The following is a 114,056-nucleotide window of genomic DNA, read 5'->3' as shown; positions in this document are numbered from 1 at the left end:
GAGCTCTGGAGGTTCGCCCTGGAGCACGACCTCGTCGACGGGGTCGAAGCCGAGCTGCGTCCGGTCGACGACCCCCTGCCGTGGCTCGTGCACGATCAGCGCGGCGTCACGCAGACGCTGCACGACCACGGGTGGCTGCGCATCCTCGACGTCGCTGCCTGCCTGACCGCGCGCCGCTACGCGGCACCTCTCGACCTCGTGCTCGGTGTGCGCGACGTGCTCGGTTTCGCCGACGGCGAGTGGCGACTTCGGATCGGTGCCGACGGGGCGGCCCAGGTCGAGCCGGCGAGCACGGGCGCCCCGGATGTCGAGCTCGATGTCTCGGCGCTCTCCTCGCTCTACGCCGGTGGGGTGCGTGCCTCCGCGCTGCACGGTGCAGGTCGCATCGAGGCGGATGCGGATGCCGTGGCCGCGATCGACCGCTCGTTCATGAGCACTCCGGCCCCGGGCCTGGACATCTGGTACTGACACCGTCCCGCACGACGAAGGGCGCCGCGACCTCGGTCGCGGCGCCCTTCGTGCTTCTGCTGAGCGGGTGTCCGCTCAGGCGAGCGTCAGTGCCTCACGGAGCAGCTTCGTCTGCTCGGCGGCGTGCACCTTCGACGACCCGGTCGCCGGCGATGCGGACGCCGCACGTGCGATCGGGCGGAACGAGCGGTCGCCTGGCACGTCGGCGAAGGCCAGGGCCAGGAACGGCCAGGCGCCCTGGTTCTCCGGCTCCTCCTGCACCCACACCAGCTCGGCGTTCGGGTACGAGTCGGTGACGGCCTTGAGGGCTTCGATGGGTGTCGGGTACAGCTGCTCGAGCCGCACGAGCGCGATCTCGGGGTTCGGGTTCTTCTCCAGCTCGGAACGCAGATCCCAGTGCACCTTGCCCGAGTGCACGAGCACGCGCTTGACGGCGTTGCGATCGAGGTCGCGACCGTCGTCGATCACGGGCTCGAAACGGCCCTGTGTGAACGCCTCGACCGGGCTCGTCGCGCCGCGCAGACGCAGCATGGCCTTCGGGGTGAAGACGATGAGCGGCTTGCGGGGGCGCGCGTAGGCCTGGCGGCGCAGCAGGTGAAAGTACGACGCGGGCGTGGACGGACGAGCGACGATCATGTTGTCCTGTGCGCAGAGCTGCAGGAAGCGCTCCATCCGCGCGGACGAGTGATCGGGGCCCTGTCCCTCGTAGCCGTGGGGGAGGAGCAGCGTGACGCTGGACTGCTGACCCCACTTCTGCTCCGCCGCCGAGATGTACTCGTCGATGACCGACTGGGCGCCGTTGACGAAGTCGCCGAACTGCGCCTCCCACAGCACCAGCGCCTCCGGCGCCTCGACCGAGTACCCGTACTCGAACCCGAGCGCTGCGTACTCGCTGAGCAGCGAGTCGTAGACGAAGAAGCGCCCCTGTGAGTCGGAGAGGTTCGACAGCGGCAGCCACTCCTGGCCGTTCGCGCGGTCGTGCAGGGTCGCGTGCCGCTGCACGAAGGTGCCGCGTCGCGAGTCCTGGCCGGCGAGGCGCACGGGCGTGCCCTCGACGAGGAGCGAGCCGAAGGCCAGCAGCTCGCCGAAGCCCCAGTCGATGTTGCCGTTGCGGCTCATGTCCAGGCGCTTCTCGAGCTGCTGCTGCAGCTTCGGGTGCACCGTGAAGCCCTCCGGCTTGTTGACGAACGCGTCGCCGATGAGCTGGATGACCTCGTTGGACACGCCCGTCACCTCGGGCGCTCCGACCTGCTCCTCGACCGGTGCCTGCTCCGACACGACCGGGGTCGCGCCGGTCTCGGCGGCGTGGGTCTCGGCGAACGCGATCTCGAGCCGGTTCTGGAAGTCCGCCTTCGCCTGGTCGTACTCCTCCTCGGTGATGTCGCCGCGGCCGACGAGCGATTCGGTGTAGAGCTTGCGCACCGAGCGCTTGGCCTGGATGAGGTCGGTCATGAGCGGCTGCGTCATCGAGGGGTCGTCGCCCTCGTTGTGACCGCGGCGGCGGTAGCAGACGAGATCGATCACGACATCGCGGTGGAAGCGCTCGCGGTACTCGAAGGCGAGCTGCGCGACGTGGATGACGGCCTCCGGGTCGTCGCCGTTCACGTGCAGCACGGGGGCCTGGATCGTCTTCGCGACGTCGGTGGCGTACACCGAGGTGCGCGAGTCGTTCGGGAGCGTCGTGAAGCCGACCTGGTTGTTCACGACGACATGGACGGTGCCGCCCGTGCGGTATCCGCGGAGCTGCGACATCTGCAGCGTCTCGACCACCACGCCCTGACCCGCGAACGCCGCATCGCCGTGCACGAGGATCGGCAGCCAGGTGAAGGTGCCGATCGGCTTGCGGTCCTGCTTGGCGCGCACGATGCCCTCGAGCACGCCGTCGACCGTCTCGAGGTGCGAGGGGTTGGCGGCGAGATACACCGGGAGCTCGGACCCGTCGTCCGCGACGAAGGTGCCCTCGGTGCCCAGGTGATACTTGACGTCGCCCGACCCGCGCTGGTTGCCGGGGGTCTGGGTTCCCTCGAACTCCTGGAAGACCTGGCCGTAGGTCTTTCCGGCGATGTTCGTCAGCACGTTGAGGCGTCCGCGGTGGGCCATGCCGATCGCCGCGCCCTCGAGGCCGGCGGTCGCCGCGCCCTGGAGGATCTCGTCGAGCAGCGGGACGAGCGACTCGCCGCCCTCGAGCGAGAAGCGCTTCTGACCGACGAACTTCGTCTGCAGGAACGTCTCGAAGGCCTCGGCCTCGTTCAGCTTGCGCAGCACGCGCAGCTGCTCATCGTGGCCGGGCTTCTGGTACTTGACCTCGACCTTCTCCTGGAACCACCGGCGCTGCTCCGGGTCCTGGATGTGCATGTACTCGATGCCGAGCGTGCGGCAGTACGAATCGCGGAGCACGCCGAGGATGTCGCGGAGCTTGGCGACACGACGGCCGCCGAAGCCTCCGGTGACGAACTCGCGGTCGAGGTCCCAGAACGTGAGTCCGTGGCTCTCGATCTCGAGGTCGGGGTGCGAGCGCTGCACGTACTCGAGCGGGTCGATGTCGGCCATCAGGTGACCGCGCACGCGGTAGGAGTTGATGAGCTCCTGCACCCGCGACTGCTTGTCGACGCGCTCGGCGAGGTCGACCGCGATGTCGGGGTTCCAGCGGATGGGGGAGTACGGGATGCGGAGTGCGGCGAAGATGTCGTCGTAGAAGCCGCGCTGGCCGATGAGGAGCTCGTGCACCTTCTTCAGGAACTCGCCGGAGCCGGCGCCCTGGATGACGCGGTGGTCGTACGTGCTGGTGAGCGTGATCGTCTTGCCGATCGCGAGCTCGTTGAGCGTCTTCGGGCTCGCGCCCTGGAACTCGGCCGGGTACTCGAGGGCGCCGGCGCCGATGATGCAGCCCTGGCCCTTCATGAGACGCGGCACGGAGTGCACGGTGCCGATCCCGCCGGGGTTGGTGAGCGAGACCGTGGTGCCCTGGAAGTCGGTCGCGGTCAGCTTGTTGTTGCGGGCGCGGGTGACGAGGTCCTCGTAGGCCGTGAGGTACTCCGAGAAGGTCATGGTGTCGGCGCGCTTGATGCTCGGGACCATGAGAGCGCGGGTGCCGTCGGGCTTGGGCAGGTCGATGGCGATGCCGAGGTTCACGTGCGCGGGTGCGACGACCGAGGGCTTGCCGTCGATCTCGGCGTAGAAGACGTTCTGGCTGCGGAACTCGTCGAGCGTGCGGATGAGCGCCCAGCCGATGAGGTGGGTGAAGCTGATCTTGCCGCCGCGGGTGCGAGCCATGTGGTTGTTGATGACGATGCGGTTGTCGATCATCAGCTTGGCGGGAATGGTGCGGACGCTGGTCGCGGTCGGGACGGTCAGGGACTCGTCCATGTTCGCGGCCAGGGTCTTCGGCAGTCCGCGGAGCGGAGTGACCTTGTCCTCCTCCGCCGCGTCCTCGGCCTCCTTGGCCGCCGGCTTCGGCGCCTGAGCGGGGATCGGCGCCGCCGCGGCGGGCTTCGCGGTCGTGCGCGCCACGGGCTGGGCGCCGATGACGGGGATCGGCGCCGTCACGGGGTGCGTCGTCGGCGCAGCCTCGGGAGCCGCCGGTGCCGTGCCGGATCCGGCATCCGAGTGGTACTTCTCCAGGATCGGCCACCACTCCTTGTCGACGGAGTCGCGGTTGACCTTGAACTGCTCGTAGAGCTCTTCCACGAGCCAGGAATTGGCTCCGAACCCCCCGTCGCCGCTGACGCCGGTCACCTGGTTCGACACGCTCGATCGCCCTCTTTCATCGCTGAATTCCACGTGTGCGCATCAGGACGTCAGGATGCGTCCGGGCCCGCACACTCTCGACCATCAAGCCTAACGTGTTTCCGCTGAGGATCGTCCAGGCGAGGACCCCGCGTCCGGCCGATCCGGATACCGTGGACTCATGGAATTCTCCGGTGCATCGCCCTCGGTCGATCTGACCTACTCCGACGTCTTCCTCGTGCCGCGTCGTTCGGCCGTCACGAGCCGCCTCCAGGTCGATCTGGCGCCGCTGGACGGCACACCGGCGACGCTGCCGCTGGTGGCCTCGAACATGAACTCGGTCACCGGTCCCCGACTCGCCGCCGTGCTGGCGCGGCGCGGCGGTCTGGGAGTGCTCCCGCAGGACCTGCCCCTGCAGGAGCTCGACGCGGCCATCCGCGACGTGAAGGCGCAGCCGGTGCTGTGGGACACCCCCGTCGTGCTGCCCCCGGAGGCCTCGGTCGCCGACGCGCTGCGCCTGTTCCCCGCCGCCCCAGGACACGGGGTCGTGGTCGCCAGAGGCGAGGCGCCGTACGATGCGGACCGCATCCTCGGCATCCTCCCGGCGGCCAGGCTCGCGACCGCACTGCCCGATGCGCAGCTGGGAGACCTCGTGCACGCCGGCACGCCGTCGCTCGACGCCGACGACATCGGCTCCGGTCGGCACGCCTTCGACGTGATCACAGAGGCGGGCGTCGAGATGGTCACGGTGACCAGGCACGGACACCTCGTCGGCACGCTGAGTGCCCGCAGCGCGCTGCGCTCGACCCTGTACGGCCCTGCCGTGGACACCGACGGCCGCCTTGCGGTCGCCGCGGCCGTGGGGATCAACGGCGACGTCGCGGCCAAGGCGCGCGCGCTCGCCGGAGCGGGTGTCGACGTGCTCGTCGTCGACACCGCGCACGGGCATCAGGAGGGGATGCTGCACGCACTGCGCGCCGTGGCCGACCTCGACCTCGGCATCCCGATCGTGGCGGGCAACATCGTCACCGCCGACGGCGTCCGCGATCTCGTCGACGCGGGCGCGTCGATCCTCAAGGTCGGCGTCGGGCCGGGGGCGATGTGCACGACGCGCATGATGACGGCCGTCGGGCGCCCGCAGTTCTCGGCGGTGCTGGAGACGGCAGAGGCCGCTCGCGAGCTCGGTGCGCACGTGTGGGCGGACGGGGGAGTGCGCTACCCCCGCGACGTCGCGCTCGCGCTCGCCGCCGGCGCGGCATCCGTCATGATCGGCTCGTGGTTCGCCGGCACGATCGAGGCGCCGGGCGAGCTGCAGTCGGACGCCGAGGGTCGCGTGTTCAAGGAATCGTGGGGCATGGCGTCGACCAAGGCCGTGCAGGCGCGCTTCGGGCGCCTCGACGCCTACGAGCGCGCGCGCAAAGAGCTGTTCGCCGAGGGCATCTCGTCGTCGAAGATCTATCTCGACCCGCTGCGTCCGGGCGTCGAGGACCTGCTCGACATGATCACCTCGGGGGTCCGCTCCTCGTTCACGTACGCGGGCGCGTCGTCGGTGCCCGAGTTCCATGAGAGGGCCCTCGTCGGCCTGCAGTCGGCGGCGGGATACGAGGAGGGCAAGGCGCTCCCCGTCAGCTGGTGACAGCCCGTCCGTGGGCCGGATCCCGTATTATTCTGCTCACTATGGACGACCCTCCCAGTTGCAGTACCTCGCCCCACCGCCCGCCTCTCGCTCGTGAGGGGAACCTGTGATGGATTACATCCTGCTGGGCGTGGGGCTCCTGCTCACGATCGGCACCGGACTGTTCGTCGCGAGCGAGTTCGCACTGGTCAATCTCGATCGCGCCGAGCTCGAGGCGCGTCAGGCGCGGGGTGAGACCCGTCTGGCCATGACGATCGGCGCGCTGCGGCACACGTCCACGCACCTCTCGGCCGCGCAGCTCGGCATCACCCTGACGACGCTGCTGACCGGTTACACCATGGAACCGGCGATCTCGAACATGCTGCGGCCGACGCTCCTCGCCTGGAGCTTCCCCGAGGCGACCGTATCGCCGATCGCGACGGTCGTCGCGATGCTGATCGCCACCGCGCTGTCGATGATCCTCGGCGAGCTGGTGCCCAAGAACTTCGCCCTCGCGCTGCCGAGGCAGACGGCCAAGCTCGTCGTGCCCTTCCAGGTCGCCTTCACCACGGTCTTCAAGCCGGCGGTCGTCGTGCTCAACGGCTCGGCGAACGGCGTGCTGCGCGGTATGGGCATCGAGCCGAAGGAGGAGCTCTCGGGTGCGCGTACCGCTGAGGAGCTCTCGTCGCTCGTGCGCCGCTCGGCCAGCGCCGGCGTGCTCGAAGCCGACACGGCGACTCTGCTCGACCGCACACTGACCTTCTCCCGCCTCACCGCGGCCGACGTGATGACCGCGCGGCCGAGCATGCACGCGATCGACGCCGCCGACCCCGCCGACGAGGTGCTGAGGATGGCGCGCCGGACCGGTCACAGTCGTTTCCCCGTCTACGGCGAGGACCTCGACGACATCACCGGCGTCGTGCACCTGAAGGCGGCGATCTCGGTGCCGCGCGATCGGCGGGCCGAGGTGCCGGCCGGCGCCCTGGCGACCGAACCGCTGCGGGTGCCGGAGACGGCGCACGTCGACGGACTCGTCGCCGAGCTCCGGGCCCGCGGCTACCAGCTGGCGGTCGTCGTCGACGAATACGGCGGGACCGCGGGTCTCGTCACTCTGGAGGACCTCGTCGAGGAGATCGTCGGCGAGGTCTCGGACGAGCACGACCGCACGCGCGCCGGCGTCATCACCGGCCGCGACGGCATCACGTTCCCCGGCGAGCTGCGACCGGACGAGCTCCGGCGCCGCGCCGGCGTCGACGTCCCGGAGGGCGACGTGTACGACACCGTCGGAGGCTACGTGATGAGCGTGCTCGAGCGGGTGCCGGCCGTCGGAGACGAGGTTCCGCTTGACACCGGCACGCTGCACGTCGTGCGGATGGACGGACGCCGCGTCGATCGCATCCGCTACGTCCCCGGAGCGACCGACGTCGAGGGTGAGGTGACCCGATGAGCGATTGGGCCGGACTCGCCTGGCTCGTGGTGCTCCTCGTCGCCAACGCCTTCTTCGTCGGCGCGGAGTTCGCAGTGATCTCCGCCCGGCGCTCGCAGATCGAGCCGCGTGCCGAGCAGGGATCGCGGTCCGCGAAGACCGCGCTGTACGCGATGGAGCACGCCACGCTCATGCTGGCGACCTCGCAACTGGGCATCACGATCTGCTCGCTGCTGATCCTGAACGTGTCGGAGCCGGCGATCCACCACCTGCTCGCGGCTCCGCTGCACGCGATCGGCTGGTCGGATGCCGTCGTCGACACGGTGTCGTTCGCGATCGCGCTGCTGATCGTCTCGTTCCTGCACGTCGTGTTCGGCGAGATGGTGCCGAAGAACCTCGCGTTCTCGGTTCCGGACCGCGCGGTGCTGCTGCTGGCTCCGCCGCTGGTGTGGGTGTCGAAGGCGTTCATGCCGGTGATCTGGGTGCTGAACGCCGCCGCGAACGGCGTGCTGCGCCTGTTCCGCGTCGAGCCGAAGAACGAGGCCGCGTCGACCTTCACGCTCGACGAGGTCGCGACGATCGTCGACCAGTCCCGCCGCGAAGGGGTGCTCATGGACACCGCCGGTGCGGTCGCCGCGGCGGTGGAGTTCACCGACAAGAAGGCCAGGGACGTCGCGGTGCCGCTCAGCGATCTCGTGACGCTGCCGCAGACGACCACGCCGGACGACATCGAGAAGGCCGTCGCCCGCTACGGATTCTCCCGGTACGTGATCGTCGACGAGGAGGACGCTCCCGTCGGGTACGTCCATCTCAAGGACATCCTGCGGGCGTCGGACGGGCCGGATGCCGAGGCGAAGCTCTTCGAGCCGCTCCCCGCCAAGCGGATCCACCACATGGTGCCCGTGCAGGAGGACACCGACCTCGAGGACGCGCTCGCCGTGATGCGCCGAGCCGGCCGTCATCTCGCCAAGGTGCGCGACGCGCAGGGCCGCACGACGGCCGTGCTGTTCCTCGAGGACATCCTGGAGGAGCTCGTCGGAGAGGTGCAGGACGCCACGCGGCGCGTGCGCGGGCACTGACATGCGCAGACAGCGGCCCTCCGGATCATCCGATCCGGAGGGCCGCTGTGATATCGGGCGGTGCCTCAGCGCCAGCGCGCCCGCTCGTACTGCGGAGGCCAGGCGATGTCTGCGCCGAGCTCATGCGCCGCCCGCAGACCGAAGTGCGGGTCGCGCAGCCACTCGCGCCCGGCGAAGATCGCATCGGCTGAGCCCTCGGCGAGCACCCGCTCGGCCTGCTCCGCCGCGGTGATGAGACCGACCGCCGAGACGGGGATGCGGCCACCCTGCCGAACGGTCTCGGCGAGCGGCACCTGGTACCCGGGGTGCACGGCGATCTGCTGGTGGGCGACGAGCCCGCCGCTGGACACGTCGATGAGGTCGGCGCCGTGCTCGGTCGCCCACGCCGCGACCGTCGCGGCTTCGTCCGGCGTGAAGCCGCTGTCGGCGTGGTCCGTGGCGGAGATCCGCACGAAGAGCGGCACGCCGTCTCCCACCTCGAGGCGCACCGCGTCGAGGATGCGAAGCAGCAGGCGCGCCCGGTTCTCGAGCGACCCGCCGTAGCCGTCGGTTCGCTGATTCGAGAGGGGGGAGAGGAACTGGTGCAGGAGGTAGCCGTGCGCGCCGTGCAGTTCGAGCACGTCGAAGCCCGCGTCGACCGCGCGACGAGCGGCAGCGACGAAGCCGTCGACGACCGCGTCGATGCCCGTCTCGTCGAGCTCGGTCGGCACGGCGTAGCCCTCGAAGGCGATCGGCGATGGCGCGGTCGTGACCCAGCCGCCCTCGTCGACCGGCACGGAGCCGCGCTCCGCGGCCCACGGCCACCAGGTCGAGGCCTTGCGGCCCGCGTGGGCGAGCTGCACGCCCGCCGCGGCGCCGCGCGCGTGGATCGCGTCGACGATCGGCGCCCACGCATCGCGCTGCTCGTCGCTCCAGAGCCCGGCGTCCCGCGGGGAGATGCGACCCTCGGGGACGACGGCCGTCGCCTCGGCGATGACGAGTCCCGCGCCGCCGGAGGCGAACTGGGCGAGGTGGGTGTGGTGCCATTCCTGCACGACGCCGTCGACGGCGCTGTACATGCACATCGGCGAGACCCAGAGGCGGTTGCGGACGGTGACGGATCGGAAGGTCGCGGGGGAGAAGAGGATGCTCACGCGACAACGCTACGGCGCTCGGGGGCATGCCGGGGTCGCCGCACTAACGTGGAGACATGTCCGAAGCGCGTGAATGGTCCCGCGGCGACACCGCCCGATTCCTGCGGGTGCCCGGCGCCGACGACGACAAGTACTCGCGGGGCGTCGTCGGCCTGCGCACCGGATCGTCCGCGTATCCAGGCGCCGCGGTGCTGGGCGTCGAGGCGGCGTGGCGCGCGGGGGCCGGTTTCGTCCGCTACATCGGCGAGGGGCGAGCGGCCGATGCCGTGCTTGCGCGGAGGCCCGAGACCGTGGTCAGTCCGCACGCGGTCGGAGCGCGGGTGGGAGCCTGGGTGATCGGGTCGGGCACGGATGCCGCGTCCCGCACCGCGGAGGAGGAGCACGAGCTGCGACAGATCCTCGCGGGGGAGGACGCTGTCGTCGTCGACGCGGGTGCCCTGGATCTCGCGGCCGACGTCGCTACGGCATCCGAGACGCATGCGCCGATGCTGCTCACGCCGCACGGTCGAGAGTTCTCCCGCCTGCAGGAGCGTCTGGGCGTGGACGAGAATGCCGACCGCGAGGGCGTCGCGACGGCCGTGGCAGAGGCCGTCGGCGCTGTCGTGCTGCTGAAGGGGGCGCGCACGATCATCGCCCGTCCCGACGGCCCTCCCCTCACCGTCGAAGCGGGAACGGGGTGGCTGTCGACCGCGGGCACCGGTGATGTGCTGGGCGGGGTCCTCGGAGCGCTCCTGGCCGCGAACCCGGACGCCGAGATCGCCGACATCGCGGCAGCCGGGGCATGGCTCCACGGTCGTGCTGCGCGGCGGGCTGCAGGAGTCGACGACGGCAGGCCAGGGCATCCCATCGTCGCACTCGACGTCGCGCACGCCCTCCCCGGCGTCATCGCGGAACTCCTGGCATGAGCCGAGGGGTGTCGGCGCACGCCGTGCTGCTCTGGGCGGCGTTCCTCGCCGTGCACGTCGTCACCGCCGTGACCGGCTGGCTGTACCCGAGCCAGCCGATGGGCGATGTCGTGCTCGTGTACGAGCCGTGGGCTTCGGCGGCGCTCTCGGGCGGACCGATCGTCGGGATCACCGAGACGTGGGTCTACCCGCAGCTCGCGCTGCTCCCGATGGTCGCTGCGAAGATGCTCGCGGCTCCGCTCGTCGGCGCGATGGGAGTGTCGAACGCGTACCTGGTGGCCTGGGCGGTGCTCGTCGCCGTGCTCGATGCGATCGCGTTCGCGGTGCTGGTCGGACGGTCGCCCTCGCGGCCTCGGCGTCTCGGAGCATGGTTCTGGGTCGCGGCGCTCGTGCTGCTCGGCCCGATCGCCCTGTACCGGATCGACGCGATCACGGTGCCGATCGCCGTGATCGGCGGACTCTGGGTGTCGCGCCGCCCCGCTGTCGCCGCCGCACTGCTCACGATCGGCGCCTGGATCAAGATCTGGCCGGGGGCGCTGCTCGCAGCGGCGATCGTGGCCGCGACCACCCGCATGCGTATGCTGCTCACCGCGGCCGCCGTCTCCGCAGCGATCGTCGGCGTGCTCCTCGTGCTCGGGGCCGATTCGGAGATCTTCGGCTTCCTCACGGAGCAGACGGGGCGCGGGCTGCAGATCGAGGCGGTGGCCGCGACGCCGTTCGTGTGGCTCGCGGTCGGCGGTGCGGCGCGCATCGAGTACAGCTTCGACATCCTGACCTTCCAGATCGACGCAGCGGGCGCGGAGGCCGTCGGTGCGGTGCTGACGCCGCTCATGATCGTGCTGGTCCTGGTGATCGCGGGGATCGGCGCCCGCACCGCGATGCGCGGTGCATCCGTCTTCCGCCTCCTGCCGCCCCTGGCGCTGTCGCTCGTGACGACGCTGATCGTCCTCAACAAGGTCGGGTCGCCGCAGTTCCAGACCTGGCTCATCGCCCCCGTGGTGCTCTGGCTGGTCCTGGACCGTGCCAGAGCCACGGCGCCCGCCGTGGTCGTGCTCGCGCTGTGCGCTCTCACCTGCCTCGTGTATCCGCTGAACTACGACGCCCTGCTGCGCGCCGAGCTGCTGCCCGTGGTCGTGCTCACCCTGCGCAACCTGCTTCTCGTCATCCTGCTCGCCATCGGCATCCGCGCCCTCGTGCGTGTGCCCGCCCACAGACCGTCCACCATCAGGGAGTGAACCCATGCTGATCGCCTTCTCCGTCGCCCCGAGCGGCGACCCCGCCGACGGATCGACGCGCTCTGACGCGTCCGTGCACGACGCGGTCGCCGCCGCCGTGCGAGTCGTTCGCGAATCGGGCCTGGCTCACCGCACCACGAGCATGTTCACCGAGATCGAGGGTCCGGACTGGGACACGGTCATGGATGTGGTCAAGCGTGCGACCGAGGCCGTCATGCCGTTCGGATCTCGGGTCTCGCTCGTGCTCAAGGCCGACATCCGGCCCGGCTACTCCGGCGAGCTCGACGCGAAGATCGAGCGGCTCGAGGCGGCGATCGACGACGCCGACGACTGATCGGCGATCCGTCGTCAGTCGTGGAGCCGCGCACCCTTCGTCAGGCGGTCCACGGCGTTGCGCGGACCTCGCAGCGCGACGCCGACCAGCTCGAGCTCGTCGGATCCGACCGCGGCGACCGCGGCACGGTTCGCGGCGTCGTGGCCGGTGTCGAACAGCTGACGGGTGTACACCGCGACCGCCATGTCGTCGCGCGAGGAGGCCTTGGCCCTGGCGGCGCGCAGGAGAGCGGGCGGCGCCGTCATGACCATCACGGGCTGCCGCAGCATCGGCAGGTACTCGACGCCGTCGGCGTCCCGGTACGGCTCACCCGTGAGGTCAGGAGCGCTCACGGTGATGCCCGAGGTCAGGAAGGCGGTCACGTTCAGCTCCTGCCACGCGGCGAGGCGGTCGTCGAGCAGCACCACGACCTTGGTGTCGAAACGGACGGCGGCATCGGGATCGAGGGAGGTCGCGGGGGAAACGGTCATGCCTCCAGCATCCCGAGCCCGCCGCCGCGTCGTCTTGTACGTTTGTTGCGTGGCAGACGACGTCCGAGCGTGGCATCCGGCGGTCCCGGGCGTTCGAGAGGTCTATCACGCGACGTTCCAGCATGCGTATCCGATGCACGCGCACGACGGCTGGGCGGTGATGCTCGTCGACGAGGGAGCGGTCTCGTACGGCCTGCACCGCTCCTCGCACATCGCCGCGCCGCGCGCCCTGACTCTGCTGCCGCCCGGCATCCCGCACGACGGACGCTCGGCGGTCCCCGGTCGTCCCTATCGGAAAAGGGTCGTCTACCTCGACGGCGACTGGCTGCCGACCAGGGCGCAGTCGCTCTCCGTGGCGCAGCCGACCCTCACCGATCCGGCGGTGATGGCGGCGATACGTCGCGTCCACGGAGCCCTCGCCGCTCCGGGTGATCTTCTCGCAGCCGAGCACTGGATGCTGTCGGTGCGGCGACTCGTGCTCGCGCAACTGGGGGCGCCGAGCGCAGAGAGCGACGACTCCCCGCTCGCTCGCAGGCTCCGCGCAGAGCTCGACGACCGCTTCGCCGAGACGTTCACGCTCGCAGAGGTCGCTGCCGCGTTCGGAGTGCATCCCAGTCATCTCATCCGCGTGTTCTCGCAGACGTACGGTCTCGCTCCGCACCAGTACGTCGTGAGCCGACGCATCGACCTCGCCCGTCGCCTCCTCGTCGACGGGGTGCCGCCTGCGGCAGCGGCTGCCCGTTCGGGATTCCATGATCAATCGCACCTGACCCGACACTTCCGCCGGGTGCTCGGTGCCACCCCCGGGGCGTTCGCCCCCTCCCGCAGCCGCTAAGCTGAACCGGTGAATCCCTCGACTGAATCGAGGGGTGCGGCGAAGTGGGCGCTCCTCTCCCTCGCCATCGGCAGCTTCGGCATCGGCATGACCGAGTTCGTCGTCATGGGCCTGCTCCCGAACATCGCCGCCGAACTGCTGCCGACGCTCTGGGCTTCGAGCCCTGAAGACGCGCTGAGCCAGGCCGGCTGGCTGATCTCGCTGTACGCGCTGGGCGTGGTGGTGGGGGCGCCGACCATCGCCGGGTTCGTGGCGCGCTTCCCGCGGCACCGCGTCATCATCGGCTTGGCGATCGCGCTCACCGTCTTCAACGCGCTCACGGTCATCCTGCCGACCTTCGAACTCGTGGGCGTGTCGCGGTTCCTCGCCGGGCTCCCGCACGGCGCGTACTTCGGCATCGGCGCTCTCATCGCCGCCGATGTCATGGGCCCTGGCAACCGGGCCAAGGGCGTGGCGTTCATCCTCACGGGTCTCACCGTCGCGAACGTGGTGGGCGTGCCGCTCGGCACGTTCCTCGGTCAGCAGTGGGGATGGCGCGCGGCGTTCGGCGTCGTCGCCCTCGTGTTCGCGATCGCGACGGTCTGCATCCTCCTCTTCGTTCCGGAGCATCCCGGGACGCCGGGCCGCACGATGCGCCAGGAACTCGGCGTCTTCCGCATCCCCCAGGTGTGGTTCACGCTCGGCATCGGCGCGATCGGCTTCGGCGGGTTCTTCGCCGTGTACAGCTACATCGCGCCGCTCGTGACGGAGGTCGCCGGGTCGCCGGAGTGGGTGGTGCCGATCGTGCTCGTGCTCATGGGTATCGGCATGACCGTCGGCAACCTCGTCGGCGGGCACCTCGCCGACATCGATCTGCGACGGACCCTGCTGTGGGGTCTCGCGGTCATGGCGGTTGTGTTCGCGCTGCTCGCGCTGCTGTCGTTCTGGATCGTCTCGCTCGCTGCGCTCGTCCTCGTCGTCGGCCTGGTGTCGGCCGCGCTCAGTCCGACGATCCAGACGCGTCTCATGGACGTCGCCGGCGACAACCAGTCGATCGCCGCGGCGATCAACCATTCCGCGCTCAACATCGGCAACAGCCTCGGCGCCTTCCTCGGCGGCGTCGTGATCGCCGCGGGATGGGGGTTCACCGCCCCGTCGTGGACGGGTGCCGTCCTGGCCGTCGCAGGGCTCCTCATCGCGCTTGTCGCGTACCGCGCCGAGGCGCGGCGCCCGGCGCTCGTGGCCTGAGCGGGTGCTCGTCTTCTGAGCCGGCGGCGTCGCGCGACGAGTCGCTCGTCTGCGGTCTGAGACCCGGCCGTAGAGTGACGGGATGACCGATCTCGATGATCTTCCCGTCGCCGGCACCGTCGCGCTGCTGCGACCCGGATCGCCAACCGACGAGCGGGCTGCCGGCCTCGAGGTGCTCCTCATGCGCCGCCCCGGCCGAGGATCCTTCGCCGACGCCTGGGTCTTCCCGGGCGGCAAGGTCGAGGAGGGCGACCGCCGACCGGGCGATGACGAGGTCGACCAGGCGCGTCGTGCGGGCATCCGCGAGACCTGGGAGGAGGTCGGTCTCGTCGTCGACGACGCCGTCGTCCTCTCACGGTGGCAGCCGCCGTCCGAGGCGCCCGTGCGGATCAGGACCTGGTTCTTCCTCGCAGAAGCGCCGGACGGTGAGATGCGGCTCTCCGCCGACGAGGTCGTCGACGCGCACTGGGTGAGTCCCGCTCAGGCGCTCGCGCGTCACGCGACGGGGGAGTGGACACTGTTCCCGCCGACGTGGATGACCCTGCATCAGCTGAGCGCAGCCGAGTCCGTCGAGCAGGCACTCGCCACGGCGGGCGCGGTGCGGCAGTTCTCGACGCGCGTTCTCGCGGCGGAGGGCGGTGCGGTCTTCGCGTGGGACGACCTGCGCCTCGACACGACAGCGCTGCCCTGGACGCTCAGCGGAGGGTGATCGCGACCGCGATCGTCATGCCGCGAGCAGACGGCGCAGATGGCTTCCCACGGCCTGCGTCTCGATGAGGAAGCCGTCGTGACCGAAGTCGCTCACGAGGACGACGGCCTCGTCTCCGTCGAGCGTGTTCGGGATGCCGCGGGCGATCCGGTGCTGTCCGTCGACCGGGAACAGGCGGTCGCTGTCGATGCCGAGCACCAGCGTGCGCGCCGTCACGGCCGCGAGCGCCGCTTCGACGCCGCCGCGATCACGGCCGACGTCGTGCGAGTTCATGGCCTCGACGAGCGTGATGTAGCTGTTCGCGTCGAACCGCCGGGTGAACTTGTTGCCGTGGAAGTCGAGGTACGACTCGACGGCGAACCGCCCGCCGTGCCCCAGCGGTGAGACGTCGGACTGCCAGGAGCGCTGGAACCGCTGATTCAGCTCGATCGGGCTCCGATAGTTCAGCAGCGCCATGCGTCGGGCGAGCGCGAGCCCCCGGTGGGGCCCATCGCCGTCGGAGAGGTCGTAGTACTCACCCCCCAGGTAACGAGGGTCCATCCGGATCGTCTCCAGCTGGACGGTGTTCAGCGCGATCTGGTCGGCCGTGGTCACCGGGGGCGACGACAGTACCGCGAGCCGCTCCACCCGCTCCGGGTGGGTGGCGGCCCACTCGAGGGCGTGCATACCGCCCATCGATCCGCCGATCACCGCGGCCCATGCGTCGATGCCCAGCGCATCTGCGAGGCGCACCTGGGCCGCGACCTGATCGCGGATCGTCAGATAAGGGAAGCGCGACGCCCACTCGATGCCGCGCGGGCCGATGCTCGCCGGTCCCGTCGAACCTTGGCATCCGCCCAGCATGTTGGGGGCGATCACGAACCAGCGGTCGGTGTCGAGCGGCGCGCCGGGGCCGACGACGTCCTCCCACCAGCCAGCGGTCGGGTGGCCGGCGCCGGCCTCACCGCGCACGTGGCTGTCGCCCGTCAGCGCGTGCAGGACGAGGATCGCGTTGTCGCGGGCGGCGTTGAGCTCACCCCACGACTCGAAGGCGAGACGGATGCCGGGCAGCTCTGCCCCGCTCTCCGTGCGGAACGCGCCGAAGGAGGCGAAGCGGCGACCGCCGAGGGGATCGCCGTCGCGCCAGGCTCCGGTCGCGGGCGGGCGCGCGCGGAGCAGCCGGACGTCGGCCTCCGTCACGGGTGCCGAGGGCACCGTGTCTTCAGAGGTCGTCTGCCAGTCCATGTCTCCATTCTCCCGTGGCGGCTGCGGCGGCGACGGAACGTTACGTCGCCCGGGAGCGTCGTCGCGCGGAACGCGGTCGAAGCCGACCGTCGTCGAAGCCCGACCGTCGTCAGAGGACGAACGTCGTGACCGTGGCGAGATGGTCGCTCTCGCCCGCACGCATCGTGCTCGAAGACACGACGTCGAGGCCGCGTGCGAACACCTGGTCGATACGGGTGAGGGGCAGCGCCGCCGGCCAGGTGAAGCCGAGGGCGCCGTCGGTCGGCCTGACCCAGTCGAGCTGTCCGCGCAGGGCGGCGAGGGCGGGGTCTGCGGACGCCGCGTTGAAGTCGCCGACCGCGATGACGGAGCGTGCGCCGTCGCCGGCGACCGCGTCGGCCAGATTCGCGAGCATGGTGTCGCGGCCCTCCTGCTGACCGGGCCGGACGGAGTCGGCGTGCAGCACGTACACGGCGACCTCGGCATCCGGCGTCTGCACCGTGACGCGCAGAGCGCGCTTCCAGTCGAGGCCCAGGGTGAGCGCGTCGGCGCTCGTCAGCGGGTAGCGGCTCCACACGCCGACGGTCCCGACGGCGTAGGAGTGCGGATACTGCTGGTCGAGCGTCGAGCGTGCCGCCTCGAGACTGTCTCCGTCCAGCTCGGTGAGCGCAACGATGTCGGGGGAGGAGGCGGCGATCTGCTCGGCCGACGACGCGGCGCCGCCGGAGTGCGCGCGCACGTTCTGGCTCACGACGGAGAGCGTGGGGCCGTCGACCGTCGCGGCGAATCCAGGAGCCGAGGGCGCGAGCGCGAGCAGCCAGACGAGGACGGGGACGACCAGGAGCAGCAGCGTCCGGCGGGCGCGCACGAGCGCGACCACGACGAGTGACGCCAGCACGAGTCCCAGCCAGGGGAGGAGGACGGATGCCGCGGTGCCGACGCTGCCCGGAACCCACACCGCGACGGTCGCGAGCAGCGCCGCCGCGGCGGTGACGGCGATCACCCGGGCGGCTGTCCGCTGCCGAGCGCGGGCGGCGGTCGGCGATGCGGCGTCGGTCATGGTGCTCCTCCGTGCGGGGATCTCCATTCTCGACGTTCACGGCTGTGCACCGGCCGAACGCAGAAGCGCCCCGGGCGAGCCCGGGGCGCTTCTCGAGGACGCGAGGTCAGGCGCGAGCCGCCTCCGACACGCGGCGGGCCGCCGCCAGAGCCTGGTCGAGGTCGGCCTTGAGGTCATCGATGTTCTCGATGCCGACCGACAGGCGCACCAGGCCGGGCGTGACGCCGGCGGTGAGCTGCTGTTCGGGCGTCAGCTGCGCGTGCGTGGTCGACGCCGGGTGGATGACGAGCGAGCGCACGTCGCCGATGTTGGCGAGGTGGCTGAACAGCGACAGGCTGTTCACGAACTCGCGACCCGCCTCGACGCCGCCCTTGAGCTCGAACGACAGCACTGCCCCGACGCCCTTCGGCGCGTAGCGGTTCGCCGCTGCGTACCAGGGCGAGGAGGGCAGGCCGGAGTAGTTGACGCTCGCGACGTCGTCGCGTCCGTCGAGCCACTCGGCGATCTCCTGAGCGTTCTGCACGTGGCGCTCGATGCGCAGCGACAGCGTCTCGATGCCCTGGATGAGATTCCATGCGCTCTGCGGGGCGATGGACGAGCCGAGGTCGCGCAGCAGCTGCACGCGGGCCTTGATGATGTATGCCAGCGGGTCGCCGACGGCGGTCGTGTAGCTCGCGCCGTGGTACGAGGGGTCTGGCTCGGTGAGCCCGGGGAACTTCTCGACGTTCTTCGACCACTCGAAGGTGCCGCCGTCGACGATCACGCCGCCGATGGTGGTGCCGTGTCCGCCGAGGAACTTCGTGACCGAGTGCACGACGATGTCGGCACCGTGCTCGAACGGGCGGATGAGGTAGGGAGTGGCGATCGTGTTGTCGACGATCAGCGGCACGCCCGCCTCGTGCGCCGCGTCGGCGACCGTGCGGATGTCGAGGATGTTGATCTGGGGGTTGCCGATCGTCTCGGCGAAGAAGAGCTTCGTGTTCGGGCGGACCGCACGACGCCACTCCTCGGGGTCGTCCTGGTTCTCGACGAACGTGACCTCGATGCCGAGCTTCGCGAGCGTGTACTTGAAGAGGTTGTACGTGCCGCCGTAGATCGAGCTGGAGGAGACGATGTGGTCGCCCGCCTGGGCGATGTTCAGCACCGCGAACGTCGATGCCGCCTGGCCGCTGGAGAGGACGAGGGCGCCGGTGCCCCCTTCGAGAGCCGCGAGGCGCTGCTCCAGGACGTCCTGCGTCGGGTTCTGGATGCGGGTGTAGATGTTGCCGAACTCGGCGAGGGCGAAGAGGTTCGCCGCGTGGTCAGCGCTGTCGAACACGTACGACGTGGTCTGGTAGATCGGCGTCGCACGAGCCTTGGTGACCGGGTCGGGCGCTGCGCCGGAATGAATCTGCTTGGTCTCGAAACGCCAGGTCTCGGGTGCGGACATGTGTTCCCCCTGGAACGGTCGGAAGGTCGAAGCGGCTGATGCCTTGCAGCGACAGTACGGAATATCGCTCGATGTCAACAAGGACCGGGACATGTGACGTAACAGTCTGAACCCGCGTTTTCCCGTGGAACATCCCGCCGAACATCGTACGGTGGAGGGCATGGCGAACAGGCGTGCAGTGGTGACAGGGGCGAGCTCGGGGATCGGGGAGGCCACGGTGCGCGCGCTGCGGTCACGTGGGTGGGACGTCGTCGGCGTCGCCCGCCGCGAAAATCGGCTCGCGACCCTCGTGGCCGAGACGGGTGCATCGGCTATCGCCTGCGACCTGACGGACGGGGATGCCGTCGCCGCCCTCGTGGAGGAGCTCGACGCCACGGGACCGGTGCACGCACTGGTGCAGGTGGCGGGCGGTGCGCGCGGCACCGACCGCGTCGAGGACGGATCCGTCGCCGACTGGCAGTGGATGTTCGATGCGAACGTGCTGTCGAGCCAGCGTCTGGTCGCAGGGCTCCTGCCGCTCCTGCGCCGAGCTGCGGCCGCCGACGGACACGCGGACACGCTCTTCGTGACCTCGACCGCAGCGCAGGTGGCGTATCCCGGCGGCGCGGGCTACAACGCGGCCAAGGCCGCGGAGTCGATGCTCGTCCACGCGTTGCGCCTCGAGCTCAACGGCGAGCCGATCCGCGTCTCCGAGGTTGCACCCGGACTCGTGCACACCGAGGAGTTCACGCTCAATCGCCTCGGCGGCGACAAGGCGGCCGCGGAGGCCGTGTACTCGGGGGTCGAGCAGCCGCTCCTCGCCGAGGACGTCGCCGAGGTGATCGCCTACGCCCTCGACGCGCCCGGCCACGTGAACCTCGACCTCGTCACGATGCGGCCGGTCGCGCAGTCGGCCAATCACCTGCTGGCCCGCGGGCCGCTCCGCGTGCGCGCGGTCGACGAGTCGTGACCGCCCGCAGCCTCGCCGAGCTCGCCGCCGACGGCGCGATCGATCCAGGTTGGGCGGAGGCCCTGGCACCCGAGCAGGACACGATCACCGCCCTGGGGCAGCGGCTGCGCGCCGAGCAGGCGGAGGGACGCGGCTACCTGCCCGCGGGTGGCGACGTGCTGCGGGCGTTCCAGCGTCCGCTCGGCGAGGTGAAGGTGCTCATCACCGGGCAGGACCCGTACCCGACGCCCGGGCACCCGATCGGCCTGTCGTTCGCGGTCGAGCGGCACGTGCGCCCGCTGCCGCGGAGCCTCGCCAACATCTACCGGGAGCGCGAGAGCGACCTCGGGATCCCGCCGGCGCCGCACGGCGACCTCACGGCCTGGAGCGACCAGGGCGTGCTGCTCCTGAACAGGGTGCTCACGGTGCGACCGGGCGAGGCCGCCTCGCACCGCGGCTGGGGCTGGGAGAAGGTCACGGAGCTCGCGATCCGCACCCTCGTCGCCCGCGACCAGCCGCTCGTCGCGATCCTGTGGGGCAGGGATGCCGCGAATCTGCAGCCTCTTCTCGGCGACACCCCTGTCATCGCCTCCGCGCACCCGTCGCCGCTGTCTGCGAGCCGCGGCTTCTTCGGGTCCCGGCCGTTCTCGCGTGCGAATGCGCTGCTCGAGGAGCTCGGCGCCGATCCGATCGACTGGCGCGTCGACGGGGAGCGGCCCCTAAGCTGATCGCATGCAGTTCGAGCCGGGGGACCGTCGTCGCGTCCTGCCGCGCCATCTGCGCCCGCAGCAGGCGCCGGACGTCTTCTCGTACAGCATCCGTCCGGCTCGCCCGGCCGATCTGGGCCACGTGCGCGAGATCTACAACCACTTCGTGAGCAACTCCGTCGTGACGCTCGACGAGCGGCGCAGCAGCATCCCGTACTGGCGGGAGAAGTTCGCATTCCTCGGCAAGCTCGGTCTGCCGTTCCTCGTCGCGGTGTCGCCCTCGGGCGTCGTGCTCGGGTACGCGCTCGCGCAGCCGTGGGCAGGGAAGAACGCCTACCGGTACACGGTCGAGGACTCGATCTACCTCGGTCCGGGCGCCGGCGGCAAAGGGCTGGGGAAGGCGCTGCTCCAGGCGCTCATCGACGCGTGCGAGCAGCTGGGCATCCGCGAGATGGTGGCAGTCATCAGCGACAGCAAGGCCGAGGCGTCGATCAGGCTGCACGAGCGCCTCGGGTTCGTCGAGGCAGGCCGCATGGGTCGGGTCGGCCACAAGTTCGGCCGTGAGCTGGGCACGGTCTACATGCGGCGGGCGCTCAAGCCGGCGAAGCGTCGACGGCTCTTCGGGGGAGCGGTCTCGCGCTGACCCGGCGGCATGCCGACGTCAGGACTCGGCGTGCGGGATGACCGGGATCGCGGCCAGCAGAGCACGGGTGTAGTCCTGGGTGGGCCGCAGCAGCACATCGGCCGTCGAACCCCTCTCGACGACGTGTCCGTCCTTCATGACCACGACGGTGTCGCAGAGATTCTGCACCACGCCGATGTCGTGGGAGACGAGCAGCAGCGTCAGGTCGGTCGTGCGCCGCAGCTCGACCAGCAGGTCCAGGATCTGCGCCCGCACCGTGACGTCCAGGGCCGAGAGGGGCTCATCGCCGACGAGGATCCGCGGGTGGTGCACGATCGCGCGGGCGAGGGCGATGCGCTGGCGCTGACCGCCGGAGAACTCGTGCGGGTACCGCTCTGCCATCTCGGGGTCCAGGCCGACCTGCAGGAGGACCTCCCGCACCCGTGCCGCGTGGTCGCCGTCGATGGCCAGGGCCCACAGCGGTTCCCGGATGATCTGCCCCGCCGTCATACGGGGGTCGAGCGAGGCGTACGGATCCTGGAACACGAGACCCGTCTCACGGCGGAGCCAGTGCAGGGAGCGAGCGGATGCCGTCGCGTCGACGCGCCTGCCTCCGACGTCGACCGTGCCGGTCGTCGGCGTGTCCAGACCGAGCAGCAGCCGCACGAGCGTCGATTTGCCCGAGCCGGATTCACCGATGATGCCGACCGACGACCCCTCTGCGACATCGAGGTCGGTGGGGGCCAGCGCCGTCTGCCGGCGCGTGCGCTCGAACGTCGAGCGTTTCGGGACCACGAAGTCGCGGCTCAGACCGCGCGCCTCGATCAGACTCATCCGATGCCTCCCTCCGGGCGCCACAGGGTCGCGGTCGCATCTCGCAGCAGCCCCTGCGTGATCGGCGAGGTCGGTGCGCTGAGCAGCGTGGCGACGGGCGCCTGCTCGACGACGCGTCCGTGCTCCAGCACGACGCCGTGCGTGGCCACCTGGGCGAGGACGGCGAGGTCGTGGGTGATGAACACGAGCGACATGCCCTGGTCGGCCACGAGCGACAGCAGCAGCGACAGGATCTCGGCCTGGATCGTCACGTCGAGCGCGGTGGTCGGCTCGTCCGCGATCAGCAGGCGCGGCCGGCAGGCGAGCGCCATCGCGATGGCGACCCGCTGTCGCTGCCCGCCGGAGAGCTGGTGCGGGTAGCGGCCCGTGATGGACGCGGGGTCGGGCAGGTGCACCCGAGCCGCCTCCTGCACCGCGCGCTCGCGCGCCTCCCTGCGACCGACGCCCTCGTGGATGCGGATCGACTCGGCGATCTGCCTGCCGACGGTCCGGATCGGATTCAGCGCGGTGCGGGGCTCCTGGAAGACGATGCCGATCTCGTCGCCGCGCAATCGTGCGAGCTCGCGATCCGGCATCCCGATCAGCTCGGTGCCGTTCCAGCGGATACTGCCGCTCGCGGTGGCGCCCTCGGGAAGCAGGCCGAGGACGGCCAGGGCGGTGAGCGACTTGCCCGAACCGGACTCGCCGATCAGGCCGACCCGCGCGCCGTCCGGAACCGCGAACGACACGCCGTCGACGACCCGGCGTCCATCGATCTCGATGACGAGATCCTCGACCTCGAGGCTCATGCGACCACCGCCGGAGTGTGCGTCTCAGCCGCTCGATGCCGCAGGGTCGGGTCGGTGGCCTCGCGCAGACCGTCGCCGAGGAGGTTGAGCGCGAGCACGGTGATCGTGATCGCGAGTCCCGGCCAGATCACCGAGAGCGGATGCACGCCGATGTAGCGCTGCAGATCGGAGAGCAGGAGGCCCCAGCTGGGCTCGACGACCGAGGCCCCGAAGCCCAGGTACGACAGGCCCGCCTCCGCCAGCACCGCGACGGCCATCGACCACGACAGCTGGACGATGAAGACGGGAGCGACGTTCGGCAGCAGGTGGCGCACGAGGCTCTGACCGGTTGTGAGACCGGATGCCCGCGCCGCGAGGATGAAGTCGCTCTGCTGCACGCGGCGGAGCTCGGGGCGCGTGACGCGGGCGATGTTGACGCCGAAGCCGATACCGACCGACCAGATGACGACCCACAGGGAGCCGCCCCAGACCGAGGAGATCATCATGGCGATGAGCAGCACCGGGAACGCGATGAGGATGTCGACGAGGACGGCCACGGTCTCTCTCAGCCACCGGGACGTGAGGGCGCCCAGCGCTGCGAGGGCGATGCCGACCACGGTCGCAACGAACCCGGCGCCGACGCTCACGAAGACCGTGGTGCGCGCCCCCGCCATCAGCAGGCTCAGGATGTCCCGGCCGGTGTCGTCGGTACCGAGCAGGTGCGGCCAGCTCGGCGTCGCCCAGCGCGACCGCAGATCGGAGTCCTGGGGATCGAACGGCGTCCAGAAGAGGGAGACGACGGCTGTGACGACGATCAGCGCGACCACGATCACGCCGAAGCGTCCCGTGCCGCTGCGCCAGAGCCTGGCGAACCAATCCGACATCAGGCCTCCCTCTGCCGCGGGTCGATGGCCCGGTGGACGAGGTCGACCACGAACCCGACGACGAGCACGAAACCGGTGAGGACCAGCAGCTCGCTCTGCACCTTGATGAGGTCGCGCGTGCCGACGTCGGTGACGAGCATGCGGCCGATCCCCGGCAGTGTGAACAGCTGCTCGATGACGACCGAGCCCACGATGATCCCGGCCACCTGAAGGCCGAGCACCGTCACGATCGAGAGCCCCACGGCCGGGATGCCGTGCGAGATGAGCGCCCGCGTGCGGGTCAGACCCTTCGCGGCGGCCGTTCGCACGAAGTCCTGGCCGGCGGCCTGAAGGGTCGCGCTGCGGACGAAGCGCATGAGCATGGCGCCCTCCACGATGCCGATCGTCAGCGCGGGCAGCAGCAGCGACTCGAGCGCCTTGCCGGGAGTGCTCCACCCGGTGCGGGGGAAGCCCTGCGGCGGGAGCCATCCGAGCCACACCGAGAAGACGACGATGAGCATCATGCCCGCCCAGACGACCGGCACGGCGGCGAGGGCCTGAGCGCCCACGCTGAGCGCGGTCCCGGTGCGGCGACCGCGCTGCAGGGCCGCGAGGATGCCGAAGGGGACGGCGATCAGCACGGCGATGAGCAGCGACAGGATGCCGAGGGGGACCGTCACCTGCGCTTTCTGCGCGAGCTCTTCGCCGACCGACGCGCCGGAGATCAGGGACGTTCCCAGGTCGCCGCGGAAGAGACCGCCGATCCACTCCGCGTACTGCGCCGGAAGCGGACGGTTGAGCCCCAGCGACTCGCGAAGTGCCTCCACCTCGGCGGGCGAGGCCTGGGTTCCGGCGATCAGCTGCGCGACGTCACCGGGGAACACGCGGAGCGTGAGGAAGATGATGACGCTCGACACGAGGAGCCCTGCGACGAGCAGGGCTCCTCGGACGAGCGTGTAGCGGATCACGGAGTGCGCGTCGTCGTCACTTCTCGGCGGCGACGGTGACGCCGGCGAGATCGATGCGCGAGTTGATGGAGTCCTGCGGGAACCCCTTCACGAGCGGGCTGACCGCCGTGATCGTGGCGCCGTTGTAGAGCCAGTCCGCCGCGTGATCCTCCGACACGATGCGCGCCGCCTCTGCGAGCAGCTTCGCCGACTCGTCGGGGTCGACCTCCGCGAGGGCCTTCGAGTAGAGGTCCTGCACCTCGGCGTTGTCGTACCCGAAGTAGTACTCGGGGTCGGCGAAGTTGCCGAAGTCGCGCGGCTCGACGTGCAGCACGAAACTCAGGTCGTAGTCATGGTTCGTGTACACGTCCTCCAACCAGGTCGGGAACTCGACGGAGTCGACCTTCAGGGTGACGCCGACCTTCTGGAAGTCGGAGATCAGCACTTTGGGCACGGTCGTGCCGTAGAAACTGGGAATCGTGAGGGTGAGCTCCAAGTCTTCCTGGCTGGCCTCCTTCAGCAGCTCCTTCGCCTTCTCTGGGTCGTAGGAGATCACGTCGGAGAGGTCCTCGTAGCCGGGGTCGAGCTCGGGGATGGGACCGTACAGGGTGGAGCCGGCGCCCACCGCCTCGACGAGACCCTCGTGGTCGATCGCCAACCGGAGTGCTTCGCGCACCCGGACGTCGTCGAGCGGCGCTTTGGCGTTGTTGAAAGCCAGCGTCGCCTTGTCGGTCGTTCGGCCGGTCGTCAGGGTGAACTCGCCCGAGTCCTCGAGCTGAGGTGCGAGGTTCGGGTCGACGGCGGTGAGCACCTGCACGCCGCCGTCGAGGGCGGTGTTCACACCGGCCGTGAAGTCGGGGATGTACTGGAACTCGACCTCGGCCACGCCGGCCGGCTCGCCCCAGTACGCGTCGTTGCGCGCGAACGTAATCGTGCTGCCCTTGTTCCACCGCGAGAGCGTGAACGGACCCGTGCCGTTCTCGGCGGTCTTGAGGTCGGTCGTGTCTCCGGTCTGGAACACGAGGCCGGCGGGGCCGGTCAGCGAGAACAGGAAGTTCTGGTTCGGCTCGGCGAGGACGATCTGCACGGTGGCCGGATCCGGAGCCGTGATCGACGCCACGGAGGCGAACTCGGCGTTGCCCTGCAGCGTCGTGTCGGTGCGCACGGCCTCGTACGAGGACACGACGTCGGCCGACGTGAGCGCCGCGCCGCTGTGGAAGGTGATGCCCTCGTTCAACGTGAAGGTGTAGGTCAGGCCGTCGTCGGACACCTCGTAGTCGGAGGCGAGGCGCGGGACGATCTGGTTCTCCTCGTCGCGGCTCACCAGACCCTCGTAGATGTTGTCGATGAGGATCTGCTCGATCGCCGCCCCGCTCGTGCGGCGGATGTCGAGGTTGGTGGGCTCGAGGACGAGCCCGACCTGCAGCGTCGCGTCGGGATCGGGGTCGCCGACCGGCGTGGTGCTCTCGGGTTCGGCGGTGCCGGTGCAGGCGCTCAGGATGACGGCGCTCGCCGCGATCGCGGAGATCAGCGCGAGTCGCCTGGTACGTCGGAACATGGGTGGGATTCCTCTCGGTGCGGCAGTTGCTGTGTGCCGATGGATCGAGCCTAGGGACGAGTCGGAGGGGTCGGGGTCGGATCGGGAACGGAACGTCACAATTCGGACGGGAGACGATCGGCGACGAGGGCCGCCAGTTCTCGCGGTGCGGTCTCCTGGACGTTGTGCGTGGCGTCGAGCGCGATCACGGTCGCGCGGGGGAGACGGCGGGCGAAGTCGTCCGCGTCCTCCGCCGTGACGAATCCGCGCTCCGCTCTCACGAGGGTGACCGGGGCGTCGATGTGCGCAAGGTCGTCCCAGCCCGCGGCGCTGAGCACCGACGGCGCCGCCGCCTGGCCCGGGTCGTGGGCGTCGAGGGCCTGCGCGGCGAGATGGGCGAAGTGGTGCTTCCACTCGACGCGGCCGTCGTCACGGACGCGGGTGTTGAGGAACACGCCCCGCTCCGTGTCGGGACGGGTGCCGCCGAAGCCGAACGCGATGGCCCTGTCGACGAGTTCGTCGCGGGTCGCGAAATCCGTGGGGCCGGCGTAGAACTCCCGCAGAGCCGCGGGCCCCGCCGAGGTGTCGATGCCCGGGGTGATGTCGACGACGACCAGGGCGGCGACGAGGTCGGGGCGTGCGGCCGCGAGAGCGGCTCCGGTGAGACCGCCGAGCGACTGTCCGACGACGAGCTGCGGCCGATCGGTCCAGGCGTCGAGGGCGGACGCGATGTCTACGGCGAGGGTTCGCGGCGTGTAATCGAGGTCATCCCGCCACGCGGAGTCGCCGTGGCCGGCGAGGTCGATCACGAGCGCCGGCTGTCGGAGGGCGAGAACCGTGGTGTCCCACGTGTGGGCGTTGAGCCCTGCACCGTGTAGGAGAGTGACGAGAGGCGGCTCAGCGCCGTAACGGAGTCCGCTCACCCGGCGTCCGTCGGGGAGAGGGAGTACGAGCCGCTCGACCTCGGGCACCGGAACGCCCAGAGCATCGGCCTGCGCGGGAAGATAGCTGAACTCGCTGATGTCGGTCGCCACGACGTTATTCTGCTCTGTCCGACACTCGCTGAGGAAATGCGGAATCAAAGCGCCAACTCTTAATTGGAGTTCACCTGGCGTAATGGCAACAAGGGCCGCATCTGGGTGAGCGTTTTGCATTTCTCGTGTCGTCACGTATCCAGCCGTCACCTCACCGCCGCGGAATATCATGATCGTATGACCGAGACGCGGGTGCACCTCTCCAAGACCGAGCCGACGGCCTATCAGGCTCTGGACGCCTTCGCGAAGACCGTCGGTCAGATCTGTGCGGCGAACGGCATCGACGACCGCCTCAGGGAGATCGTCATGATCCACTGCTCGCAGCTCAACGGCTGCGCGTACTGCACCCGAGTGCACGTCGACCGCGCCACGGCCGCCGGTGTCGACGCAGACACCATGATGCAGATCGCGACCTGGCGCGAGAGCGACGTCTTCACCGACAGGGAGCAGGCGGCTCTGGAGCTCGCCGAGGCGTTCACCTTCATCTCCGAGGACGGCATCTCCGACGACGTCTACAACCGCGTCGGGGCCATCTTCACCGAGAAGGAGTATGCAGCCCTCAGCTGGGCGTGCATCTCGATCAACGCCTTCAACCGCGTCGTGATCGCCGGACGCTATCCGGTGCCGCCGCGCGCGCCTCAGGCGCAGGCATGACGATCCTCGACATCGACGGCGTCACGAACGTCCGTGATGTCGGCGGCATGCCGGCCGAGGGCGGCCGCATCCGCTCCGGCATCCTGCTGCGCTCCGGTCAGCTGTCCGGTGCGACGACCTCGGGAGCCGACGCCCTGCGACACCGAGTCAGCCGCATCGTGGATCTGCGCGACGGCGAGGAGGTCGCCGCCGAGCCCAGCGGGATCGAGGGACCGGAGACGACACATCTGCCTCTGTTCCTCGGATCGGTCCGGTCGTTCTTCGAGAGCGACACGAGCCTGGACGATCTGTACCTGCACCTGCTCGAGGAGAGCGGTGATCGTCTGGTCGCTGCGATCCGCGTCATCGCCGAGGGGGAGCCGACGCTCGTGCACTGCACGGTCGGGAAGGACCGGACCGGGGTCACGGTCGCCCTCGCGCTCTCCGCGGTGGGTGCCGATCGTGAAGCGGTCATCGACGACTACGCCCTGACGGAGTCTCAGCTGCCGGCCGAGCGTTCCCGACGGATCGCGGCGTACCTGCGCAGTCAGCACCCGGAGGCCGTGCACGCCGTGGCGCTGGCGACGCAGTCGCCCGCCGAGGTCATGCGCACCCTTCTCGCAGTGGTCGACGAGCGTTGGGGGTCGGCGGCCGGGTATCTGCGGGCGAACGGGATGACGGATGCCGAGCTCGCGGCGCTCCGCGAGACGCTCGTCGAACCGGTGGGCGAAGAAGGTTAGGCAAGCCTTCACTTGGTGTACGATCGAAGCATCATGAGAGCTTCCCTCGACACCCGCAGCACGCGCGCCGAACGCCGCGCTGCTCGTCGTCGTGCGCACCACCTCGTGACGGCCGACGAGAACTCCCTCGCCGAGCTGGAGGCCTTCCTCGCGACTCTGCCGCTGTGCGCCTCGGGCCGCATCTTCATCGAGGTCGCGCAGACGTCGCACATCGGCGTGATCGACGCCCCCGGGCGCATGACCGTCACCTGGCTCGCTCGCGACCGCCGCTCCGGCGCTCCCGGCACCGGTCGCTCCTGCGCACCCGGCCAGGCTCTCGCCCGCGCGACCTGCGCGTGGGCCGACGAGATGCTGTGCGACATCGAGGACGAGACGCACATCACGCTGCTGGGCGGCTACCTCGGAACCGCCGACATCGTCGAGCACCTCACGGGCACGCTCGAGGTCGATGCGCATCGCATCCACGCTCCGGAGCGGTTCGGGCTGCTTCCCTCCGATCGCTGACCGGCCGCCGCGGCCGGAGCGCGTGGCCTGTCAGCGGGTGCGCCTGACGTAGTTGCCGTCTTCCAGGCCGGCCTCGATCTCGAAGCGATTGCGCAGCGGGTCGCGGCCGGCGAACAGGTACAGCACCGGCATGAGGAATCCGTAACGGAGCCACTGCGCCTTGTGCACGGCCTCGTGACGCAGCATCGCCTCGCTCGGCCGCGTGTCGCCGGTCAGGAAGCACCCGCCCACGCACACGCCTCCGCGGTTGTACGTCCATCGCGGCATCCCGCGGAACACCCACAGGCCTGCGCGGCGCTCGACCGGTCCAGTGCTCCACAGCGACCCCCACACCCATCCGACGGCGGTGCCCCACCAGTAGCCCAGTCGGCTGATCGGAGAGCGCAGCAGGAAGGAGGGAATGCGACGATCGAGGCGTCGCCCGCGCTCCAGAGCCCGCTCGGCGGCGGGTCGCCAGTCGGCGCTCATGCCACCGCTCCGACGAGTCGCAGCAGGGCGCCCAGGTCGTCGACGGCGTCGGCGGGAGAGCGCGGAGCGAAACCCGCGATCGTGGCGCCCGCCAGCGGGACGCGCTCGCGCAGTGCGCGGATCGACGCGCTCAGAGTGCCCGTCGCGACACCGAAGGGCGCGGCGTCGGTGACGCCCGACATCTCCGAGGGGTCGAGCACGTCGACGTCGATGTGCACCCACACACGCGAGGCGCCGGTCGCGGCGACGGCGTCCGCGAGCGCGTCCGGCTGATCGAGGTCGGATACCGAGAGCCTGCGGAGACCGTCGAGCACGGGGATCTCATCGTCGTCGAGGTTGCGCATCCCGACCGCGACGACACGGTCGCGGGGGATGCCGGGCGAGAGTGCGAGCTGCGGCTCGCCCTCACCGAGGACGGCGCGCAGCGCCATGCCCGAGAGGGCCCCTGAGGGCGAGGTGTCGGGGGAGTGCAGGTCGCCGTGCGCATCGCACCACACCACGGCCAGATCAGCGGTTCCGCCGGGCAGAGCGTCGAGCGCGGCCACCGTGACGCTGCAGTCGCCGCCGATCACGACCGTGTCGGCGGTCATGCTCTCCGAGACGAGCTCGCGGGTGCGTCGCAGCGCACTGAGACGCCGGACACCGGTGCCGAGCGCCTCGCCTGCCTCGACCGGCACGTCGAGCACCGTCGTCGCCGCGCGCGGCAGGTCTCCGGCGATGGCGGACGCGCCGTCCACGAGCAGCATCGCGCGAGCCGCCGGTGACCCCTGCCACTGCGGTACGACGAGGAAACGCACCATGATTCCCTCCCGGGGAAGTGCGGATGCCCCGGACGTGGTCGTCCGGGGCATCCGCGGTGTGGGTCAGGAGCCTTCGATGGCCTGGCGGGACGCGGTGGAGCCGCCGGCCTTCAGCTCGGCGAGGCGGGCCTCGACCTCGGTGAGCTCACCGAGGTCTTCCAGGCTCTCGAACTGGGCGTCCAGGCTTGAGGCGGCGAGCTCGGCCTTGCCCTGAGCGAGCGCCTCCTGGCGGCGCACCTTGTCTTCGAAGCGACCCAGCTCGCTGGTCGGGTCGAGGACGTTGATCGACGACACGGCGTCCTGCACCTTGGTCTGCGCCTCGGCGACCTTGGCGCGGGCGAGCAGCTCGCTGCGCTTGTTCTTCAGGTCGACGAGCTTCTCCTTCATGCCGTTGAGACCCGACTTGAGCTTGTCGACGATCTCGGTCTGCGCGGCGATCTGCGGCTCGGCGCCGGTCGCCTCGCGCTCGGCGCTGATCTGGCGCTGCAGCGCGATCTTCGCGAGGCTGTCGAACTTGTCGGCGTCGGCGGCGTTGCCGCTCGCGCGCATCTCGTCGGCCTTGCGGCTGGCGGCGAGGGCCTTGTTGCCCCACTCGGTCGCGGCCTGGACGTCTTCCTCGTGGTCGCGTTCGAGGAGACGCAGGTTGCCGATGGTCTCGGCGATGGCCGACTCGGCGTCCGCGATGCTGTTGGTGTAGTCGCGGACGAGCTGATCGATCATCTTCTGCGGGTCCTCGGCGGAGTCGAGGAGCGAGTTGATGTTCGCCCGGACGAGGGTCGAGATACGTCCGAAGATGGACTGCTTGGTCATGCGTGTTCCTTTCAGAGGGTCGTAGTCGAGGTCTGGGTGTCTGGGTGTCTGCGGTTCAGAAGCGTCGACCTCCCGAACGGCCGCTGCGGCCACTCGAGCGGCCGCCTCCGCCGAAGCCGGAGCTGCGGAAGCCGCCGCTGCCGCTGGATCGCCAGCTGCTGCGCCGCGAAGAGCCTCCGCCACCGCCGCCGCCTCCCGAGAGCAGGCCGCCGATGATGCCGCCGAGGATGTCCCCACCGAGACCGGAACCGCCGCCCCTGCTGACTCCGCCGCCGCCGAAGATGCTCCCACCCCAATCGTCGCTCTCGTAGCTACTCGGGTTCATCGCCGCCACGTCCGCCTGGGCGGACGCCGTCGCCTGCCGTGCGAGATCGAGCGCACGGCCGGCCTCGGTGAGCGCGGCGTCGGGGTCGGACGAGCGGAGGTCGAGCGCCTGGGTCAGCGTCGACTCGGCCTGCGAGAGCCGCGTGCGCGCCGTCGACCCGACTGTGCCTCGGCGGGTCTCGATGTACTCACGCGCGGCGCGGATCTCGGACTCAGCCTGCGCCAGGGTCTGCTCCATCATCTGCTGCGCGCGTCGGGCGCGCTCGACTGCCTGCGTGCCCTGCGCGATGGCGGCGTCGATCTGCGTGTTGGCCGCGGTGAGCGCTTCGAGCATCCGCTGCGGGTTGCGCCCAGCGCCGGTGCTGCTGGCCTGCGCCTGCTGCAGCTGCTGCGCCGTCGCGGCGGCGACGCCCGCGATCGTCCCGGTGGCGTCGGGCAGCTGCCGGGCGGCGGCGATGTCGGCCTGCAGTTCGGCCATCAGGGCCTGCGCCTGTGACTCGATGCGTCCGAGGTCGGCGCCCAGGTCGGTGATGGCCTTGACGAGCTGCGCGGCCTGCGCGACCGACTGCTCAGCGGTGCGGATCGCGAACGCGGCCTCTCCGGTGCGGCCGTCGGCGATCGCCTGCGCGGCACCGGCGATCGAGCGGTCCGCGAGCGCCGCGCGCTCGGCGGCCTGCGCCGGGTTGTCGGTCACGGTGCCGAGCGCCTGCTGATCGTAGGTCGCGGCGAGGTTCGCCAGCGCGGCTCCGGCCCCGGCCAGGACCGGGTCGATGGCCGCCCGCTCGCCCCGCACGCGCTCGAGCTCCCGCGGCGCGTTCTGCTCCAGCTCTCGGAGTTCGTCGAAAGCCTCGGCGTTGTCTTCGAGCACGTCGTCGATCTCGTCGCACAGCTGGATGATGCGGATGTGCCAGGCGCGACGGTCGTGGATCGTGTCCTCGATCTCGTCGTCGAGCTTCTGCTTCAGATCGAACGCCTCGGACATCTTCGCCTTCGCCGTCTCGACCGCGCCGCTGAACTCGGCGGTGGCGGCCTCGCCGAACTGCGCCACGGCGAAGCCGAGCTCCTCGCGGCTCGACGTGATCGCATCGTCGGCCCGTACGAGGGCGGCGCCGGCCTGCGTCTGCACCTGCTCGTCCGTCAGGGTCGAGAAGGGGTCGTTCGGGTCGGGTTTCTCGGGCATCGCGCCCCGGGCCCGGATCGCCGCGTTGCGGCGCGCTCGGCGTACGAGAGCGATCACGAGCCACACGAGAAGGCCGAGAACGACGATCCCGATCACGATGAGCGTGGCACGCAGGGCGCCCGCCCCGCCGTCGCCCTGGATCTCGTCGGCGGCGGTCATGATGGCGCCGCTCCAGTCCGCATCGCGCATCTGCGGGAGGATCTCGTCTTCGATCGCGTCGAGCTTGCCGCCGCTCAACGGTCCGTCCGACGCGGCGGAGATGTAGTAGTTCCGACCTTCGACCGCGACCGCGAGCAGGTACTGGTCGGATCCGAGCCCGTTGTCGTCGGCGACCGTGTCGGCCCACTGGATGCTGTCGGAGGGAGCGGTGAAGTCGTCGACGAACACGACGAAGAGCTCGACCGACGAGGCCTCGCTGAGCTGCTCGAGGCGGTCCTCGACGGCCTGCTTCTCGCTCTGGTCGAGCACGCCGGCGTCGTCGGTGACGAAACCGGGGTCGAGGGTGACGGGATCGGTCGCAAGAGCGGCGGGGGCGGAGAGCACGACGAGGGCGGACGTCACTGCGGCGGCAGCCAGCGCGAGAAACCGTGTCTTCATCGTCTTCCCTCCGACCGGCAGCCGAGCCCCATGGCACGAGTCTATGCACTGAGTCCGACACGCGACACCATCCGGGAGCGGATGGGCGTTCGCCGTCAGCGGAGACACATACGCTGGAAGGCATGGACGACAGGTACGGATCCGACGTGCTCGCGGCGGGGTGGAGAGAGCGGGGCAAGAAGCCCGTTCCGGACGTCGCCGCAGAGATCGACCTCGTCGTCGAGGTCGCCTCAGACGGCTATGTCGGCGCGGTCACGCGCGTGCAGGCGGGCAACGTCGAGCTCGAGGACCGTGTCGGGCGCAGACGCCTCTTCCCGCTCGGCGGCGGATTCCTCATCGACGGCGCGGCCGTGCGGCTGACGCCGCCTGCGGCGAAGCTGCAGGGCGCCAAGCGCACGGCATCCGGGTCCTTCGCGGTCGCCGACCAGCGGGCGCGGATCGCCCTTCCGAGCCGCATCCTCGTCGAGGGTCGACACGACGCGGAGCTCGTCGAGAAGGTGTGGGGCGCCGACCTGCGGGTCGAGGGTGTCGTGGTCGAGTACCTGCAGGGCGTCGACCTCCTCGGCGAGCTGCTCGCGGAGGAGCCGCCGAGCGCCACCCGACGCTACGGCGTGCTCGTCGATCATCTCGTTCCCGGATCCAAGGAGTCGCGCATCGCGGATGCCGTCGCTCGCGGTCCACACGGACGGCATGTGAAGATCGTCGGCCACCCGTTCGTCGACGTGTGGCAGTGCGTCACGCCGCGGGCGCTGGGAATCAGGGCCTGGCCGGAGATCCCGCGCGGCACCGACTGGAAGACGGGCGTCTGCCGAGCCTTCGGGTGGCCGCACGAGACCCAGGCCGACACCGCGCGGGCGTGGCAGCACATCCTGTCGAAGGTGCACACCTACCGCGACCTCGAGCCCGCGCTGCTCGGACGCGTGGAGGAGCTCATCGACTTCGTCACGGCACCGGCGGGCTGACCACGGTCGGGCGCGCCGGAAGCCGCCGACTACCCTGGAGACATGCCCGAACCCCGCACCTTCCGTGACGAACCGGTGTCCTTCGTGCGCCGCAGCGGCCGGATGTCCGATGCGCAGGAGCGCGCGTTCGAGGAGCTCGGTCCGCACTACCTGCTCGACGTCCGCCGCGACGTAGCCTGGACCTCCGTGCACCCCGAAGCGCGACTCGACCCCGCCGAGGAGTACGGGCGCGACGCCGACCTGTACGTCGAGATCGGCTCCGGACAGGGGCACGCGATCGTCGCGGCCGCCGCCTCCCGTCCGGAAGACGACTTCCTCGCGGTCGAGGTGTTCCGCGCCGGTCTCGCGCGCACGATGCTCGACGCCGATCGCGAGGGCGCCAGGAACCTGCGTGTGATCGAGGCCAACGCTCCCGAGGTCCTCGCGTCGTACCTCCCGGAAGGGGCCGCCGCCGAGGTCTGGGTATTCTTCTCCGACCCCTGGCACAAGAAGAAGCACACCAAGCGCCGCCTCATCCGACCCGGTTTCGGGGCGACGGCCGCGCGCGCTCTGCGCGACGGCGGTCTGCTGCGACTCGCCACCGATTGGGAAGACTACGCCCTGCAGATGCGAGAGGTCCTCGACGCCGAGGCCGACTTCGAGCGCGCGTTCGAGGGGGAGTGGGCCGAGCGCTTCGAGGGTCGCGTCATGACCGCCTTCGAGCGCAAGGGGATCGCGAAGGGCCGCGACATCCGCGACCTCGTGTACCGCCGGAAGCCCCGCGCGTGAGCGTGACGCGCGGCGCGACGACCGTGTGGCCGGGCATCGCCCCCGCGGTGCTCGTCTGCCTCGCCGCGCCCGCGTTCTTCGTGCTCGAGACGCCGTGGCTCGGCTGGATCCTCCTTGCCCTCGGCATCCTCTCGGCGTGGCTGGTCGAACGGAACCGGCCCCGCGTGCCGGCTCAAGCCGTCAGTGTGGGGTCGCGTCGAGAGTCCGCCCGCGTCATCGGAGTGCGCCGCGAGCCGTCACTCACCCGCGACCTCTCGCTCATCGCTCTCGGGATGCTGATCGTCAGCGTCATCCCGCTCGCCGCCGAGCTCGACAACCTCGCGATGCTGCGATTCACACTTGCCCTGGGTGGAGCAGTGGCCGTGCCGTACCTCGTGTCGCGCTTCGTGTTCCGCGATCGCGCGATCAGCTTCCCCTGGCGCTCGGGCAGGCGCTGGGGCCGGCTGCAGTGGGGCTGGCTCGTGGCCGTGCTCCTGCTCGGCTGGCTGATCCTGCCCTTCTACTTCATCACGAGCGGGGTCTACCAGAACTGGCCCGTCGTCGACACTCCCGACCTCATCGCCCGGCTCTTCGTCGGCGTCGGCGCGGTCGGCATCTGGGACGAACTGTTCTTCATCTGCACCGTGTTCGCGCTGCTGCGTCGACACTTCCCCGATGCGCTCGCGAACGTGCTGCAGACGATCGTTTTCGTGTCATTCCTGTGGGAGCTCGGGTATCGGGCCTGGGGGCCGGTGCTCACGATCCCGTTCGCGCTGCTGCAGGGGTTCATCTTCTTGCGCACGCATTCGCTCGCCTACGTGGTCACGGTGCACCTGCTGTTCGACGCGGTCGTCTTCGGGGTGCTCGTGCACGCGCACAACCCCGGACTGCTGCCGATCTTCCTCGTCTGACCTGCTGCCGCTCGATACGATCGAGACATGCTCATCGTCGGTCTCGTCCTGGCAGCCGCTGCCGCCGCCTTCCACGTCTTCATCTTCGCGCTCGAGTCGCTGAAGTGGACCGAACCCGAGACCCGCAAGATCTTCGGCGTGCCCAGTGAGGCCGACGCCGTCACGATGAAGCAGCTCGCCTTCAACCAGGGCTTCTACAACCTCTTCCTCGCCCTGACGACACTGCTCGGCATCGGTCTCGTGATCGTGGGTGCGCCGACCGCCGGCCTCACGCTCGTCTTCGCAGGCACCGGGATGATGGTCGCCGCAGCCCTCGTGCTCGTGCTCTCGGACCGCAGCAAGGCCCGCGCGGCGGCCATGCAGGGCACCCTTCCGCTGCTCGCGGTGATAGGGACGGTCATCGCCGTCGCGATCGGCTGACGCCGGTCCGGCCCGCAAGGGGGCTGACATCCCCGCGGTGTCCGGTCAGACTCGTCTCATGGCCGACTGGGTGCTGCACGTGGACATGGATCAGTTCATCGCCGCCGTCGAGGTGCTGCGGCGTCCTGAGCTCGCGGGCGTGCCCGTGATCGTCGGCGGACGCGGCGACCCGACCGAGAGAGCCGTCGTATCGACCGCGTCGTACGAGGCGCGCGCCTTCGGAATCGGATCGGGGATGCCCTTGAAGATCGCCGCTCGCAAGGCGCCGGACGATGCGGTGTTCTTACCGGTCGATCACGAGGCGTACGAATCGGCCTCGGCGCAGGTGATGGAGACGCTTCGCGGGCTGCCGGGTGTCGTCCTGGAGGTCATCGGCTGGGACGAGTGCTTCCTCGGCGTGGCGACGGACGACCCCGAACAGGTCGCGGGGGCCGCACAGGCGGCTGTCCTCGAGGCCACGGGGCTGCACTGCTCGGTCGGCATCGGCGACAACAAGGTGCGGGCCAAGATCGCCACGGAGTTCGGCAAGCCGCGCGGTGTCTTCCGCCTCACAGAGGCGAACTGGTTCGCCGTGATGGGGGAGCGCGGGACCCGCGAGCTGTGGGGTGTCGGACCCAAGGTGCAGAAGCGTCTCGCCGCCCGCGGTATCGACACGGTGCGCGAGCTCGCGGACGCCGACGAGTCCGAGCTCGTGGCCGAGTTCGGACCGCGGATGGGCGTCTGGTACCACGGACTCGGCTCCGGGATCGGACCGGCCGTGGTCGACGACACGCCGTGGGTGGCGCGCAGCCACAGCCGGGAGACCACGTTCCAGCAGAACCTCACGACGGCGGCCGAGGTCGAGGCCGCGCTCGCCGAACTCGCAGGCCAGGCCTTCGACGACTGCGCAGCCGAGGGCCGCCCCGTGATCAGGGTGCACCTGAAAGTCCGTTACGCGCCGTTCGAGACGAAGACTCTCGGCCGCAAACTGGCGGAGCCCACCACGCGGCGGCAGGACGTCATCGACGCTGCCCTGGAGCTGGGCGCCTCACTGGATGCCGACCGCGAGGTGCGTCTGCTCGGCGTCCGCGCGGAGATGGCGATGCCGGCAGGCGGAGACGGCGTCGAGCGCACGCCCGTCCGCGGTCGCATCTGAGGATCCCGCCACGTCGACGACGGACTCGCGTCACGCGCGCATCACGGCGGCGATCGCGCTCACCTCGATGACCGCGCCGGGGACGGCGAGCCCCGCTACGAGAGCCGCGCTGACGAGTGGCGGCGCCCCGTCGCGCGCGAGCGTCGCGGCCACGGCTCCGTAGGCGGCACGCAGATCGGCATCCTGACGGATGTAGATCGTCCAGCTGATCACGTCGTCGAGCGAGGCGCCCTGCGAGACGAGTGCCGTTCGGGCATTCTCGACGGCGCGGAGGGCCTGTTCTCCCGCGTCGTCGGATACGACGGCGCCGGTCTCGTCGACACCGTTCTGACCGCCGACGTAGATCGTGGTCGCGCCGGCCGGCACGACCGCGACATGACTGAAAGCGGGGCTGACGACGAGCCCCGCCGGTTGCGTGAGTGTGATCTCCATGACCAGAGTGTGCCCCGGGGGTCGGACATTTTGGGGGTCGGACATTCCGGGGGTCGGACATCCAGGGGACCGGAGACAGGGGCGGATCCACCGATGGCGATCCGCCCCCGTCCGATCAGCCGACCTTCTTCACCGTGTAGGCGAAGACGTCGGTCCGCAGCACCTCACCAGAGGTCTTCACGATCTCGATGACGTGCTCCTTGTCCTTCAGCCCCGACGCGGAGAACAGCTCCTGCGTCGTGAGACGCGTGGCGCTGTGCGTGTCGACCGTCTCGACCTTGGAGCCGTCGAGGTACACATCGACCCTGCCCTGATCCGGACCCTTCGGCGCGATCCACGACACCGCCGTCCCGCGGAAGGTGAAGGACACCCGGTCGCCGTCGGTCGTCGTGGAGTGCACGTCGTCGAGGTGGTCGCCTGCGAAGGCGAAGTCGAGCACGGCGTCCCCGACCGGGAGCGTGGCGAGGTACGCCGATGCGAGCGTCACCGTGCTCCCGCTGACCGTGTAGTCGACGTCGCGCTCGAGCGCCGCGCCGCCGACGCTGATCGAGCTCAGAGCGCTCGGGTCGCGCAGCAGATCGACCGAGACGTCGGCCGGTGCCGCCTTGTTGAAGGCGCCCGACGTCGTGCTGAGCTGGCTGTCGAGCGTGACGACGAGCTTGTCGAGGAGCATGAACGAACCGGACTTCTTCACGACGCGCAGCGTGTGGCTGCCGCTCGGCAGGTCGGAAACGCTGTATACGACCTGCTGCGACAGCCGGCCGTCGGCCGGATCCAGATACGTGCTCACGGTGTCGACGAGCTGCCCGTCGAGGTACACCTCGACGTCGCCCTGCGACTCGTGCTTCTCGGTGACGTACTGGATGCCGGTGCCCTGGAACGTGTACTGGAACGCGGCGCCGTTCGCCTCGGCGTAGTGCACGTCGTCGCCGTGGTCGCCCAGACCGCGGTTGTTGCTGTCGCCCCACGATCCGCTGTAGGCGATGCGCGAATCGTCGTCGTTGAGCGTCACCGTGACCCCGGTCGCGGGCGGGTTCGGGGTTCCGGCGCCCGGAGTGTCGGTCACGGCGACCGTGAACGGCTGGGAGGTCGCCGGCACCTCGGCCCCGCCGTTGCGCGTCCAGTCGCCCGCGTACGCCACCCGCAGCGCGTCGTCGTTGACCGTCAGCACCGACTGCTTGGCCGGGGTGACCTTGAGCAGTCGGGTACCGTGGATCGGCACGCTCTCGGCAGTGAAGCTGCCGTCGGCGGTGCCGAGGTTCTTCTTCGACCACAGGTCGCGGACCTTCGCCGAACCGTCGAGGCCGATGTCGGCGAAGTCGACGGTGATGTCGGCATCCGCTCGTCCGAGGTTGTAGAGCGCCACGGTGTACGTGCCGTCCGGGTTCAGCGCGTACCAGACCTGGTGCTTCGTCGCGGTGGAGACGGGACGCGCTGGCACGCCGGCCTGGTTGACGGCGATGACCTCGGGGTTCGTCACCAGTTCGAGGCCGTATTCGTCGAGGTTCGTCAGATCGTTCCCGAGGTAGAACGGCGCGGCCGCGGTGGCCCACAGCGTGGCCGCCGTACGTCGCTCGTCCTTGGTCAGCCCGTCCATCTTCCCGTTGCCCACGTTGAGCGAGTCGAGGTCGTTCCAGCCGGCGGGCCCGCCGTGCCGCCACCAGTCGGACAGCCGCGGGAAGAGCCGCGCCACGTTCTCCCACGTGGTCAGCGCCTCGTCGCCGCAGTAGCATTCGACGTCCCAGTCGACGCGCCAACCGTCGGCGTACTGCTTCCAGTAGTCGGCGTAGTCGATGTCGACGGCCCACGAGAGCTCGAACCAGATGTCGTTGCGCGCGAGCGCCTGCGACCACGCCGCGACCTCTTCGCGGGCGTCCATCGACAGGTCGCTCACTCCGGAGCCCGGTGTCACGCTGTCGAACTTGATGAAGTCGACGCCCCATTCGCCGAGCAGGTCGGCGATCGAGTCGATGTACTTCGTGGTGCACGGGTTGTCGAAATCGAGGCGGTAGCCGAAGCCCCAGTAGTCGCCCTGCTGGAGGGGCTGCTTAAGCAGGTTCTCGGTCGTGCAGCCGGGGGCGTTGTAGATCGGGAGGGCCTTCTGCGCCGTCTCGAGGCTCATGCCGGGGATCAGGTACAGGCCCACCTTCTGCCCGTTGTCGTGGACGTGGTCGATCACCGCGTCCAGGCCGTCGGGGTAGAGCGTCGCGCTGGGGATCGGACGGCCGTACTCGTCCTGCCCGCCGTTCCATCCGGCGTCGATGTTGATGTACTCGTAGCCGAACTTTTGCAGCTTGTCATGCATGGCGTCGGACTGCGCCATGATCTGGTCGGCCGTGATCCACTGGCCGCCCTCGTAGACCTGCATGCTGTAGCTGCTCCAGCCCATGTAGGGCCCGGATGCCGAGAGCGCGGTGACCCCGGTGTCCGACCGGGGTGCGGACTGACCGGCCGACCTACCGGCCGAGGGGTCGGCGGGCGCCGTCTCCGTGGGCGTGACCGACGGCGAGGGATCGGCGGTCGTCGCCGGTGCGCTCGGGGCGTCCGTCGGGTCAGGGGTCTCGGTGGGCGCCGAGGTCTCCGTGGGCTCGGGCGACGGTGTCGTCGTCTCTGCCCAGGAGGCGCCGGGCGCGAGGCCGACGGTCAGCGCGGTCACGGCGAGCGCCGCCGTGAGCGCGGCCGTTCGCCGGCGCGGTCGATGGGTCTTCATGGTGTTCCTCTCGGTCGACTGCTCTGTCGGGGATGGGGAAGGGAAGCGGAGGTCAGCCGTCGATGCGACGGATGTCGATCAGCATCGACTGCTGCGGGTTCAGAGTCGGCAGGGGGATGCCGGCGCCGGCGAGCACACTGCCGGGAAGGCGCACGGCATGCGTCACGGCCTCGGCGACCCAGGCCGGGTCGTCGCCCTGATGGCGGCTGGCGGCGCCGAGGTCTTCGCGGATCCGGACGGCGTAGTGCGCGTCGACGTCGAGGCCGGGCAGACGCACCCGTCCCGACTGGCCGGCGGGCGACGTGGCGAACCTGCTCCAGGTGTAGAGCGCCGAGGCGCCGTCCTGAGCGATGAACCCGGTGAGGGCCGTGGCGTCGTCGGTCAGATCGGCGTTCACCACGCGGCCGGTGTGCAGCAGCGAGCGGAACTCCCGATACATCTCGGCCCAGCGGGTGATCACGGCGAGCTCCGTCGCGTCGACGGCGGTGAGGTCCTGCTCGATGCCCGCGTGGGCGGTGAGCGCCGTGGTGAGTCGGAACGCGAGGTCGGTGGTCCGCGCGGTCGTGTGGGACCGCGCGGCACCGAGGTGCGAGCCGAGCAGCTCCGGCGGCACGAGCAGGCGCGTCCAGCGCTCGATGCGCCCGCGCTCGACGGGGTCGTTGCAGTCGGAGGCCCAGACGCGGTCAGTCCGGTCGAGGATGCCGAGGTCGATGCGCCCGCCCCCTCCGGAGCAGGTCTCGATCTCGAGGGCCGGATGCCGTCGGCGCAGCTCGTCCAGCAGGCGGTAGAGGGCGACGGTCTGACGACGGACGCTCGGACGGTCGCCGTCGTCGGCACGACTCACCGCTTCGAGCAGATCGCGGTTGTGGTCCCACTTCAGGTAGTCGATCGCGTGCTCGCGGACCAGGGTGTCGATGCGCTCGAGCAGGTACTCGAAGGCCTCGGGGCGGGCGATGTCGAGCACGTACTGCGAGCGGGATGCCGGGCCGAGTCCCTCGGCCGGACCCAGCACCCAGTCGGGGTGGGAACGGGCCAGGTCGGAGTCGAGATTGATCATCTCGGGTTCGAACCACAGCCCGAACTGCATGCCGTGCGCGCGCACGAGGTCGATAAGCGGGCCGAGTCCCTGCGGCCAGACACCCTCGTCGACGTACCAGTCGCCGAGCCCCGCGTCCGCCTCTCGGCGCCCCCGGAACCAGCCGTCGTCGAGCACGATCCGCTCGACGCCGACCTCGGCCGCTCGTTCGACGAGGGCGGTGAGGCGATCGAGATCGTGATCGAAGTAGACGGCCTCCCACGTGTTGAGCACGAGGGGCCGAGGAGAGCGCGGGTGCGAGGCGCGCGAGCGGAGGCGGCGATGCAAACGGTCGGCGAGCCCGTCGAGGCCGGCGTCCGACCAGAGGAAGAGGGCGGTCGGCGCATCGTAGCGGTCGCCGTCTTCGAGGATCACCTCCCCGGAGTGCAACTCCTCGCCCGCGCCGATGACGGAGGAGAACGCACCGGCGCCCTCCGTCAGTCGCTCGGCGAGGTAGCGCTGCTCGCCGGACCACGCGAGATGCACGGCCCACGTCTCGCCCTGCCCGAATCCGAACCCCGGCGTGCCCGCGGCGAGGAGGAACGGCGAGTCGTGGCCCGGCTTGCCGCGGTGAGCGGAGCGCAGGTGGGTGCCGAAGGCGAACGGCATCCGCTGCGGGGACCGCTCGCGGCACCACTTGCCCGTGAAGTCCAGGATCGCTGCCGCCCGCTCGGGGAGCGGAAGCAGCGTGAGGACGCCGTCGAGCGTGTACGGGGCGTCCGAGATGCGCGGGCTCAGCGCGGCATCTCGCACGATCGCGGTGTCGACCGCGAGGACGCCGTGCTCGTCGAGGTGGTAGCGGAGAGTCGTGCGCAGTCCGGTCACCGCGTCCTCGAACTCGAGGACGATGCGACCCCCGCGCATCGGGTCGCTCGTCTCGATCTCGTGGGCGACCAGACGGGGACGCGGGGTGGTCGCCCGTCCCTGAGCGTTTCCGGTGATGGCGGGCGTGCCCGACCAGCCCTCGAACTCGGTCGGCAGCGCGGAGAAGGTGCGCGGGATGTCGGGGGAGTTGTTGAGCTGAGCCGGTCCCGCCGTCAGTTCGAGCGCGGATGCCGTCGCCGGATCCACTTCGCCGAGGTCGGCGCCCCAGTGGAGGATCCGCGGGATCGGCGCGGCGAGCTGGATGACGAGGGAGGCGCCTGCGGCGCGGAGTGCGACGACGGCGTCGACACGGGAAGTCATGGGATGAGACCCTCCGGTAGTTACTTGACATCGTCAATAAACCACGTCCGCGAACCGGGCGCAAGCACGGCGACGAAATTGGTCGATGTGAAAATCGTCGTTGCGATTTGCCGGAGGTCGTGATTTTATTACGACGTAAAGTAATCCTGCCCCGGGAGGGCGAACATGAAGCTCAGTGCCGAGCACGCACCACCGACGGCGGTCGCGCCGACCGTCCGTCGAACCTCGAGACGCGCACGATTCCGCCGCAGCCTGCGCCGCTACTGGCAGCTCTACCTGCTGCTCCTCGTGCCCATCGTCTGGTTCATCGTCTTCCGCTACGTGCCGATGGCCAACGCGGTCATCGCCTTCAAGAACTACAACCCGATCGACGGCGTGTGGGGGAGCCCCTGGGTGGGCTTCGACAACTTCGCGAACCTGTTCCGCAACCCGGTCTTCCCGCGGCTCGTCGGCAACACGTTCCTCCTCGCCGGCTACACGCTGATCGCGAGCTTCCCGCTGCCGATCATCCTCGCCCTCGCCTTGAACGAGGTCCGGCTGAAGTTCTTCAGCCGGACAGTGCAGCTGGTCACCTACGCGCCGTACTTCATCTCCACGGTGGTCGTGGTGTCGATGACGATCCTGCTGCTCTCGCCCCGGGTCGGGCTGCTGGGGCGGACCTTCAGCTTCTTCGGCGCCGGTCAGGTCGATCTCCTCGCCGACGCGGACTTCTTCCGCCATATCTACGTCGCGACCGACATCTGGACGACGACCGGATACTCCGCCGTCATCTATCTCGCCGCCCTCGCCTCGGTCGACACCTCTCTGTACGAAGCGGCGAAGATCGATGGCGCCTCGCGGCTGCAGAAGATCTGGAACGTCGACATCCCGGCGCTGCTGCCCACGGCATCCATCATCCTGATCCTCGGAGTGGGCAACATCATGGCGATCGGGTTCGAGAAGGCGTTCCTCCTGCAGAACGCGCTCAACCTGTCGACCTCCGAGATCATCCCGACGTACGTGTACAAGACGGGCATCCTCAATGCGAACTTCAGTCTCGGGGCGACGATCGGACTCTTCAACGCCGTCATCAGCCTCGTGCTGCTGCTCGTCGTGAACACGGTGTCCAAGCGAGTGACGGGGAACGGACTGTGGTGACCACGATCAACACCGAGGCGCTCCTCACCGAGGAGATCGTCGTCGCCGAGAACAGGAAGCGGCGTCCGAAGCGCGACCCGCTCGCACGAGGCGTCAAGGTCAAGGAGACGAGAGCGGACCGGGTCTTCGTGGTCGCCGCGTACATCCTGCTGTCCGTGTTCCTGCTGGTGGTCCTGCTCCCGCTGCTGAACATCGTCGCCAGCTCGCTGTCGAGCCCTCAGGCCGTGTCGTCGGGTCGGGTGCTGTTCTGGCCCGTCGAGTTCACCTTTCGGGGCTATGCCGAGGCGCTCGGCAATCCGGCCATCCTGCGCGGCTTCGGCAACTCCGTCTTCTACACGGTCGTCGGCACGCTCATCAGCGTGGTGGGCACGGTCGCCATCGCTTATCCGCTCTCACGCGCCCAGCTGTTCGGCCGGAAGGTGATCACCGGGGGAGTCGTCTTCACGATGCTCTTCACCGGCGGGGTCATCCCGATGTACCTCGTCGTGCAGTCCCTCGGCCTCCTCGACACCCGCTGGTCGATGCTGCTCCCCAACGCCATCGGCGTCTGGCAGGTCATCATCGCGATCGTCTACTTCCGCTCCTCCGTCCCCGACGAGGTGTACGAGGCCGCACAGCTCGACGGGGCGTCGGAACTCCGCATCCTCTGGACGATCGTCGTGCCGCTCGCCAAACCCCTGCTCGCCGTGATCGCCCTCATGTACGCGATCATGCAGTGGAACTCGTACTTCGACGCCCTGCTCTACCTGCGCGACGCCGACCTGCAGCCGCTCCAGCTCGTGCTGCGGGGCCTGCTCATCCTCAACGACGCCGGCGGCGGCGGTGACGTCGCCGAGCAGCTGCGGCGGCGCGAGCTCGCCGACCTGCTGCGGTACTCGACCGTCGTCATCGCGACCATCCCGATGCTCGTCGCCTATCCCTTCGTCGCCAAGTACTTCAGCAAGGGCATCATGATCGGCGCCGTCAAGGGCTGACGCCGCCCCCCGAACCCACCACACACACCCGCACCTGGAACCGGTCAAAGGAGATTCCGGAAATGACACACCGCATCACACGGGGCGCGATCGCCGCCGTCACCGTCGTCGCGACGGGGCTGGCGCTCGCCGCCTGCACGTCGCCCAGCGACGACGACGGCGCCCTCGTCGCGTTCGGCCCGCAGGGCGACAACGGCTCGCTCGAGGACAATGAGTTCACCCAACTGCTCGAGAAGAAGTTCGACATCGACTTCGACTGGCAGACCACGACCTACGACGGCAGCGTCGCGGGCGAGAAGCGCCAGGTCTCGCTCGCGAGCGGCGACTACCCCGACGCGTACTTCCTCGTGCCGTGGGTCGATGCGTTCTCGCGCAGCGAGGTGCTCAAGTACGGGCAGCAGGGCGTGCTCGTGCCGCTCGAGGACCTCATCGACGAGTACGCGCCGAACCTCAAGAAGCGCTTCGAGGAGAAGCCCGACTGGGAGCAGTCGGTCACCGCGCCCGACGGTCACATCTACGCGATCACCCAGTTCACCGAGTGCTTCCACTGCAGCTACCCCTCGAAGCTGTGGATGAACACCACCTGGCTCGACAAGCTCGGACTCGCGCAGCCGACGACCACGGAAGAGCTCCGCGAGGTGCTGCGGGCCTTCAAGAACGACGACCCGAACGGCAACGGCAAGGCCGACGAGATCGCGCTCAGCGCCTCGTCGGGTGAGCCCGTCATCAACTACTTCATGAACGCGTTCGCGTACGCGCCGTACGGCAGCCCGTCGAGCCCGCCGCCGATGGTGATGGACGGTGGCAAGGTCGAGCTCTCGGCGACCTCCGACGGCTGGCGTGCCGGACTGCAGTACATCGCCTCGCTCGCCGAGGAGGGCCTGGTCGACACGGCATCCTTCACGCAGAACGGCGAGGCGCTACGCGCCCTCGGCGACAACGCGGATGCCGAGATCCTCGGCGCCGCCGCGGTTCTGCACCCGTACGAGATCGTCACGGCGAACTCGCCAGACGGCCGCGACACGCACTACGACGCCGTCGCGCCGGTGAAGGGCCCGGACGGCACGCAGTTCGCCACCTATCGGTCGCAGGTCAGCCCGCTCGGCATGTTCGCCCTCACGAACAAGTCGACCGAGGAGGAGCGCATCAAGGCGATCAAGGTCATCGACTACCTGGTGACCGACGAGGGCGACCGCCTCGGCGCGATGGGACCCGAGGGCGAGGCCTGGGTTCCGGCGGAGGAGGGCGACGTCGCTCTGGACCCGGAGCTCGAGCCCACGTTCAAGCCGCTGACCTACGACGAGACGTCGAACGCGGCGTGGCGCTCGATGGGGCAGTACTGGGACTCGCTCGAGTACCGCAACTCGCAGGTCGTGCCGGAGGACATCTACTCTCCCGACGGCTACGAGCGTCGTCTTCTCGAGGCGTCGCAGCTGTATGAGCCGTACGCGCCGGACGAGGACCTGCTGTTCCCCGACAACAAGCTGTGGCCCGACCCCGACACCTCAGCGGAGATCGCCGAGCTGCAGACGAACATCGCGACCTACATCACGCAGGCCCAGGCGGAGTTCGTGACCGGCCAGCGCGACATCGACGACGACGGGGCATGGCAGTCGTACCTCGACGACCTTTCGGGGCTCGGTGTCGACCGCTATCTGGAGCTGCAGCAGAAGCTGTACGACGCGCTCTGAGCGCTCAGGGGATGCGCGGGACGGATCATCCGTCCCGCGCATCCTGCTGTGGACGGCGGACAGTCGCTGTCGGGCGTGCGAAGCCGGGCGCGCGAAGCCGGGCGCACCGCCGGCGCGAATCGGCGGGAGCGTCAGCGCACGAGCGACTGGATGGCGGCGGCAGCGGCGCCGCGGGCCCAGTCCTCGAAGGTGTGCGGCCGCGTGACGATGCGGCAGTGCACGGCGGCGCCGAACGCGTGCGTCTCGAAGGCGTCGCGCAGCGTCTTCTCGAAAAGGTCGAAGTTCGACACGCCCTCGCCGCCGATGATGACCACTTCGGGACCGGTGAGGTTCACGAGCGTGGCGATTGCGGTGCCGATCAGGCGGGCGGCCTCGCGGAAGGCGGCATCCGCCTCCGGCTCTCCGGCATGGGCGAGCTCGACGGCCTCGGCGATCGAGACGGGGCGACCGAGCGCGGCCGAGACGGCCGACTCGATCGCGGGCGTCGACGCAGCCGCCTCGACGCAGCCGCGTCGACCGCACGGGCACACGAGCGCCGGATCGGCGAGCGGCAGGTGTCCGATCTCGCCCGCGACGCCGAACGCGCCGCTGACGACTTCGCCGTTCAGGTGCAGTCCGCTGCCGATGCCGCGACCGATCGTGACGATGGCGAAGGATGCCGTGCCGAGGCCGACTCCGAACCAGTGCTCGCCGATCGTGAGGGCGTGCACGTCGTTCTCGAGGGTGACGGGCCACGGCAGTCTCTGAGCGAGGAGGTCGGCGAACGGCACGTCGGCCCACCCCATGATGTTCGACTCCCGCACCACGCCGGCCGCGGTGTCGACGTCGCCCGAGACGGAGACGCCGATGCCCGCGACCGCGGCCACGCTGTCGCCGAGCCGGCTCTCGAGAGCGGCGACGACGCCGACGATGGCGTCGAGCACGGTATGCGGGTCGTCATCCGGGAGCGCGCGACGCTCGCTCGCGAGGATCGTGGTGGCCAGGTCGGTGGCCACGGCGATGACCTCGTCGACGTTGACCTTCACGCCGATCATGACCATGGACTCGACCACGATCGACACGGGGCTCACCGGGCGCCCAGGTGTGCCGTCGCGATGCGAGGCCGGGGGAGAGTCGACGAGCCCGGCGGCGACCAGCGGTGCGACGGCCTTGGTCACGGCGGCCTGGGAGAGACCCGTCTGGCGGGCGATGTCGATGCGGCTGATGGGGCTGCGCGTCAGGATCGTCTCGAAGACCCGCGAACCGGCATCGGACGCCGAGCGGATGAGAGTGGTGCGCGCGGCGGTGTCGTGATCCATCAGATCCTTCGGTCGGTGTCGGCTATCGTAGCGAATCCGCAGCGGCAGGCAGGGGAGCATCGACGGCGAGGTGCTGAGCCGCGAAATCGAGGGCGTTCTCCTCGTCGAGGTCACCGCCGGCCTCATGGCCGTTGTAGGGCCAGAGCACCACGGTCTTCGCGCCCCCGTACGCGCTGAACGCGGGGAGGACCGTCTCGGGCGGGGCGATGCCGTCGAGCATGCCCGTGCTCAGGAGGGCCGGAGCGTTGGCGCGCTTGGCGTGATTGACGCCGTCGAAGTACCGCAGGGTGTCGAGCGCGGTCGCCGCATCACCGCGCCGATCGGCGAGGTACTGCGTCAGCAGCGAGTACGGGTGCTCCCGACTCAGCGTCGCAGCGCGGTCGAGCTCGCAGAGGAAGGGCGCCTGGATGACGGCGACGGCGAGATCGGGAACCAGGCCCGCCATCGCCAACGCGATGCCTCCGCCCTGACTCGCGCCGACGACACCGACGCGCACGGGGTCGACGAGGTGGAGGGAGCGCAGTGCCTCCACCGCGCGCACCGCATCCGTGTACACGCGCCGGTAGTAGTACTCGTGAGGAGAGCGGAGGCCGCGGGTGAGGAAGCCGCCGGCGGACGGGCCGCCGTCCGCATGGTCGTCGTCGGTGTCGCCGTGGCCCTGCCCGCGCGCGTCGACGACGAGGTGCGCGTAGCCTGCGGCCGCCCAGCGCAGGTCGCGCAGGGCGTGCCCCCGCCCGTTGCCGTAGCCGAAGAACTGCACCATGCCCGGCAGGGGCGCGGCCGCGCCGTGCGGCACCCGTAGCCACGCGCGGATGGGTGTGCCGGCGAACCCCCGGAATCGCACCTCGTACACGTCGATCTGCGTGAGCCGGGTCGGGTGCGGGGTCACGATCACGTCGAGGGGCAGGCTTCGGGTCTCCGCGATCGTGTCGGCCCAGAAGGCATCGAAGTCGTCGGGCTCGGTCTGCGTGGTCGGCGCGTCGAGCGTCGCGATCTCACCACCGTGCATGCGCGTCCTCCGTGCGTTCCATATCAGTCGCGGGGGCGAGCGGGACGGCGATCGTCTCTCCCACCGGAACGGTGAGCGGCATCGATCGATCGCCGATGCGCACGCGGGCCGTCCGGTCTTCGGCGCCGGCGTTGCGGAGGGCGGCCGCTGTCACGCGTCCGCCGGACCAGGTGAGGTCGAGCAGGAGTCCGGAGCGGACGGCGATGCCCTGGACGTCGCCGTCCGGCCAGGCCGCCGGCAACGCGGAGAGCAGGTGCACCTCGCCGGTGTGGCTCTGCACGAGCATCTCGACGATGCCGGCGGGGAAGCCCAGGTTGCCGTCGATCTGGAAGGGCGGATGCGTGCTGAAGAGGTTCGGCAGCAGCCCGCCCCACTCGGAGCCGTCGACCGGTCCGTGCCGCGAGGAGTCCCCGTCGAACGGGGTCAGTGCCTCTTCGAGAAGGGATGCCGCGACGTCACCCTGACCGGCGCGTGCCCGCAGCGCGACCTTCCACGCCCACGACCACCCCATCGCGCCGGGGCCGCGGGCGTCGAGGAACCGCACGGCCGCATCGAACAGCTCCGGGGTCGCCTCGGGGGTGATGTCGTCGAGCGGATACAGCCCGACGACGGGGGAGAGGTGGCGGTGCAGCGGCTCGTGCTCCCGAACCTCGGCACCCCATTCGAGCACTCGCCCGTCGGTGCCGACCGAGAGCGGTGCGAGGCGGTCGAGAGCGTCGCGGATCTCGGCTTCGAGCGCGTCATCCAGATCGAGGTCGTCGATCGCGCGGAGGACCCGGCTGAAGAGCGCGCCGATCAGCGCCAGGTCGGAGGCGGCGGTGAGCCCCAGGGGCGTGGGCGCGCCGTCGTGGCCGACATAGGAGTTCTCCGGCGACGTGGACGGCGCGGTGCGCAGCAGCCCGTCGTCGCCCTCGACGAGCCAGTCGAGGCAGAACTCGGTCGCACCGCGCAGCAACGGCCAGATCCGAGCCCGCAGCAGCTCGCGATCACCGGTGAACTCGTACGCGTCCCAGAGATTGTGAGTGAGCCACACACCGCCCATCATCCAGATCGCCCAGCTCGCCGCCCCGCGGCCGTTGCCGACGGGGAGCGTCCACCCCCAGACGTCGCTGTTGTGGTGTGCGACCCATCCGCGGGCGCCGTACAGGCGTCGGGCGACGTCGCCTCCCGTGGCCGCCAGATGCTCGACGAGCGCGAGCAGCGGCTCGAAGACGTCGGGGGCGTGCAGCACGGGTGCCGCCCAGTAGTTCATCTCGGTGTTGATGTTGATCGTGTAGTTCGACGACCACGCGGGGCGCAGCTCGGCGTTCCAGATGCCCTGGAGGTTCGCGGCCGGACTGCCGGCGCGCGAGCTCGAGGCGAGCAGATACATGCCGTACTCCGCGGCGACGGTCGCGCGCAGGGCGGGATCGTCTCCGCGCAGGACGTCGCGATCCACGCTCCAGGTCCCCTCACGTCGACTGCCGATCGCGAATCGCGCCCTGGTCGCTCGCCGCCGATCGGCGACGTGCTCGGCGAGCAGGTCTGCCGCGGCTCGGCGAACCGCGGCATCCGCTCGCTTCTGGGCGCGATCCCGGATCGCCTCGCGTGAGGCGGTCCGCCAGTCCCCGCCGGCGTCGGCCCACCACGACTCGGCGCGCGACGATGTGGACAGGGCGATCAGCAGTCGACGGGCTCCGCGCACGGCGAGACGCCCGGGGGCGTCGTCGATCTCGCCGTCGGAATCGATGGCCGTGACGACCGCGGCGTAGGCGTCATAGGCCCCGTGGTCCGTGTCGTCGTCCGCGTAGCGGTGTCCTGGCTCGACCGAGACCTCATGCAGTGGTGCGCCGTCGACAGGTATCCGCACATCCAGCGCGAGAGCGCCGGGCAGCCCGACGGCGTGGCCGCGCAGCGGCGTCGACAGCTCCAGGTCGACGTCGAACGGGTCGTCTGACGTCAGCTCGACGAGCAGTGCCTGAGCGGGCGTGGACGCCCACGACCGTCGGCGCACTCTCCCGTACGGGGTGGACAGCGTCTCGAGCAGGCACGCCTCGTCGATGTCGAGGACGCGCGCGGGGGCGACGGGCTCCGCTCCGACCACGTCCACGCGGAGGTCGGCGAGCGGGAGGAACTCCTGCGAGTACGGTCCCTCGAAGGCCATGAGGAGTTCTTCCGCCCGCCGTACGTCGCCCTCATCGAGAGCGGCGCGCACCTCGGCGAGGCGCTCGGGTCCGGCTCCTCGGGCGATGACGTCGTCGAGCGCGCGAGCGGGCCCGTCCGGGGTGCCCGACCAGACTGTCGAATCGTTGAGCCGGTAGAGGCCCGATCCTCCGTAGGCCATGGCGCCGATGCGCCCGTTGCCGAGGGGAGTCGCCTCGTCCCAGCGGGAAGCGGGGGCATCCCAGGTGAGGCGCAGGGTGTCGCTCATCGCACTCCGGTGTGGTCGATCGAATCGGGCAGCACCGTCAGCGTAGAGCGAATTAATTACCGTTGTCAAGTAATTGATTGCGCCCCACCCGGGTCGTGATCAGAAGCGCAGCAGCACCTTGCCCACGCGTCCCGCCGAGGTGCTCGCCCGCACCGCGTCGGCGATGTCGGCGGCGTCGAAGACGCCCGCGACGGGGAGGGTCAGGGTGCCGTCGGTGACCCGCTGGATGAGCTCGCCGAACAGGGCGGTACGGGTCTCGGCATCCATGGTCTGGATGACCTTGCTGCCCCAGAAGCCCTTCACCGTCGCCTGCTTGAAGATGACGTCGGAGGAGGCGATCTCCATGACCGGCGACTGCATGGCGCCGAATGCGACCAGAGTGCCGCCTTCACCGACGAGCGAGAGCACGTCACCCGCGGCCGAGCCGCCGACCGAGTCGATGCCGAACGCGATGTGCGCACCGCCGGTGATCCGTTCGACCTCGTCGCGCCAGTCCTCGGCGTCGGTCGCCACGATCCGCTCGATGCCCTGCTCGCGCAGCTCGTCGACGCCGGCGGTGCGGCGGACGAGGCCGAGAACGTTCACGCCCCGGGCGGTGCCGAGCTGCGCCAGCATTCGTCCGACGGCGCCGTTGGCGGCGTTCTGCACGATCCAGTCGCCTTCCTTCGCGCCGAGGAACTGTAGCAGGCTGATCGTGCTGAAGGGCATCGACACCAGCTGCGACGCGCTCTCGTCGCTCAGCGCCTCTGGTACGGGGATGAGTCCTGCAGCGTTCGCGACCACGTACTCGGCCCAGGCGCCGAAGGTGCCGCCGGTCGCGACGCGCTGCCCGATCGAGAGGTGCTCGACGCCCTCGCCGAGAGCGTCGACCACGCCGAGCGCCTCGGTGCCGGAGGCCGCAGGCAGGTCGGGCACGAAGCCGTAGGTGCCGCGGATCGTCCACAGGTCGTGATTGTGGATCGGCGAGAGCGCGATGCGCAGCCGCACCTGCCCCGGACCGGGGTCGGGGATCGGTCGCTCCTCGACGGAGAGGACGTCTTCGGGTTCGCCGAACGTCTGGTGGATGAGTGCGCGCATGGGTTTCCTCCTCGTGGGATGGGTGGGTGTGAGCCGGCGACGGGTTCAGTCGTCCGACACGGTGATCGCGACGTCTATGTTGCCGCGCGTGGCGTTCGAGTACGGGCAGACCTGGTGGGCGGCGTCGGCGAGGGCCTGCGCCTGATCGTGGGGGAGCCCGGGGATCACGACCTCCAGCTCGACCGCGAGGCCGAAGCCACCCTGCCCGTTCGATCCGATGTGCACGCGAGAGCCCACCGACGAGTCCGCGATGGCGATCTTCTGCGCGCGGGCGACGGACTGCAGTGCGGAGTGGAAGCACGCGGCGTAGCCCGCGGCGAAGAGCTGCTCGGGGTTGGCACCCGCGCCGCTTCCTCCCATCGCCTTCGGGACGGCGAGGTCGAGGGCGAGCGCGCCCTCCTGCGTCACGACGCGACCGTCGCGTCCTGCTCCGGTGGCGAGTGCCTCGGCGGTGTAGAGAGCGTCCACCGTGTGGACTCCTTCCTGTTGTGCGGTTCTGTGAAGGTTGACGGCGGCGATCGTCAGCCGCGGGCTGCGGCGCTCGCGTCCTCGCGATCGTTCATGCCCTGAAGGAGGGTCGTGAGCTCGCGGAGCTCCGCGATGAGGCGCTGGCGGTGCTCGGCGTCCGCCATGCCGGCGAGTTCGGCGATGGTGGCGCGTGCCGGAGCGACCTCGGCGCGCAGGGCGAGGCCGGCGTCGGTGAGGCGCACCAGAACGACGCGCTCGTCGAGGGGACTGCGGGCACGAGTGACGTAGCCCGCCTGCTCGAGTCGACGCACGAGGGGCGACAGCGTGCCGGAGTCCAATTGCATCGCCTCTCCCAGCGCGCCGACGCTCTGCTCGCCCTCGTGCCAGAGGATCGCGAGTACGAGGTACTGCGGGTAGGTGAGGCCCCAGGGGGCGAGCAACGATCGGTATGCCTGCGTGGTCGCGCGGGCGGCGGAGTAGAGCGAGAAGCACACCATCTCATCGGTCACGGCCATGGAACCACCGTACACAACTCAATTGTGCACAATCTATTTCGGGCGTCGACTCCCATCCGATTCGGAGGCTCGTCAGCGGCGCACTCTCGCACGCGTCTTCGTGACGCTGCTCAGCGTGGCCCGCACGGGCGTACCGAGATACAGGCCGAGGGATGCGCCGGACGCGAGACCGATGCCGATCACGGCCGCGTCGATGAGCGAGCTGCCGGCCCCCATCACCCCGGATGTCGTGCCGCCCGCATGCACCATCTCCAGCAGTCCCTGGAACACCGCGACACCGGGCACGAGGGGGACGATCGCCGCTGTCGTCACCGCGACCGACGGCACGTGCAGGTTGTGGGCGATGAGCACGCCGACGAAGCTCGCCAGCAGCGCCCCGACGGCGCTCGCCGCGGCGGGGTGCACGTTGCCGGCGGTCGCGAGCGTATAGCCCGCGATCGTGATCGCGCTGAGGAGCGCGCTCACGAGAATGATGCGGATGCCGGCGCCGTTGAACACGGCGACGGCGACGGCGATGATGATCGCCCCCGCGAACACCGCCGGCAGCGGGCCGAAGGGGGCAGGGTCGTCCGGCAGATCCATCGTGAAGCCGAGCAGGCCGCCCAGCTCGAGGCCGACGAGGATGCCGATCACCACGCCCAGCGTCTGCATGGTCAGGTCGAGGATGCGGCCGCCCGCAGTGAGCGCGAACCCGTCAATCGCATCCTGCGCGGCGCCGACGACCGTGAGGCCGGCGAGCATGAGCACGATGCCCGAGGCGACGATGATCGAGGGACGGATGTCGACGAACGGCTCGATCCCCGCCGCGCCGAGGGCAGACACGATCACGGCGACGACGGTCGTGACGAAGCCTCCGGCGATCTGGCTGAAGAACAGCGGCACGCGGATGCGGGCGAGCGCCGCCTGTGTGATCGCGGCGCACAGCGCGGCGATGAAGGTCAGACCGACGATGAGCGGTGAGGCGCCGAGAAGGATGCTCACGCCCACCGCGAGCATCGCCCGCGCGACGATCACGACGGCCTGCTGATAGCGGAACGGCAGCCGGCGGATCGCCCGGAACGTCGATCGCGCCGACTCGAGGTCGAGACCGTTGTCGATGTCGGCGACGAGCGCCTGCACGCGCTGCAGTTTCGCGTGGTCGGGAGCGGCGACCCGCACGACCCGGACCAGGGTCTCCGGCCAGACCTCGCCGCTCAGGTGGAAGGACACGGTGATCGAGTTGTACGTCACGTCGACCTGGACGCCCCGCAAGCCGTACGCCTCGCACACCCGGACGATCGCTAGCGTGACCTCGTGCGCCGAGGCGCCGACCGCGAACATCGACTCGCCGATCCGAGTCGCGAGGTCCAGGACGCGCGGCACAGTGCGCTCGTCGATGACCGGCATCGCCTCGGTGTAGGCGACGGCCGACGGGTCGGTGTGCAGGATCCGGCGCATCGAGGCGAGCAGTCGTCGGCGCGGGTTCGAGGACATGGTCTCCATTGTCGCCGCTGCGGCCGGAGAGTCCTCGCCGGCGCGGGCGCGTCGCATCAGGCGGGCGTGTCGCGCCCCCGCGTCGTGGCCGTCGCGGTCTGCGCATCGGCGGCCGCCGTCGTGTCGCGCGGGGCGAAGCCGGCCGAGCTCGGCCAGCCGTCCGGTCCGTCCGTCCCCGCCGCATACTCCTGCAGCGGGACCTCGCCCGCGGCCCACGCGTCGCGGATCGGCTGCAGGATGCGCCAGCACTCCTCGGCCTCGTCGTCGCGGACCGACAGGGTCACATCGCCGTCGAGCAGTTCGTCGAGGACCTCCTCGTACGATCGCTGCTGACCCTGCCCGAGCTCGGCGACGAGATCCTCTTCGCGCAGGTCGAACGGCTCGTCGCCGCTTGTCACGTGCACTCCGAGGGTCATGCGGTCGGGGCCGAGGGCGAACGTCAGACGGCCGCCGTCCTTCGGCGCGTTGCGCAGTCCGTCGGGCAGATGCCGCACCGGTCGGAACGTCACGACCACTTCCGAGCGCTTCGCGGGCAGCGCCTTGCCGGAGCGCAGCACGAACGGCACGCCCGCCCACCGCTCGTTCGCGACCTCGAAGACGACCTCGGCGAGGGTCTCGGTGCCGAGCGACGGGTCCACGCCCTCCTCGTCCGCATAGGAGGGGATGTCGCGGTCGCCCACCCGCCCCGCGGTGTACCGCGCTCGGAACGAGGCGCTCGCCGGATCGTTGCGCCACACGTGCGTCGCCCTCAGAGCCGCGGCCTTCGCGTCGCGCAGATCGCGCTCGCCGAGGGTCGCCGGCGGCTCCATCGCCATGAGTCCGAGCACCTGCAGCAGATGGCTCTGGATCATGTCGATCATGGCGCCGGCGTGGTCGTAGTAGCGCGCCCGGTTCTCCAGGGCCAGGCTCTCGTCGAAGCGGATCAGGACCGAGTCGATGTGCTCGGCCGACCACACCGGATCCCACATGCGGTTCGCGAGGCGCAGACCGAGCAGGTTCAGCAGCATCGAGCGACCGAGGAAGTGGTCGACGCGGAAGATGCGGTTCTCGGGCACGAGCGCCACGAGAGCCTCGTTGAGCGACCTGGCGCTCGCGGCATCGTCGCCGAAGGGCTTCTCCATTGCGAGCACCGTGTCGTCGGGCAGCTCCGCGCCGTGGAGCGCGTCGATGGCCTTGCGCGTGACCGCCGGTGGCAGCGCGAAGTACAGCACCGTGCGGGGCGAGAGGGTCTTGACGAGAGCGCCGATCGCTGCCGGATCGGTCACATCGAGCGCGGTGTAGTCGCCGACGGTCACGGTGCCGTCGTCGACGGGCGAGCCGACGGCATCCTGCACCGTCTTCGTCCAGTGCGCGGCGTCCCAGTCCTCGACGCCGGCGCCGCGCACGGTCACGGTGCGACCGGGCTCCCGCGTGAGAAGGGATCCCAGGGAGGGGAGGAGCAGGCGCGAGGTGAGATCACCCGAGGCTCCGAGGATGAGAAGGGTGCATGGCGAACCGGTCATGCCGACGAGGGTATGCATCCGCTGTGTCCGTGCGCCACCCCGTGGCCCCGGGAGCCGGAATCGTGACACACTACGGTCCGTGCCGGAACGGATCGAGGACTACGCCCTTCTCAGCAACTGTCGGACGGCGGCCCTCGTCTCGAGCGGCGGGAGCATCGATTGGCTCTGTCTGCCCCGGCTCGACTCGGCCTCCGTGTTCGCCGCGCTGCTCGGCGACGAGACGCACGGTCGGTGGGAGCTGCGCCCGACGGACGCGGATGCCGTCAGCAGCCGACACTATGACGGGGACACGTTCGTCCTCGTGACGCGCTGGCAGAGCGGAGACGCCGTCGCCGAGGTGCACGACTTCATGCCGGTCGGGCCCGATCCCGAAACGGAGATCCTGCGCACCGATCTCGTGCGCCGTGTGGTGGGCATCGCGGGGGAGATGTCGTTCACGCAGCACCTGACGCTGAGGTTCGACTACGCGAGGGCGATGCCGTGGCTGCGGCAGACCGGTACCCCCGACGCTCCCTGCCTCGTGGCGATGGCGGGGCCGGACGCGGTGGCGCTGCGCGGAGCCGCGCTCGCCTCGGTCGACCACGAGCACCGCGGCGAGGTCGTGGTGCGGGCGGGCGAGACGCGCGACGTCCAGCTCACGTGGTTCCCCTCGTACCGAGGGGTGCCGACGCCGCTCGACGTCGAGCGTGCGCACGCGGAGACGACGGCGTGGTGGCGGGAGTGGGCGGGGCAGATCACCCACGACGGCCCGCACCGCGACGAGGTCGTGCGGTCGCTGCTGATCCTCCGCGCGCTGTCGAACCACGAGACCGGCGGCATCGCGGCTGCGGCGACGATGGGACTCCCCGAGGAGATCGGCGGCGAGCGCAACTGGGACTACCGCTACGTGTGGCTGCGCGACGCGGCGCTGACGCTCGAGGCGCTCGTCGGTCACGGGTTCCTGCACCTGGCCGACGCGTGGCGCACCTGGCTGCTGCGGGCGGTGGCCGGAGACCCGGGCGACCTGCAGATCATGTACGGGCCGGCGGGCGAGCGCGACATCACCGAGCGTGAGCTCGACCACCTGCCGGGCTTCGAGGGGTCGCGCCCCGTGCGTCTCGGCAACGGCGCGTCCACCCAGTACCAGGCGGATGTCGTGGGCGAGGTGATCGTGACGCTGTCGGCGGCGCGCGCCGCCGGCGTTCCCGAATCGTCGTTCTCGTGGGCGCTCGAACGCCAGCTGCTGCGCTTCGCCTCGGAGCAGATCGAGCGTCGGGACCAGGGACTGTGGGAGATCAGGGGTGAGCCGCGTTTCTTCACCCACTCGCGGGTCATGATCTGGGCGGCTTTCGACCGAGCGGTCCGCGCGGTCGAGGACGACGGGCTCGACGGCCCCGTCGAGAGGTGGCGCGAGCTGCGCGACCGCATGCGCGACGAGATCGAGACCCGCGGTGTCGTGAGCGGACACTTCGTCCAGCACTACGAGACCGACGAGGTCGACGCCTCGCTGCTGCTCCTTCCGCAGGTGGGTTTCTGCGCGCCGGACGACCCTCGCATGCGCGCGACCGTCACGCGCATCGAGCAGACGCTCATGCACGACGGACTCGTGCACCGCTACCGGACCACCACCGGGATCGACGGTCTCTCCGGCACCGAGGGAGCGTTCCTCGCCTGCTCGTTCTGGCTGGTCGAGCAGTACGCGTGCACGGGGCGGATCGACGAGGCGGAGACGCTCATGCAGCGGCTGTGCGGACTCGCGAACGACGTGGGGATGCTGTCGGAGGAGTATGACGCGGCCGCAGGGCGCCAGCTCGGCAACACGCCCCAGGCGTTCTCGCACCTCGCGCTCGTGCGGGCGGCCGACGCCCTCGCGCGTCGAGCTCACCGCCCTCGCGGCTGAAGTCGGAGGACGAGGGCCCGCTCAGCGTCTGAACAGGCGACGGATGACGGAGAACGTCAGCGCTGCCGCAGCGATCCACGGGCCGACGACGAGGATCGGATCCATCCAGGTATGCCGGAGGTCGAGGCGTCCGCGCCCGAACCGCGAGCGCACGGGGTGATGCCCGGGTTCGGCGGTGACCCCCGTCTGCGTCACCGGATCGTCCGGGTGCCGCGAGGCGAAGGACCGGAGGTGGGCCGTGACGGCATCGACCCGATCGCCGAGCACGAGCAGCATCCATCGGGTGTTCTTCGTCTCGCTGAGCCGGTCGTACGCGACTCGGCGGATCGCGCCGGCGAGTCCATGCAGGGGCTGAGCCGTGCCGTAGACCGGCGGCAGCATGCCGTGCTCGATCGAGCGCTCTCGTCGAGGGTCGTCGCCCTGCCGGTCGGGGAAGGTCCAATGCGCACCGGTGTCGCCGATGTCATCGCGCTCCTGCCAGGTGCGGCGGTGCTCGGGCGCGAGGTCGGTGCCCCAGCCGGGGATGCGCGCGCGCAGCTCCTCTTCGGACGGGATGGCCACGGGGCGGGATGCTTCGTAGGGCATGATCATTCCTCTCCGACGACGATGAGCGGTTTGATGCAGTCGTCGAGCTTGGACGAGAACACGTGATACGCCTCGGCGACGTGCTCGAGGGGGAAACGGTGCGTGAGGAGTTCGCTCGGCGAGACGAGACCCTGCTGGATGTGCTCGAGCAGCCGCGGCCACTGACGCTTGACGGGAGCCTGATTCGCGCGCAGGGTGAGTCCCTTGTTGACGACGTCGCCGAGTCGCACGGCGGAACCCAGCGGACCGTACGCGCCGATCACCGAGACCGTGCCGCCCTTGCGTGCCGAGTCGATGGCCCAGTTCACCGCGACCGGAGATCCGCCCTGCATCTTGAGCTTCGCGCCTGTGACGTGCTGCATGACGCTGCCGTCGGACTCGGCGCCGACCGCGTCGATGACCACGTCCGCTCCCAGATATCCCGTCGCCTTCTTGAGCGCGAGCACGATGTCGGCGACCTCCGACAGGTGGATCGTCTCGGCGAAGGCGAAAGTGCGCGCCTTCTCCAACCGGTAGTCGATGTGGTCGACGACGATGACTCGCCCCGCACCGAGGAACCATGCCGACCGGGCGGCGGCGAGACCGACGGGTCCGGCGCCGAACACGACGACGGAGTCTCCGGCGGCGATGTCGCCGAGCTGCGCGCCGAAGTAGCCCGTCGAGAACGCGTCGGTGAGCATGAGGGCGTCTTCCGAGCTGAGCCAGTCGGGGATGACCGATGGTCCGACGTCGGCGAACGGGACGCGCACGAACTCGGCCTGACCGCCGTCGTATCCGCCGGTGGTGTGCGAGTAGCCGTAGATGCCGCCCACGGCCGTGGCGTTCGGGTTGACGTTGTGGCAGTTCGAGAAGAGGCCGCGGCTGCAGAAGAAGCACGAACCGCAGTAGATGTTGAACGGCACCATCACGCGATCGCCGCGCTTCAGCGTCTCGACCGACGATCCCACCTCCTCGACGATCCCCACGATCTCGTGGCCGAACGTGTGACCGATGCGGGTGTCGGGCATCATGCCGTGGAACAGATGGAGATCGGAGCCGCACACCGCGGCACGAGTGACGCGGACGATCGCGTCGTTCGGATGCTGGATGCGCGGTTCCGGCTTCTCGTCGACGCGGATCTTGTACGGTCCGCGGTAGGTCATGGCTTTCATCGGTCTGCCTTTCTGCTGCGGGGGTCGGCGGCGGGGGCGCTGCGCGCCGCTCCGGACCCGAGCAGAGCGGCGACGGTGATGGCGGAGAGGGTGAGCATCCGGCGGCGAGCACGGGGATGCCGCACGAGCCAGGTATAGATGCTCCAGCGCCGTCCGCGACGGGGGAGCGCGCCCGGGTCGTCATGATGATCGGGGACGGCGAGGTTCCCCTGTCGCGGAGAGGACGCCTCGCGGGTGTGCATCATCCGCACTCCCCATCGTCCGAACACCGCATCGAGCAGGCCGGGGGCGACCGACTGAGCCAGCGCGAGCATCCGGCCGCCTCCGCCCGCGTAGATCTCGTCGACGGGATGCTCCGCCGCATAGGCGATGCACGCCGCCACCACCTCCGACCCGTAGAAGGGCGGCGGTCCTGCGGGGCGATGGCGCAGATGCGAGGCGGCGCTGGCATACAGCGGCGTGTCGATCACGGCAGGGCGGACGACCGTCACCGAGATCGGGTCGCGCTGATCGATCAGTTCCCGCCGGAGCCCCTGCATCGCGCCGTCCACGGCCCGCTTGCTCGCCGCATAGGCGCTGTGCAACGGCAACGTCGTGCGCCCCTCGACCGAGGAGACACTGATCAGCGTGCCTCCGCCGGCTCGACGGAGCGCCGGAAGCGCGGCCTGCGCGCCATGGATCTGACCCAGGTAGTCGATCTCCATGATGCGGCGGAACTCGTCGGGAGTGGTCTCCTCGAACCGGCCGTAGAGCAGCACTCCGGCGTTGTTGACCCAGGTGTCGATGCGTCCGAACCAGGCCTCGGCCTGATCGGATGCCGCCTGGACCGCGGCGGCATCCGACACGTCGCACACGATGTGCCGGGCGGTTCCGCCGCTCGCGGAGATGAGTTCGACGGTCTCGGTGAGTCGCGCTTCGCCGCGGCCGAGGACGACGACGGTCGCGCCGGCCTTCGCGAGCCGAAGCGCGGTGGCGCGCCCGATCCCGCGGCCACCACCGGTGATGACGACCACCTGCTGCGCGAGCGGACGCCGCGCGTGCCGATCCGCGTTCCTGCGTCGCTTCCGCGAATGCGTTCCCATGCCGTCTCCTCGAGGTCGTCGCGAGACGCCAGTCCACGCGGTCGGGGAGCGCGCGCCGAGGGGGTTCACACATCGTCGGATGCCTGGGACAATCCGCGGCCCTCATACGGTGTGAGCAATTCAGCGGAGACAGAGTCCACGGTTGATCCCGGGAGGAGGACCGTCGCCCAGGGAAAGCAGAAGACCCCGCCACGAGGGCGGGGTCTTCTGCATGATTCCGTGCCCCCGACAGGAGTCGAACCTGCGACCTACGGTACCGGAAACCGGCGCTCTATCCACTGAGCTACGGAGGCGTACCGAACGACGATATCACTGGTCGGCGGTGGGTTCCGACCCGGCCTCCGTCACGGGCGCGTCGCCGAGTTCGGCCAGCGCCGCAGCCACCTTCTCAGCGAGGTAGCGGTGCCCGTCGGTGGACGGATGCTTGCGCCCGATCTCGACGTCGATGACGGAGAGGTAGTTCTGGTCGCTGATCCAGTTCTGCGCGATGGGGGAGATGTACCACCAGCCGCGTGCGGCGGCGAGCTCCGACAGGTCGGCGTCGATGCGCGCGGTGCCGGCGCGGACGGGCAGCTCGTGCGGAGCGGGGCCGAGGATCACGATGGTCGCCGTCGGGTACTTCGCCGCCATCGCGTCCCAGGCCGCGTTCACGGCATCCCGGTATCCGGCTGCGCCCTGCTCGCGGTCGTTGATCGATCCCTGCAGGATGATGAGGTCGGGGTCGAGCGCGGGATCGAGGGCGGCGATGCGCTCGCCGAAGGCCGGTCCGTCGAGTCCGGGCTTGAGGTAGCCGCTCCCGCGCACGCCGTTGACGATGGTCTCGCCGTCGAGAAGCTCGGCGAGCACGTACGCGTAGCCCTCGGTGGGGACGTTCGCGGCAGAGCCGTACGTCCAGGAATCCCCGAAGACGAGCACGGTCGGGTGCTCGGGCAGCGCGAGCGGAGCGGGGGCGATCGCGACGACGTCGTCGCCCGCTGCGGCGGCGCCGACGGGCTCGGTCGAGGGGGTCCCTGTCCACGGCCGCCACACGCCGAGAGCGACCGCCGCGACCGCCAGGATCACGGCGATGACGACCCCTGCGAGGGGCAGGCGGCGACGGGCGGAGGCGGGGTGCATGGCATGACTGTAGATCAGGTTCCCGCCAGCGCAAATTCGACGCTGCGACGCGCCGTAAACTGGGACGTCTATGACTCCTGAAATGCTCGCCGAAGCCCTCCTCGCCGTCCTCGCTCCGATCGCCGAGGAACGACGCCCGGGCGAGCCGCTCCCGGTCTCCGCCGCCGACATCGTCTTCGAGCGCCCGCGCAACCGCGAGCACGGCGACTGGGCCTCCAACATCGCGATGCGCCTCGCCAAACAGCTGGGCACGAACCCGCGCGAGCTCGCTCAGCAGATCGCCGACGGGCTGGGCGGCGTCGAGGGCGTCGACAGCGCCGAGGTCGCCGGGCCAGGGTTCATCAACATCCGCCTCGGAGCCGCTGCGGCCGGCGCTCTCGCCAAGGTCATCGTCGAGGCGGGCGACGCCTACGGTTCGAACGACTCGCAGGCGGGGCAGAGCATCAACATCGAGTTCGTCAGTGCGAACCCCACCGGCCCTCTCCACATCGGGCACACGCGCTGGGCGGCGCTCGGCGACGCGATCGCGCGCGTGCTGGAGGCCTCGGGCGCGACGGTCGCTCGCGAGTACTACATCAACGACGCCGGCGTGCAGATGGAGCGGTTCGCGCATTCCGTGCTCGCCGCCGCGAAGGGCGAGCCGGCCCCCGAGGGCGGATACGCCGGGAGCTACATCGGCGACCTCGCCACGCGCGTGCTGGCAGCGCGTCCCGACCTGCTCGAGCTGGCGGAGGACGAGCAGGTGCTCGTGACGCGTGAGCTCGCCTACGAGTTCCAGCTCGCCGAGCAGAAGGAGTCGCTCGCGAAGTTCAACGTCGAGTTCGACGTCTGGTTCTCCGAGCGCCGCCTGCACGCGAAGGATGCGAGCGGCGTCAGCCTCGTCGACCGGGCCGTCGACCGTCTGCGCGAGCAGGGGCATGTCTTCGACGAGGACGGCGCCGTCTGGGTGCGCACCACCGACTTCGGTGACGACAAGGATCGCGTGATCCGCCGCTCCAACGGCGAGTACACCTACTTCGCCGCGGACGCGGCGTACTACCTCGACAAGGGCGACCGCGGTTTCGAGTACAAGCTGTATCTCCTCGGCGCCGACCACCACGGCTACGTGCACCGCCTCAAGGCGATCGCCGGCGCGGCGGGGGAGGACCCCGAGAAGAACGTCGAGGTGCTCATCGGCCAGCTCGTCTCGATCGGCGGCGCCCGCCTCAGCAAGCGCGCCGGCAACATCATCGAGATGGACGACCTGCGCGAATGGCTCGGGACGGATGCCCTGCGCTATTCGCTCGAGCGTTCGCCGGCCGACTCGCCGCTCGCCCTCGACCCCGAGCTGCTGCAGAAGCGCAGCAACGACAACCCGGTTTTCTACGTGCAGTACGCGCATGCGCGCACCCACAACGTCGGTCGCAATGCAGCCGACTCCGGGGTCGACCGCTCCGAGTTCGCGCCGGAGACCCTGACGCACGAGACGGAGGCGGCTCTGCTCGGCGCGCTGCAGGAGTTCCCCCGCATCGTGGCGTTCGCCGCCGAGGTGCGCGAACCGCACCGCGTCGCGCGCTACCTCGAGGAGCTCGCCGGCCTCTACCACCGCTGGTACGACAACTGCCGCGTGATCCCGCTCGGCGACGCGCCGATCGAGAACGTGCACCGCACTCGTCTCTGGCTCAACGATGCGACCGGGCAGGTGCTCCGCAACGGTCTCCACCTGCTCGGCGTCTCCGCGCCGGAGCGCATGTGACGCTCTCCGGCACCGCGCCGGATGCGACAGGATGAGTCCATGAGCGACGACAACCGCACCCTGCCGTACCCGGACCCCGATGCGCAGCATCCGACGCTCGTGATCCCCGGTCGAACGGACGGGACGGATGCGGTCGCCGCACCGCGCCGCCGACGTCGCCGCTGGCCGTGGGTGCTGCTCATCATGGTCGTCGTGCTCGCTCTGCTCGCCGTCGCGGCCGAGCTCCTGACCCGCGCCATCCTTCCGGGCGTGGTGCGCTCCATCGTGATCGAGCAGCTCGATCTCCCCGCCGACCAGCAGCTCGACGTCGAGGCCGACGGCATCCTGCTCCCGCAGCTGATCGGCGGGCGCCTCGACGCCCTGCACCTGTCGACCGACTCGGTCACGCTCGAGGGCATCACGGGTGCGGCAGACGTCACGGCCTCGGGCGTGCCGCTGCGCGGTGGCGACCTCGCCGGCGCCGAGGGGACCATCCGCATCGACGAGTCACAGTTCACGGCGCTGATCGGGCGCACCGACCTGCCTGTCGACACGGTCACCCTCGACGCGCCGAACGCGACCGTGGCCGGGTCCGTCACCGTGCTGGGCGTCGCGATCCCGGTCTCGCTCACCGTGACGCCGGGGGTGGCCGAGGGAGATCTCGAGCTGACTCCCGTCGGCCTGTCGGTCGGCGGGCTGAAGGTCGACGCCGACCAGGTCGGCTCGTCCCTGGGTTCCCTCGGAGCCGACCTCACGCGGACTCAGCGCATCTGCATCGCGGATCAGCTCCCCGCGGGCCTCACGCTCACCGGTCTCGAGATCGACGGCAGCGAAGCGGTCATCGACGTGGACGTCGACGGCGGCATCGCGACCGATCCGACTCTGCTCGAGAAGGGCGTCTGCCCGGCTGACTGAGCGGCGCTGGACGATGGATCGGCGGTGCTAGCGCGCTTCGCGCTCGGCCTCCTGCGCGCTGCGCAGCTCGGCCGTCGCGATCGCGACGTCGACCTCGGCCCGCTGCACCCGGCGCTGGGGGAAGGTCGTCGCGCCGAAGCGCGCGCGCACCCGGTCACGCCGCTCCTCCTCCGAGGTCACGATGAAGGCGCTCGCGACCAGGATCACCTGCGTCGAGAGGTTGAGCCAGATGAGCAGCGCGAGCAGCGAGGCGAACGACGCGAGCAGCGGGTTGCTCGTCGCGCCGCCGACGAACAGGCTGGAGAGCTCCTGCAGCACGACGAGCCCGATGCCGCCGATGATCGCCCCGGTCCAGAGCGACTTCGCCGAGGGCTTCACTCCGGAGAGGATGCGGAAGACGCCGGCGATGAGCACGGTGTCGAGCGCGAAGACGATCAGCAGAGAGGCGATGCGGATGCTCCAGGTCGCGGCTGCGGAGTCGTCGGCGATCCCGAGCAGTCCGCTGATCCACGAGATGCCGATGCGGCTGACGAACGTCACGGCGGCCGCTGCGGCGAAGAGGCCGCCCACGCCGATGGCGAGCAGCAGGTTGCGCAGCATCACCCAGATGAACAGGACGTCGTCGTGCGAAGTGCCCGCGATCACCCGGATCGCTGTGCGCAGCGACCCGACGGCCGCCAGCGCCGACCCCAGCAGGGCGACGGACGAGATGATGCCCGCGACGGAGAGCGAGATGGGTTCGCGGAGATCGGACGGGTCGATCACGCCGTCCTCTCCGATGAGGCCGGGGACGACCGACTGCACGGCGTCGATGATCGCGCGCCACGCGTCGGGGTTGCCCGCGAGCCACAGAGCGGCGATCGAGAACCCAAGCAGCACGGCGGCGAACACGCTGAACAGGGCGCGGTAGGTCACGCTGTCGGCGAGCATCGGGCCCCGCCGCTCGGAGTACAGGAGGAAGGACCGCACGGCGCGGCGCTGCAGCGCCCACCGGATCGCGGCCGAACTCACGCGCTGGATGAATCCCGGTCGGGCGTCGTCTGAGGCGGAGGTCTCTGAACTCATCACGCCTTCACCCTACGAGGCGCGGCGCGGGGCTCCCAAGGGGTTGACGCGGAGGGTCACCATGACGGATGCGGCATGGGCGGTGCCCTAGAATCGGGGTCAACTCGCCGTGCCCGCTCCGGCCCGAGACCCGCCCCACGATTGGTGATCCTTGCTTTCCCCTGCCGACTCGCCCGCCCCGGAATGGCTCGTCGCCCCCGACGACGTCAACGACCTCGCGACGGCGGTCTGGCCGGCGTCCGCAGCGCGTGACGGCGACGGCGTCCTGACCCTTGCCGGCATCCCCGCGACCTCTCTCGCGCAGACGTACGGCACCCCGCTGCTCGTGATCGACGAGGACCAGGTCCGCGACCGCGCCCGCACCTTCCGCACCGCGTTCGACAGAGCGGCGGCCGAGAACGGCACCACCGCGCAGGTGTACTACGCGGGCAAGGCCTTCCTCTGCACCTCGGTGGCCCGTTGGGTGGTCGACGAAGGCCTCCGCATCGATGTCTGCACGGGCGGAGAGCTCGAGGTCGCCCTGGCGGCGGGGGTGGCCCCGGTGTCCCTGGGATTCCACGGCAACAACAAGTCGGTGGCGGAGCTGGAGCGCGCGGTCGAGGTCGGCATCGGCACGATCATCGTCGACAGCGCCATCGAGATCGAGCGGCTCGCGGCGATCGTCGCCCGCACGGGCTCGACCCAGCGCGTGCTCGTCCGCGTCATCAGCGGCGTGCACGCCGAGACGCACGAATTCCTTGCCACGGCGCACGAGGATCAGAAGTTCGGGTTCCCCCTCGCCGAGGCCGAGGAGGCCGTCGCGCGCATCCGCGAGATCGAGGGCCTCGACTTCGCCGGACTGCACTGCCACATCGGCTCGCAGATCTTCGGGGTCGCCGGTTTCCGCGAGTCGGCCTCGCGCGTCCTCGAACTGCACGCGTCGCTGCTCGAGGGCGGTCCGGTTCCGCTGCTGAACCTCGGCGGAGGCTTCGGCATCGCCTATACCCGCGTCGACGACCCCACCCCCATCGAGACCCTGGCCGCCGAGATCGTCGCGGCCGTGGCGGAGGGCTGTGCCGCGCGCGGCATCCCGATGCCCGCCCTGTCTTTCGAGCCGGGTCGCGCGATCGTCGGCACCGCGGGCGTCACCCTCTACGAGGTCGGCACGACGAAGGACGTCGAGCTCGGCTCCGGCGTCGTCCGGCGCTACCTCAGCGTCGACGGCGGGATGAGCGACAACGCGCGCCCCGCGCTCTACGGAGCGCAGTTCTCCGCGCGTCTGGCGTCCCGTTCCGGCATCGGCGCCCCGCGGCTCAGCCGTGTGGTCGGCAAGCACTGCGAATCCGGCGACATCGTCGTCGACCACGAGTACCTGCCGGACGACGTCGCACCGGGCGACCTGTTGGCCGTGCCGTCCACCGGTGCGTACTGCGCGTCGCTCGCGAGCAACTACAACCACGTGCCCCGGCCGCCGATCGTCGCCGTGCGCGACGGGCGGTCGACGGTCATCGTCCGCGGCGAGACCATCGCAGACCTGCTGTCGCGCGACGCCGGGATCGCCTCGGCCGACGCCGAGCGTCCGTGAGCGGCCTCGCGCCGGACCTCCGCAGAGCATCACCGATCCACCCTCCGAAGGAGAAGCAATGACGACTGAGTACCGACGACTTCGGGTGGCGCTGCTGGGCGCCGGCGCGGTCGGCTCCCAGGTCGCCGCCCTTCTGCTGCGGCACGGCGACGAGCTCGCCGACCGCGCGGGCGCCGCGCTCGAGCTGGCGGGCATCGCCGTGCGCGATGTCGACGCCCCGCGCGACGTCGAGCTGCCGAAGGAGCTGTTCACGACCGACGCCGAGTCGCTCGTCGTCGGCGCAGACATCGTGATCGAGCTGATCGGCGGCATCGAGCCGGCACGCACGAGCATCCTGCAGGCGATCGGCTCCGGAGCAGACGTCGTCACGGCGAACAAGGCGCTGCTCGCCACGCACGGCCCCGAGCTCTTCGAGGCGGCCGACCGCGTCGGCGCCTCGGTCTACTACGAGGCCGCAGCGGCGGGCGCCATCCCGATCATCCGCCCGCTGCGCGATTCGCTCGCCGGCGACCGCGTCGTGCGCATCATGGGCATCGTCAACGGCACGACCAATTACATCCTCGACCGCATGGAGACCGAGGGCGCCGATTTCGCGGACGTGCTCGCCGACGCGCAGCGCCTCGGGTACGCCGAGGCAGACCCGACGGCAGACGTGGAGGGCTACGACGCCGCGCAGAAGGCCGCTATCCTCGCGAGTCTCGCGTTCCACACCGCCGTCCCGCTCGACGCCGTGCACCGCGAGGGCATCACCTCGATCACCGCGTCGATGATCGAGGAGGCCCGCTCCGCCGGCTTCGTCATCAAGCTGCTCGCCGTGTGCGAGCGCCTCGAGGCCGAGGGCGCCGAGTCGATCTCGGTGCGCGTGTATCCGGCGCTCGTCCCGCAGACGCACCCGCTCGCTTCGGTGCACGGCGCGAACAACGCCGTGTTCGTCGAGGCGGAGGCGGCAGGGTCGCTCATGTTCTACGGCGCGGGGGCCGGCGGCGTGCAGACGGCATCGGCCGTGCTGGGCGACGTGGTCTCGGCGGCGCGCCGCCACATCGCAGGCGGTGTCGGCGTGGGGGAGTCGACGCGCGCGAACCTCCCGATCGTCCCCATCGGTCACGTCACCACTCGGTACCAGATCACGCTCGAGGTGTCCGATGCGGCCGGTGTGCTCGCCACGGTCGCGGGGATCCTCAGCGACGGCGACGTCTCCGTCGCGACGGTCGTCCAGACCGTCGAGGGCGAGGACGAGCCGACGGCTCGCCTCGTGATCGGCACCCACCGCGCGACCGAGCAGGCCCTGAGCGCGACGGTCGACGCCCTCGCCGAGAGCGCGGTCGTCGAGCGCGTGGTCTCGGTGCTGCGCGTCGAGGGCGAGTGACGATGGGCCTCGGGCGCACCGTCGAGGTGACGGTCCCCGCGACGAGCGCGAACCTCGGCCCCGGCTTCGACACCCTCGGCCTCGCCCTCAGCGTCTACGACACCCTCCTGGTCACCGAGCTGCCCGCCGGCGAGCTCGAGATCGAGGTGTCCGGATCCGGGGCGGACGACATCCCGCGCGACGCGTCGAACCTCATCGTGCGAACGATCGCCCACGTCTACGCCGACGTCCACCGCGACATGCCCGGCCTCCGCATCGTCGCCGAGAACGGCGTTCCGCACGGCCGAGGCCTCGGTTCGTCCGGAGCCGCCGTGACTGCGGGCATCCTCGCGGCCAAGGGGCTGCTCCAGGGCGAGGTCGAGCTCGGGGACGCCGACATGCTGCGCCTCGCGACCGAGATCGAGGGACACCCCGACAACGTCGCCCCCGCGCTGTTCGGCGGTCTCACGATCGCGTGGATGGGCGAGCGGGGCCCCCAGCACAAGAAGCTCCTGGTGCACCGCGGCGTCTCGCCGCTCGTGCTCGTGCCGTCGTACACGATGTCGACGTCGAAGGCCCGATCGCTGCAGCCCCCGCAGGTCTCGACGGCGGATGCCGTGTTCAACGTGTCGCGCTCGGCGCTGCTGATCGCGGCGCTCATGCAGAGTCCGGAGCTGCTGCTCGACGCCACGGCCGATCGCCTCCACCAGGACTATCGCGCCGAGGCGATGCCCGAGACGCAGCGGCTCGTGCAGGCGCTGCGCGCCGCGGGTTTCGCCGCGGTCGTGTCGGGTGCGGGGCCGAGCGTGCTCGTGCTCGCGGACGGCCCCGGCAGTCGTCAGGATGCCGCTGAACTCGCCGCGACGACCACCGACACCCCGTGGGAGGCGCTGCTGCTCGCCGTCGACGTCCGTGGTGGTACAGTGGGGAACCGAGCGGAGGGCTCCACGTAGTTTCGTGAATCTGGCCCCATTGCAACTCTGCAAGAACCGCACGTGAACCCCTGATGCACTGATCCCCCGAGTACGCCGTCTCATCCGAGAGGTCGTCACCTCGGAGGCACAGCGCTGAGGTCGGCCGGCGCCGAGCGCCAGCCCGTGCGATCGCGCGCAGCACCCGTTGCGCGTGTACCGCTCATGTCTTCGAGACCAAAGAGGGAGCACTCGTGGAGAACTTCTCCGAGACCCAGAACGACCAGGCGGCTCCGGCCGCCGAAGCCCCGGCGTCCGCCGCGGCATCCGACACCGCGGCCGAGGCGCCCGCGGCGCCCGCCCGCAAGCGCGCTCCGCGCCGGGCGACCACCGCCAGTGCGGCGGCGAAGGCCGAGAAGGCCGCCGACAGCGCAGACGCGGCACCCGCCCCTGCGTCCGCCTCCGACGCTCCTGCCTCGACGGCATCCGACGCGGCTCCCGCTGCCGACGCGCCGTCCGCTGCCGCTGACGCGCCGAAGGCGAAGGCCCCGCGCCGCAGCCGCGCGAAAAAGGCCGACGCCGAGTCGTCGGCAGAGCCGACCGCGGAGGCTGGCGCCGAGCAGAAGTCCGGCGACGAGAAGCCCGCACGCGAGGCGAAGCCCGCCGGCGACGAGAAGCCCGCCGGTGAGAACGCGGTCGAGGCCGCCGATTCCGCCGAGGAGCCCAAGAAGGGCCGCGGTCGCCGCACCGCCAAGAAGCCGGCCGCCGACACCGACGCGGCTCCGGCCGACGAGAAGCCGGCCGAGTCCGCCCCTGCCGACGCGCAGCCGTCCGGTGACGCCACTTCCGACAACGCCGAGGGCGGCGAGGAGCAGGGCGGCCGCAGCCGTAACCGCAACCGCAGCCGCAACCGCGGACGCGGCCAGAACGGCAACGGCCAGCAGGAGCAGCAGCAGAGCGCTCCGGCCGATGACGAGCAGGGCGGCAACGGGCGCAACCGTCAGCGCAACAAGCGTCGCGGCGGCGCGCCGACCGACGAGTTCGAGACCGAGATCGGCGAGGACGACGTCCTGATCCCGATCGCCGGCATCCTCGATGTGCTCGACAACTACGCCTTCGTGCGCACCACCGGCTACCTCGCCGGCCCGAGCGACGTCTACGTCTCGCTCGGCCAGGTGAAGAAGTACAACCTCCGCAAGGGCGATGCGATCGTCGGCTCCATCAAGCAGCCGCGCGAGGGCGAGCAGCAGGGCCGTCAGAAGTACAACGCCCTGGTCAAGGTCGACTCGATCAACGGCCTGTCGGTCGACGACGCAGCCACGCGCGTCGAGTTCGGCAAGCTCACCCCGCTGTACCCGCAGGAGCGCCTGCGCCTCGAGACGGCGCCCGAGAAGCTCACTCAGCGGATCATCGACCTCGTCGCGCCGATCGGAAAGGGTCAGCGCGGTCTGATCGTCGCGCCGCCCAAGGCCGGCAAGACGATCGTGCTGCAGCAGATCGCGAACGCGATCGCGCAGAACAACCCCGAGGTGCATCTCATGGTCGTGCTCGTCGACGAGCGCCCCGAAGAGGTCACCGACATGGAGCGCTCGGTCAAGGGCGAGGTCATCGCCTCGACGTTCGACCGTCCGGCGGAGGACCACACGACAGTCGCGGAGCTCGCGATCGAGCGCGCCAAGCGTCTCGTCGAGCTGGGCCGCGACGTCGTCGTGCTGCTCGACTCCATCACGCGTCTCGGCCGTGCGTACAACCTCGCCGCCCCGGCATCCGGTCGTGTGCTGACCGGCGGTGTCGACGCGTCGGCGCTGTACCCGCCCAAGCGGTTCTTCGGCGCTGCGCGCAACATCGAGAACGGCGGATCGCTCACGATCCTCGCCACCGCTCTCGTCGAGACCGGATCGAAGATGGACGAGGTCATCTTCGAAGAGTTCAAGGGCACCGGCAACAGCGAGCTGCGCCTGTCGCGTCAGCTCGCCGACAAGCGGATCTTCCCGGCGGTCGACGTCAACGCGTCGAGCACCCGTCGTGAGGAGATGCTGCTCTCGGCCGACGAGGTCAAGATCACCTGGAAGCTGCGTCGCGCCCTCGCAGGCCTCGACCAGCAGCAGGCCCTCGAGGTCGTGCTCGGCAAGCTGAAGGAGACCCACTCGAACGTGGAGTTCCTGGTGCAGATGCAGAAGTCGATCCCGACGCTGCCCGCCGGCGGCCACGGGCACGACAACAACATCCGCTGAGCGGATCCGCCGTGTTCGAGTCCGTCCAGACTCTGATCGACGAGCACCGCCGGGTGCAGGAGGAGCTCTCCGACCCGGCGGTGCACGCCGACGCCGCACGTGCCAAGCGCGTGAACCGGCGCTACGCCGAGCTGTCGCGCATCGTCGCGGCGCATGAGGCGTGGGTCGCGGCATCCGACGATCTGGAGGCCGCGCGCGAGCTCGCGCGCGAGGACGAGGCGTTCGCCGACGAGGTGCCGGTGCTCGAGCAGGGGCTGCAGGCCGCGCAGGAGAAGCTGCGTCGTCTGCTCATCCCGCGAGACCCCGACGACGCCCGCGACGTGATCATGGAGATCAAGGCGGGGGAGGGCGGCGCCGAGTCGGCGCTGTTCGCCGCCGATCTGCTGCGCATGTACATGCAGTACGCCGCGTCGAAGGGCTGGAAGACCGAGCTCCTGGAGCGCAACGAGTCCGACCTCGGCGGCTACAAGGATGTTCAGGTCGCGATCAAGGGCTCGTCGTCCGACCCGGCGCAGGGCGTGTGGGCGCACCTCAAGTACGAGGGCGGCGTGCATCGCGTGCAGCGCGTGCCGGCGACGGAGTCGCAGGGCCGCATCCACACCTCGACCACCGGCGTGCTCGTCTTCCCCGAGGTCGACGAGCCCGACGAGATCGAGATCAACCAGAACGACCTGAAGATCGACGTGTTCCGGTCGTCGGGGCCGGGCGGTCAGTCGGTGAACACCACCGACTCCGCGGTGCGCATCACGCATGTGCCCACCGGGATCGTCGTCTCGATGCAGAACGAGAAGTCGCAGCTGCAGAACCGCGAGGCCGCCATGCGCGTGCTCCGTGCGCGTCTCCTGGCGAAGCAGCAGGAGGAGCTGGATGCCGCGGCCTCTGACGCCCGCAAGTCGCAGATCCGCGGCATGGACCGCTCGGAGCGCATCCGCACCTACAACTTCCCCGAGAACCGGATCGCCGACCATCGCACGGGATTCAAGGCGTACAACCTCGACCAGGTCATGGACGGCGCCCTCGAGCCGATCATCGAGAGCGCGATCCAGGCCGACGAAGAGGCACGGCTCGCCGCGGTGGGCACGGAGGGCTGACGTCGCGCGCACCCGGGCGCTAGGCTCGGGTCGTGATCGCGTTCCTGTTCCGTGCGGCGCTGTACCTGGCATCCGCCGCCCTCGGGCTGATCGTCGCCGACCTCCTGCTCGACGGGTTCCGCATCCAGTGGGACCGGTGGTGGGGTTTCGTGCTCTGCATCGTCGTGTTCGCGGTCGTGCAGAGCATCCTCGCTCCGATCGCGAGCCGGCTCGCCGATCGCTATGCGCCCGTGCTGATGGGGGGTATCGGGGTCATCTCGACCCTTGTCGCCCTCGTCGTGGTCGTGCTGCTGCCGTTCGGCGGCCTCCGCATCGTCGACGCCTCCGGATGGCTGCTCGGCGCGCTGATCGTGTGGATCATCACCGCCCTTGGCAGCGTGCTGCTGCCGCGGCTCTTCCTCAGGAAGCCTCGCGAGGAGCGCCGTCGCCGCTGACCCGACGCCTCGTCAGATCGAGTACTCGGGCGCGGTGAGCAACGCCCGCGTGTCCTCTCCGACGGTGCGGCCCCGGGGCTTGGCCGGGACGCCGACGAGGATGCTGTCGGCCGGCGCATCGCGGGTGACGACGGCGTTCGCGCCCACCACCGAGTGCGCCCCGATCGTCACCGGTCCGAGGATCTTCGCTCCCGCTCCGACGGCGACGCCGTCGCCGAGAGTCGGGTGCCGCTTGCCCGAGTCGCGCGTCCGGCCGCCGAGCGTGACGCCGTGGTACAGCATGACGTCGTCGCCGATCTCGGCCGTCTCGCCGATCACGACGCCCATGCCGTGGTCGATGAAGAACCGTCGCCCGATGCGTGCTCCGGGGTGGATCTCGATGCCGGTCAGCCACCGGGAGACCTGAGAGCCGGTGCGGGCGAGCAGCCGCAGGCGACGGCGCCACAGCGCGTGCCAGACCCGGTGCGCCCAGATCGCGTGCAGTCCGGGGTAGAGCAGTGCGACCTCGAGGGAGCTCCGCGCAGCGGGGTCGCGAAGACGCGCGGCGGCGACGTCCTCGCGCAGTCGACCGATGACGTTCATCGGGCGGATCAGGCCTCGCGCAGGTGCTCGTACAGAGCTGTCGACAGGTACCGCTCGCCGAAAGACGGGATGATCACCACGATGGTCTTGCCGGCGGCCTCCGGACGCTTCGCGATCTCGAGAGCGGCCCAGATCGCGGCACCGCTCGACATGCCAACGAGGATGCCCTCGCCGGCCGCGGTCTCGCGGGCGACGCGGATCGCGTCGTCGAACGTCACGTCGATGACCTCGTCGAGCACCTCGCGGTCGAGGATCGGCGGCACGAAGTTCGGCCCGATGCCCTGGATCTTGTGAGGCCCGGGGTGGCCCTCGGTGAGGATCGGGGAGTCCTTGGGCTCCACGGCGACGACCTTGACGCCGGGGACGCGCTCCTTGAGCACCTGGCCGACGCCGGTGATGGTTCCGCCGGTGCCGATGCCGGCCACGAAGTAGTCGACGTGCCCGTCGGTGTCGCGCAGGATCTCCTCCGCGGTGGTCTTGCGGTGGATCGCCGGGTTCGCCTCGTTCGCGAACTGCTTGGCGAGCACGGCGCCTGGCGTCTTCGCCGCGATCGCCTCCGCCTCGGCGACCGCGTGGGTCATGCCCTTGGTGGGGTCGGTGAGCACGAGCTCGGCGCCGAACGCCTTCAGCAGCATCCGGCGCTCCTTCGACATCGACGCAGGCATCGTGAGGATGACCTTGTAGCCGCGCGCGGCGCCGACCATCGCGAGGGCGATGCCCGTGTTGCCGCTCGTAGCCTCGACGATCGTCCCGCCGGGCTTCAACTCGCCCGACGCCTCCGCGGCGTCGACGATCGCGATCCCGAGGCGGTCCTTGACGCTCGAGGCCGGGTTGTAGAACTCGAGCTTCGCGAGCACCGTGGCGTCGAGGCCCTCGGTCACCCGGTTGAGGCGGACCAGCGGGGTGTTGCCGAACGCCGTGGTGATGTCGGAGTGGATGCCGGGCATGAGAGCGCCTTCCTGTGCGGGTGACTGGGCTCCAGCCTAGGCGAGCGACCGGTGCGGGGAGGCAATGTGACGGGTGCGGCGCTCTACGCTGGAGGGCATGCCCGACACCTCTCTCGCCGCTCTCGTGCGCGCCGCCGCAGCGCGGCTCGCCGCCGCGGGCGTCCCCGATCCGCTGGTCGACGCCGAGCTCCTGGCCGGGCATGTCCTCGGCATCCGCCGCGGGGAGGTGCAGGCGGCTACCATCAGGGGCGACGCCGTATCGGACGCGGATGCCGCGACGCTCGACGCACTCGTCACCCGTCGCGAGAGGCGGGAGCCGCTGCAGCACATCACCGGCACCGCGCCCTTCCGCCACCTCGAGCTGGCCGTGGGACCCGGGGTCTTCGTGCCGCGGCCGGAGACCGAGACCGTGGTGCAGTTCGCGATCGACGCGCTGCTCGCGGCGCCCGAGCTCGCGCCGATCGGCATCGATCTCGGTACGGGGTCCGGCGCGATCGCCCTCGCCATGGCCACGGAGGTGCCGCACTCGCGGATCTTCGCGACCGAGCTCTCACCGGACGCCTTTCCGTGGGCCGAGCGCAACACGAGCGACGTGGCGAACCTGACGCTCGTGAACGAGGACCTGGGCGAGGCGTTCCGGGATCTCGACGGCACGGCATCCGTCGTGATCTCGAACCCGCCGTACGTGCCGGACGCCGCAGTGCCGCGCGACCCCGAGGTGCGTCTGTTCGATCCGGCCATGGCGCTGTACGGAGGGGAGGACGGCCTCGACATCGTGCGCGTGCTCAGCATCCGCGCACTCGAACTGCTGCGACCAGGCGGTCTGCTGGTGATCGAGCACGGCGAGCTGCAGGGGGAGGAGATCCGCAGCATCCTCACCCGTGACGGCTGGCGCGCGGCCGCCACCCACCGTGATCTGACGCTGCGCGACAGGGCGACGACGGCCCTGCGCCCGTGACGGCGTCGTCACCGGTCGCACAGGCGCCCGCCGTCTAGAATCGGAAGGTCATGTCCACCATCTTCGACTGCGGCGACGAGTCCGAGCTCCTCGCCGGCATGCGTCACGCGCGCCAGGCCATCGCCAGGGGCGAGCTCATCGTCATGCCCACAGACACCGTCTACGGCGTTGCCGCCGACGCCTTCTCGCCCGCCGCCGTGCAGCGGCTCCTCGACGCGAAGGGGCGGGGCCGCAACCAGCCGCCGCCCGTGCTGATCGGCGCGAAGGACACTCTGGTCGCCCTCGCCGAGTCGGTGCCAGAACCGGTCCAGCGACTCGTCGACGAGTTCTGGCCCGGCGGTCTCACGATCGTCCTGCCCGCGCAGCCGTCTCTCGTCTGGGATCTCGGAGAGACGCAGGGAACGGTCGCCGTGCGGATGCCGGAGGGCCGGGTCGCTCTCGAGCTCCTCGCCGAGACGGGACCGCTCGCGGTGTCGAGCGCCAATCTCACCGGGCGCGACGCCGCGATCTCGGCCTACGACGCCGAGCGGATGCTGGGCGACAGCGTGGCGGTGTACCTCGCCGACGGCATCAGCCGCGAGGGCATCGCCTCCACGATCGTCGACGCCACCTCGCTCGTTCCGCGCGGCATGGAGCAGGCGACGGGTCGCGCGCGGATCCTGCGCCAGGGCGCCGTCAGCCGGGAGCGGCTCGAAGAGGTGCTCGGCGATCTGCTCGAGCCCGCGCCGAGCGACGAAGCGGACGGGGATTCGTGAAGCAGTACCTCTTCACGGTCCTCATCACCGCCGCGATCACGTTCGCGCTCACGTGGGTGGTCCTGAAGGTGAGCCTGCGGTTCAAGCTGTATCCGGCGATCCGCGAGCGCGACGTGCACACCACGCCGAAGCCGCGACTCGGGGGAGTCGCGATCTTCCTCGGCATCGCCGCCGCCATGGGCATCTCGGCGTTCAACCCGTTCTTCGCGACGATCTGGATGCCTCCGCAGACCATGTGGTCGGTGCTCGCCGCCGCGCTCCTCATCGCGATCATCGGCGTCGTCGACGACCTCTGGGACCTGGACTGGATGATCAAGCTCGGCGCGCAGTTCCTCGCCGCCGGGATCATCACGGTCGGGGGTGGTCTGCAGATCCTCTCCCTGCCGTTCGGCGACCTGATCGTGTTCTCGAGCTGGCTCAGCATCACGATCACGATGTTCGCGATCGTGATCGTCATGAACGCCGTCAACTTCATCGACGGACTCGACGGTCTCGTCGCCGGCGTCTGCCTCATCGCGAACGGCGTCTTCTTCGCCTACTCGTACATCCTCACCCGTGACACCGGAGCGTCGAGCTACTTCAACCTCGCGTCATTCCTCGCCGCGGTGCTGATCGGCGCGTGCATCGGGTTCCTGCCCTTCAACTGGAGTCCGGCGAAGATCTTCATGGGCGACTCGGGTGCGCTCGTGCTCGGCCTTCTCATGGCCACTTCGGCGGTCGCCGTCACCGGTCAGCTGGAACCATCGGCTCTCGACCTCGAACGACTGGGGCGTTCGCAGCTGCTCGGTGCGTTCATCCCGATCCTCCTGCCGCTGCTGGTGGTGCTGCTGCCACTGCTCGACTTCGGCCTCGCCGTGCTCCGACGCATGAACGCCGGCAAGAGCCCGTTCTCGCCCGACCGCAAGCACCTGCATCACCGGATGCTGGATCTCGGCCACCGCGACCGCGACGCCGTCCTCATCTTCTACGCGTGGACGGCGATCATCTCGTTCGCGGTGCTGCTCATGTATGTCGGCGCTCGCGAGGACTGGCCGGGGCAGTACCTCCCCGGCGTCGCCTTCGGCGTGGTGGGCATCGCCGCCTGCCTCGTCATCACCCTCATGCCCTCCCGTCGCAAGAAGCCGGCGACAGCCCCCGAGCCCGACCCGACCTCCCTGGAGTCCTGATGAGCCCGAACCCCGTGTCCAGCAATCCGATCCTGCGCAGGACCCTCGTCTGGTCCGCTGTCGCGATGGTGGCGCTCGCTGTCGTCGCGGGCCTCGTGGGCCTCCTCGTCGGCGGGGGAGAGGGCCTCGTCAGCGGCCTGCTCGGCGTCGTGCTCGCGATGCTGTTCCTCGGCATCACGGCGCTCAGCATCCTGATCGCCAACCGCTGGTTCGGCGATCCGCTCTACGTGCAGTTCTTCTTCGCGATCGTGCTCGGCGGATGGCTCCTCAAGCTTGGGCTGTTCGTCGTGATCATGATCGTGCTGAGCGGTCAGCCGTGGATCCAGCCGATGGTGTTCTTCCTGTCGATCGTCGCCGGCGTGATCGTCTCGCTGGGCATCGACGTGGTCGTGCTGACCCGCATGCGGCTCCCCAACGTCAGTGACGCGTCGCTCCCCACCGAGGCCCCGGCCGACCGGGCCCCGCGGGTCGAGCTGCCGACCGTGGTGCCCGAGGACCGTGCCCCCGGCCGTCACCACCTCGTGCGGGACGAGAGCACCGAGGACGGGCCTGCAGAGGACTCCGCGCGGTCTTAGGACACCCTTTATTCTGATAGTGTTGAGTCGTGCCCGCCGCTCGCCCGCGAGCGCTTGCGCAGAAGCACACCGACCATCGTCGCCCCGGTCCGATCCGGTGCCCCGAAGCTGGAGCCCGCGCTGTTTAATCTTGCTGCGACCCTGATGCCCCGACTTGCCTCCGACGGCGAGTTCCACGGACCTTCGATCGACGAGTTCTTCCCGGAGATCCTCTTCACCGTCGCGGGGATCCCCGTGCACCGGATCCACCTGGTGCAGCTGCTCTCGGTGATCGTCGTCGTCCTGCTGCTCGTCCTCGGCACGCGCCGTATGAAGGTCGTCCCCGGCCGCTTCCAGAGCGTCGTCGAGATGGGTCTCGACTTCGTCCGCGGCGGCATCGCGCACGACCTGCTCGGCCGCAAGGACGGCAACCGCTTCCTGCCGATCCTCACCACGATCTTCTTCATGACGCTGTTCATGAACATCACGGGCATCATCCCGTTCCTGAACATCGCTGGCACCAGCATCGCGGCCGTGCCGCTGACGCTCGCCCTGGTCAGCTACGTCACCTTCATCTACGCCGGCATCAAGAAGAGCCCCGGCGGCTTCTTCAAGAACGCGCTGTTCCCCTCGGGCGTGCCGTGGCCGGTCTACTTCATCGTGACCCCGATCGAGTTCCTCTCGACGTTCATCATCCGTCCGGTCACGCTGATGCTCCGACTCCTGATGAACATGGTCGTCGGTCACATGCTGCTGGTGCTGTGCTTCGCGGCCACCCAGTTCTTCTTCTTCACCGCTGGGGGCGGCTGGGCCGCCCTCGGTATCGGAACCCTCGCCTTCGGCGGCGCCTTCACCCTCTTCGAGATCCTGGTGGCCGTCCTGCAGGCATACGTCTTCACCGTCCTCACCGCGGTCTACATCCAGCTCGCGGTCGCAGAAGAGCACTGAGCGGGTCGGCAAAACTGCCTTCCCACCCAACGAAAGGAAAAACCCGTGGACGCTACTACGGTTCTCGCTGAAATCAACGGTCACATCGCGGCGGTCGGCTACGGCCTCGCAGCCATCGGCCCGGCCATCGGTGTGGGCATCGTCGTCGGCAAGACCATCGAGGGCGTCGCCCGTCAGCCCGAGCTGGCCGGTCGCCTGCAGGTCCTCATGTGGATCGGTATCGCCTTCACCGAGGCGCTTGCGTTCGTCGGCATCGCCGTCGGATTCATCCCCTTCCCGTAATCCGAACCGACTTCTGAAGGAGACAGGATGCTGAACGCTCTTGTCACGAACCTCGCGGCTGAGGGTGAGGCGGCGCACAACCCGCTGATCCCCGCGTGGTACGACATCATCTGGTCGGGCCTGTGGTTCATCGTCATCCTCGTCGTGGTGTGGAAGGTCGCCCTTCCCCGCTTCACGGCGATGCTCGACAAGCGCTCCGCCGCGATCGAGGGCAACATCGCCAAGGCCGACGAGGCTCAGAAGCAGGCTGAGGCCGCGCTCGAGGAGTACACGCGTCAGCTCGCCGAGGCTCGCACCGAGGCCGGAGAGATCCGCGAGGCCGCCCGCGAGGACGGCAAGAAGATCGTCGCCGAAGCCAAGGAGACGGCGGCGGCCGAGGCCGCTCGCCTCACGGCCGCAGCGCACTCGCAGATCGAGGCCGAGCGTCAGACCGCTCTCGTCTCGCTCCGCAGCGAGGTGGGCACGCTCGCGATCGACCTCGCCGGCGGCGTGGTCGGAGAGACCCTCTCCGACGATGCTCGCGCGACGGCCGTCGTCGACCGCTTCCTCGCCGACCTCGAAGCATCCGAGAAGGCGGCTCAGTAATGGGCAGCGCGACCACTCAGGCACTCGCGGCATCCACTCAGGCGCTTGCCGCAGCGACGGACGTCACCCTCGACACGGCGCAGGAGCTGTTCGCAGCCGCCCGCGCCGTGGCCGAGTCGTCCCAGCTGAGCGGCGCGCTCGCCGACCCCGCGGCCGCGGCCGTGGCGCGACAGAACGTCGTCGCAGCGGTGTTCGGCGGGTTCTCGCAGAACACGCAGAGCGTTCTCAAGGCGGCTGTCGCCGAGCGCTGGTCGTCGGCCTCCGAGCTGACGGACGGCATCGAGGAGCTCGCCATCCGCGCCGCGGCACTCGCCGACCCGAAGGCCGACATCGAGGGAGAGCTCTTCGGCTTCACCCGCGTGGTGGCCGCGAACCCGGAGCTCGAGCTCGCGCTCGGCAGCCGGCTCGGGGGAGAAGACGCGAAGGGCTCGCTGATCGACCGTCTGCTCGCAGGCGGAGCGACCAGCGCCCCGACTGCGCTGATCGTCTCGTCGCTGGTGCGCCAGCCCCGCGAGCGCCGCGTGCGCCAGCTGCTGTCCCGCGCTATGCGCATCGTGGCCAGCCAGGGCGACCGCGTCGTCGCCACGGTCTACACCGCGAAGTCGCTCACCGAGGCTCAGCGCACCCGGCTGAGCGACGCGCTCTCGCGTCGCTACGAGGGAACCGTGGCGCTCAACGAGGTCATCGACCCCGCCGTCGTCGGAGGCCTGCGCGTGCAGATCGCCGATGACGTCATCGACGGAAGCATCTCCGCCCGTCTCGCCGATCTTCGCCAGAAGCTCGCCGGCTAACACGACTTCGCGCGGGGAACCGCGCACCCAGATACAAAGGGAAGACAATGGCAGAACTATCGATCAGCCCCGACGTCATCCGTGACGCGCTGAAGGACTTCGCCGCGGCATACGAGCCCACCGGGGCTGCGGCGACCGAGGTCGGCACCGTCATCGACGCGGCCGACGGCATCGCCCACGTCGAGGGACTGCCCGGCGTCATGGCGAACGAGCTCGTGACCTTCGCCGACGGCACCAAGGGTCTCGCGCTGAACCTCGACGAGCACGAGATCGGCGTCGTCGTCCTCGGCGACTTCACCGGCATCGAGGCGGGTCAGGAAGTCACCCGTACGGGCGAGGTCCTCTCGGTCCCCGTCGGCGACGGCTACCTCGGCCGCGTGGTCGACCCGCTCGGCAACCCGATCGACGGCCTCGGCGCCATCGCTACCGAGGGCGTCCGCGAGCTCGAGCTCCAGGCCCCCGGCGTCATGCAGCGCAAGTCGGTGCACGAGCCGATGCAGACCGGCATCAAGGCCATCGACGCGATGATCCCCGTCGGCCGCGGTCAGCGTCAGCTGATCATCGGCGACCGCCAGACGGGCAAGACGGCCATCGCGATCGACACGATCATCAACCAGAAGGCCAACTGGGAGTCGGGCGACGTCAACAAGCAGGTCCGCTGCATCTACGTCGCGATCGGCCAGAAGGGCTCGACCATCGCTTCGGTGAAGGGCGCGCTCGAAGAGGCCGGCGCTCTGGAGTACACCACGATCGTGGCTGCTCCGGCATCCGACCCCGCCGGCTTCAAGTACCTCGCCCCCTACACCGGATCGGCCATCGGGCAGCACTGGATGTACGGCGGCAAGCACGTCCTGATCATCTTCGACGACCTGTCGAAGCAGGCCGAGGCGTACCGCGCCGTGTCGCTGCTCCTTCGTCGTCCGCCGGGCCGCGAGGCCTACCCGGGTGACGTGTTCTACCTGCACTCGCGTCTGCTCGAGCGGTGCGCGAAGCTGTCCGACGAGCTCGGTGCCGGATCGATGACGGGTCTCCCGATCATCGAGACGAAGGCCAACGACGTCTCGGCGTACATCCCGACCAACGTGATCTCGATCACCGACGGCCAGATCTTCCTGCAGTCCGACCTCTTCAACGCCAACCAGCGTCCGGCGGTCGACGTGGGTATCTCCGTGTCGCGAGTCGGCGGTGACGCTCAGGTCAAGTCGATCAAGAAGGTCTCGGGAACGTTGAAGCTCGAGCTGGCGCAGTATCGCTCGCTCGAGGCCTTCGCGATGTTCGCCTCCGACCTCGACGCCGCTTCCCGTCGCCAGCTCTCGCGCGGTGCGCGTCTGACCGAGCTGCTGAAGCAGCCGCAGTACTCGCCGTACCCCGTCGAGGAGCAGGTCGTGTCGATCTGGGCCGGAACCAACGGCAAGCTCGACTCGATCGAGGTCGAGGACGTGTTGCGGTTCGAGCGCGAGCTCCTGGACTACCTGCGTCGCAACACCTCGGTGCTCGACACTCTGCGTGAGACCAACGTCCTCGACGACGCCACGGTCGCAGAGCTCGAGAAGCAGACGGATGCCTTCATCCTGGAGTTCCAGGGCGGCAAGGGTCACGCCATCGGCGCCCCTGGTCACGAGGAGCACGCTGCGGCCGAGGCCGAGGACGTCAACCAGGAGAAGATCGTCAAGGGTCGTCGCGCGTAATCGCGTGAGGAACTGATTCATGGGCGCTCAACTCAGGGTCTACAAGCAGAAGATCTCTTCTGCTCAGACGACCAAGAAGATCACGAAGGCGATGGAACTCATCGCGGCTTCGCGCATCCAGAAGGCGATGGCACGCGTCAAGGCGTCCAGCCCCTTCGCGCGGGCCGTGACGAGGGCCGTGTCGGCCGTCGCGACGCACTCGAACGTCGATCACCCGCTCACCCGTGAGCCCGAGAACATCCGCCGCTCCGCGGTCGTGATCTTCTCGTCGGACCGCGGTCTCGCCGGAGCCTTCAACTCGCAGATCCTCCGTGAGGGTCTCGAGGTGGCCTCGCTCCTGCGCGAGCAGGGCAAGGAGCCGGTGTTCTACCTCATCGGCCGCAAGGCCGTCGGGTACTTCCAGTTCCGTCGTATCGAGGCGGCTGCGGAGTGGACGGGTGACACCGACACCCCGTCGTTCCACACCGCGGAGGAGATCTCGGCCACGCTGCTCGAGGCCTTCTCGCGCGGCGCGGACGAGGGCGGCGTCGACGAGATCCACCTCGTGTACAACCGCTTCGTCAGCATGATGACGCAGTCGCCGGAGTCCGTCCGTCTGCTGCCGCTGGAGATCACGGAGGCCGACGACTCGGAGGCCGGGAGCACCGTCTACCCGCTCTACGAGTTCGAGCCGGATGCCGAGACCGTTCTCGACGCGATCCTGCCGGTGTACATCCAGAGCCGCGTCTTCAACGCCCTCCTGCAGTCGTCCGCCGCCAAGCAGGCTGCGACGCAGAAGGCGATGAAGTCCGCCAGCGACAACGCCGACAAGCTCATCACCGACTACACCCGTCTGCGCAACAACGCGCGTCAGGCGGAGATCACGCAGCAGATCGCTGAGATCGTCGGCGGCGCCGACGCACTCGCCTCCAGCTAAGACCACCAGGAAAGAGACGAAAATGACCACCACCGCCACGGCTGACCAGCCGGCGACCGCGGTCGTCGGGCGCGTCGCACGCGTCAACGGTCCGGTTGTCGACATCGAGTTCCCGCACGACTCGATCCCCGACATCTACAACGCCCTCAAGACCACGATCTCCATCGGCGACGAGTCGACCGAGATCACGCTCGAGGTCGCTCAGCACCTCGGCGACGACCTGGTGCGCGCCATCGCCCTGAAGCCGACGGACGGCATCGTCCGCGGCCAGGAGGTCCGCGACACGGGCGAGGCCATCTCGGTCCCCGTCGGTGACATCACCAAGGGCAAGGTCTTCAACGTGATCGGCGAGGTCCTCAACGGCGAGCCCGGTGAGACCATCGAGGTCACGGAGCGCTGGCCGATCCACCGCAAGGCGCCCAACTTCGACCAGCTCGAGTCGAAGACCACCATGTTCGAGACCGGCATCAAGTCGATCGACCTCCTGACCCCGTACGTGCAGGGTGGAAAGATCGGTCTGTTCGGCGGAGCCGGTGTCGGCAAGACCGTCCTCATCCAGGAGATGATCCAGCGCGTCGCGCAGGACCACGGTGGTGTGTCGGTGTTCGCCGGCGTCGGTGAGCGCACGCGTGAGGGAAACGACCTCATCCACGAGATGGAGGAGGCGGGAGTCTTCGACAAGACGGCCCTCGTCTTCGGCCAGATGGACGAGCCGCCGGGGACGCGTCTGCGCGTCGCCCTGTCGGCCCTGACGATGGCGGAGTACTTCCGCGACGTGCAGAAGCAGGACGTGCTGCTCTTCATCGACAACATCTTCCGCTTCACGCAGGCCGGTTCTGAGGTGTCGACCCTTCTGGGCCGCATGCCTTCCGCCGTGGGCTACCAGCCGAACCTCGCCGACGAGATGGGCCTCCTCCAGGAGCGCATCACCTCGACGCGTGGTCACTCGATCACCTCGCTGCAGGCGATCTACGTGCCGGCCGACGACTACACCGACCCGGCTCCGGCAACGACCTTCGCGCACCTCGACGCGACGACCGAGCTCTCCCGTGAGATCGCGTCGAAGGGTCTGTACCCGGCCATCGACCCGCTGACCTCGACGTCGCGCATCATGGACCCCCGCTACTTGGGCGAGGACCACTACCGCGTCGCCACGACGGTCAAGCAGATTCTCCAGAAGAACAAGGAGCTGCAGGAGATCATCGCCATCCTCGGTGTCGACGAGCTCTCCGAGGAAGACAAGATCGTCGTGTCGCGTGCACGTCGCATCCAGCAGTTCCTCTCGCAGAACACGTACATGGCGAAGAAGTTCACGGGTGTCGAGGGTTCGACCGTGCCGCTGAAGGACACGATCGAGTCGTTCGACGCGATCACCCGCGGTGACTTCGACCACGTGGCCGAGCAGGCCTTCTTCAACGTCGGTGGCATCTCCGACGTCGAAGAGCAGTGGGCGAAGATCCAGAAGGAGAACGGCTGACCATGGCCCTGCACGTCAGCCTCGTCTCCGCCGACGCGGAGGTCTGGACGGGAGAAGCGAGCCTCGTGGTCGCGAAGACCGTCGAGGGTGAGATCGGCTTCATGTCCGGCCACGAGCCGGTGCTGGCGATCCTCGCCGAGGGCCAGGTCCGGATCACCCAGACCGATGGGTCGAAGGTGCTCGCCAACGCGCAGGATGGATTCCTCTCCATGGAGGGGAACGACCTGACGATCGTGGCCGGCAACGCCGCCCTCATCTCCTGATCAGCAACACTCGACGCGTCCGCCTCGGCATCCTCATCGGTGCCGGGGCGGACTCGTCTGTGCCCGCGGAGGCGCCATGAAGATCCTGCTCCCGCCCTCGGAGACCAAGCGTCCGGGAGGCGCCGGCGCGCCGCTCGACCTGCGAGCGCTCTCTCTTTCGAAGCTGCACGACGAGCGTCGAGCGGTGGCCGATGCGCTCGTCCGTCTCGCCGGCGATCCCGCCGAGGCGCAGCGCGTCCTCAAGCTCAGCGACAAGCAGGTGGGTGAGATCGCGCACAACCGCGAGCTGTTGTCCGCTCCGACCCTGCCGGCCGTCGACCGCTACACCGGGGTGCTCTACGACGCGCTCGATGCGACCTCGCTGCCGACGGCGTCCCGGCGCTGGCTCGCATCGCACGTGTGGATCCATTCGGCACCGTTCGGCCCGGTCGGCGCCCTCGACAGCATCCCCGCCTATCGACTCGCCGCCGGGACGTCGCTTCCGGGGATCCCGCCGCTGCGGCGGCACTGGGCCGAGGCGACGAGCGCGGCGATCGCGGCCGAGCAGCCCGAGTTCCTGCTCGACCTGCGCAGCGAGGCGTACGCCGCGCTCGGGCCGATCCCGGCGGAGGTCGACTCGGCGTACGTGCGTGTCGTGACCGAGCACGGCAAGGCACTCAACCACTTCAACAAGAAGTCGAAGGGCATGCTCGTGCGCGGCCTCGCCGAGGATCGGCCGCGGATCCGCTCGCTGAGCGCGCTCCGGACGTGGGCGGAGTCGCGAGGGGTCGTGCTGCGCGACGGGTCGGATCGGGGAACCCTGGAGCTCGTCGTCGCGGAATGACGCCCGCTGCGACGTGGGGATTTCTCCCCGCGTGTGTCGTTGCCCACCATATCGGCACACCGATATGGTGGTGACGCGGCGCGGCCAGCGCCCCCATCAGTCCCATTTCGGAGGGGATCAATGTACGACGATTACTATTACGGGCCCGGTGCCGCCGCCGTCTTCGGCATCTTGGCGCTCGTAGGCTTCCTCATCGCGATCGTGGGTTATGTCCTCGTCGCCTTCTTCCTCATGAAGATCTTCGACAAGGCCGGCGTGCAGGGCAAGTGGCGCGCCTGGGTGCCGGTGTACAACTACATGGTCTTCGCGAAGCTCGGAGACCTGTCGCCGTGGGTGGTGCTCATCGCCATCGGACTCTCGCTGATCCCGTACCTCAACTTCCTCACGGGTATCGCTCTCGCCGTGGTCCTGGCACTCGCGGCCTGGCGCATCGGCCTCAAGCTGCAGAAGGACGCCGTCTGGGTGATCCTCTGGGTGCTGCTCGGCATCGTGTGGTTGGGCATCAACGCGTTCGACAAGTCGCGCTGGAACCCGAACATCGCTCCGGCGCCGTGGGCCGGCAACGGCTTCTTCGCCGACAGGACGGTCTGGGACGGTGTCCCCACGCAGCCGAGCGCGGTCGCGGGTCCCGGATACGGTCAGCCGCAGCAGGGATACGGCCAGCCGCAGCAGGGTTACGGTCAGCCCCAGCAGGGATACGGTCAGCCGCAGCAGGGCTACGCCCCGCCGCAGCAGCCCGGCTACACCCCGCCCGCGCAGCCCGGCTACGCGCCTCCCGCGGCCCCGTCGAACCCTGACGTGCCGCCCGCAGCGCCGTCGGCTCCGCCCGCTGCGCCGCAGGTGCCACCGGCGCCGCCGACCGCTCCGCCCGCTGCGCCTCCCGCGCCGCCCACGAACCCCACTCCGCCGCCGGCCTGATCCGGCGTCGCAGTGCACGAAGAGCCTCCGACTCCGGTCGGAGGCTCTTTCGCGTTCCCGGGGCCTGATGGTCGGAGGGAGACGATAGCGTGGAGGCATGCTCACGTTCCAGCGCCGTGTCGGTGCTTCCGGAGGATACGGGGGCGCACATGCGCGCGTCGCCGCGTCCACTACGATGTGTGAGTACCCTGGGGCGGCCCGACTCAGAGGCATTTCGGAGGCGACGAGTGGCTGAGACGACGACGAAGACGCAGAGCGTCACTGTTTCGCGGCACCCTCTGGTGGTGTCGTGGGCCGGCGTCACCGATGTGGGACGCCGCCGCGAGACGAATCAGGACGCGTTCTTCGCGGAGTACCCGCTCTTCATCGTCGCCGACGGCATGGGTGGGCACGCGGGCGGCGAGATCGCGAGCCAGAGCACCATCAAGCGACTCGAGGCGATGGTGACCGCGGGTCTCGTGCAGCGCGACGAGATCGAGCGGGCGCTGGCGCTCGCAGTCGGCGATATCGCTGATCACCCCGAGGCCACGGATGAGGGGACGGGGACGACGCTGACCGGCGTCTTCCTGGAGCTCGACGACGAGCAGCCGCGCTGGGTCGCACTGAACATCGGTGACTCGCGCGTCTACCTGCTTCGCGACGATCGCCTGATCCAGGTGACGACCGACCACTCGGTCGTCCAGGAGCTCATCGCCGCGGGGAAGATCAGCCCCGAGGAGGCCGAAGGGCATCCCTACAGCAACGTCATCACTCGAGCGGTGGGCGCGAGCGAGCTGACACCGCCCGACTACGTCACGCTGGACGTCCGCGCCGGCGACCGCTTCGTGATCTGCTCGGATGGCCTCACGAAGGAGCTCACGGATTACGGCATCCAGCACTTCCTGCGGGAGAACGCCGACCCTGCCGCGGCCGTCGATGCGATGCTGAACGCTGCCCTGGAGAACGGCGGACGCGACAACGTGACGCTCGTCATCGTTCAGGTCGACGACGACCTCTCCTCCACGGATTCGGACATCTCCCAATAGTGCGTCGCCCCCTGTGGACAGTGCCGGATCGGCGTGTCACAGGGTGTCCACTGGGGAGATGGACTCACTGCCCATCTCGCTTCCCGCCTCGCCGACGACGCCTCCCAAGCAGCCGATCCCGTTCCTGGCCGCGCTGATCCCGGTCGCGGCCGGCGTCGTACTCTGGCTCGTCACGGGATCGGTGTACTCGCTCTGCTTCGCTGCTCTCGGGCCGCTCATGATCGGCGCCTCCCTGATCGAGGGCCGGCGGTCGCGACGCAAGGCGACGGTGCGGGCCGAGACCGTCTGGGAGGACGGGTGGCGTCGGGCGGAGGAGGAGCTCGCCGAGCGGCAGGCTGACGAGCGCACGCGGCGCCGGCACCGTGAGCCCGATGTCGCCGCGGCGGTACTCACCCCACCGCTCCGGACATCGACGGCTCTCGACCCGTCGACGACGATCGTCGTCGGCGCCGGAGAGCGACCGAGCACCCTGCGGGCCTCGGGTGACGATGGAGAGCGGGCCAGGGAGTTCCGCGGTCGATGCGCTGTGATCGACCGCGTCCCGGTCGCCGTGCCGATCGGCGCCGGCCTGGCGGTTCGTGGCGGTCGGGTCAGGGCGGCTGCCATGGTTCGTGCGCTCGTCGTGCAGCTCTGTCTGCGGTTCGGGACCACCCAGCTCGCCGTGGTCGGTGATGCCGTCGCCGAAGTGGGCCTCGCGCCCCTTCCGCAGGCGACCTCGGCGAGGCGCGGAGCCTTCCGGCTCGGCATCGCCGGAGTGGATGACGAACGTCCGGACGCGGATGCCGTGCTGTGGGTGCTCGCCCCGGACCAGCCCGTGCCCGAGGGAGTGGCCGCCGTGGTGGATCTCGACAGCTCGGGTCGGGCATCGCTGCGCACTCCGGACGGCGTCACCGATGTGGCACCCGAGTACCTCTCCGTCGAGCAGGCCGCCATGATCGGAATCTCCATCACCGTCGACGATGCGCCGGAAGAGGAGATCCCCCGGGCGGTGGCGTTCGCCGATCTCGAGCAGAGCCGCGCACCCCACGGCCTGCCGGCCGCGATAGGGCGGGGCCGCGGGGCGGGCGTGGTCGTCGACATCGTCGAGGACGGTCCGCACGCGGTCGTCACGGGAACGACCGGTTCGGGCAAGAGCGAGCTCCTCGTCACGTGGGTGACGGCGATCGCTGCGCGCCACGGTCCGGAGGAGGTGGTGTTCGTGCTCGCCGACTTCAAGGGAGGCACGGCCTTCGATTCATTGCGCGCGCTGCCCCAGGTCGCCGCCGTCATCACCGATCTGGACGGGCGGGGAGCCGTGCGCGGCGTGACCAGCCTCACCGCCGAGCTCCGTCGTCGCGAGGGGGTGCTCGCTCGCGCCGGAGCCCGAGACATACGACACGTCCAGATGCCGCGTCTCGTCATCGTGATCGACGAGTTCGCGGCTCTGCTGCAGGAACACCCCGAGCTCGCCGCCGTCTTCACCGACATCGCTGCCCGGGGCCGCGCCCTCGGCATGCACCTCGTGCTCGGCACCCAGCGCGCGACGGGGGTCATCCGTGACGCACTGGCTGCGAACTGCCCGCTGCGGGTGAGCCTCCGCGTCGGCGAGGCCGCGGACAGCCGCGCTGTGATCGGCACGGACGACGCCGCCCGCATCACCGGCGGACCGGACGCACGCGGACTCGGGTTCGCGAGACGGCCGAGCGACGACAAGCCCGTGCCGTTGCGCGTCGCCCTCACGACGAGCGACGACGTGGCGCGCATCGGAGACTCGTGGCGAACCGCGGCGCCGTCCGTCAGCCCGTGGCTGCCGGCGCTCCCGGCGATGGTCCCGCTGACTGAGATCGAGGCGGAGGTGCCTGCGGGCGCGATGGTGCTCGGCCGCGCTGACGTTCCCGCTCTGCAGGACCAGCCGCTCGAGGTGCTCCGCCCGGGCGCCGAGCGTGGGGTGGCCGTGATCGGACAGAGCGGCTCTGGACGCACCTCGGTGCTGCGAGCACTCGCTCGTCAGCAAGCCGAGGCCATCTGGGTGCCCGCGGATCCCGAAGGGGCATGGGACACCGTGGCCGGACTCGTCGAGCGCCCCTCTGCCCGTCCCGCGTTGATCCTCTGCGATGACATCGATGCGCTGCTCGGCGCATTGCCGTCGGAGTATGCCGTCGCGTTCCTGCAGATGTGGGAGCGGCTGCTGCGCGGCGACGCCGGGACGAGCGTGGCACTGAGCGCATCGCGATGGGGAGGCCCCGCGACGCGGATCCTCGAGCTGCTGCCACGTCGCGCGCTGCTGCAGCTGCCGAGTCGCGCCGATCACGTCGCAGCGGGTGGTGACGCGTCGACGTTCGAGCGTGACCGTCCGCCGGGGCGGGCGCTCATCGACGGCCGCGAGGTGCAGCTGGTGTGGACACCGGAGCAACCGCCTCGTGCAACGTCGCGTCGACGGATGGTGCGGAGCACGCGCTCGTGGGCGCCGTCCCGTCCACTGACCGCGATCATCACCGCCGGTGCCGCGGCGGTCGTGAAGACTCTGCAGCTGTGCTTCCCCGATTCGAGGGTGACGCGAGCCGAGGACGCTCTTTCGCTCAGCGAGAGGGGAGAGGAGGGCCCACCCTGGATCCTGGTCGGCGAGGCCGACGTCTGGCAGCGCCAGCGGATGCTGTGGCAACGAGCGCGCGAGCAAGGGGAGATCCTCGTGCGAGCCGAGAACGCTCCCGAGCTGCGCCACCTCGTGGGTGTGCGGGATCTGCCGCCCTACGCTCTCGTCCACGCCGGACGGGTGTGGTCGGTGGTCGGCGCCGAGAGGCCGCGCCGGTTCGTCGTCGATGCCCTGGTCCCGTGACGCGTCGCTCGGGAACGCCTGTCCGGCGGTGCGGACCGCCGCGCGCGTCAGATGACGGGCGATACGCGGATCGAGCCCACCTCGACACCGCCGCCGAGAACGCTCAGCGCCAGCGACGAGTCGAGCTTCGTCAGCTCTGCGTCCGTGAGGGCGCCGGCGCGCTGCAGCAGGGTGGCCGCCACGAGCGTCGACGCGCGTGCCGAGCCGTCGAGCATCTTCAGAGCTACGGTGGTGTTGTCCGGCGCGACCATGACCATGACGCCTTCCGCGCCGCCCTTCGTGAAGACGCCGAGCGTCTCGATCGCGATCGTGTCGGGTCGTCCCGGGCCCTCGATCGTCCAGGGGTGCTCGCGCACCGCACGAACCAGGGAGCCGGCGACACGGTGCAGGGCGAACGGCGAGCGGTCAGAAGCGCTGCCGATGCGGTGGATGGCACGGGCGAGGCCGGTGAGAGTGAGCGCATGCACGGGCGCACCGCATCCGTCGATCGAGGTGTGCGCGATCTTCTCGCCCGTGAGACGTTCCACCACCTCGCGGATGTGCACCTGCAGAGGATGGGACGGGTCGAGGTACCCCTTCGTCGGCCAGCCCGTGGCGACGCACGCCCGCAGCATCGCCGCGTGCTTGCCGGAGCAGTTCATGCGGATGCGCGCCTGCTGGTCGTGCTCGCGCACCATCGCGTCGCGGGTGGCCGTGTCCGTCGGCCAGGCGACGGGGCACTCGAGGTCGTCCTCGGTGAGACCGCCCTCGGTGAGGATGTCGCGCACCACTGCCGCGTGCCGGTCGGTGCCGACGTGGCTCGCCGTCGACAGTGCGAGCTGCTCGCCCTCGAGGATGGCGCCCGCCGTGATGCACGCGACGGCCTGCAGCGGCTTGAGGCTCGATCGGGGGAGGATCAGCGCGTCCGCGTCGCCGTACCGGGCGATGACCTCGCCGTCGGGGGAGAGCACGACCGCGGCGCCCGCATGGCGGGACTCGACGAATCCGCTGCGCTCGACGACGGCTAGTTCCACGGAATCCTGAACGGTGAGAGTCTCGGGCACCACTCAAGGATATCGTCGCCGCATCGCGCTCCGATCGTCGGTCGGAGCGCGATGTCGGACCCTGCTGGCAGACTGAGGTCATGGCAGATCGATCCGTGGCTCTCGGCGAGCACCGCTACGCCCTCACCTCCACGTGGACCGGGAACACCGGAACTGGCACCAGCGGGTACCGGGACTACCGACGCGACGTCACCCTCGAGGTCGAGGGCAAGCCCGACATCCTCGCCTCATCGGACAAGCCGTTCCGCGGCGACGCCTCGCGATGGAACCCGGAGGATCTCCTCCTCGCCTCGCTGTCGGAATGCCATCTGCTGTCGTACCTGCATGCGTGCGTCACCGCGGGCGTCGTCGTGGTGTCGTATCGCGACACGGCCTCGGGCCTCATGCGGGAGAACGGCGCAGGTGGCGGCGCGTTCATCGAGGTGATGCTGCGTCCAGAGGTCGTCGTCGCAGACGCGTCGATGGTCGAGGCGGCCGAGCGCGCCCACGCTCAGGCCAACGAGTGGTGCTTCATCGCCAACTCGATGAACTTCCCCGTGCGACACGAGGCCACTGTCACCGCGCAGGCGTGAAGACGCCCGCAATCGTGCTGACGAATGCTGCGAGCGTCAGCGGCGCTCGTGGGGGAGGACCTGCTTGATCTTCTCGATCGTGTTCTGCGCCGGAGCCTCGTTGTAGGCCCCGGCGAGTTCCTGACCGGAGAGCGCGTGGATCGCGGCCATGATCTCGTCGGTCGCGAGCCGACGAGCGCGGCCGCTCGAGGCGGGGCCGTGCGGCGAGAGGTCGAGTGGGGCGCCGAAGCGCACTGTGATCCGCTCCGTGAGCGTGGGAAGCTTGGCACCGACCGGCATCACCTTGTCCGTGCCGATCAGCCCGACGGGGACGACGGGAGCACCGGTCTGCAGGGCGAGGAACGCGACGCCCGTCCGTCCCTTGTAGAGGCGACCGTCGGTTGAGCGGGTGCCCTCGGGGTACAGCGCGACGGCGAGGCCGTCGTCGAGCAGCTGACGCTGAAGATCGAGAGCGTCGAGAGCAGCTTGCCCAGCGCCGCGACGCACCGGGATCGCGCCGATCGATTCGAAGAAGGTCTTGCTGAGCCAGCCCTTCACACCGGTTCCCTCGAAGTAGCTCGACTTGGCGAGGAAATGCACGGGGCGCGGCGCGGCCACGGGGATCGCGATGGAGTCGATGAACGACAGGTGGTTGCTCGCGAAGATCACAGCGCCCGTACGCGGCACGTTCTCGCGGCCCTCGATATGCGGACGGTAGACGACCCGCGCAAGAGGACTGATCAGGCTGCGGCCGAGAGCGTACGTGAAACCTGCGTGGCGGGGTTGCTCCGGCTCCGCGGGCGAGGAATCGGGCTCGACGGACTGCTCTGACGTCATCAGAGCAGGTTACCTCCGGATCCATGCCTCCTCGGGAATGAAGCCCTGGGCGCGCGCCTCCCAGCGTGGACAAAGGGCCATGGGGCATGATGAGGTGTCCCGCCCGCGATCTTGAGGTCTCACTGTGCGCAAGCGTCCGCTCATCGTCCTGTCCACCGTCGCCGCGGCCACCCTGCTCCTCGCAGGCTGTGCCGGCAACGCGGAACCCGACTCCACCGCCGACCCGACATCGGCCCCGGACAGCTCCTGCCTCGCCGATCTCGCCTCGGGCGCCGGTTCGGACGCCGTCACGGTCGAGGGCTCGGGCGCCGATGCGAAGGTCACCGTGCCCTCCGGCACGGAGTTCACCGAGGCTCAGCGCACCGTGATCTCCGAAGGCGACGGCGACGAGGTGCACCCCGGCGATCTCGTGTCGCTGCGGTACCAGCTCGTCGACGCCGCGACCAACGAGGTGCTGAGCACCTCCGAGCGCGGACCCGACGGCGTGCTCGGCGCTCTTCTGGCCGTGCAGCAGCCGCAGCAGATGGTCGACCCGACGCAGTCGACCGTCTTCACGGTCGCAGCCGAGTGCCTGCCCGTGGGCTCCAGCGTCGTGCTGACGCTCCCCGCAGCCCAGCAGGGCGCGAACGCAAGCGTGCTCTACGTCGAGACCATCGACGAGCTGCCGACTGTGGCCTCGGGCGCCGACCAGGAGCCCACCGAGGGCTTCCCGACGGTCGAGCTGGACGACGCCGGCGCTCCCACCATCACGATCCCCGACGGCGACGCACCGACCGAGACCGAGGTCGCCGTGCTCAAGAAGGGCGACGGCGCGACCGTCGGAGAGGGCGACCTCGTCACCGTGCAGTACCGCGGCGTGAAATGGTCGGACGGCAGCGAGTTCGACTCGAGCTGGAGCCGCGACGCGGAGCCGGCCCAGTTCCCGACGACCGGAGTCGTGACGGGGTTCAAAATGGCTCTCGAGGGCCAGACGGTCGGATCGCAGGTCGTCGTGGCGATGCCCCCGAAGGACGGCTACGGCGCGTCCGAGGGCAATGCGCTGCAGAACGAGACGCTCGTCTTCGTCGTCGACATCCTCGCGACCACCCCGCTCGAGCAGGCACCGTAGGCCCAGGGCCCGCCGAGGCGGTGCCATAGGCTGGCTCCATGCGTCGCATCATCGTCCTAGGCTCCACCGGTTCCATCGGCACGCAGGCGCTCGACGTCATCCGGGCAAACCCGCGACGCTTCGAACTGGTCGGGCTCGCTGCGGGCTCGAACTCCGAGCTCATGGCCGAGCAGGCCGCCGCCTTCCAGGTCGAGGACACCGCTCTCGGCGCGACCGAGGCCGAGCAGCTCGTGCGCGATGTCGACGCCGACGTGGTCCTCAACGCGATCACCGGCTCGATCGGGCTCGGACCGACCCTCGCCGCGCTCGAGGCGGGACGCACCTTGGCGCTCGCGAACAAGGAGTCGCTCATCGTGGGTGGGGAGCTCGTGCTCGCCGCCGCCGCACGGGACCAGATCGTGCCGGTCGACTCCGAGCACTCCGCGATCGCGCAGGCTCTGAGAAGCGGTACGCACGACGAGGTCCGACGACTCGTCGTCACGGCATCCGGCGGTCCTTTCCGCGGTCGCACCCGTGCGGAGATGACGGACGTCACCCCGCAGGAGGCTCTGGCGCACCCCACGTGGGACATGGGCCGCATGGTGACGACCAACTCCGCCACCCTCGTGAACAAGGGCCTCGAGGTCATCGAGGCGCATCTCCTCTTCGACGTCGACTACGACGACATCGAGGTCGTCGTGCACCCCCAGTCGATCGTGCATTCGATGGTCGAGTTCATCGACGGATCGACGATCGCGCAGGCCTCGCCGCCCGACATGCGGCTGCCCATCTCGCTCGGTCTCGACTGGCCGAACCGCGTCGGGGGCGTCGGCCGCCCGCTCGACTGGACGAAGGCCGCATCGTGGACCTTCGAGCCGCTCGACGACGAGGCGTTCCCCTCGGTCGATCTCGCGAAGGCCGTCGGTCGCGCCGGCGCGACGTTCCCCGCCGTCTACAACGCGGCGAACGAGCAGGCCGTGACGGCGTTCCACGAGGGGCGGCTGACGTTCCTCGGCATCGTCGACACGATCTCCCGCGTCGTCGACGCCCACGAGCCCCCGACATCGCTCACGATCGAGTCGCTGGACGAGGCGGAATCGTGGGCGCGCCGTACGGCCGACGCGCTGATCGCGCGCGCCTGACCGTTCGGCGTCGAGGTGGGGTCAGTCCTCGGCGGGGTACGGCACCGGCCACGCAGAGTCCGGCACCGGCCAGCCGGCGGCCTTGAGGGCACGTCGCGCGAGCTCGCGGGCGGAGTACGGCGTGCGGACGCCGCGGATGTCGCGGTAATCCTGATGCCCCGGTCCTGCCCAGAGGATCGCGTCGCCCTCGCCCACCATCGCCACGGCCGCCTCGATGGCGCGCTCGGGCGGCGAGTACTCGTGGATCTCAGCCTCAGGTCGCGCGGCTCGAGCGCCGGCGACGAGGGTGGCCCTGATCGAGTCGGGGTCCTCGAAGCGGGGGTGGTGATCCGTCACGACGAGGATGTCGCTGCCTTCGACGGCGGTGCGGGCCATGTCGTAGCGCTTGCTCGCGTCGCGGTCGCCGTCGGCGCCGAACAGCATCAGCACCCTGCCCGGAGTTACGCGACGCACGGCGGCGAGAGTCTTCTCGAACGCGTCAGGCGAGTGTCCGAAGTCGACGAAGACGGCCGGACCCCGTTCGCCGGAGACGAGCTGGGTGCGCCCGGGGAGGTGCGCCCGGATGCCGCCGTCGCGATCGAGAGCGGCGACGATGCGGTCCCAGGCGTATCCGCCCTCGAGCAGCATCACGATCGCCAGCGCCGCGTTCGCGGCCATGTGCGGACCGATCACCGGCACTGTCGTCGTGAGGGTGCCCGCAGGTCCCGTCATCCTGAACGTCGTGCCGGAGGCGCGCTCATCGTCGACGGACACGACCCAGTCGGCGCGGGCCGACGAGGAGGGATCCGCGGCGATCGCCGGGGTTCCGACGGTGATGACGGGGATCTCCGCACGCTCGACGACGGTCGCTCCCGAGGGGGAGTCGATGCAGACGACGCCGCGCACGGCGCGGTCGGGGCGGAAGAGGGGGAGCTTCGCCTCGAAGTACTCCTCCATGTCGGCGTAGTCGTCGAGATGGTCGTGGCTGAGGTTGGTGAACCCGGCGACGTCGAAGCGGATGCCGTCGACGCGGTGCCGCGAGAGCGCCTGAGCGCTGACCTCGACGGCGACGGCCTCCACATGCCGCTCGCGCATGAGGGCGAGCAGGGCGTGCATCTCTGATGCCTCGGGAGTCGTGAGCCGGGAGACGATGACCTCCCCGGCTATGTGGCGTTCGGCCGTCGACGACAGGCCCGTGACGACGCCGAGCTGATCGAGGATGCCCTCCAGCAGGTGCGAGACGCTCGTCTTGCCGTTGGTCCCTGTGGTTCCGAAGAGGAGGGGGAGCGGGTCGCCGGCACCGGTGCCGTAGACCCAGGCGCTGAGATCGCCGAGGATGCCGCGCGGATCCGCGACCACGAGCACGGGGAGTCCTGCGGATGCCGAGATGTCGGCGCCGGCGGCGTCGGTGATGATCGCGACGGCGCCTTTCTGCGCGGCGGTCTCGGCGAACTCGGCGCCGTGGCGGTTCACGCCCTGGATCGCGACGAACGCCTCGCCGGGGCGAAGGTCGGCCGTGGCCAGGGTGATCCCCGTCAGGGTCACACCGTCGGGGTCGCCGTGCACCTCCTCGGCGAAACGGGAAGCGAGTTCGGACAGCTCACGCCGGGGCGGGTTGGCGGGGCGGAGCACGGGAGGCAGGCTCGGTTGTTGTTCAATCGACATGTCGCGTCCATGATCTCACGGCTCGCCCGCCGACCCCGGGTGCGGCGCGGTGAGCGGACGCCGGAGTGCGCCCCCTCGCGGATGCCGCCGAGGGGGCGCACAGGACGCATCAGACCTTGCGTCGGTAGGCCAGCACCGAGACCACGAGCGCGGCGAGTCCCGCGACGAGCCCGGCCGAACCGAGGACGATGCCCGTGGGATCGGATGCCGCGGCAGCGGCGTTGTCGGCATCCGACGCAGCATCCTCCTCGTCGGTCGCGGTGCCGTGCTCGGCGTGCTCGCCGCTCGCGGCACCCACGTGCACGACCGGCGCCGGCGCGTCGAGGCTGTGCGGATCCTCGCCGTCCTCGGCGAGCTGCGTCCACTCCGTGCTACCGGTCTCGCAGGTCTGCACGACAGGGAAGGCGAGTGTCTCGGGGCTGTCCTCGTCGAGGCCGATACCCATGCTCACAGCTCCGCGGAGACCGTTGGGCACCGGCGTCACCGCGGTGTACGTGACGGCGCTCACGAGGCCGTCGTCTCCGCGTTCGACGTCGATGGTCCAGTCGCTGTCGACGGTCGGGGCGACCGAGGCGAGGCCGTCGGGCATCGTGATGCGCAGCGACCTGGTCGGCGAGTCCTCGCACCCATGGGAGAACGCGAAGGTGAGCACGCCGTGGTCTCCGGCGGCGAGTTCGTCTGGACTGACGGTGACGTGTGCGCTGGCCATGGCGGGCACGCCGATCGCGAGGACGGCTCCGGCGGCGACACCGGCGGCGAGGGTTCGGCGCGGAATGCGGCGACGGGTGATGGACGAAGAGGGCGTGATGGAAGAACGCATGCGGATACTCCTGATGATTCATGTGCGGGCGCGACAGACGCGCGCGGTCGCGGAAAAGGGGTCGCCTCAGCAGAGGGCGAAGCGAGGGAAGGTGGGTATCAGGCGTTCAGCGGTGGCCCGCGACGGGAGAGGGGCCGCAAGGCCGCGTCGGATGCGGCGAGCGGCGCATCAGCCACCGGTCGCGCCGGCAGGCGGTGGGTAGCGGGCGCCGACGTGACGGCGAGCCGCAGGCGGGCGAGCACCCAGCGCGCGATACGGCGCGCAACGGATTCCCCGCGCCAGAGCAGGGCGGTGGTCAGTGCAGCAGCGACGACGTGCGCAGCGATCATCAGGGCGTCGGGGGCGTTGACCTCGGCGACGGGGCCGAGAGACGAGAGGTCGAGATGATGCGCATGCCCGAGCACGGATGCATCGGCTGTCGGCGCGCCGAGCGCCTGGAACACCGAGTGGAACGCCGCCTGGCTCACGAGGACGGTCGCAGCGAGTCGCGTCAGGGAGGGACGGATGCCGACCAGCAACGCGGCCGGGGGCATCAGCAGCGCGGCAACGGCGACGATCAGCAGCGGATGCGGTGCCGCACCGCCGGCCACGGTGTGCGAGACGGCCGCCAGAAGCGTGGCCACCGAGGTCGCCGCGGCAGCGCGGAGGAGTCGCAGCTGCCGGGTCGTCACAGATCAACACTAACCGGAACACGCCCTCGCGCTTGCTGATCGTCCCGGCGATGTGTGGGCGGATTCCTAGGCGGGCGGCAGTAGCGTGGGGGAGTGGAAGCACTGCTGTATCTGGCCGGCATCGTGTTCATGCTGATCGGCCTCGGGCTGTCGATCGGCCTGCACGAAATCGGACACCTCGTCCCGGCGAAGCTGTTCGGTGTGCGCGTCGGCCAGTACATGATCGGCTTCGGCCCGCGGCTGTGGTCCAAGCGGATCGGTGAGACGGAGTACGGCTTCAAGATGCTCCCGCTCGGCGGCTTCATCTCGATGTCGGGAATGTACCCGGCATCCACCACCGCCGGTCCGGCCAAGGGCGTCTTCCGCGCACTGGTGCAGGACGCGCGCTCGGCCAACGACGAGACCATCGCCGAAGGCGCGGAGGACCGCGTCTTCTATCGCCTGCCGGTGTGGAAGCGCGTGATCGTCATGCTGGGCGGTCCCCTCATGAACCTTCTGCTCGCGGTCGTCATCTTCACGATCCTCGTCGCCGGAATCGGCGTGCAGCAGGGCACCACCATGATCGCCTCGGTGAACGAGTGCGTGCTTCCCGCCGGCTCCAGCGCGACGGAGTGCGCGCCCGGCGACCCGGCGACCCCGGCGGCCGAGGCGGGCATCAAGCCCGGCGACGTGCTCGTGTCCATCGACGGTCGGCCCGTCTCGACCTTCGCCGAGGCGACCGCGATCGTGCAGGCGGCTCCGGGTGAGACCCTCGAGCTCGTCGTGCGCCGTGATGGCGCGGACGAGACGCTGAGCATCACCCCCGTCGAGGCGGAGCGCACCCTCACGGACGCGAGCGGACAGCCTCTGCTCGACGACGCCGGGAAGCCCGTGATCAAGGAGGTCGGCTACGTCGGCATGGCCGCGCAGATGGGGTTCGTGCAGCAGCCGCTCCTCGCCGGCCCTGAGATGGCGGGCGACACCGTCGCGCGCGTCGGTTCGATGATCCTCACCCTGCCCGTCAGGCTGTGGGACGTCGGCGTCTCGCTCGTCACCGGCGGCGAACGCGATCCCAACGGCCCGCTCAGCGTCGTCGGGGTCGGCCGTATCGCCGGCGAGGTGGCCGCGACGGACGCCCCGATCCTCAACCGCTTCTCTGTGCTGCTCGGTCTTCTGGGCTCGCTGAACGTGGCGCTCTTCGTCTTCAACCTGATCCCGCTGCTCCCGCTCGACGGTGGTCACATCGTCGTCGCGCTGTGGGACGGCATCCGCCGGGCATGGGCCCGGCTGTTCCGCCGCCCGCCGCCGGCGCCCGTCGATGCGACGCGGCTGGTGCCGCTCACGGTGGTGGTGGCGACATTGTTGATCGCCATGGGTGCGCTGCTGCTCGTCGCCGACCTCTTCAACCCGGTCAAGCTGCTCGGCGGCTGAGCGCAGGCGAGCCGTCCTCAGTCGACGGCGTGCTCGACCAAGCGGTGCAGCGTGCGGATGCCGTCGCGAGACAGGATCGACTCGAGGTGCCCCTGCACCGAGGCGAAGCCGTCGCCGCGCAGCGCGTAGACGTCGCCGCTCTGCGGATCGGCCGAGACGTCGGCGTCCGCCACGGTCGTCGTGCCGGGCTGCACGCGCGCCGTGAAGGTGTTGTAGAACCCGATCGACGCGTCCTCTCCGAAGACGGGGACGGACTTCTGCAGCCCCTGGTGCGGCGCGGCCAGCGGGGCGAGGTCGATGCCCAGCCGATCGGCGAGGATCTGATGGCTCAGGCACACCGCCAGGAGGGGACGGTGCGCCTCGAGGCGGCGAGCGACGACCTCACGCATCCGGGCGATGCGTGGGTTGTCGCCCTCGCGGGGGTCGCCCGGCCCCGGGCCGGCGACGACGAGGTCGGCGGCCTCGACCGCGGCGTCCTCCACGGAGTTCCACGGCGCGATCGACACCTCCAGCCCGAGGTGTCGGAGCTGGTGGGCGAGCATGGTCGTGAACCGGTCCTCGGCATCGACGACCAGCGCGCTGCGTCCGGTGAAGGGACCGGAGAAGTCCTCGCCCTGCGGATTCATCCAGAAGTCCGCGAGACGCGCGTTCCGAGAGGACAGCAGGGCGGCGATGGTGGGGTCGTCGGCGAGTGCGCGTCTCTCGCCCGGCTCGTCCGCGTCCTCGCGGGCCTCGGCGGCGGTGTCGCGGTCGATCGCCCCGATCGCGCCGAGCACGCCTGCGGCCTTGCCGTGCGTCTCCGAGACCTCGCCGTGCGGGTCGGAGTGGCGCACGAGTGTCGCGCCGACCGGCACGCTGAGCGCGCCGTTCTGCACGTACACGGTGCGGATCAGGATGGGCGCATCGAGGTCGTGACCGCCGTCGGCGTTCGGGGTGAAGAGTGCGGCGACGCCCGAGTAGTAGCCGCGCGGTTTGGTCTCGTGCCGGCGGATCACGGCGCACGCGTTCTGCATCGGCGAACCCGTGACCGTCGGCGCGAACATCGTCTCGCGGAGGATGTCGCGCGGGTCGAGACGACTGCGTCCGCGCAGCATGTACTCGGTATGCGTGAGCCGCGACATCTCCTTGAGGTGCGGGCCCGTGATGCGGCCGCCGTCGGAGCAGACCGCGCTCATCATCTTGAGCTCTTCGTCGACGACCATGAACAGTTCCTCGGTCTCCTTCGTGGAGGAGAGGAAATCGGTGAGTGTCTCGCGGGTGGCGCCTCCGGCGGGGTGGCGGAACGTCCCTGAGATCGGGTTCATGGTGACGACGCCCTCGCGGGCGACCACGTGCGCCTCCGGGCTGGCACCGACCGCGATGCGGCCGGGCGTCACGACGGCGAACGTCCAGTACGCGCCGCGCTCATGGGTGAGCAGCGCGCGGAACCAGGTGAGCGCAGCGGTGCGGTCGTCGACGTCGATCTCGGCGGTGTAGTCACGGCGGATGACGAAGTTGGCGCCCTCGCCGCGGCCGATCTCCTCGGCGATCACCGTCTTCACGATCTCGGCGTAGCGCTCGTCGCTGATGTCGAAGCCGCCGTCGCGCAGCGGCACGGCCTCGTTCGGCAGAGATGTCAGCACCTCCCCGGTGGGCAGATGCACGTGCTCGTCGACGACGATGCACCGCAACGGGGCACCGTCGTCCTGCGCGACGAAACCGCGCTCGCGCACCTGGCGGTACGGGACGAGCGAGAATATCTCGCGGGGAACGCCCTCGATCGTGAGCGGGATGTCTGCCAGCAGGTCGACGTCGACGACCTGACCGGTGAGCAGCTCGACGCTGTCGGCGCCGTCGCGCGCGATCAGCACGAACGATGCCTCCGGGTCGGCGGTGAGCTCGGCGAGGCGGGTGAGGGTCATCGGGGTCTCCTGTGCGTGGCTCCGGCTCGGCTCAACGAAAAGACCGCCCCGGAGGCGGTCTGGATTCGTGGGAACGCGAACACACCGCCTAGGAGGCGGGCCACCAGGTGAAGTTCGCGAGCATAGGGGCGAAACTACCACACCGGTGCCGTCGAGATCGGGCGCGTGACGTGCGTGCGGCATCCAGCCCGCGTGCATCCAGGCGGCGTAGGCTGGGAGCGTGCCAGCAGTCAATCTCGGGATGCCGAAGGTCCCTGAAGTCCTCGCCCCTCGTCGCAAGTCGCGCCAGATCAAGGTGGGCAAGGTGCTCGTCGGCGGTGACGCCCCCGTGAGCGTCCAGTCGATGACCACGACGAAGACCACCGACATCAACGGGACGCTGCAGCAGATCGCCGAGCTCACGGCATCCGGCTGCGAGATCGTGCGCGTGGCCGTGCCGTCGCAGGACGACGCCGACGTGCTGCACATCATCGCGAAGAAGAGCCAGATCCCGGTCATCGCCGACATCCACTTCCAGCCGAAGTACGTCTTCCAGGCCATCGACGCCGGATGCGCCGCCGTGCGTGTCAACCCCGGTAACATCCGGAAGTTCGACGACCAGGTCGGCGAGATCGCCAAGGCCGCGAAGGATGCAGGCGTCTCGCTGCGCATCGGCGTCAACGCGGGCTCGCTCGACCGTCGCCTGCTCGAGAAGTACGGCAAGGCCACCCCTGAGGCGCTCGTCGAGAGCGCCGTCTGGGAGGCGTCTCTCTTCGAGGAGCACGACTTCCACGACTTCAAGATCTCGGTCAAGCACAACGATCCGATCGTCATGGTGAAGGCCTATCGTCAGCTCGCCGAGCGGGGCGACTGGCCGCTGCACCTCGGCGTCACCGAGGCGGGGCCCGCGTTCCAGGGCACGATCAAGAGCGCCACGGCCTTCGGCATCCTGCTGGGCGAGGGCATCGGCGACACGATCCGCGTCTCCCTGTCCGCCCCGCCGGCCGAAGAGGTGAAGGTCGGGCACCAGATCCTGCAGTCTCTGAACCTGCGCGAGCGCAAGCTCGAGATCGTGTCGTGCCCCTCCTGCGGTCGTGCCCAGGTCGATGTCTACACGCTCGCTGAAGATGTGACCGAGGGACTCAAGGAGATGACCGTGCCGCTGCGCGTCGCCGTGATGGGCTGCGTCGTGAACGGACCGGGCGAGGCGCGCGAGGCCGATCTCGGCGTCGCGTCGGGCAACGGCAAGGGACAGATCTTCGTCAAGGGCGAGGTCATCAAGACGGTCCCGGAGGCCGACATCGTCGCGACGCTCATCGAGGAGGCGAACCGCATCGCCGCGGAGATGGGTCCCGATGCACCGCTCGGCACCGCGCAGGTCGTGACCGCGTGACGGCGGCCGTCCCGGCCACGCGAGTCACCTTCGCGCACGGTGCGCTCGAGGGCGCAGGAACGGTTCGGCTCGTTGAGGCCTTATCCGGCGGCCCGGTCGTGGTCGCCGATGAGACGCCGTTCCACCCGGTCGACCACACGTGGCCCGATCAGCCCGGAGACACCGGCGAGATCAGGTACGACGGTCAGTCGGTCCGCGTCATCGAGGCGGTCATGGCCGCCGTCTCCGACGAGGGTGAGTTCGCCGTCGGCACCGACATCCCGGTGAAGCGTGGCGCCGAGGGCTGGACCTGGCTGGTGGGGCACCGACTCGACGGCGATGCACCGGCGTGGCTCGCGGAGGGAGCGCGCGTCGAGCTCGTGGTCGATCCGGTGCGCCGCGCCGGGTTGAGTCGCGGGCACACGGCGTGCCATCTTGCCTCGCTCGCCCTCGATCTCGCTCTCGCCGATCTCTGGCGGAAAGACCCGGGCGCGGATGCGCTCGGGAATCCCGACTTCGAAGGCCGGGCCAATCAGACGAGCCGCATCGGCGAAGACGGTGCGGTCGACGAGTACCGGCTCGGCAAGAGCCTTCGTCGCGCGGGTTTCGACACCGAGACGTTCTCCGCCACGCTCGGCGACCGGGAGGCCGCGATCAACGCCCGCCTGGCCGAGTGGGTCGCTTCGGGCGCTGTCAGCCGCGTCGTCCCCGACGGGCCGACGATCGTCGACCGGCGCACCTGGCACTGTGAGCTCCCCGAGGGGACGGCCGACATACTGTGTGGAGGAACCCACGCGCGATCTCTCGCCGAATTCGCGAGCATCTCCGTGTCGCTCGACCTGTCGGACCCGCAGCTCCTCGTGATGACCACCAGCGCCGTCGCCGCCTGAGCCTCAGCGCACGAGCGCACCTGTCGTGACGTCGGGGTTACGTCAGAGTGCGAACTCGACCGAGCCGGTCGCGATGTCGGCGCTGACGATCTGGAGGGTCACGACCCTGCCGGGCTCCGTCCCCACGGGGATCGGTGCGGATGCCGTGACAGCCGGGTCCGCGATCTGCACCGTGCCGCGCTCGCCGCGCGCCTCGATCACGGTCGCATCGACGGCCGTGCCGATGAGCGGCGTGAGCAGTGCTGCCTCGACGCAGTTCACCGTCAGGGAGTCGAGCTTCGACGCCCGCTGCCCTGACGCCTGCATGAGGTCCGGGATCCCGGCCAACGACTCTCTTACCCATGCCGGGACCTCCTTTCCCTCGGAGACGGCCAGACAGATGGCCAGCGACCAGCGGTCGACCAGCCGACGAAGTGGCGCGGTGGCATGTGCGTACGGGGCGGCGATCGCGGCCTGCTCCGTCTCGGACGGTACGGTTCCGTCGAACGTCACATAACCCGCACCGCGGAAGAGTGTCGCAGCCGCCTGGAGGACGGGCAGCGTGAGCGGGTCGGAGCGATCCAGATCGCGCAGATAGTCGCCGTACCGTCCGGTCGTCCACGGGCGACCGAGCGCCTCGGTCTGCAGGCGGAAGGCAGCGAACGCGGCTTCGTCGGGCTGCGGCATCGTGCGCAGGATGCCGAGCTTCGCGTCGATCATGAGGGATGCTGCGGCCATGCCTGTCATGAGTGAGAGCTGCGCGTTCCACTCCTCGACGGGCAGCGGATGACGTCGTTCGATGGCGTAGCCGCCGTCGGCTGTGCGGACGACTTCCTCGTCGGGGAGGTTCAGGCTGGCGCCGCCGCGCAGTCGCTCCTGGTCGATGCGCAGCGCGCCGATCTCGGGAAGAAGCTCGGCGAGACCGCCCTCCCCGCGATCGATCGCGTCCTGGGCCGTGACGTAGTCGAGTTGGGCGCGTGACCGGATGAGCGCGCGCTCGAGTCGGAACCGCTCGACGAGCCCCGTCGCGTCGAGGTCGAAGGTCCACACGAGGGCGGGACGATCCACGTCGGGGAGGAGCGACGAGCGGTCCTCGCTGAGCACTCGCGGATGCAGCGGGATCGACCCGTCCGCCGCGTAGAGCGTCTGACCGCGGCGTCGCGCTTCCGCGTCCACCTCGCCGCCCGGTTTCACGAAACCCGGGACATCGGCGATCGCGTATCGCACGGCGTAGCCGGAGCCGCGACGCTCGAGACGGAACGCCTGATCCAGGTCGCGGGAGCCCTCAGGGTCGAGCGTGGCGAAAGGAACGTCGCGCAGATCGAGCGCGGGCGTCGGGGCCGTCGCCGCTTCCGCCTCGGCGACGACCGCGTCGGGGAAATCCACGGGAGCGTCGACCGATTCGCGCAGCGCTGCCAGCGCGGAGGCGAGCTCGGTCTGCGCGGCGGAGGGGGCGACATGAGAGCGACGCTGGGGCATGCACCCACCCTAGGCGGAGGACCCGACACGCTCCCCCGTTCCGGTGGGTCTCGACCTGGATGAGTCGCGCGCACGCCTCTGCAGCCGACCGTGAACCGCGGGTTGCTCAAAAGCTCGGGAGCAGCGAGGTCAGAACGGAGGGGCGGCATCCCTCGGTATCGGCGCCGCGTTCGCCTCCGGGGGAGCATCGACGTACACACGCCCCGTGGGGCTCATCCACGAATGGAAACCACCGCCCAGATTCTCTACATGCCATGGGCTGTGGTGCTTCAGCACGTGGTGGCGCCGACACAGTGCCGCGAGGTTGTCGGTGGAGGTGTCGCCGCCGAGCGCGTGGTCCCGAGTGTGATCGAGATCGCAGTCTCGGGCGGGCAACCCGCAGCAGGGGAAACGGCAACGCTGATCTCGAGCGCGCACGAGGCGTTTCAGATCGGGTGAGGGACGGTAGCGATCGACGGCCAGCACGGCATCCGTCACGGGATGCGTGAGCACGCGATCCCAACCGGGCGCGGAGCCCGCGAGCTGCCGGGCGGTGTCGGCGTCGATCGGAGCGTGACCGTCGATCTCGGCAGGGGTCGTGGTGCTGCCCATGAGAGTGAGCACCGGCACGGTGATGGACACGGAACCGCGGATCGCGGCCAGCCGGCCGTCATCATCGTCGTGTCCGAACGGGGCTCCAGTCAGAAGCAGGTCCAGGGCGAGATCGCTCCGGGCCTGCGCAAGCGTTCTCGTATCGGGGGCGACCTCGGTGTCGGGGATCCGTTCCTCCGGCGCCGCGGTCGCGCTCGTCGGAACCGCCGCATGCTCGCCGGAGACCGATATCTGATCGCGTGCGGCCTTCGCCATGCTCGAGAGCCGATCGAACGCTCCGTGCACCAGCGCCGACGGCCCGCGCAGCCCGAGTTCCGCCATCCCGTCGTCGAGATCCTTCACCCACACGGCCCGGTCGGCGCGCGCTGCGCGGTGTCGCTCGTCGATCGTGCGCCGTTGATGGCGCTCCGCGATCCGTCGTGCGCGGCGTCGCAGGCGGTTCGGAGATTCCACCGCCGCGTGCTCCAGGATCTCTGCCGTATACGCATCTCGTTCCGCTTCCCCTTCCAGGCTCATCCCGACGTCGACGATCACGCGGGCGTGCGCGGGGGAGATGTCGCCGGCTCCCTGCGCTCGCCACACGGCCGGAAAGAGAGTGACGAGGAGGTCCGCATCCGCCATGCGCCGCTGCACCGTGCGATCGCTCATGCGCAACGCTGCGCCGAACTCCGCCGCCACCGCGCGCACCGCGAGGTCCGCACCATCGTGGCCGAGGTAGGGTGAACTCTCATCGGTCCGCGCTTCCTCGGCGGTCTCGAGAGCGATCCGGTTTCCCAGCGCCAACAAGCCGTCATGGGCGGCGAGCAATGAAGCGATCGTGCGCTCGACCGAGACGAGCATGTCGGTGACGGCACCGAGTGCGTTGAGCTGCTCGGGGGCGGCGTCGAGGAGGGCGGGCATGTCTCGATCCCATCACGCACCACCGACATTCGAGGCCCAGATCAAACCGGAAATCTCAGGTGCGGGACGCGTGTATCGGAGTACCGGTATCCACCAGGTACGACGCCAACACGAGGCGTCTGCGACCGCGCAGCCGACCCCGCACCGCCGGAGCACCGTTAGCGTGGAGGCATGACCACTGCTGCCAAGGCCAAGACCCTCATCGGACTGTACGAAGCCCCCGAGATCCTCCGCGTGGTGAACGTGTGGGATGTCGTCTCCGCGCGCGCCGTCGCCGCCCTTCCCGAGACCACGGCGATCGCGACCGCCGGTCACGGGATCGCCGCATCGTTCGGCTACGAAGACGGCACCATCCCGCGCGACGTCATGATCGACATGGTGGGGCGCATCGCGGCATCCGTCTCCGTCCCGGTCACGGCCGACCTGGACGACGGCTACGAGGACGCGGGGGAGACCACCCGACTCGCGATCCAGGCGGGCGTCGTCGGGGCGAACGTCGAGGACCGCCTCAAGCCGTTCGACGAGTCTGTCGCGGTCGTCGAGTCGATCGTCAGGGCCGCAGAGGCCGAGGGCGTCCCGTTCGCTCTCAACGCCCGCACCGACGCCTTCGTGCGGGCAGGGCACCGTCCGGTCGCCGAGAGCGTCGCCGACGCCATCCAGCGCGGACGCGCGTTCATCGACGCGGGTGCGACCGCGGTGTTCGTCCCCGGCATGCTGGACGCAGCGGTCACCCGTCAGCTCGTCGAGGGAATCGGTGAGGGCAAGGTCAGCGTGATCGGTCTTCCCGGAGCGCTCGCCGCGTCGGAGTACGAGAAGCTCGGAGTCGCCCGCATCTCCTACGGACCCCTGCCGCAGCGCGTCGCACTGACCGCCGTGCAGGAGCTGGCCGCGAACCTCTACGCGGGCGGTGTGATCCCTCAGGGCCTCCCCGCCCTCAACTGACGCCGGAGGGGACGAGTGGCCGCCGGTCACTAGACTTGCCCCGTGGTCACTCGTCTCTCCAACTTCTTCCTCCGCACGCTCCGTGAAGACCCTGCAGGCGCAGAGGTCGCGAGCCACAAGCTCCTGATCCGTGCGGGGTACATCCGCCCGCAGGCCGCAGGCATCTTCGCGTGGCTGCCGCTCGGACTCCGGGTGAAGGCGCGGATCGAGAAGGTCGTCCGCGAGGAGATGGCCGCGGCCGGTGCGCAGGAGGTCCACTTCCCGGCGCTCATGCCGCGCGAGGCCTACGAGGCGACCGGTCGCTGGGAGGAGTACGGCGATCTGCTCTTCCGCCTCCAGGACCGCAAGGGCGGCGACTACCTGCTCGCGCCGACGCACGAGGAGGCCTTCACCCTCCTGGTGAAGGACCTGTACTCGTCGTACAAGGATCTGCCGCTGACGATCTACCAGATCCAGGACAAGTACCGGGATGAGGCGCGCCCTCGCGCAGGGCTGCTCCGCGGCCGCGAGTTCACGATGAAGGACGCCTACTCCTTCGACTCCTCGGATGCCGGGCTCGACGCCAGCTACCAGGCGCAGCGCGACGCCTACGAGCGCATCTTCCAGCGCCTCGGTCTCGAGTACGCCATCGTGCAGGCGGATGCCGGGGCGATGGGCGGGTCGCGCAGCGAGGAGTTCCTGCACCCGACTCCGGTCGGCGAGGACACGTTCGTGCGCAGCGCCGGCGGCTATGCCGCGAACGTCGAGGCGTTCACCACCTCCGTGCCTGCGCCCGTCGCCTTCGATGCGGATGCGGCCCCCGTGATCTTCGACTCGCCCGACACGCCGACGATCGAGACGCTCGTCGCACACGCGAACGCGCACCTCGACGGCGAGTACACCGCCGCCGACACGCTGAAGAACGTCGTGCTCGCGCTCACCCACCTCGACGGCACGCGTGAACTCGTCGTCGTCGGCATCCCCGGCGACCGGGAGGTCGATGAGAAGCGCGCCGAGGTGGCGTTCGCTCCGGCGGAGGTCGAGACGGCGACGACGGACGACTTCGAGAACAACCCGCTCCTCGTCAAGGGCTACATCGGACCCTGGTCCGAGACCGGTGCCGTGCTGGGCGAGGAGTCCGCCACCGGCATCCGCTACCTCGTGGACCCGCGCGTGAGCGAGGGCACGAGCTGGATCACCGGCGCGAACATCGACCAGAAGCACGCGCACTCGGTCGTCGCCGGCCGCGACTTCGAGGCCGACGGCATCGTCGAGATCGCGAACGTGCGCGCGGGCGACCCCGCGCCCGACGGCTCCGGTCCCGTGGAGCTCGCTCGCGGCATGGAGATCGGACACGTGTTCCAGCTCGGTCGCAAGTACGCCGAGGCCCTCGGCCTCAAGGTGCTCGACGAGAACGGCAAACTCGTCACGGTCACGATGGGGTCATACGGCATCGGCGTCACCCGGATCCTCGCGATCATCGCCGAGCTGAACAACGACGACAAGGGACTCATCTGGCCGGCGTCGGTCGCTCCTTTCGACGTGCAGGTCGTCGCCGCAGGCCGCGACCAGGTCGCGTTCGACGTCGCGGCCGACATCTCGGCTCAGCTCGAGTCCGCCGGACTCGACGTGCTCTACGACGACCGCCCCAAGGTGTCGCCCGGCGTGAAGTTCGGCGATGCCGAGCTCGTCGGCGTCCCGAAGATCGTGATCGTCGGACGCGGCGCCGCCGAGGGCCAGGTCGAGCTCTGGGACCGCCGCACGGGCGAGCGTGACGCGGTCTCGATCGCCGATGCAGTCGCCCGTCTGACCGCCGTCTGACATCCGTCGAACGAGGGAGCCGCGTCCGGATCGGATGCGGCTCCCTCGGCATCCGCGCGGTGAACGACCGATGCTCGGCGGTGTGGCGGAGCTGTGACCCGCCGCGGCGTGACAGGCTGGGGGCATGACCGACGAACAGCTGCCCGACGCGCTGAGCGCCGAGATCAACGCCGTGCTCGACGAAGCGGGCGTGCTCACCGATCGTCGACTCGTGATGCGGATGATGCGCACGGCGATCCAGCTCGGCGAGGACGACACCGAGCGCCTCGACCTCAAGATCGCGTCCGCGGCACTCGCGGAGATGCGCGACGCTTTCCGTCTGTTCGCTCCGTTCCGCGGGGTGCCGAAAGTCACGGTGTTCGGGTCGGCGCGCACACGGCACGACGACCCGCTGTACGTGCAGGCCCGCGACGTCGCGGCGGCGCTCGCAGCGGACGGGTGGATGGTCGTCACAGGAGCCGGCCCGGGGATCATGCAGGCGGCGGCGGAGGGCGCGGGACCGGCGCTGTCGCTCGGGGTGTCGATCCGGCTGCCCTTCGAGGAGAAGGCGAACATCCTCGTGGCGGGGAGCGACCACGTCGTCGCGATGAAGTACTTCTTCACGCGCAAGCTCATGCTGATCAAGGAGTCCAGCGGGTTCATCTGCCTGCCCGGGGGCTTCGGCACGCTGGACGAGATGTTCGAGCTCCTGACCCTGCAGCAGACTGGGAAGGCGGAGCCGACCCCGATCGTGCTTCTCGATGAGAAGGGCGGCACGTTCTGGGACGGCCTGCGCCGTTTCATCGACGAGACCCTCGAGCCGACCGGGGTGATCTCCCAGGGCGACTTCGACCGGGTCGTCGTCACCGATTCCGTGGATGCCGCTGTCGCCGAGATCGCCGGATTCTGGCGCAACTACGACTCGCTGCGGTGGATCGGCGACACTCTCGTGCTTCGGCTCCGGGCCGAGCCGACGGACGCCGAGATCGACGACCTCAACGATCGCTTCGGCGGGATGCTGTCGCGCGGGCGGATCGAGCGGACATCGCCGCGCTCTCCGGAGGTGACCGACGACGATGTGCTCCAGCTGCCGCGACTCGCCCTGCACCTCGATCAGCGTCAGGTCGGTAACCTGTTCCGGCTGATCGGGGCGATCAACTCCCTGTCGACCGCTCCCGAGCGCTGATCCGCGCCGCGAAGGCGATGAGGTCGACCGGAGCCCCGAGGATCCGCTCTGCCGCCCGGTGCCCGGAGTAGAACGCCGCCCCGACGGTTGCCGGCTCGTCGCCCCAGGTCGCCTCGCCCGCGAAGTGCAGTACGCCGTCCACGGGGCCGGCGAGCTGGTCGTGATCGTGGTGCGAGGATCCGACCGCAAGGTGAGAGTACGACCCGACGGAGAACGGGTCCTGTCCCCATCGGGTGATCCACTGTGCGGTCGGCTCCGCGGCACCCGGGTACAGACGCCGCAGTGAATCGAGAGCATCCGCCACGATCTCGTCGTCGGAGAGCTCCTGCATCCGTCTGCCGAACGGACCCGCTGCGAACGTCAGCAGCGTGGGGATGCCGCTCACGTCGGAGACGTCGTACCAGGAGTGCCAGTGCTCCCCGGCCTCGCCGAGAGCGCGCAGCACATAGCTGTCCTCGGCCCAGAACCTGTCCGGGAACTGCAGGAAGATCTTGTTGAAGACGCCCATCCCGAGGCGGGCGATCGGTCCGGCGATCGAGTCGGGCAGGGGAGGGGCGAAGTCGATCACGCCCGCCTTGAGCACTCCGAGGGGCACGGTGACGACCACTGAGCGCGCTTCGTATTCTTCGCCGTCCGCGGTCGTCACGACGGCTCCGTCAGGTGTTCGGGAGACGTGCGTCACCGAGGTGTCGAGTCGGACGTCGAGCCCGGCTGCGATGCGCCGGGGCAGTTCGTCGTAACCACGGGGGAAGATGACCTCGTCGCCGTCGATCGCGTCCTCGTCGAGGCCGTGCGCGTCGAGGTCGCCGATCCACGCGCCGCACTGCTCCTCCACGCGATGCCGGAAGAACTCGCGCACCTCGTCGATGCGTTGCGGGGTGAAGCCGGAGCGATCGAGCGCCCGCTCCGTGACGTCGAGGTAGGTGTCGCCGGATGAAGAGGCGGCGATCTCCTCGACGAGGAGCCGGTCGGCCTCGTCGACGTCGGCGATCCACTGCGCGGTCGCCGCGGCATCCATCGGCGTGCCCTCGTCGGAGAAGTTCTCGATCGGCCGCCCGCCGACCTGGAAGCTCCCCACGGTGTACTCGACGGTCGGGATGTCGAGGGCCTGCACGAGGTCCCACAACGGCGAGTCGTCGATGCCGTGTATCCAGGAGGCGCCCAGGTCGACGGGGAAGCCGGCCGAGCGGTCAGTGTGCATCCGTCCGCCGATGCGGTCCCGCGCCTCGAGGACGAGCACCCGCCGCCCCTCGTCGACCAGCATCCGCGCCGCCGTCGAGCCGGACATCCCGGCCCCGATCACGATGGTGTCGTACGTGCTCACTGATCCTCCTGCGCATCGTGCACCGCGCCGGCGCGGTCGCCGCCGTGGCATGGGGCGGTGGGGTCAGGGTATCGTGGTACGGATGTCGCGCGGGCGAACCGGTGCGACGAGAGCTGAATAGGGAGTCGTCATGGATATCGAACTGAGCCTGCTGCGTGGGATCGAGAAGGAGAAGGCGATCCCCTTCGACGAACTCGTCGCGATCATCGAACAGGCCATCCTGACCGCCTACGCCAAGCACGTCTCCGCTGACGGGACGACGCCCGAGGGCGTGCGGGTCGAACTCGACCGCCGCACGGGCCACGTGGCCGTGCTGCAGGTCGTCAAGGACGACGAGGGTGCGGTCATCGGCGAGGAGGAGACCACGCCGGACGACTTCGGGCGCATCGCCGCCTTCGCCGCCAAGCAGGTCATCAGCCAGCGCCTCCGCGACATCGCCGACGACGCCGTCCTCGGCGAGTTCCGCGGCAAGGAGGGCGACATCGTCGCCGGCGTGATCCAGCAGGGGCCGAACCCGCGAATGATCCACGTCGACCTCGGTTCGGTCGAGGCCATCCTCCCGCCCGAGGAGCAGGTGCCCGGCGAGGAGTACACCCACGGTTCGCGTCTGCGCGTCTACGTCACCAGCGTCGCGAAGGGCCTCAAAGGGCCGCAGATCACGGTCTCGCGCACTCACCCCGGTCTCGTCCGCAAGCTCTTCGCGCTCGAGGTGCCCGAGATCGCCGCGGGCCTCGTCGAGATCGTCTCGCTCGCCCGCGAGGCCGGCCACCGCACGAAGATCGCCGTCAAGGCGAACGATCCGTCCATCAACGCGAAGGGCGCCTGCATCGGCGAGCTGGGACGCCGCGTCCGCGCCGTCACCGAGGAGCTTGCGGGAGAGAAGATCGACATCGTCGACTACAACCCCGAGCTCGCGGCCTTCGTCGCGAATGCGCTGTCGCCGGCCAAGGTCACCAGCTCGTTCATCCTCGACGCGGGTACGAAGGCCGTCCGCGCGCTCGTCCCCGATTACCAGCTGTCGCTCGCGATCGGCAAGGAGGGGCAGAACGCCCGACTCGCCGCCAAGCTCACCGGCGCGAAGATCGACATCCAGCCGGACAGCGTCCTGGATTGACCCCGGCCGCACGCCCGACTCGCGCCTCCGGCGCGATCAGGGCGGGAACACAGGTGTAAGATGGAACCCGTACGAACGTGCGTCGGTTGCCGCACGCGTGCTCCCCGCTCCGCCCTTCTCAGGGTGGTGTCCCAGAACGACACCCTCGTCATCGATGAGCGTGCTGTGCTGCCGGGGCGAGGCGCGTGGGTGCATCCGACGCAGGAATGCATGGATGCCGCACTCCGGCGACGTGCTTTCGGACGAGCACTGCGCGTGTCCGGCCACCTGGACACGCAGACCATCGAGAAACAAAGGCTGAACAGCTATGGAAACAAAGTGAACGGCTCGAAATGAGACCCGTCCGCGACTAGTGGTCTGCCCTGTCTGGGCAGACCGACCCCAGACAGGAGAATTGTGGCTGGTAAACCACGCGTACATGAGATCGCCGCTGAATTCGGCGTCGACAGCAAGGTCGCACTTGCGAAGCTCAAGGAACTCGGAGAGTTCGTCAAGAGCCCCTCTTCGACCATAGAACCGCCGGTGGCGCGCAAGCTGCGCGCGGCGATCGAGGCCG

At 69.9% G+C, this 114,056-nt stretch carries 104 protein-coding genes and 1 tRNA gene (1 of these 105 running past the window's edge); 61 read left to right on the top strand and 44 right to left on the bottom strand.

The window, feature by feature from the left end:
• Nucleotides 1-468: the 3' portion of a GNAT family N-acetyltransferase gene (locus tag AUC47_RS08250; protein ID WP_096714734.1), read on the top strand. The gene continues 840 nt to the left of window position 1, outside the view; only the last 468 of its 1,308 coding nucleotides appear in the window; its start codon lies off the left edge, out of view; it ends in the stop codon at nt 466-468.
• Nucleotides 469-543: 75 nt separating this feature from the next.
• Here AUC47_RS08250 and AUC47_RS08245 read toward each other — a convergent pair whose 3' ends face one another.
• Nucleotides 544-4,215, bottom strand: a complete 3,672-nt coding sequence (locus AUC47_RS08245; protein WP_096714733.1) for a multifunctional oxoglutarate decarboxylase/oxoglutarate dehydrogenase thiamine pyrophosphate-binding subunit/dihydrolipoyllysine-residue succinyltransferase subunit — start codon at nt 4,213-4,215, stop codon at nt 544-546.
• A 160-nt stretch (nt 4,216-4,375) separates the two neighbouring features.
• Here AUC47_RS08245 and AUC47_RS08240 point away from each other — a divergent pair, with 160 nt between their 5' ends.
• The 3 genes from AUC47_RS08240 (at nt 4,376) to AUC47_RS08230 (ending at nt 8,314) form a co-directional block, all read left to right on the top strand.
• Nucleotides 4,376-5,830, top strand: coding sequence for a GuaB1 family IMP dehydrogenase-related protein (locus AUC47_RS08240; RefSeq protein ID WP_096714732.1), 1,455 nt, complete (start codon nt 4,376-4,378; stop codon nt 5,828-5,830).
• A 109-nt stretch (nt 5,831-5,939) separates the two neighbouring features.
• On the top strand, nt 5,940-7,256 hold the full coding sequence (locus AUC47_RS08235) for a hemolysin family protein (RefSeq protein WP_096714731.1): 1,317 nt from the start codon (nt 5,940-5,942) through the stop codon (nt 7,254-7,256).
• On the top strand, nt 7,253-8,314 hold the full coding sequence (locus AUC47_RS08230; protein ID WP_096714730.1) for a hemolysin family protein: 1,062 nt from the start codon (nt 7,253-7,255) through the stop codon (nt 8,312-8,314). Before AUC47_RS08235 ends, AUC47_RS08230 begins: the two co-directional genes overlap by 4 nt.
• Before the next feature lie 65 nt (nt 8,315-8,379).
• Here the strand turns inward: AUC47_RS08230 and AUC47_RS08225 are convergent, their stop codons facing one another.
• On the bottom strand, nt 8,380-9,447 hold the full coding sequence (locus tag AUC47_RS08225) for an NADH:flavin oxidoreductase/NADH oxidase (protein ID WP_096714729.1): 1,068 nt from the start codon (nt 9,445-9,447) through the stop codon (nt 8,380-8,382).
• Between the two features lie 56 nt (nt 9,448-9,503).
• Between AUC47_RS08225 and AUC47_RS08220 the strand changes: the two genes are divergently transcribed.
• From AUC47_RS08220 to AUC47_RS08210, 3 genes are read left to right on the top strand one after another with little or no spacing between them, the layout of a single operon-like run.
• Complete coding sequence (locus tag AUC47_RS08220; RefSeq protein WP_096714728.1) at nt 9,504-10,352, top strand: NAD(P)H-hydrate dehydratase; 849 nt, start codon at nt 9,504-9,506, stop codon at nt 10,350-10,352.
• Nucleotides 10,349-11,587 carry a hypothetical protein gene (locus AUC47_RS08215; RefSeq protein WP_096714727.1) on the top strand — a complete coding sequence of 413 codons (1,239 nt, stop codon included), beginning with the start codon at nt 10,349-10,351 and terminating at the stop codon, nt 11,585-11,587. Before AUC47_RS08220 ends, AUC47_RS08215 begins: the two co-directional genes overlap by 4 nt.
• A 4-nt stretch (nt 11,588-11,591) precedes the next feature.
• Nucleotides 11,592-11,921 carry a thiamine-binding protein gene (locus AUC47_RS08210; RefSeq protein ID WP_096714726.1) on the top strand — a complete coding sequence of 110 codons (330 nt, stop codon included), beginning with the start codon at nt 11,592-11,594 and terminating at the stop codon, nt 11,919-11,921.
• 14 nt (nt 11,922-11,935) lie between these two features.
• On the opposite strand, the gene AUC47_RS08205 is transcribed toward AUC47_RS08210, so the two are convergent.
• Nucleotides 11,936-12,391 (bottom strand): DUF2000 domain-containing protein, encoded by a 456-nt coding sequence (locus tag AUC47_RS08205; RefSeq protein WP_096714725.1) that lies wholly within the window; start codon nt 12,389-12,391, stop codon nt 11,936-11,938.
• Nucleotides 12,392-12,440: 49 nt separating this feature from the next.
• On the opposite strand from AUC47_RS08205, the gene AUC47_RS08200 reads away from it, so the two are divergent.
• The 3 genes from AUC47_RS08200 (at nt 12,441) to AUC47_RS08190 (ending at nt 15,162) form a co-directional block, all read left to right on the top strand.
• On the top strand, nt 12,441-13,226 hold the full coding sequence (locus AUC47_RS08200) for a helix-turn-helix transcriptional regulator (RefSeq protein ID WP_256999486.1): 786 nt from the start codon (nt 12,441-12,443) through the stop codon (nt 13,224-13,226).
• A gap of 9 nt (nt 13,227-13,235) precedes the next feature.
• A complete protein-coding gene (locus tag AUC47_RS08195) occupies nt 13,236-14,453 on the top strand; it encodes an MFS transporter (protein ID WP_096714723.1) in 1,218 nt (405 codons plus the stop codon).
• An 82-nt stretch (nt 14,454-14,535) separates the two neighbouring features.
• A complete protein-coding gene (locus AUC47_RS08190) occupies nt 14,536-15,162 on the top strand; it encodes an NUDIX hydrolase (RefSeq protein ID WP_096714722.1) in 627 nt (208 codons plus the stop codon).
• A gap of 15 nt (nt 15,163-15,177) precedes the next feature.
• Here AUC47_RS08190 and metX read toward each other — a convergent pair whose 3' ends face one another.
• The 3 genes from metX to AUC47_RS08175 form a co-directional block, all read right to left on the bottom strand.
• Nucleotides 15,178-16,386, bottom strand: coding sequence for a homoserine O-acetyltransferase MetX (metX, locus tag AUC47_RS08185; RefSeq protein WP_096714721.1), 1,209 nt, complete (start codon nt 16,384-16,386; stop codon nt 15,178-15,180).
• Between the two features lie 109 nt (nt 16,387-16,495).
• Nucleotides 16,496-17,425: an endonuclease/exonuclease/phosphatase family protein gene (locus tag AUC47_RS08180; protein WP_143740714.1), complete on the bottom strand. Its 930-nt coding sequence runs from the start codon at nt 17,423-17,425 to the stop codon at nt 16,496-16,498.
• 106 nt (nt 17,426-17,531) lie between these two features.
• On the bottom strand, nt 17,532-18,854 hold the full coding sequence (locus AUC47_RS08175) for a bifunctional o-acetylhomoserine/o-acetylserine sulfhydrylase (protein ID WP_096714719.1): 1,323 nt from the start codon (nt 18,852-18,854) through the stop codon (nt 17,532-17,534).
• Between the two features lie 160 nt (nt 18,855-19,014).
• Between AUC47_RS08175 and AUC47_RS08170 the strand changes: the two genes are divergently transcribed.
• The 3 genes from AUC47_RS08170 to AUC47_RS08160 are packed head-to-tail and all read left to right on the top strand — an operon-like array spanning nt 19,015 to nt 21,132.
• On the top strand, nt 19,015-19,803 hold the full coding sequence (locus AUC47_RS08170) for an SDR family oxidoreductase (RefSeq protein WP_179297565.1): 789 nt from the start codon (nt 19,015-19,017) through the stop codon (nt 19,801-19,803).
• Nucleotides 19,800-20,510: a uracil-DNA glycosylase gene (locus AUC47_RS08165; protein ID WP_096714718.1), complete on the top strand. Its 711-nt coding sequence runs from the start codon at nt 19,800-19,802 to the stop codon at nt 20,508-20,510. The genes AUC47_RS08170 and AUC47_RS08165 overlap by 4 nt, the downstream gene beginning before the upstream one ends.
• Before the next feature lie 4 nt (nt 20,511-20,514).
• Nucleotides 20,515-21,132 (top strand): GNAT family N-acetyltransferase, encoded by a 618-nt coding sequence (locus AUC47_RS08160; RefSeq protein WP_096714717.1) that lies wholly within the window; start codon nt 20,515-20,517, stop codon nt 21,130-21,132.
• A gap of 18 nt (nt 21,133-21,150) precedes the next feature.
• On the opposite strand, the gene AUC47_RS08155 is transcribed toward AUC47_RS08160, so the two are convergent.
• From AUC47_RS08155 to AUC47_RS08130, 6 genes are all read right to left on the bottom strand, one after another.
• On the bottom strand, nt 21,151-21,945 hold the full coding sequence (locus AUC47_RS08155) for an ABC transporter ATP-binding protein (protein WP_096714716.1): 795 nt from the start codon (nt 21,943-21,945) through the stop codon (nt 21,151-21,153).
• Entirely contained in the window at nt 21,942-22,733 is a 792-nt protein-coding gene (locus AUC47_RS08150; protein ID WP_096714715.1) for an ATP-binding cassette domain-containing protein, read from the bottom strand. The genes AUC47_RS08155 and AUC47_RS08150 overlap by 4 nt, the downstream gene beginning before the upstream one ends.
• A complete protein-coding gene (locus tag AUC47_RS08145) occupies nt 22,730-23,596 on the bottom strand; it encodes an ABC transporter permease (RefSeq protein WP_096714714.1) in 867 nt (288 codons plus the stop codon). Before AUC47_RS08145 ends, AUC47_RS08150 begins: the two co-directional genes overlap by 4 nt.
• A complete protein-coding gene (locus AUC47_RS08140; protein ID WP_096714713.1) occupies nt 23,596-24,543 on the bottom strand; it encodes an ABC transporter permease in 948 nt (315 codons plus the stop codon). The genes AUC47_RS08145 and AUC47_RS08140 overlap by 1 nt, the downstream gene beginning before the upstream one ends.
• A gap of 16 nt (nt 24,544-24,559) precedes the next feature.
• Nucleotides 24,560-26,080, bottom strand: a complete 1,521-nt coding sequence (locus tag AUC47_RS08135; RefSeq protein WP_096714712.1) for an ABC transporter substrate-binding protein — start codon at nt 26,078-26,080, stop codon at nt 24,560-24,562.
• Nucleotides 26,081-26,175: 95 nt separating this feature from the next.
• On the bottom strand, nt 26,176-27,093 hold the full coding sequence (locus tag AUC47_RS08130) for an alpha/beta fold hydrolase (RefSeq protein WP_256999485.1): 918 nt from the start codon (nt 27,091-27,093) through the stop codon (nt 26,176-26,178).
• A 177-nt stretch (nt 27,094-27,270) separates the two neighbouring features.
• Here AUC47_RS08130 and AUC47_RS08125 point away from each other — a divergent pair, with 177 nt between their 5' ends.
• The 3 genes from AUC47_RS08125 to AUC47_RS08115 are packed head-to-tail and all read left to right on the top strand — an operon-like array spanning nt 27,271 to nt 28,970.
• Nucleotides 27,271-27,747, top strand: coding sequence for a carboxymuconolactone decarboxylase family protein (locus AUC47_RS08125; protein WP_096714710.1), 477 nt, complete (start codon nt 27,271-27,273; stop codon nt 27,745-27,747).
• The gene (locus AUC47_RS08120; protein WP_096714709.1) at nt 27,744-28,466 is read left to right on the top strand and encodes a tyrosine-protein phosphatase; all 723 of its coding nucleotides are present in this window, start codon (nt 27,744-27,746) and stop codon (nt 28,464-28,466) included. Before AUC47_RS08125 ends, AUC47_RS08120 begins: the two co-directional genes overlap by 4 nt.
• 33 nt (nt 28,467-28,499) lie before the next feature.
• On the top strand, nt 28,500-28,970 hold the full coding sequence (locus tag AUC47_RS08115) for an SIP domain-containing protein (protein WP_096714708.1): 471 nt from the start codon (nt 28,500-28,502) through the stop codon (nt 28,968-28,970).
• A gap of 30 nt (nt 28,971-29,000) precedes the next feature.
• On the opposite strand, the gene AUC47_RS08110 is transcribed toward AUC47_RS08115, so the two are convergent.
• The 4 genes from AUC47_RS08110 to AUC47_RS16980 all read right to left on the bottom strand — a co-directional run bounded on the left by AUC47_RS08110 (nt 29,001) and on the right by AUC47_RS16980 (nt 33,149).
• On the bottom strand, nt 29,001-29,438 hold the full coding sequence (locus AUC47_RS08110) for a Fe-S oxidoreductase (RefSeq protein ID WP_096714707.1): 438 nt from the start codon (nt 29,436-29,438) through the stop codon (nt 29,001-29,003).
• Nucleotides 29,435-30,238 carry an arginase family protein gene (locus AUC47_RS08105; protein WP_096714706.1) on the bottom strand — a complete coding sequence of 268 codons (804 nt, stop codon included), beginning with the start codon at nt 30,236-30,238 and terminating at the stop codon, nt 29,435-29,437. The genes AUC47_RS08110 and AUC47_RS08105 overlap by 4 nt, the downstream gene beginning before the upstream one ends.
• Before the next feature lie 63 nt (nt 30,239-30,301).
• Nucleotides 30,302-31,048 (bottom strand): PspA/IM30 family protein, encoded by a 747-nt coding sequence (locus AUC47_RS08100; protein ID WP_096714705.1) that lies wholly within the window; start codon nt 31,046-31,048, stop codon nt 30,302-30,304.
• 55 nt (nt 31,049-31,103) lie between these two features.
• Nucleotides 31,104-33,149 (bottom strand): TPM domain-containing protein, encoded by a 2,046-nt coding sequence (locus AUC47_RS16980; RefSeq protein ID WP_096714704.1) that lies wholly within the window; start codon nt 33,147-33,149, stop codon nt 31,104-31,106.
• 122 nt (nt 33,150-33,271) lie between these two features.
• Here AUC47_RS16980 and AUC47_RS08090 point away from each other — a divergent pair, with 122 nt between their 5' ends.
• The 5 genes from AUC47_RS08090 to AUC47_RS08070 are packed head-to-tail and all read left to right on the top strand — an operon-like array spanning nt 33,272 to nt 37,324.
• On the top strand, nt 33,272-34,111 hold the full coding sequence (locus AUC47_RS08090) for a DUF3097 domain-containing protein (RefSeq protein WP_096714703.1): 840 nt from the start codon (nt 33,272-33,274) through the stop codon (nt 34,109-34,111).
• A 42-nt stretch (nt 34,112-34,153) separates the two neighbouring features.
• A complete protein-coding gene (trmB, locus tag AUC47_RS08085; protein WP_096714702.1) occupies nt 34,154-34,879 on the top strand; it encodes a tRNA (guanosine(46)-N7)-methyltransferase TrmB in 726 nt (241 codons plus the stop codon).
• Between the two features lie 2 nt (nt 34,880-34,881).
• Entirely contained in the window at nt 34,882-35,769 is an 888-nt protein-coding gene (locus tag AUC47_RS08080) for a CPBP family intramembrane glutamic endopeptidase (protein ID WP_373557856.1), read from the top strand.
• 27 nt (nt 35,770-35,796) lie between these two features.
• Nucleotides 35,797-36,189: a DUF1304 domain-containing protein gene (locus AUC47_RS08075; protein WP_096714700.1), complete on the top strand. Its 393-nt coding sequence runs from the start codon at nt 35,797-35,799 to the stop codon at nt 36,187-36,189.
• A 58-nt stretch (nt 36,190-36,247) separates the two neighbouring features.
• Nucleotides 36,248-37,324, top strand: coding sequence for a DNA polymerase IV (locus AUC47_RS08070; protein WP_179297564.1), 1,077 nt, complete (start codon nt 36,248-36,250; stop codon nt 37,322-37,324).
• Nucleotides 37,325-37,354: 30 nt separating this feature from the next.
• Here AUC47_RS08070 and AUC47_RS08065 read toward each other — a convergent pair whose 3' ends face one another.
• The 3 genes from AUC47_RS08065 to AUC47_RS08055 form a co-directional block, all read right to left on the bottom strand.
• Nucleotides 37,355-37,756, bottom strand: a complete 402-nt coding sequence (locus tag AUC47_RS08065; protein ID WP_096714699.1) for a RidA family protein — start codon at nt 37,754-37,756, stop codon at nt 37,355-37,357.
• Between the two features lie 115 nt (nt 37,757-37,871).
• Nucleotides 37,872-40,466 (bottom strand): X2-like carbohydrate binding domain-containing protein, encoded by a 2,595-nt coding sequence (locus tag AUC47_RS08060; RefSeq protein WP_096714698.1) that lies wholly within the window; start codon nt 40,464-40,466, stop codon nt 37,872-37,874.
• A gap of 52 nt (nt 40,467-40,518) precedes the next feature.
• On the bottom strand, nt 40,519-42,726 hold the full coding sequence (locus AUC47_RS08055; protein WP_096714697.1) for an alpha-galactosidase: 2,208 nt from the start codon (nt 42,724-42,726) through the stop codon (nt 40,519-40,521).
• A 165-nt stretch (nt 42,727-42,891) separates the two neighbouring features.
• Between AUC47_RS08055 and AUC47_RS08050 the strand changes: the two genes are divergently transcribed.
• The 3 genes from AUC47_RS08050 (at nt 42,892) to AUC47_RS08040 (ending at nt 46,528) form a co-directional block, all read left to right on the top strand.
• Complete coding sequence (locus AUC47_RS08050) at nt 42,892-43,863, top strand: ABC transporter permease (protein WP_179297563.1); 972 nt, start codon at nt 42,892-42,894, stop codon at nt 43,861-43,863.
• The gene (locus tag AUC47_RS08045; protein ID WP_218838216.1) at nt 43,857-44,837 is read left to right on the top strand and encodes a carbohydrate ABC transporter permease; all 981 of its coding nucleotides are present in this window, start codon (nt 43,857-43,859) and stop codon (nt 44,835-44,837) included. The genes AUC47_RS08050 and AUC47_RS08045 overlap by 7 nt, the downstream gene beginning before the upstream one ends.
• Before the next feature lie 62 nt (nt 44,838-44,899).
• Entirely contained in the window at nt 44,900-46,528 is a 1,629-nt protein-coding gene (locus tag AUC47_RS08040; RefSeq protein ID WP_096714696.1) for an extracellular solute-binding protein, read from the top strand.
• Between the two features lie 131 nt (nt 46,529-46,659).
• On the opposite strand, the gene AUC47_RS08035 is transcribed toward AUC47_RS08040, so the two are convergent.
• The 8 genes from AUC47_RS08035 to AUC47_RS08000 all read right to left on the bottom strand — a co-directional run bounded on the left by AUC47_RS08035 (nt 46,660) and on the right by AUC47_RS08000 (nt 56,280).
• Nucleotides 46,660-47,826, bottom strand: a complete 1,167-nt coding sequence (locus AUC47_RS08035) for an ROK family transcriptional regulator (RefSeq protein ID WP_096714695.1) — start codon at nt 47,824-47,826, stop codon at nt 46,660-46,662.
• A 22-nt stretch (nt 47,827-47,848) separates the two neighbouring features.
• Nucleotides 47,849-48,835, bottom strand: a complete 987-nt coding sequence (locus tag AUC47_RS08030; RefSeq protein WP_096714694.1) for an acetylxylan esterase — start codon at nt 48,833-48,835, stop codon at nt 47,849-47,851.
• Nucleotides 48,822-51,245, bottom strand: a complete 2,424-nt coding sequence (locus AUC47_RS08025) for a glycosyl hydrolase family 95 catalytic domain-containing protein (protein ID WP_096714693.1) — start codon at nt 51,243-51,245, stop codon at nt 48,822-48,824. The genes AUC47_RS08030 and AUC47_RS08025 overlap by 14 nt, the downstream gene beginning before the upstream one ends.
• Nucleotides 51,246-51,344: 99 nt before the next feature.
• Nucleotides 51,345-52,322: a zinc-binding dehydrogenase gene (locus tag AUC47_RS08020; protein WP_096714692.1), complete on the bottom strand. Its 978-nt coding sequence runs from the start codon at nt 52,320-52,322 to the stop codon at nt 51,345-51,347.
• Between the two features lie 45 nt (nt 52,323-52,367).
• Nucleotides 52,368-52,790 (bottom strand): organic hydroperoxide resistance protein, encoded by a 423-nt coding sequence (locus AUC47_RS08015; RefSeq protein ID WP_096714691.1) that lies wholly within the window; start codon nt 52,788-52,790, stop codon nt 52,368-52,370.
• A gap of 53 nt (nt 52,791-52,843) precedes the next feature.
• Complete coding sequence (locus AUC47_RS08010) at nt 52,844-53,305, bottom strand: MarR family winged helix-turn-helix transcriptional regulator (RefSeq protein WP_179297562.1); 462 nt, start codon at nt 53,303-53,305, stop codon at nt 52,844-52,846.
• Between the two features lie 72 nt (nt 53,306-53,377).
• Nucleotides 53,378-54,778, bottom strand: a complete 1,401-nt coding sequence (locus AUC47_RS08005) for a threonine/serine ThrE exporter family protein (protein ID WP_096714690.1) — start codon at nt 54,776-54,778, stop codon at nt 53,378-53,380.
• A 56-nt stretch (nt 54,779-54,834) separates the two neighbouring features.
• Nucleotides 54,835-56,280 carry a glucose-6-phosphate dehydrogenase gene (locus AUC47_RS08000; protein ID WP_096714850.1) on the bottom strand — a complete coding sequence of 482 codons (1,446 nt, stop codon included), beginning with the start codon at nt 56,278-56,280 and terminating at the stop codon, nt 54,835-54,837.
• Between the two features lie 79 nt (nt 56,281-56,359).
• Here AUC47_RS08000 and AUC47_RS07995 point away from each other — a divergent pair, with 79 nt between their 5' ends.
• Entirely contained in the window at nt 56,360-58,159 is a 1,800-nt protein-coding gene (locus AUC47_RS07995) for a glycoside hydrolase family 15 protein (RefSeq protein WP_256999484.1), read from the top strand.
• Between the two features lie 21 nt (nt 58,160-58,180).
• Here AUC47_RS07995 and AUC47_RS07990 read toward each other — a convergent pair whose 3' ends face one another.
• The 5 genes from AUC47_RS07990 to AUC47_RS07970 form a co-directional block, all read right to left on the bottom strand.
• A complete protein-coding gene (locus AUC47_RS07990; protein WP_096714849.1) occupies nt 58,181-58,744 on the bottom strand; it encodes a hypothetical protein in 564 nt (187 codons plus the stop codon).
• 2 nt (nt 58,745-58,746) lie between these two features.
• Nucleotides 58,747-59,895 (bottom strand): zinc-dependent alcohol dehydrogenase, encoded by a 1,149-nt coding sequence (locus tag AUC47_RS07985; protein ID WP_096714688.1) that lies wholly within the window; start codon nt 59,893-59,895, stop codon nt 58,747-58,749.
• The gene (locus AUC47_RS07980; protein WP_096714687.1) at nt 59,892-60,977 is read right to left on the bottom strand and encodes an SDR family oxidoreductase; all 1,086 of its coding nucleotides are present in this window, start codon (nt 60,975-60,977) and stop codon (nt 59,892-59,894) included. The genes AUC47_RS07985 and AUC47_RS07980 overlap by 4 nt, the downstream gene beginning before the upstream one ends.
• A gap of 220 nt (nt 60,978-61,197) precedes the next feature.
• Nucleotides 61,198-61,270, bottom strand: a tRNA-Arg gene (locus tag AUC47_RS07975).
• Between the two features lie 16 nt (nt 61,271-61,286).
• On the bottom strand, nt 61,287-62,093 hold the full coding sequence (locus AUC47_RS07970; RefSeq protein ID WP_096714686.1) for an SGNH/GDSL hydrolase family protein: 807 nt from the start codon (nt 62,091-62,093) through the stop codon (nt 61,287-61,289).
• A 70-nt stretch (nt 62,094-62,163) separates the two neighbouring features.
• Here AUC47_RS07970 and argS point away from each other — a divergent pair, with 70 nt between their 5' ends.
• Both argS and AUC47_RS07960 read left to right on the top strand, forming a co-directional pair.
• Entirely contained in the window at nt 62,164-63,828 is a 1,665-nt protein-coding gene (argS, locus tag AUC47_RS07965) for an arginine--tRNA ligase (RefSeq protein ID WP_096714685.1), read from the top strand.
• A 39-nt stretch (nt 63,829-63,867) separates the two neighbouring features.
• Nucleotides 63,868-64,722, top strand: coding sequence for an LmeA family phospholipid-binding protein (locus AUC47_RS07960; RefSeq protein WP_096714684.1), 855 nt, complete (start codon nt 63,868-63,870; stop codon nt 64,720-64,722).
• A gap of 27 nt (nt 64,723-64,749) precedes the next feature.
• Here the strand turns inward: AUC47_RS07960 and AUC47_RS07955 are convergent, their stop codons facing one another.
• The gene (locus AUC47_RS07955) at nt 64,750-65,787 is read right to left on the bottom strand and encodes a YihY/virulence factor BrkB family protein (protein ID WP_096714683.1); all 1,038 of its coding nucleotides are present in this window, start codon (nt 65,785-65,787) and stop codon (nt 64,750-64,752) included.
• Nucleotides 65,788-65,938: 151 nt separating this feature from the next.
• Here AUC47_RS07955 and lysA point away from each other — a divergent pair, with 151 nt between their 5' ends.
• The 6 genes from lysA (at nt 65,939) to AUC47_RS07925 (ending at nt 73,366) form a co-directional block, all read left to right on the top strand.
• A complete protein-coding gene (lysA, locus tag AUC47_RS07950; RefSeq protein ID WP_096714682.1) occupies nt 65,939-67,351 on the top strand; it encodes a diaminopimelate decarboxylase in 1,413 nt (470 codons plus the stop codon).
• A 58-nt stretch (nt 67,352-67,409) separates the two neighbouring features.
• Nucleotides 67,410-68,717 (top strand): homoserine dehydrogenase, encoded by a 1,308-nt coding sequence (locus AUC47_RS07945; protein WP_096714681.1) that lies wholly within the window; start codon nt 67,410-67,412, stop codon nt 68,715-68,717.
• 2 nt (nt 68,718-68,719) lie between these two features.
• Complete coding sequence (gene thrB / locus AUC47_RS07940) at nt 68,720-69,649, top strand: homoserine kinase (protein ID WP_096714680.1); 930 nt, start codon at nt 68,720-68,722, stop codon at nt 69,647-69,649.
• Between the two features lie 212 nt (nt 69,650-69,861).
• Nucleotides 69,862-71,841 carry a transcription termination factor Rho gene (gene rho / locus AUC47_RS07935; RefSeq protein ID WP_218838214.1) on the top strand — a complete coding sequence of 660 codons (1,980 nt, stop codon included), beginning with the start codon at nt 69,862-69,864 and terminating at the stop codon, nt 71,839-71,841.
• 11 nt (nt 71,842-71,852) lie between these two features.
• Nucleotides 71,853-72,932 carry a peptide chain release factor 1 gene (prfA, locus tag AUC47_RS07930; RefSeq protein ID WP_096714678.1) on the top strand — a complete coding sequence of 360 codons (1,080 nt, stop codon included), beginning with the start codon at nt 71,853-71,855 and terminating at the stop codon, nt 72,930-72,932.
• A 32-nt stretch (nt 72,933-72,964) separates the two neighbouring features.
• Entirely contained in the window at nt 72,965-73,366 is a 402-nt protein-coding gene (locus AUC47_RS07925) for a phage holin family protein (RefSeq protein WP_096714677.1), read from the top strand.
• A gap of 12 nt (nt 73,367-73,378) precedes the next feature.
• Here the strand turns inward: AUC47_RS07925 and epsC are convergent, their stop codons facing one another.
• Nucleotides 73,379-73,948 carry a serine O-acetyltransferase EpsC gene (gene epsC / locus AUC47_RS07920; protein ID WP_096714676.1) on the bottom strand — a complete coding sequence of 190 codons (570 nt, stop codon included), beginning with the start codon at nt 73,946-73,948 and terminating at the stop codon, nt 73,379-73,381.
• An 8-nt stretch (nt 73,949-73,956) separates the two neighbouring features.
• Nucleotides 73,957-74,895: a cysteine synthase A gene (cysK, locus tag AUC47_RS07915; RefSeq protein WP_096714675.1), complete on the bottom strand. Its 939-nt coding sequence runs from the start codon at nt 74,893-74,895 to the stop codon at nt 73,957-73,959.
• A 97-nt stretch (nt 74,896-74,992) separates the two neighbouring features.
• On the opposite strand from cysK, the gene prmC reads away from it, so the two are divergent.
• The 16 genes from prmC (at nt 74,993) to AUC47_RS07830 (ending at nt 90,859) form a co-directional block, all read left to right on the top strand.
• Nucleotides 74,993-75,853, top strand: a complete 861-nt coding sequence (gene prmC, locus AUC47_RS07910) for a peptide chain release factor N(5)-glutamine methyltransferase (protein WP_096714674.1) — start codon at nt 74,993-74,995, stop codon at nt 75,851-75,853.
• A gap of 50 nt (nt 75,854-75,903) precedes the next feature.
• On the top strand, nt 75,904-76,608 hold the full coding sequence (locus AUC47_RS07905; protein ID WP_096714673.1) for an L-threonylcarbamoyladenylate synthase: 705 nt from the start codon (nt 75,904-75,906) through the stop codon (nt 76,606-76,608).
• Nucleotides 76,605-77,774, top strand: a complete 1,170-nt coding sequence (locus tag AUC47_RS07900) for a glycosyltransferase family 4 protein (protein ID WP_096714672.1) — start codon at nt 76,605-76,607, stop codon at nt 77,772-77,774. The genes AUC47_RS07905 and AUC47_RS07900 overlap by 4 nt, the downstream gene beginning before the upstream one ends.
• On the top strand, nt 77,774-78,349 hold the full coding sequence (locus AUC47_RS07895; RefSeq protein WP_096714671.1) for a hypothetical protein: 576 nt from the start codon (nt 77,774-77,776) through the stop codon (nt 78,347-78,349). Before AUC47_RS07900 ends, AUC47_RS07895 begins: the two co-directional genes overlap by 1 nt.
• 144 nt (nt 78,350-78,493) lie before the next feature.
• Complete coding sequence (atpB, locus tag AUC47_RS07890) at nt 78,494-79,276, top strand: F0F1 ATP synthase subunit A (RefSeq protein ID WP_096714670.1); 783 nt, start codon at nt 78,494-78,496, stop codon at nt 79,274-79,276.
• Nucleotides 79,277-79,321: 45 nt separating this feature from the next.
• Complete coding sequence (atpE, locus tag AUC47_RS07885; protein ID WP_067115091.1) at nt 79,322-79,558, top strand: ATP synthase F0 subunit C; 237 nt, start codon at nt 79,322-79,324, stop codon at nt 79,556-79,558.
• A 27-nt stretch (nt 79,559-79,585) separates the two neighbouring features.
• Nucleotides 79,586-80,143 carry a F0F1 ATP synthase subunit B gene (locus AUC47_RS07880; RefSeq protein ID WP_096714669.1) on the top strand — a complete coding sequence of 186 codons (558 nt, stop codon included), beginning with the start codon at nt 79,586-79,588 and terminating at the stop codon, nt 80,141-80,143.
• Nucleotides 80,143-80,934 carry a F0F1 ATP synthase subunit delta gene (locus AUC47_RS07875; protein ID WP_096714668.1) on the top strand — a complete coding sequence of 264 codons (792 nt, stop codon included), beginning with the start codon at nt 80,143-80,145 and terminating at the stop codon, nt 80,932-80,934. The genes AUC47_RS07880 and AUC47_RS07875 overlap by 1 nt, the downstream gene beginning before the upstream one ends.
• Before the next feature lie 47 nt (nt 80,935-80,981).
• A complete protein-coding gene (atpA, locus tag AUC47_RS07870; RefSeq protein ID WP_096714667.1) occupies nt 80,982-82,622 on the top strand; it encodes a F0F1 ATP synthase subunit alpha in 1,641 nt (546 codons plus the stop codon).
• A gap of 19 nt (nt 82,623-82,641) precedes the next feature.
• Entirely contained in the window at nt 82,642-83,538 is an 897-nt protein-coding gene (locus tag AUC47_RS07865; protein ID WP_096714666.1) for a F0F1 ATP synthase subunit gamma, read from the top strand.
• A 22-nt stretch (nt 83,539-83,560) separates the two neighbouring features.
• The gene (gene atpD, locus AUC47_RS07860) at nt 83,561-85,015 is read left to right on the top strand and encodes a F0F1 ATP synthase subunit beta (RefSeq protein ID WP_096714665.1); all 1,455 of its coding nucleotides are present in this window, start codon (nt 83,561-83,563) and stop codon (nt 85,013-85,015) included.
• A 2-nt stretch (nt 85,016-85,017) separates the two neighbouring features.
• A complete protein-coding gene (locus AUC47_RS07855; RefSeq protein WP_096714664.1) occupies nt 85,018-85,278 on the top strand; it encodes a F0F1 ATP synthase subunit epsilon in 261 nt (86 codons plus the stop codon).
• Between the two features lie 76 nt (nt 85,279-85,354).
• Nucleotides 85,355-86,101, top strand: a complete 747-nt coding sequence (locus tag AUC47_RS07850) for a YaaA family protein (RefSeq protein WP_096714663.1) — start codon at nt 85,355-85,357, stop codon at nt 86,099-86,101.
• Nucleotides 86,102-86,221: 120 nt separating this feature from the next.
• A complete protein-coding gene (locus AUC47_RS16730; RefSeq protein WP_179297561.1) occupies nt 86,222-87,019 on the top strand; it encodes a large exoprotein in 798 nt (265 codons plus the stop codon).
• Nucleotides 87,020-87,246: 227 nt separating this feature from the next.
• Nucleotides 87,247-88,044 carry a PP2C family protein-serine/threonine phosphatase gene (locus AUC47_RS07835; protein ID WP_179297560.1) on the top strand — a complete coding sequence of 266 codons (798 nt, stop codon included), beginning with the start codon at nt 87,247-87,249 and terminating at the stop codon, nt 88,042-88,044.
• Nucleotides 88,045-88,102: 58 nt separating this feature from the next.
• Nucleotides 88,103-90,859, top strand: coding sequence for an FtsK/SpoIIIE domain-containing protein (locus AUC47_RS07830; RefSeq protein WP_096714661.1), 2,757 nt, complete (start codon nt 88,103-88,105; stop codon nt 90,857-90,859).
• 47 nt (nt 90,860-90,906) lie between these two features.
• On the opposite strand, the gene AUC47_RS07825 is transcribed toward AUC47_RS07830, so the two are convergent.
• Complete coding sequence (locus AUC47_RS07825) at nt 90,907-91,902, bottom strand: asparaginase (RefSeq protein ID WP_096714848.1); 996 nt, start codon at nt 91,900-91,902, stop codon at nt 90,907-90,909.
• A gap of 80 nt (nt 91,903-91,982) precedes the next feature.
• Here AUC47_RS07825 and AUC47_RS07820 point away from each other — a divergent pair, with 80 nt between their 5' ends.
• Nucleotides 91,983-92,474, top strand: a complete 492-nt coding sequence (locus AUC47_RS07820) for an OsmC family protein (RefSeq protein WP_096714660.1) — start codon at nt 91,983-91,985, stop codon at nt 92,472-92,474.
• Nucleotides 92,475-92,510: 36 nt separating this feature from the next.
• On the opposite strand, the gene AUC47_RS07815 is transcribed toward AUC47_RS07820, so the two are convergent.
• Entirely contained in the window at nt 92,511-93,290 is a 780-nt protein-coding gene (locus AUC47_RS07815) for a lysophospholipid acyltransferase family protein (protein WP_096714659.1), read from the bottom strand.
• Between the two features lie 124 nt (nt 93,291-93,414).
• Between AUC47_RS07815 and AUC47_RS07810 the strand changes: the two genes are divergently transcribed.
• On the top strand, nt 93,415-94,398 hold the full coding sequence (locus AUC47_RS07810; protein WP_096714658.1) for an FKBP-type peptidyl-prolyl cis-trans isomerase: 984 nt from the start codon (nt 93,415-93,417) through the stop codon (nt 94,396-94,398).
• Between the two features lie 38 nt (nt 94,399-94,436).
• Nucleotides 94,437-95,519 (top strand): 1-deoxy-D-xylulose-5-phosphate reductoisomerase, encoded by a 1,083-nt coding sequence (gene dxr / locus AUC47_RS07805; protein WP_096714657.1) that lies wholly within the window; start codon nt 94,437-94,439, stop codon nt 95,517-95,519.
• Nucleotides 95,520-95,540: 21 nt separating this feature from the next.
• Here the strand turns inward: dxr and AUC47_RS07800 are convergent, their stop codons facing one another.
• The 3 genes from AUC47_RS07800 to AUC47_RS07790 form a co-directional block, all read right to left on the bottom strand.
• The gene (locus AUC47_RS07800; protein WP_179297559.1) at nt 95,541-97,163 is read right to left on the bottom strand and encodes a Mur ligase family protein; all 1,623 of its coding nucleotides are present in this window, start codon (nt 97,161-97,163) and stop codon (nt 95,541-95,543) included.
• A 109-nt stretch (nt 97,164-97,272) separates the two neighbouring features.
• Complete coding sequence (locus tag AUC47_RS07795) at nt 97,273-97,983, bottom strand: YcnI family copper-binding membrane protein (protein WP_096714655.1); 711 nt, start codon at nt 97,981-97,983, stop codon at nt 97,273-97,275.
• A 98-nt stretch (nt 97,984-98,081) separates the two neighbouring features.
• Nucleotides 98,082-98,654, bottom strand: a complete 573-nt coding sequence (locus AUC47_RS07790; protein WP_096714654.1) for a hypothetical protein — start codon at nt 98,652-98,654, stop codon at nt 98,082-98,084.
• Nucleotides 98,655-98,747: 93 nt separating this feature from the next.
• Here AUC47_RS07790 and AUC47_RS07785 point away from each other — a divergent pair, with 93 nt between their 5' ends.
• Nucleotides 98,748-100,064, top strand: a complete 1,317-nt coding sequence (locus tag AUC47_RS07785) for a M50 family metallopeptidase (protein WP_096714653.1) — start codon at nt 98,748-98,750, stop codon at nt 100,062-100,064.
• A 17-nt stretch (nt 100,065-100,081) separates the two neighbouring features.
• On the opposite strand, the gene AUC47_RS07780 is transcribed toward AUC47_RS07785, so the two are convergent.
• Nucleotides 100,082-101,965 carry a chorismate-binding protein gene (locus tag AUC47_RS07780; RefSeq protein ID WP_096714652.1) on the bottom strand — a complete coding sequence of 628 codons (1,884 nt, stop codon included), beginning with the start codon at nt 101,963-101,965 and terminating at the stop codon, nt 100,082-100,084.
• 241 nt (nt 101,966-102,206) lie between these two features.
• Here AUC47_RS07780 and ispG point away from each other — a divergent pair, with 241 nt between their 5' ends.
• Both ispG and AUC47_RS07770 read left to right on the top strand, forming a co-directional pair.
• Complete coding sequence (ispG, locus tag AUC47_RS07775) at nt 102,207-103,337, top strand: flavodoxin-dependent (E)-4-hydroxy-3-methylbut-2-enyl-diphosphate synthase (RefSeq protein WP_096714651.1); 1,131 nt, start codon at nt 102,207-102,209, stop codon at nt 103,335-103,337.
• Entirely contained in the window at nt 103,334-104,206 is an 873-nt protein-coding gene (locus AUC47_RS07770) for a hypothetical protein (protein ID WP_096714650.1), read from the top strand. The genes ispG and AUC47_RS07770 overlap by 4 nt, the downstream gene beginning before the upstream one ends.
• A gap of 42 nt (nt 104,207-104,248) precedes the next feature.
• Here the strand turns inward: AUC47_RS07770 and AUC47_RS07765 are convergent, their stop codons facing one another.
• Nucleotides 104,249-105,664 (bottom strand): RNB domain-containing ribonuclease, encoded by a 1,416-nt coding sequence (locus AUC47_RS07765; RefSeq protein WP_096714649.1) that lies wholly within the window; start codon nt 105,662-105,664, stop codon nt 104,249-104,251.
• A gap of 129 nt (nt 105,665-105,793) precedes the next feature.
• On the bottom strand, nt 105,794-107,155 hold the full coding sequence (locus tag AUC47_RS07760) for an HNH endonuclease signature motif containing protein (RefSeq protein WP_096714648.1): 1,362 nt from the start codon (nt 107,153-107,155) through the stop codon (nt 105,794-105,796).
• Between the two features lie 171 nt (nt 107,156-107,326).
• Between AUC47_RS07760 and AUC47_RS07755 the strand changes: the two genes are divergently transcribed.
• The 3 genes from AUC47_RS07755 (at nt 107,327) to AUC47_RS07745 (ending at nt 111,062) form a co-directional block, all read left to right on the top strand.
• Complete coding sequence (locus AUC47_RS07755; RefSeq protein ID WP_096714647.1) at nt 107,327-108,097, top strand: isocitrate lyase/PEP mutase family protein; 771 nt, start codon at nt 107,327-107,329, stop codon at nt 108,095-108,097.
• A gap of 42 nt (nt 108,098-108,139) precedes the next feature.
• Nucleotides 108,140-109,897 (top strand): proline--tRNA ligase, encoded by a 1,758-nt coding sequence (locus AUC47_RS07750; protein WP_096714646.1) that lies wholly within the window; start codon nt 108,140-108,142, stop codon nt 109,895-109,897.
• Between the two features lie 124 nt (nt 109,898-110,021).
• Nucleotides 110,022-111,062, top strand: a complete 1,041-nt coding sequence (locus AUC47_RS07745) for a TIGR00730 family Rossman fold protein (protein ID WP_096714645.1) — start codon at nt 110,022-110,024, stop codon at nt 111,060-111,062.
• Here AUC47_RS07745 and AUC47_RS07740 read toward each other — a convergent pair.
• Entirely contained in the window at nt 111,031-112,386 is a 1,356-nt protein-coding gene (locus AUC47_RS07740) for a flavin monoamine oxidase family protein (RefSeq protein WP_096714644.1), read from the bottom strand. The genes AUC47_RS07745 and AUC47_RS07740 overlap by 32 nt on opposite strands.
• 130 nt (nt 112,387-112,516) lie before the next feature.
• Between AUC47_RS07740 and nusA the strand changes: the two genes are divergently transcribed.
• The 3 genes from nusA to AUC47_RS07725 form a co-directional block, all read left to right on the top strand.
• Nucleotides 112,517-113,500 carry a transcription termination factor NusA gene (nusA, locus tag AUC47_RS07735; protein WP_096714643.1) on the top strand — a complete coding sequence of 328 codons (984 nt, stop codon included), beginning with the start codon at nt 112,517-112,519 and terminating at the stop codon, nt 113,498-113,500.
• Between the two features lie 126 nt (nt 113,501-113,626).
• The gene (locus AUC47_RS07730; RefSeq protein ID WP_251585567.1) at nt 113,627-113,836 is read left to right on the top strand and encodes a YlxR family protein; all 210 of its coding nucleotides are present in this window, start codon (nt 113,627-113,629) and stop codon (nt 113,834-113,836) included.
• A gap of 60 nt (nt 113,837-113,896) precedes the next feature.
• On the top strand, nt 113,897-114,056 hold a 160-nt coding region (locus AUC47_RS07725; RefSeq protein WP_143740713.1), incomplete at its 3' end, for a translation initiation factor IF-2 N-terminal domain-containing protein.

This window comes from Microbacterium sp. SZ1 (assembly GCF_002362255.1).
In the GTDB taxonomy this organism is placed as follows: Bacteria; Actinomycetota; Actinomycetes; order Actinomycetales; family Microbacteriaceae; genus Microbacterium.
This window is presented reverse-complemented; position numbering and strand designations above follow the sequence as displayed.

Coding starts and splice junctions, on each gene's coding strand:
- AUC47_RS08240 (WP_096714732.1), top strand. CDS start 4,376: ATGGAATTCTCCGGTGCATCGCCCTCGGTCGATCTGACCTACTCCGAC.
- AUC47_RS08235 (WP_096714731.1), top strand. CDS start 5,940: ATGGATTACATCCTGCTGGGCGTGGGGCTCCTGCTCACGATCGGCACC.
- AUC47_RS08230 (WP_096714730.1), top strand. CDS start 7,253: ATGAGCGATTGGGCCGGACTCGCCTGGCTCGTGGTGCTCCTCGTCGCC.
- AUC47_RS08220 (WP_096714728.1), top strand. CDS start 9,504: ATGTCCGAAGCGCGTGAATGGTCCCGCGGCGACACCGCCCGATTCCTG.
- AUC47_RS08215 (WP_096714727.1), top strand. CDS start 10,349: ATGAGCCGAGGGGTGTCGGCGCACGCCGTGCTGCTCTGGGCGGCGTTC.
- AUC47_RS08210 (WP_096714726.1), top strand. CDS start 11,592: ATGCTGATCGCCTTCTCCGTCGCCCCGAGCGGCGACCCCGCCGACGGA.
- AUC47_RS08205 (WP_096714725.1), bottom strand. CDS start 12,391: ATGACCGTTTCCCCCGCGACCTCCCTCGATCCCGATGCCGCCGTCCGT.
- AUC47_RS08190 (WP_096714722.1), top strand. CDS start 14,536: ATGACCGATCTCGATGATCTTCCCGTCGCCGGCACCGTCGCGCTGCTG.
- metX (WP_096714721.1), bottom strand. CDS start 16,386: ATGGACTGGCAGACGACCTCTGAAGACACGGTGCCCTCGGCACCCGTG.
- AUC47_RS08180 (WP_143740714.1), bottom strand. CDS start 17,425: ATGACCGACGCCGCATCGCCGACCGCCGCCCGCGCTCGGCAGCGGACA.
- AUC47_RS08175 (WP_096714719.1), bottom strand. CDS start 18,854: ATGTCCGCACCCGAGACCTGGCGTTTCGAGACCAAGCAGATTCATTCC.
- AUC47_RS08170 (WP_179297565.1), top strand. CDS start 19,015: ATGGCGAACAGGCGTGCAGTGGTGACAGGGGCGAGCTCGGGGATCGGG.
- AUC47_RS08160 (WP_096714717.1), top strand. CDS start 20,515: ATGCAGTTCGAGCCGGGGGACCGTCGTCGCGTCCTGCCGCGCCATCTG.
- AUC47_RS08155 (WP_096714716.1), bottom strand. CDS start 21,945: ATGAGTCTGATCGAGGCGCGCGGTCTGAGCCGCGACTTCGTGGTCCCG.
- AUC47_RS08150 (WP_096714715.1), bottom strand. CDS start 22,733: ATGAGCCTCGAGGTCGAGGATCTCGTCATCGAGATCGATGGACGCCGG.
- AUC47_RS08145 (WP_096714714.1), bottom strand. CDS start 23,596: ATGTCGGATTGGTTCGCCAGGCTCTGGCGCAGCGGCACGGGACGCTTC.
- AUC47_RS08135 (WP_096714712.1), bottom strand. CDS start 26,080: ATGTTCCGACGTACCAGGCGACTCGCGCTGATCTCCGCGATCGCGGCG.
- AUC47_RS08125 (WP_096714710.1), top strand. CDS start 27,271: ATGACCGAGACGCGGGTGCACCTCTCCAAGACCGAGCCGACGGCCTAT.
- AUC47_RS08120 (WP_096714709.1), top strand. CDS start 27,744: ATGACGATCCTCGACATCGACGGCGTCACGAACGTCCGTGATGTCGGC.
- AUC47_RS08115 (WP_096714708.1), top strand. CDS start 28,500: ATGAGAGCTTCCCTCGACACCCGCAGCACGCGCGCCGAACGCCGCGCT.
- AUC47_RS08110 (WP_096714707.1), bottom strand. CDS start 29,438: ATGAGCGCCGACTGGCGACCCGCCGCCGAGCGGGCTCTGGAGCGCGGG.
- AUC47_RS08105 (WP_096714706.1), bottom strand. CDS start 30,238: ATGGTGCGTTTCCTCGTCGTACCGCAGTGGCAGGGGTCACCGGCGGCT.
- AUC47_RS08100 (WP_096714705.1), bottom strand. CDS start 31,048: ATGACCAAGCAGTCCATCTTCGGACGTATCTCGACCCTCGTCCGGGCG.
- AUC47_RS16980 (WP_096714704.1), bottom strand. CDS start 33,149: ATGAAGACACGGTTTCTCGCGCTGGCTGCCGCCGCAGTGACGTCCGCC.
- AUC47_RS08090 (WP_096714703.1), top strand. CDS start 33,272: ATGGACGACAGGTACGGATCCGACGTGCTCGCGGCGGGGTGGAGAGAG.
- trmB (WP_096714702.1), top strand. CDS start 34,154: ATGCCCGAACCCCGCACCTTCCGTGACGAACCGGTGTCCTTCGTGCGC.
- AUC47_RS08075 (WP_096714700.1), top strand. CDS start 35,797: ATGCTCATCGTCGGTCTCGTCCTGGCAGCCGCTGCCGCCGCCTTCCAC.
- AUC47_RS08070 (WP_179297564.1), top strand. CDS start 36,248: ATGGCCGACTGGGTGCTGCACGTGGACATGGATCAGTTCATCGCCGCC.
- AUC47_RS08065 (WP_096714699.1), bottom strand. CDS start 37,756: ATGGAGATCACACTCACGCAACCGGCGGGGCTCGTCGTCAGCCCCGCT.
- AUC47_RS08060 (WP_096714698.1), bottom strand. CDS start 40,466: ATGAAGACCCATCGACCGCGCCGGCGAACGGCCGCGCTCACGGCGGCG.
- AUC47_RS08055 (WP_096714697.1), bottom strand. CDS start 42,726: ATGACTTCCCGTGTCGACGCCGTCGTCGCACTCCGCGCCGCAGGCGCC.
- AUC47_RS08050 (WP_179297563.1), top strand. CDS start 42,892: ATGAAGCTCAGTGCCGAGCACGCACCACCGACGGCGGTCGCGCCGACC.
- AUC47_RS08040 (WP_096714696.1), top strand. CDS start 44,900: ATGACACACCGCATCACACGGGGCGCGATCGCCGCCGTCACCGTCGTC.
- AUC47_RS08035 (WP_096714695.1), bottom strand. CDS start 47,826: ATGGATCACGACACCGCCGCGCGCACCACTCTCATCCGCTCGGCGTCC.
- AUC47_RS08030 (WP_096714694.1), bottom strand. CDS start 48,835: ATGCACGGTGGTGAGATCGCGACGCTCGACGCGCCGACCACGCAGACC.
- AUC47_RS08025 (WP_096714693.1), bottom strand. CDS start 51,245: ATGAGCGACACCCTGCGCCTCACCTGGGATGCCCCCGCTTCCCGCTGG.
- AUC47_RS08020 (WP_096714692.1), bottom strand. CDS start 52,322: ATGCGCGCACTCATCCACCAGACGTTCGGCGAACCCGAAGACGTCCTC.
- AUC47_RS08010 (WP_179297562.1), bottom strand. CDS start 53,305: ATGGCCGTGACCGATGAGATGGTGTGCTTCTCGCTCTACTCCGCCGCC.
- AUC47_RS08005 (WP_096714690.1), bottom strand. CDS start 54,778: ATGTCCTCGAACCCGCGCCGACGACTGCTCGCCTCGATGCGCCGGATC.
- AUC47_RS08000 (WP_096714850.1), bottom strand. CDS start 56,280: ATGACCGGTTCGCCATGCACCCTTCTCATCCTCGGAGCCTCGGGTGAT.
- AUC47_RS07990 (WP_096714849.1), bottom strand. CDS start 58,744: ATGCCCTACGAAGCATCCCGCCCCGTGGCCATCCCGTCCGAAGAGGAG.
- AUC47_RS07985 (WP_096714688.1), bottom strand. CDS start 59,895: ATGAAAGCCATGACCTACCGCGGACCGTACAAGATCCGCGTCGACGAG.
- AUC47_RS07980 (WP_096714687.1), bottom strand. CDS start 60,977: ATGGGAACGCATTCGCGGAAGCGACGCAGGAACGCGGATCGGCACGCG.
- AUC47_RS07970 (WP_096714686.1), bottom strand. CDS start 62,093: ATGCACCCCGCCTCCGCCCGTCGCCGCCTGCCCCTCGCAGGGGTCGTC.
- argS (WP_096714685.1), top strand. CDS start 62,164: ATGACTCCTGAAATGCTCGCCGAAGCCCTCCTCGCCGTCCTCGCTCCG.
- AUC47_RS07960 (WP_096714684.1), top strand. CDS start 63,868: ATGAGCGACGACAACCGCACCCTGCCGTACCCGGACCCCGATGCGCAG.
- AUC47_RS07955 (WP_096714683.1), bottom strand. CDS start 65,787: ATGAGTTCAGAGACCTCCGCCTCAGACGACGCCCGACCGGGATTCATC.
- AUC47_RS07945 (WP_096714681.1), top strand. CDS start 67,410: ATGACGACTGAGTACCGACGACTTCGGGTGGCGCTGCTGGGCGCCGGC.
- thrB (WP_096714680.1), top strand. CDS start 68,720: ATGGGCCTCGGGCGCACCGTCGAGGTGACGGTCCCCGCGACGAGCGCG.
- epsC (WP_096714676.1), bottom strand. CDS start 73,948: ATGAACGTCATCGGTCGACTGCGCGAGGACGTCGCCGCCGCGCGTCTT.
- cysK (WP_096714675.1), bottom strand. CDS start 74,895: ATGCCCGGCATCCACTCCGACATCACCACGGCGTTCGGCAACACCCCG.
- prmC (WP_096714674.1), top strand. CDS start 74,993: ATGCCCGACACCTCTCTCGCCGCTCTCGTGCGCGCCGCCGCAGCGCGG.
- AUC47_RS07905 (WP_096714673.1), top strand. CDS start 75,904: ATGTCCACCATCTTCGACTGCGGCGACGAGTCCGAGCTCCTCGCCGGC.
- AUC47_RS07895 (WP_096714671.1), top strand. CDS start 77,774: ATGAGCCCGAACCCCGTGTCCAGCAATCCGATCCTGCGCAGGACCCTC.
- atpB (WP_096714670.1), top strand. CDS start 78,494: ATGCCCCGACTTGCCTCCGACGGCGAGTTCCACGGACCTTCGATCGAC.
- AUC47_RS07880 (WP_096714669.1), top strand. CDS start 79,586: ATGCTGAACGCTCTTGTCACGAACCTCGCGGCTGAGGGTGAGGCGGCG.
- AUC47_RS07875 (WP_096714668.1), top strand. CDS start 80,143: ATGGGCAGCGCGACCACTCAGGCACTCGCGGCATCCACTCAGGCGCTT.
- atpA (WP_096714667.1), top strand. CDS start 80,982: ATGGCAGAACTATCGATCAGCCCCGACGTCATCCGTGACGCGCTGAAG.
- AUC47_RS07865 (WP_096714666.1), top strand. CDS start 82,642: ATGGGCGCTCAACTCAGGGTCTACAAGCAGAAGATCTCTTCTGCTCAG.
- atpD (WP_096714665.1), top strand. CDS start 83,561: ATGACCACCACCGCCACGGCTGACCAGCCGGCGACCGCGGTCGTCGGG.
- AUC47_RS07855 (WP_096714664.1), top strand. CDS start 85,018: ATGGCCCTGCACGTCAGCCTCGTCTCCGCCGACGCGGAGGTCTGGACG.
- AUC47_RS07850 (WP_096714663.1), top strand. CDS start 85,355: ATGAAGATCCTGCTCCCGCCCTCGGAGACCAAGCGTCCGGGAGGCGCC.
- AUC47_RS16730 (WP_179297561.1), top strand. CDS start 86,222: ATGTACGACGATTACTATTACGGGCCCGGTGCCGCCGCCGTCTTCGGC.
- AUC47_RS07830 (WP_096714661.1), top strand. CDS start 88,103: ATGGACTCACTGCCCATCTCGCTTCCCGCCTCGCCGACGACGCCTCCC.
- AUC47_RS07820 (WP_096714660.1), top strand. CDS start 91,983: ATGGCAGATCGATCCGTGGCTCTCGGCGAGCACCGCTACGCCCTCACC.
- AUC47_RS07815 (WP_096714659.1), bottom strand. CDS start 93,290: ATGACGTCAGAGCAGTCCGTCGAGCCCGATTCCTCGCCCGCGGAGCCG.
- dxr (WP_096714657.1), top strand. CDS start 94,437: ATGCGTCGCATCATCGTCCTAGGCTCCACCGGTTCCATCGGCACGCAG.
- AUC47_RS07800 (WP_179297559.1), bottom strand. CDS start 97,163: ATGTCGATTGAACAACAACCGAGCCTGCCTCCCGTGCTCCGCCCCGCC.
- AUC47_RS07795 (WP_096714655.1), bottom strand. CDS start 97,983: ATGCGTTCTTCCATCACGCCCTCTTCGTCCATCACCCGTCGCCGCATT.
- AUC47_RS07780 (WP_096714652.1), bottom strand. CDS start 101,965: ATGACCCTCACCCGCCTCGCCGAGCTCACCGCCGACCCGGAGGCATCG.
- ispG (WP_096714651.1), top strand. CDS start 102,207: ATGCCGAAGGTCCCTGAAGTCCTCGCCCCTCGTCGCAAGTCGCGCCAG.
- AUC47_RS07765 (WP_096714649.1), bottom strand. CDS start 105,664: ATGCCCCAGCGTCGCTCTCATGTCGCCCCCTCCGCCGCGCAGACCGAG.
- AUC47_RS07760 (WP_096714648.1), bottom strand. CDS start 107,155: ATGCCCGCCCTCCTCGACGCCGCCCCCGAGCAGCTCAACGCACTCGGT.
- AUC47_RS07755 (WP_096714647.1), top strand. CDS start 107,327: ATGACCACTGCTGCCAAGGCCAAGACCCTCATCGGACTGTACGAAGCC.
- AUC47_RS07745 (WP_096714645.1), top strand. CDS start 110,022: ATGACCGACGAACAGCTGCCCGACGCGCTGAGCGCCGAGATCAACGCC.
- nusA (WP_096714643.1), top strand. CDS start 112,517: ATGGATATCGAACTGAGCCTGCTGCGTGGGATCGAGAAGGAGAAGGCG.